Source organism: Streptococcus halitosis, assembly GCF_003143695.2.
GTDB classification, from domain to species: Bacteria; Bacillota; Bacilli; order Lactobacillales; family Streptococcaceae; genus Streptococcus; species Streptococcus halitosis.
This window is the reverse complement of sequence record NZ_QEMY02000001.1, coordinates 342,925-458,267: the sequence shown is the minus strand read 5'-3', so window position 1 is coordinate 458,267 and position 115,343 is coordinate 342,925. Positions and strand designations below refer to the sequence as shown.

Sequence of the window (115,343 nt, the reverse complement as noted above, 5' to 3'; positions counted from 1 at the left end):
CATCTTTGGTCCTACAAAAGACTGGGAATGTGCTTGTGGTAAGTACAAACGCATTCGTTACAGAGGGATTGTTTGTGACCGTTGTGGGGTTGAAGTAACGCGTACAAAAGTTCGTCGTGAGCGTATGGGGCACATCGAGTTGAAAGCTCCTGTATCTCACATCTGGTATTTTAAGGGGATTCCAAGCCGTATGGGCTTGACCCTTGATATGAGCCCTCGTGCCCTCGAGGAAGTTATCTACTTTGCGGCTTATGTGGTCATTGATCCTAAGGATACACCACTTGAGCACAAGTCTATCATGACAGAGCGCGAATACCGTGAGCGCTTGCGTGAGTATGGTTATGGATCATTCGTTGCCAAGATGGGTGCCGAAGCCATCCAAGACCTGTTGAAACAAGTAGATCTTGAAAAAGAAATTGCTGAACTCAAAGAAGAGTTGAAAACAGCTACTGGACAAAAACGTGTCAAAGCCATCCGTCGTTTGGATGTTTTGGATGCCTTTTACAAGTCTGGGAACAAACCTGAATGGATGGTTCTTAACATCCTCCCAGTTATTCCACCAGATCTCCGCCCAATGTTGCAGTTGGATGGTGGCCGTTTTGCCTCATCTGACTTGAACGACCTTTACCGCCGTGTTATCAACCGTAACAACCGTTTGGCTCGTTTGCTTGAGTTGAATGCACCTGGTATTATCGTTCAAAATGAGAAGCGTATGCTTCAAGAAGCGGTTGATGCTTTGATTGACAATGGTCGTCGTGGTCGTCCGATTACAGGACCAGGTAGCCGTCCACTGAAATCATTGAGCCACATGCTCAAAGGGAAACAAGGACGCTTCCGTCAGAACTTGCTCGGTAAACGTGTTGACTTCTCAGGACGTTCCGTTATCGCCGTTGGTCCAACTCTTAAGATGTACCAATGTGGTGTGCCACGCGAAATGGCGATCGAGCTCTTTAAACCATTTGTTATGCGTGAAATCGTTGCCCGCGACATCGTGCAAAACGTCAAAGCAGCTAAACGCTTGGTGGAACGCGGTGATGAGCGTATCTGGGACATCCTTGAAGAAGTAATCAAAGAACACCCAGTGCTTTTGAACCGCGCACCGACCCTTCACCGTTTGGGTATCCAAGCTTTCGAGCCCGTCTTGATCGATGGTAAGGCCCTTCGTTTGCACCCGCTTGTCTGTGAAGCCTACAATGCCGACTTTGACGGGGACCAAATGGCCATCCACGTACCGCTTTCAGAAGAGGCCCAAGCAGAAGCTCGTATCTTGATGCTCGCTGCAGAGCACATCTTGAATCCGAAAGATGGTAAACCAGTTGTTACTCCATCTCAGGACATGGTTTTGGGTAACTACTACTTAACTATGGAAGAAGCTGGTCGTGAAGGTGAAGGAATGGTCTTCAAAGACCGTGATGAAGCTGTCATGGCTTACCGCAATGGTTATGTACACCTCCACTCACGTGTTGGTATCGCGACAGACAGCCTCAACAAACCATGGACAGAAGAGCAAAAACACAAGGTCTTGCTGACAACAGTTGGTAAAATCCTCTTCAACGACATCATGCCAGAGGGTCTACCTTACTTGCAAGAACCAAATAATGCGAACTTGACAGAAGGGCTTCCAGCTAAATACTTCTTGCCACTAGGTGGTGATATCAAGGAAGCCATTCGCAACCTTGAACTCAATCCTCCATTCAAGAAGAAAAACCTTGGAAATATCATCGCTGAGATTTTCAAACGTTTCCGTACAACAGAAACCTCTGCATTCTTGGACCGATTGAAAGACTTAGGTTACCATCATTCAACACTTGCTGGATTGACAGTGGGGATTGCTGATATCCCAGTGGTTGAAGACAAGGCTGAAATTATTGAAGAATCTCATAAGCGTGTAGAACAAATCACAAAACAGTTCCGTCGTGGTTTGATCACTGATGATGAACGTTACAATGCTGTTACAGCTGAATGGCGTGCAGCTCGTGAGAAATTGGAAAAACGCTTGGTCGATAACCAAGATCCGAAGAACCCAATCGTTATGATGATGGACTCAGGAGCCCGTGGTAACATCTCGAACTTCTCACAACTTGCCGGTATGCGTGGTCTGATGGCTGCTCCGAACGGACGTATCATGGAATTGCCAATTCTTTCAAACTTCCGCGAAGGTTTGTCAGTACTTGAAATGTTCTTCTCAACTCACGGTGCCCGTAAAGGTATGACCGATACGGCCCTTAAGACAGCCGACTCAGGTTACTTGACTCGTCGTTTGGTTGACGTTGCCCAAGACGTTATCATCCGTGAGGACGACTGTGGAACAGACCGTGGTCTCTTGATCCGCTCTATCGCGGAAGGAAAAGAGATGATCGAGTCTCTCGAAGAACGTCTCAATGGTCGTTACACTAAGAAATCTGTTAAACACCCAGAAACTGGTGCAGTGATCATTGGTCCAAATGAATTAATCACAGAAGACAAGGCGCGCGAGATTGTCAATGCTGGTGTGGAAGAAGTGACTATCCGTTCCGTATTTACATGTAACACTCGTCATGGTGTTTGCCGTCACTGTTACGGTATCAACTTGGCGACTGGTGATGCGGTTGAAGTTGGTGAAGCAGTTGGTACAATCGCTGCCCAATCTATCGGGGAACCTGGTACACAGCTTACAATGCGTACCTTCCACACGGGTGGGGTTGCCTCAAATACCGATATCACTCAGGGTCTTCCTCGTGTCCAAGAAATCTTTGAAGCCCGCAATCCTAAAGGGGAAGCGGTTATTACAGAGGTCAAAGGACAAGTTACAGCAATCGAAGAAGACGCTTCAACTCGTACCAAGAAAGTCTTTGTTAAGGGTGAAACTGGCGAAGGTGAATACGTCGTTCCATTTACAGCACGTATGCGTGTTGAAGTTGGAGACCAAGTTTCTCGTGGTGCAGCATTGACAGAGGGTTCTATCCAACCAAAACATCTCCTTGCTGTTCGTGATGTCTTGTCAGTTGAAACTTACCTTCTCGGTGAAGTCCAAAAAGTTTACCGTAGCCAAGGGGTAGAAATCGGTGACAAACACATTGAGGTTATGGTTCGTCAAATGATCCGTAAAGTCCGTGTCATGGATCCAGGTGATACAGATCTTCTCATGGGTACCCTTTTAGACATCAACGATTTTACAGATGCTAATAAAGATGTCCTTATCGCAGGTGGAGTTCCAGCGACTGGTCGCCCAGTTCTTATGGGAATTACCAAAGCCTCACTTGAAACAAACAGTTTCTTGTCAGCGGCTTCCTTCCAGGAAACAACTCGTGTCCTTACAGATGCGGCCATCCGTGGTAAGAAAGACCATCTCCTTGGACTCAAGGAAAATGTTATTATTGGTAAGATCATCCCAGCAGGTACTGGTATGGCTCGCTACCGTAATCTTGAACCACAGGCAATCAATGATGCAGAATATCTGGCTCCTGAACAAGAAGAGGCAGAACTTGCTCCAGTGGATGAAACTGTGGAAATCCAATCTGAAGAAACTGTAGAATAAAAAGTAAACAAGAGAACCTTCGGGTTCTCTTTGCTTTGTTTCAGAAAATTTTCCCACTTTTTCATAAAGTGTGGTAGAATAGAAGAACTAAAATGACAAGGGGATTTATATGGAACAAACATTCTTTATCATTAAGCCAGATGGTGTGAAGAGAGGTCTAGTTGGCGAGGTTTTGAAAAGAATTGAGCGACGTGGTTTCAAACTCGAAAAATTAGAGTTACGTTCAACAGTTTCAGAAGATTTGATTGACCAACACTATCGCGACTTAGTTGGAAAAAGTTTTTATCCTCCTATCCGCCAATTTATGACCTCAGGTCCAATAATTGTGGGAATCATTTCAGGTCCCAAGGTAATTGAAAGCTGGCGTGACATGATGGGGGCCACTCGTCCAGAAGAGGCTCTTCCGGGGACCATCCGGGGAGATTTTGCTAAGGCGGCAGGAGAAAATCAAGCCATTCAAAACGTCGTACATGGATCAGATTCAGAAGAGTCAGCTAAACGAGAAATCGCCCTCTGGTTTAAGGATTAGATTAGAAGAGAACAGTTCTGTGAATGACGGAACTGTTTTTTGTACCGTTCAGCGTCCTAATGTGACATTTCGGAAGTCATTTATCATTTTCTAATCCTGTCAGAGTATAATTTCTTATACGGAGGAAGAAAAGGAAATGATGAAATCAATTCGTGTTTTATTATTATTAGCTGTCGCTCAAATTTTATTTGGAAGTTGTTTATTGTGGAAGGAATCATTTTTATCCTTAAGAGAAGGAAATGTCTATTTTTTAATTCTCATAGTGGGAGTTTCTGGCTTTTGTGCTGGGATTAATTACTTCCATACCTTGGGTCAGAAAAGTCATAGTATTTTGCATTCTGCAGAGAAAGTAAAGCTTATCCATAATCTTCTTTTAATCATCAATCTTTTAGCCAGCTGTTTCATTTTATCAGAAAGTATCCAAGTTGGTACTGAGCTTCAGCAGGATCTAGTTGACCTCTTTTTGCCTTCATTCTTTTTCTTGCTGGGAGTAGATCTATGGATTTTCTTACCTTTTGATAAATATATTCGCGATATGGACAACCATCTCAACAAGAAGAGAACGGTTGTGATTTCCGTTTTAGGCACGATTATTTTCTTGAGAAATCCCGTAACTATCTCCTCCATTCTCCTTTATATCGGTCTCGGTTTTTTATGTGCGCGTTTCCTCTTTCCAAAATCCGTGCAAAGGGAAATTTCATTTTACGGACATGTGATTCGCGATGTTTTATTTGTTATTTGTATTTTTACCTTTTTCTGAGAAAGGCAAGGAGAACTATAAATTTAGCATAGTAAGTCTATAAAGAAAATTCACACAAAAGAAAACTTTTTGGTATAATAGTAACATGTACACAAAAAATGAAGAAGAGCTTCGAGCTCTCGGAGAAAGATTAGGTCATTTGCTTCAAAAAGACGATGTTCTGATCTTGACGGGAGAGTTGGGTGCGGGTAAAACAACCTTTACAAAAGGCCTTGCCAAGGGCTTGGATATCCGTCAGATGATTAAAAGTCCAACTTATACTATCGTGAGAGAGTATGAAGGGCGTCTGCCACTTTACCACTTGGATGTCTACCGTATCGAAGGAGACGCTGATTCTATTGACTTGGATGAGTTTCTTTTTGGTGGCGGTGTGACTGTTATTGAGTGGGGGCATCTTTTGGGTGAGGATTTACCAGATTCCTATTTGGAATTGGAAATTTTGAAAGAAGCTGAGGGTCGTTGTCTTCATTTTACGGCTCATGGCCCTCGGGCTGAACAACTCATCAAGGAGCTTCATGATGGAGTATGAGTTGTGCATTCGTGAGGCAGAGACTTCAGATGCCACAGCTTTGATTGCATTTTTAGATTGTGTCGGTCAAGAGACAGACCTCACTAGCCTAGATGAAAATGGTATCATGATGACAGCGTCTGAAATGGCTCTTTTTATCGAAAAACAAGCTGCATCGGAGAATCAAATTACTCTTCTCGCCTTACTGAATGATGAGATTGCAGGTATCTTAAATATCACAGCGGATCAACATTTAAGAGTTCGGCATATTGGAGATGTTTTTCTAGCAGTTCGCAAGAAATTTTGGAACCAAGGCTTGGCGACTATACTTCTAGAAGAAGGCATCGAGTGGGCTAAAGCCAGTGGTGTCTTGCGCCGTTTGCAACTTAGTGTACAAAAACGAAATGAGGCTGCTATCCACCTCTATTCAAAAATGGGATTTATCATAGAAGGCTTGCAAGAAAGAGGAGCCTATTTAGCAGAAGGGATATTTTTAGATGTTTGTCTGATGGGCAAATTGATAGATGAATAACAAGATGATTAAAAAATTAATTGGAATGGTTCTAGGTTTCCTAGCAGTAACAGTTTTAGGTGTAGCGGTTTATGGCTATACCATCTACCAACAGGGAACAGAAACCCTTAGTAAAAAGACTTACAAAAAAATCGGGGAAGAAACCAACGTTATCGAAGCGACGGAGCCACTGACTATCCTCTTGATGGGGGTAGATACGGGAAATTCGGAACGTACAGATCCGTGGGCAGGGAATAGTGATTCTATGATACTCCTGACGGTTAATCCCAAAACAAAGAAAACCACTATGATGAGTTTGGAACGGGATATTTTGACTAAGATCGAGAATGAAAATGGCCAAGTTCAGGAAGCCAAACTCAATGCGGCCTATGCTAATGGTGGTGCGGAACTTGCAATTTCTACTATTCAAAAGATGATGAATATCCACATTGACCGCTATGTAATGGTCAACATGCAAGGCCTTCAACAATTGGTGGATGCAGTTGGTGGGATCACCGTCAACAATACACTTGGTTTTCCAATTTCTATCACTGACCAAGAAGAGTTTAATAAGATTTCCATTGGTGTTGGGGAACAAAACTTGAATGGTGAGGAAGCCTTGGTGTATTCACGGATGCGTTACCAAGACCCTGAAGGAGACTACGGCCGTCAAAAGCGTCAACGTGAAGTCATTCAAAAAATCGTTGAGAAGGTTTTGAGCCTAAACAGTGTGAGCCATTATCAAGGTATCCTCAAAGCTTTGAGTGATAACATGCAGACCAATGTGGACTTATCAGCTAAGAGCATTCCACAATTGCTCGGCTATCAAGATTCTTTCAAAAATATTGAGACGCATCAATTGCGCGGAGAAGATGCTGAGCTACAAGGGATTTCTTATCAGATTGTCACTTCAGAACATATGCTCGAAATGCAAAATCTCTTGCGCAGTTCACTAGGTAAAGAGCCAGTGACAGAATTGGAAACCAATGCGGTACTGTACGAAACAGCCTTTGGTCGGACGGCACCTTCATCCAGTACCAGTGTTTCAAACGAAGAGGTAGAATAAAACAAAGAATTAAATCGTGGGAAATTTCCTGCGATTTTTTCAAAAAAATTCGAATAGATAAGTAGGAGGAAACATGAAAGCAGAAATCATTGCTGTTGGAACAGAAATTTTAACAGGGCAGATCGTCAATACCAATGCTCAGTTTTTATCAGAGAAACTAGCCGAAATCGGGGTAGATGTTTATTTTCAAACAGCTGTCGGAGACAATGAAGCTCGTCTTTTGTCCTTGCTTGAGATTGCGAGTCAACGTAGTAATCTTGTGATTTTGACAGGGGGCTTAGGACCAACCGAGGATGATTTAACCAAACAAACTCTGGCTAAATTTTTGGGAAAAAATCTAGTGTTTGATCCTCAAGCCCAGGAAAAACTAGATATCTTTTTTGCCCAAAGGCCAGACTATGCTCGGACACCGAATAATGAGCGCCAAGCCCAAATTGTAGAAGGGGCGACTCCACTGCCAAATGAGACAGGCTTAGCGGTAGGAGGGGTATCGGAAGTAGATGGCGTGACCTACGTGGTCCTCCCAGGACCGCCAAGTGAGTTGAAACCCATGGTCTTAAATCAACTCTTACCCAAGTTAATGACAGGTACCAAGTTATACTCACGAGTGCTCCGTTTCTTTGGGATTGGTGAAAGTCAGTTGGTGACCATTTTGGCGGATTTGATTAACAATCAAACAGATCCGACCTTAGCTCCTTATGCCAAAACGGGAGAGGTGACCTTGCGCTTGTCTACAAAAGCAGTTAGTCAAGAAAAGGCTGATCAAGCATTGGACACCTTGGAAAATCAAATCTTAGATCGCCAGACTTTTGAGGGAATTTCTCTACGAGACATCTGTTATGGATATGGGGAAGAAACCAGCCTCGCGAGTGTCGTTGTAGAAGAGCTAAAGAAGAGACAGAAAAGCATTACTGCGGCAGAAAGCTTGACGGCAGGTCTCTTTCAAGCGACATTAGCAGACTTTTCAGGTGTTTCAGCTATCTTTAATGGCGGTTTTGTCACTTACAGCCTAGAAGAAAAGTCTAAGATGTTGGATATTTCCGAGCAAGAGCTAAAAGAACACGGGGTCGTTTCTGAGTTTACGGCTCGAAAAATGGCAGAACAGGCACGGCTCAAGACTCAGTCTGATTATGGAGTCAGTCTGACAGGTGTAGCTGGGCCAGATAGCCTAGAGGGGCATCCAGCCGGCACAGTTTTTATTGGACTGGCACATGCAAAAGGGACAGAGGTGATCAAGGCTAATATCGCAGGACGGAGTCGAGCAGATGTACGTCATATCGCGGTTATGCATGCCTTTAACCTAGTTCGCAAGGCTTTATTAAGTGACTAAATTTTGATATAATAGTAGATAGGTCTAAGGACCAGTAGAATATAGGAGAACAGAATGGCGAAAAAACCAAAAAAATTAGATGAAATTTCAAAAAAGTTTGGAGCGGATCGTGAAAAAGCCTTGAACGATGCTCTTAAATTGATTGAAAAAGACTTCGGTAAGGGATCAATCATGCGCTTGGGTGAACGCGCAGAACAAAAAGTGCAAGTCATGAGTTCAGGGTCCTTGGCTCTTGACATTGCTCTTGGTTCAGGTGGTTATCCTAAGGGACGCATCATCGAAATCTACGGACCAGAATCTTCTGGTAAGACAACGGTTGCCCTTCACGCTGTTGCGCAAGCACAGAAAGAAGGTGGTATTGCAGCCTTTATCGATGCGGAACATGCTCTTGACCCAGCCTATGCTGCAGCCCTTGGTGTAAACATTGACGAATTGCTCTTGTCACAACCAGACTCAGGAGAGCAAGGTCTTGAAATTGCTGGAAAATTGATTGACTCAGGTGCAGTTGACCTTGTTGTTATTGACTCAGTTGCGGCCCTTGTACCTCGTGCAGAAATTGATGGGGATATTGGAGACAGCCACGTTGGTTTGCAGGCTCGTATGATGAGTCAGGCCATGCGTAAACTTGGTGCTTCTATCAATAAAACCAAAACAATTGCCATCTTTATCAACCAGTTGCGTGAAAAAGTTGGGGTTATGTTTGGAAATCCAGAAACAACACCTGGTGGACGTGCTCTGAAATTCTACGCTTCAGTCCGTTTGGATGTTCGTGGAAGCACACAAATCAAAGGAACTGGTGACCAAAAAGATACCAATGTCGGTAAGGAAACCAAGATCAAGGTCGTGAAAAATAAGGTAGCTCCACCGTTTAAGGAAGCCTTCGTTGAAATCATGTACGGAGAAGGGATTTCTAAGACTGGTGAGCTCTTGAAGATCGCAAGTGATCTCGATATCATCCAAAAAGCAGGAGCGTGGTACTCTTACAAGGGTGAAAAAATCGGGCAAGGATCTGAAAATGCTAAGAAATACTTGGCGGATCACCCAGAGATTTTTGATGAGATCGACCATCAGGTTCGTGTTCAATACGGTTTGATTGAAGATGAAGAAGGAACCACTTCTACTTCTGCCGCTGAAGATTTGGCACCTAACCAAGAAGTGACGCTTGACCTAGGCGATGGACTTGAAATCGAAATTGAAGATTAAAGATAAAACTAGGGAAAGCTTTCAAAATCATAAAAACGCATAATATCAGGTATTTAGAACCTTGATATTATGCGTTTTATTGTGAGAAAGTTCGTTAGACTTCTCTTCCTTGAAACAACTAATGATCACTAAAGCGCCTGTATTTGATGTGAAAGTCAAAATAATGTTCATCTTGTAATTTTTGGAAGATGTCGCGATAGGCTTCCTCGTCGAAATGGTCACCGCGGTAGAGAATTTCAAAACTCAATCCATCATACTCTAGAAAAGCGTTAGCTGTTTTGAAGCCATTTTGTTGATAGAAGCTCATACGAGCTTTTCTTTGTTCCAAGTTATCGCATTCTTCATCCAATCGCTCTACTTCAAGCAACATGGTTCGCTGATAAAAATCAGTTAGTTTGTCGATAATTTCCTTCCCATATCCGTGACTTCTTAAGTGAGGCATGATGGCAAAAAAGCTAATATAGAAAGCCTTTTGGTTGGAGATGGCAAAAGCAAAGCCAACAAATTCTTCTTCGTTATAAAAAGCAAAAAAGTGGGCGTCATCTCGGTCCTGATAGCGCAAAAACTCAGAAAGAGGGACCCGTTCTTCCTCGGGGAAAGCTTCGTTATTTAGCTTTTCAACTTTATCAAGATCTGGAAACACATCGGTTATTAATTGACTGGTCAAACTCATAAATGACCTCCTTTTCTTGATTATAGCAAATTGTCTCTCTGGAAGCAATTGATTTCAGGATTCGTTAAAGAATCTTGTCGGTCCTCTGGAAAGCTGATATAATATCTTTATGAATAAAAAACGAACAGTGGACCTGATTCATGGCTCCATTCTCCCCTTACTTTTGAGTTTTGCCCTTCCAATTCTGTTGTCCAATATCTTCCAACAGCTGTATAATACAGCTGACGTCTTGATTGTAGGGCGGTTCCTTGGACAAGAATCCCTAGCAGCAGTAGGAGCAACGACGGCTATTTTTGATCTGATTATCGGCTTTGCCCTCGGAGTTGGAAATGGGATGGGAGTTGTCATCGCTCGTCTCTACGGTGCTCGTAATTTTGCTAAGATTAAAGAAGCTGTTGCAGCAACTTGGATTCTGGGTGCCATCCTGAGTGCTCTTGTCATGCTGATGGGTTTCTTCGGTCTTTATCCACTCTTGCAGTACCTAGAAACACCTGTAGAAATCCTTCCTCAATCCTACGAGTACATCTCCATGATTGTTACCTGTGTAGGGGTTAGTTTTGCTTACAATCTTTTTGCAGGCTTACTGCGCTCGATTGGTGATAGCCTTGCGGCTCTTGCTTTTCTTATCTTCTCAGCTATCGTTAATGTGATCTTGGATTTGTATTTTATTACGCAACTGCATCTGGGAGTTCAGTCTGCGGGTCTTGCGACTATTATCTCGCAAGGTCTGTCAGCTATTCTCTGTTATTTTTATATTCGTAAGAGTGTTCCAGAGCTTCTTCCGGGTCTCAAACATTTCAAATGGAATAAGTCTCTCTATGTTGATCTCTTGGAGCAGGGGCTAGCCATGGGTCTGATGGGGTCAATCGTCTCTATCGGAAGTGTCATTTTGCAATCCTCTGTCAATAGTTTTGGTGCAGTCATTATCAGTGCTCAAACGGCAGCGCGCAGAATCATGGCCTTTGCCTTGCTGCCAATGACGGCTATTTCAGCATCGATGACGACTTTTATCTCTCAAAACTTTGGGGCGAAACGTCCCGAACGTATTGTCCAAGGCCTTCGTTTAGGGAGCTATTTGAGTATGTCTTGGGCAGCCTTTGCCTGTATTTTCCTATTTTTTGCCAGTCCTAGCCTAGTCTCTTTCTTGGCGAGTTCGACAGACAGCTATTTGGTAGAAAACGGGACCTTGTACTTACGTATCAGTTCGGTATTCTATCCATTTTTAAGCCTTTTATTGATTTATAGAAATAGTTTGCAGGGACTAGGCCAAAAACTTTTGCCACTTATATCTAGCTTTATAGAATTGTTTGGGAAAATTATTTTCGTAGCTTGGATTATTCCTTGGACAGGCTATACAGGTGTTATTCTCTGTGAACCGCTACTCTGGGTTGTGATGACTGTCCAACTTTACTTCTCCCTTTCCCGACACCCTTGGATAAAAGAAGGCAAGAAAATCGTGGCAGTCGGAGGCAAAGCCTAGCTTGCTTTGCAAAAGAAAATCCATTTCCTCTAGTGAAAATCAGCTAGACTTGTGTTATAATAAGAAAGATTAAAATGTGAAAAAAGGAGATTCCTAATGGGACGTAAATGGGCCAATATCGTAGCCAAGAAAACGGCTAAAGATGGAGCTAACTCTAAAGTATATGCAAAATTTGGTGTAGAAATCTATGTAGCAGCTAAAAAAGGGGAACCAGATCCAGAATCAAATACTGCTTTGAAATTCGTTATCGATCGTGCTAAACAAGCGCAAGTGCCAAAACACGTTATTGATAAGGCTATCGATAAGGCAAAAGGAAACACAGACGAAACCTTTACAGAAGGACGTTACGAAGGATTTGGACCAAATGGTTCTATGCTGATTGTGGATACCTTGACTTCAAACGTCAACCGTACAGCTGCGAACGTTCGTGCTGCTTTTGGTAAAAATGGCGGTAACATGGGAGCTTCAGGTTCTGTTTCTTACCTCTTTGACAACAAGGGTGTGATCGTATTTGCTGGTGATGATGCGGATGCTATCTTTGAGCTTTTGCTTGAAGCAGACATTGATGTGGATGATGTAGAAGCAGAAGAAGGAACAATCACTGTTTACACAGCTCCAACTGACCTTCACAAGGCCATCGTTGCTTTGCGTGAGTCTGGTATCGAAGAATTCCAAGTAACTGAACTGGAAATGATTCCTCAATCAGAAGTTGAGTTGTCAGGTGAAGACCTTGAAACCTTTGAAAAACTTTACAGCGTTCTTGAAGATGATGAGGACGTCCAAAAGATCTACACAAACGTAGATGGATTCTAATAAAAAAGCGAACAGACTTGCTAGCTGTTCGCTTTTTATATTTGAGATTAGATTCTGGAACCAGAATCTCTTTGCTGTTGGCTTTCTCCTAGGCCCAAAGCCATTTTATGAATTAGTAAGAGCTGTCCATTGTCCTGTTTTGCAAAAGTTAAGGTAACAGTCTTGATATTGTCACCAATAGAGATATAGGTGATTTTTCTCGTATCATATCCCCCAATAGTGGAGTCAAACTCGGAGTCTGGTAGTCCGTGTTTTTTGATAATATCCTTGTAATTGGTACCACCTTTTCCTTTGTTATCAAGGTCACCTTCGATTAAAGCGTCGAACTGTTCTTGGGTCCAAGTGAAGGTATCGTCTTCTTCCTCCTCTTCAGGGAGTGAATCAATGGTATCATCTGTCAAGTCGCGTTCCATTGAGGAGCTAGCTTCTCTATAGGAACGGTTAAACTCTCTGACAAATTCTTTGTAGACATTAGCATACAACATCTGGGTCGTAAGGAAGAGTATAATAGAAGCAATTGACAAGGATGTTCCGATAATGGCCATTGTTTTCCGTTTTTTGAGATTGGCAATAAGTCCGATAATACCTAAGATCAACGCGACAATAGCGATGAAAAACGATAGATAGTTAATAAACGGGATCCAAGATCCTAAAAGTGCGATGGCTCCAAAAATGGTTGCTAAAATCCCTAAAACTTTTTGTTCTTCTGGTTTCATTTGAACGTTTTCTCCCTTCATCAAGTGAATGGATTCCTATCCACGGTAGCTAGTGCTTATTATAGAGAAAATATTCTCCAATGTCAATTCAGACTAAAATAGTTCTCTAGGAAACTTTTTTCTTGACATCTCTTCTGAAAGTGATAAAATAGTTCTCATGGAAACGTAATTAGTTCTCCAGAGAACTATATTTAATCGTGAGAAAGGAGCAATCATGGACAAGCCGATGTTGATGTTTAAACGTTTTGGATACCAGGCTCATCTGATGATACAGAAAGAAGCCAAGCGATGTGGCCTTGAATTTATGGGTGGACCGCAGGGGCAGGTTCTGCGTTTTTTAGATTGCCAAGAACAGTCTGAAAATCTGGTCTTAATTAAGGATATCGAGCAGGAACTCAATATTACTAAATCTGTTGCGAGTAATCTAGTCAAGCGCATGGTACAAAATGGTTTGGTTGAACTAGAGGCCAGCCCGAGTGATAAGCGGGCAAAGTTTGTTCGCTTGACGGATAAATCGCGTTCGCAGATGCAAGAAGTTAAGGCCTTTTTTGATCGGATCAATCAGAGTCTGCTAGAGGGTGTTTCAAAGTCAGACTTGGCAATCTTTGAAAAGGTCCTCTGTCAGTTGCAAGAAAATGTTGAGAAGATAGGAGGAGAGAATGAAGAAACTCGCTAAACGTATTACAGGAAAAGAGTGGGGGATGATTGTCCTTGCGATTCTTTTCACTTGTTTCTCGGTCTATCTAGAGTTAGAGGTGCCGACTTATATTTCGCAAATTACAGAATTACTGGGAACTTCTGGAACGCAGTTGGGTGAACTCTGGTCACCAGCTGCGAAGATGATTGGTTTGTCTTTATTGGCTTTCTTTTCATCTGTTATGGTGGGTTTCTTTGCTGCTCGTGTTGCAGCATCCTATACAACCCATCTACGTAGAGACGTATTTCATCGCGTTTTAGATTTTTCGCAGACAGAAATCAAGCGCTTTTCAATCCCAAGTCTTTTGACTCGGACGACCAATGATATTACCCAGGTACAGATGCTCTTTACCATGGGCTTGCAGGTGGTTACTCGTGGGCCAATTATGGCTATCTGGGCCATTGGAAAAATCCTTGGGAAATCGGAATACTGGCTCTGGGCGGTCGTTGTGGCTGTTATTGTGAATGTCTTGATGACCACCGTTCTTATGACTCTGGCCTTTCCAAAACAATCGGTCATCCAAAAATTGACAGATAAACTCAATAGTATCACTCGTGAAAGTTTGACTGGGATTCGAGTTGTTCGCGCATACAATGCCGAGGATTACCAAGATAAGAAATTTGAGGAAGCTAATACTGAAGTCACCCGTCTCAATCTCTTTGTCACCCGTTTGATGGCGATTATAAATCCTATTATGATGGCGATTTCGAGTGGCTTGAGTCTAGCTATCTACTGGATTGGAGCCTATATCATCAATGACGCAAATTTGACAGACCGTCTACCACTCTTTAGTGATATGGTGGTCTTCATGTCTTATGCCATGCAGGTCGTGATGGGCTTCCTTCTCATGGGAGCACTCTTCATCGTTCTTCCTCGTACCTTGGTTTCGGCAGGACGTATCAATCAAGTATTGGATTTGCATTCTTCTATTGAAAATCCTAGTCAAGCACAGACAGCGGACCCTTCAGTTCAAGGGCAAGTGGAATTTCGTGATGTGACTTTCCGCTACTCTAAAAACTCTGAAGCAGTCGTGGAACATGTCACTTTCAAAGCAGAAGCGGGTCAAACCGTGGCCTTCATCGGATCGACTGGATCAGGTAAGTCCACCCTAGTCAACCTCTTGCCACGTTTTTACGACGTTTCAGATGGAGAAATCCTAGTGGACGGAGTTAATGTGCAAGATTATGACTTGGAAGATTTGCGCAATAAGGTCGGCTATATTCCACAAAAAGCTGTGCTCTTCTCTGGAGATGTCAAGGGGAACTTAGACTTTGGTAAGAGCAAAGAAACTCCTCTAAGCGAAGCTGCTATGTGGCAAGCTCTAGAATTGGCCCAGTCTAAAACCTTTATCGAGGATAAGGAAGCAGGTCTTGCATCAGAAGTAGCCCAAGGCGGAACCAACTTCTCAGGAGGTCAAAGACAGCGTTTGGCCATTGCGCGCGCCTTGGCTCGTAAACCAGAGATTCTCATCTTTGATGACTCTTTCTCAGCCTTGGACTACAAGACAGATCGTGTCCTGCGCCAAGAGCTAGCTGAGAAAACAAAATCCATGACCAAACTTATCGTAGCGCAGCGGATTTCTACCATTATGGATGCTGACCTGATCTTAGTCTTGGATCAAGGAAAAGTCGTGGGGCAAGGCACCCACAAGGAACTTCTAGCTACCAACGAAGTCTACCAAGAAATTGCCTACTCACAACTATCGAAGGAGGAATTGGAACATGGAAAATAAGAAAATGTCTTTTTGGAAATATTATAAACCTTTTCTAGCAGGTCTCCAACTTCCCCTACTAGTAGCGATTGTAGCAGCTGTATGTTCAAGCATCATCACTGTTTATGGACCAACCAAGATTAAAGAAATTACCAACTTGATTTCAGATGGTTTGATGACGGGAATTGACCTAGAGGCTGTTTCAAGTATTGCTAGCTTTTTAGTGATTCTCTATGTGTTTGGAGCTATCCTTAATTATACACAGGCCTATATCTTTTCAACAAGTATCCAACATTTTTCAAAACGCTTGCGGACAGCAATCGCTGAAAAGATCAATCGTTTACCTCTTGCTTATTTTGATCGCCATTCTCAAGGGGACACTCTATCTCGTGTAACCAATGATGTGGATACGGCGGCGCAATCTCTCAACCAAAGTCTAGGGACAGTTCTTTCATCTATTTTTCTACTAATTGCTGTCTTGGTGACCATGTTTGGGATGAACTGGATTTTGGCACTGGTAACCGTTGTATCAACCCTTGTTGGTTTTGCGGCAGTTTCCGTAATTATGGCCAAGTCACAGGGTTATTTTAAAGCCCAACAAAATAATCTAGCGGCCGTCAATGGTTACGTAGAAGAAATGTACTCTGGCCATAATGTAGTGACTAGCTACAACGCAGTAGATACTTCCAAAGCGAGATTTGCAGGTTTAAACCAAGACTTGCACGACAGTATCTGGAAATCTCAATTTATCTCAGGTATCATGATGCCAGCCATGATCTTTGTTGGGAACTTTAGTTATGTGTTGGTCATCATCGTTGGGGCCGCGCTGGCGTTAGAAGGACATATCACTATAGGGATCATTGTAGCCTTTATGGTCTATGTTCGGACCTTCTCCCAACCTCTGTCACAGATTGCTCAAGGGATTACAAACTTACAACAAGCGAGTGCAGCCATGGGACGTGTCTTTGAATTTCTAGGTGAAGCTGAGATGCAGGATGAATCCCATAAGGAAAGACAATTGACTGACATGAAAGGGGAAGTGGTCTTTGATCATGTGTCCTTTGGTTATACACCAGAGCGCACCATCATCCATGACTTTTCTGCAACAGCTCATGCAGGTCAAAAGGTCGCAATCGTTGGACCGACTGGAGCTGGTAAGACAACCATTGTCAATCTTTTGATGAAGTTCTATGAGATTGATAAGGGAAGTATCCGTATCGATGGTGTCGATACCAAGGATATGAAGCGCTCAGAAGTACACGATGCCTTTTCAATGGTCTTGCAAGATACTTGGCTCTTTGAAGGAACCATTCGAGATAATCTCATCTACAATCAAACAGGCATCAGCGATGAGCGGATGATGGAAGCCAGCAAGGCTGTGGGAATCCACCACTTTATCATGACTTTGCCAGACGGTTATGACACTATCTTGGACGATACAGTGACCTTGTCTGTCGGACAAAAACAACTCTTAACCATTGCTCGTGCTTTGCTGAAGGACGCACCGCTCTTGATTTTGGATGAAGCGACATCCTCAGTTGACACACGTACAGAGGAATTGATTCAGAAAGCCATGGACCGTTTGATGGAGGGTAGAACTTCCTTTGTCATCGCCCACCGCTTGTCAACTATCCGTAATGCAGATTTGATTCTTGTCATGAAAGATGGCAATATCATCGAACAAGGCAATCACGAGGAGCTGATGGCACAAGGTGGCTTCTACGCTGACTTGTACAATAGTCAATTTACAGAAGACGAAGCAGAAGAATAAATCAAAAGAAGGCTTGACGGCCTTCTTTTTCTGCACTATACTAGAAGACAAGCGCCTCACCTAGAGGCAAAAAAGTAATGAATGAGAAGCATAAATGAAAAATTATCAAGAATGGTATCGAAATATCAGCTCCAAACTCACCAGCCATCCCACCCTTTTATTTCTATTACGCAGTTTCAATCGTTTGATGACGGTCGCCATGCCTCTGATCTATCTGACCTTGCTAGTCACTACTTATCTGCAGCTTGGACTTGGGAAGCAAGTTGGGGTTTATGTGCTTATCCCTGCATCAGGTTTTGTGATTTTGTCTCTTTTTCGTAAGAAAATAAACCACCCGCGACCTTATGAAACTTGGGATATCTGTCCCCTGCTTGAAAAAGATAGCTCGGGACAGTCGATGCCCAGTCGCCATGTTTTTTCGGCAACTATCATCTCCATGGCCTGTCTGCATGCCAGTCTACCTGTTGGTTTAGCATACTTGATCTTTTCAGCTTTGCTGGGCTTGGTGAGGGTTTTAGGGGGTGTTCATTATCCCAAGGATGTCTTGGTTGGCTATGCTTGTGGTCTGGTGTGGGGATTCTTTTTCTTCCTATTCTGATATGTAAGTTAAGCTAGTCCTACAACCACTTACTGCTTCAAAATGACCACTTGCTTTTTTGCCCTTGTATTCCTAACTTAGCTTTGATATAGTAGAGTCAGAAAGGAGATGTGATGAAGTTACGAATTGAGATTGACGGCAATTTAGAGGAAACTGAAATTGTCATCAAGACACCCACTTTGACAGATGAAATTGCAGATTTGCAACGACTCTTGCAAGAGTCAAAGGCTCCGAGGTTGACTTTTTACAAGGGGACAGGTGAATATTATCTAGACCTGTCAGAAATTCTCTTCTTTGAAACAGAAGGGAGCAAGATCTACGCTCATAACCAGAAGGAAGCCTATGAAGTTCGTCTCAAACTTTATGAGTTGGAGTCCATCTTGCCTCGCTATTTTAGTCGAGTGTCCAAGTCAACGATCGCAAATATCCGTCAGATTTACTCAGTGGACAAGTCCTTTTCAGGAACGGGCACCATTTCCTTCTATCAGACGCACAAGGAGGTTCATGTCTCACGGCATTACCAATCCCTCCTAAAAGAAAATCTAAGAAACATGAGGTAAAAAAGATGAAAAAGAAAGCATTTGGTATTGTTTTATTGGTTTTAGCAGCTTGGATCTTGCTGCAAGGAAATTTTGGCATTCCTTCTTTGGATGGTAAGATATGGCCTTTGCTAGGAATTGTTTTTTTTGCTTATAAGTCCATTGAGTCCATCCTTAGACGCCATCTAACTGCGGCAGTTTTTACAGGTTTACTGGCACTCGTCATTGCAAATTACGCTTATGACTTGTTGCCAGTTACAAATCATTCTCTCATCTGGGCTAGCATCTTGGTAGTACTCGGTGTTGGTTATCTGACACATTCAAGTAAGTTCTGGCATGAAAAAAAGTGGTGGTACAATGGAGAAAAAACAGTCATTACGGATAAGGAAGTCGTATTTGGAAGCGGGACTTTCTATAAGCAAGATCAAGATATTGTAGACGACCAAGTGGAAGTCGCTTTTGGGGACGCTAAAATCTACTATGACAATGCAGAGATGTTAGGTGATTTTGCGACTTTAAATATTGAAGTGGCCTTCGGAAATGCAACAGTCTATGTTCCACAACACTGGCGTGTCGATTTGAAAGTAGAAACATCCTTTGGTGCAGCTAAGGCAGATGCTCCTGTAACACCAACAAACAAAACCCTGATTATTCGTGGGGAAGTTGCTTTTGGTAAACTTGGAGTTGTTTACGTTAAATAAAAAAAGTCTCCTAATTTCCTTGCCAAAATAGAGAAAGTGTGATAACATAGTACGGTATGTGGTGCTAGCACATCCGCTATATTAGATCTAATAGGAGGAAAACACAATGGCTAAAGTATGTTACTTTACAGGTCGTAAGACTGTATCAGGAAACAACCGTTCACACGCGATGAACCAAACAAAACGTGCCGTAAAACCAAACCTTCAAAAAGTTACTGTTCTTATCGATGGTAAACCTAAAAAAGTTTGGGCTTCAGCTCGTGCTTTGAAATCAGGTAAAGTTGAACGCGTTTAATAAAAATGAAAAGACCGCTTAGGTCTTTTTCTTTTGCTCTAGAGATAAAACCATTTGAAAAATAGAGTAAATATCCGCCGATACAGCATTCTGCTTTTACACTTGGGATGAAATATGATAAAATAGAGTATCAACTAGTTGAGGTAAAAAAAATGACTGTAAAAATTAATACAAAAGATGGTCAAATCGAACTGACAGATGAAGTGATTGCAACCGTAGTAGGTGGTGCCGCAACTGAGATTTTTGGTGTGGTCGGTATGGCTAGTAAAAATGCCCTCAAAGACAATTTCCAAGCCCTCCTTGGTAAGGAAAATTATTCTAAGGGTGTTGTCGTGAAGGCAGCCGAAGATGGTAGCATCGCAGTTGATGTTTATACCGTGTTGAGCTACGGAATAAAGATAAGCGAAGTGTCAAAAAACATTCAAGAGCGTGTTCGTTTTAGTCTAGAAAATCAACTAGGAATTACTGCTCAGACTGTGAATGTCTACATTCAAAATATCAAAGTTGTAGGAGAATAATCGTGTCAAAAATTACTACCAGTTTATTCCAAGAGATGGTGCAAGCTGCATCAACTCGTTTGAATAAGCAAGCAGAATATGTCAATTCATTGAACGTCTTTCCAGTTCCAGATGGAGATACTGGGACAAACATGGGAATGACCATTGAAAATGGTGCGAAAGAAGTAGCAGACAAGCCTGCTTCTACAGTTGGAGAAGTAGCGAGCATTCTTGCCAAAGGGCTCTTGATGGGTGCCCGTGGGAACTCAGGGGTTATCACATCTCAGCTCTTCCGTGGCTTCTCTCAGGCTATCAAGGAAAAGGATGAATTAACAGGTCAAGACTTGGCTCTTGCCTTCCAATCCGGTGTCGAAGTAGCTTATAAAGCGGTTATGAAACCAGTTGAAGGAACCATTTTGACTGTTTCTCGTGGAGCGGCTATTGGAGCTAAGAAAAAAGCCGAGGAGACAGATGATGCTGTTGAGGTCATGCGTGCAGCCTTGGAAGGTGCAAAAGCAGCTTTGGCTAAGACACCAGAAATGCTTCCAGTCCTTAAGGAAGTTGGTGTGGTAGACTCAGGTGGTCAAGGTTTGGTCTTCATCTACGAAGGATTCCTTTCAGCTCTTACTGGTGAATACAGTGCTTCTGAAGACTTTGTAGCGACTCCTGCCAACATGAGTGAAATGATCAATGCAGAGCACCACAAGTCTGTAGCAGGTCATGTGGCAACTGAGGATATTACCTTCGGTTACTGTACAGAGATTATGGTAGCTCTCAAACAAGGTCCAACTTATTCTAAGGACTTTGACTATGATGAATTCCGTAACTACTTGAATGACTTAGGCGACTCACTGCTTGTTGTCAACGATGATGAGATTGTCAAAGTTCACGTCCATACAGAAGATCCAGGTCTTGTCATGCAAGAAGGTCTCAAATATGGTAGCTTGATCAAGGTAAAAGTGGACAACATGCGTAACCAACACGAAGCGCAAGTTGAAAAAGAAGCAACTCAAGGCAACAAGCCTGCTGAAACAAAAGAGTATGCCCTTATCGCAGTAGTAGCTGGTCCAGGTTTAGCAGATATCTTCCGTGCCCAAGGTGTGGATTATGTCATCGAAGGTGGTCAGACAATGAACCCTTCAACAGAAGACTTTATCAAGGCTGTTGAACAGGTCAATGCTCGCAACATTATCTTCTTGCCAAACAACAAAAATATCTTTATGGCAGCTCAATCTGCGGCTGAAGTGCTTGAACAACCTGCTGTTGTGGTAGAAGCACGCACAATTCCTCAAGGGTTGACCAGTCTTCTTGCCTTTGATCCAAGCAAATCAATCGAAGAAAACAAAGAACGTATGACTGCAGCCCTTGGTGATGTTATCAGCGGTAGTGTAACAACAGCCGTTCGTGATACAACTATCGATGGATTAGCAATTCGTGAAAATGACAATCTTGGTATGGTAGATGGGAAAATCCTCGTGTCAAATCCTGACATGCATCAAACCTTGACAGAAACATTGAAACACATGTTGGACGAAGATAGTGAAATCGTGACTTTCTATGTCGGAGAAGACGGAAGCGAAGAACTTGCCAATGAAATTGCCCAAGAAATCGCAGAAGAATTCGAAGATGTTGAAGTAGAGATTCACCAAGGTCAACAACCCGTATATCCATATCTTTTCAGTGTGGAATAAAAATTTAATTGATTAAAAAGAAAGTTGATTTTGCAACTTTCTTTTTTTATGACATTTGTCATATTTCCTAGTGACAGAAGCATCTAGCTCCGCCAACTTCAAAAGACTATAATTGAAGTATGAAATGGAGGAAGAAGAAATGAAAAATAAAATGATTGTCGCAGTGAGTTTAGTAGCAGCAGGAGTTATGACCTATCTCATGTTTTCAGGATTGGACGAGGGTTTCTATCATTTTCCTTGGGAGCTATTTGCTGGCTTTGGAATGATGTCTTGGCTTGTTAGAGAAGGTTTAAAATTAGTCAGAGATGTGAAAAAGGAGTTTGAGGAATGAAAAAGGCAATCATCTATCTCTTTATCGGCCTGTCACTCTTAGTATGGTTAGTGGAAATGTTTACTGGTTGGTTTGACCAAACCTTGCTTCGCCAATTCATTCGTGGTGCTTGGGGTTTTGGATTTATGATTTTCATTGTTTTCCCTATGGGAATGAAGTGGTTGAAAGGAGAATCTCATGACTGTGATTAAAGTTGAGAAATTGAGTAAGAAAATAAAAGACAAGGAGATCTTGCGTGATATCTCTTTTGAAATCAATGACGGAGAATGTGTCGCCTTGATCGGTCCTAACGGAGCAGGAAAAACAACCTTGATTGATTGCCTCTTGGGCGACAAGTTCATGAGCTCAGGTCAGATAGCCATTCAAGGGTTTGCGCCAACAGATCCTCGATTAAAGCAGCTTATTTCTGTCTTGCCCCAAGAAAATGCAGTTGTTCAAAGCTTGAAAGTGAAAGAACTTCTATCATTTTTCAAGTCACTTTATCCCGACAGCCTTTCAGACAAAGAAATTGATGACTTGCTAAGATTCTCAGACAAGCAGAAAAATCAGCTAGCGGGCAAGCTGTCTGGTGGGCAAAAACGTTTGTTCTCTTTCGTGTTGGCTTTAATAGGTCGTCCGAAAATTCTATTTTTAGACGAGCCAACTGTTGCCATGGATACCTCGACACGTCAGCATTTTTGGGAAATTGTTAATCAGTTAAAGAAAAATGGTGTGACCATTGTTTATTCTTCTCACTACATCGAAGAGGTAGAGCATACGGCTGACCGCATTTTGGTTCTCCACAAGGGAGAATTGATTCGCGATACGACGCCTTATGCCATGCGTGGTGAAGAACAAGAAAAACATTTTACGGTACCTCTAACTTATCAGGAATTTATCAGCACTTTGGACCAGGTTCAAGAGATTGAAATTAAGCAAAATGCCCTTTCCTTCACCACCAAAGAAGCTAGCCAGGTATGGAAAGTCTTGCAAGAACAGGGCTGCACGATTGAAGAAATTGAAGTTCGCAATCGAACTCTCTTAGACAGTATCTTCGAAACGACTCAAGACTAAAGGAGATTGATGATGAAAAATATGACAAGTCTCATGAAAGTGGAAATCATTCAGATGAAACGGCAAGCAGTCTACTACTTGCTATCCATCGGACTTCCAAGTGTGTTTTACCTTATATTTTCTGGTATGATGTCAGGATCAGATGTTCCAGAAATTGTTCTTAAAGCCTATCTTTTTGCCATGACGCTCTTTAGTATCATGTCAAGCGCCTTTTTCAGTATCCCTAGCACACTCGAGTCTGACAAGACGAATAACTGGCAAAAATTGCTTCAACATTCTCCTGTATCTATGGTAGAATATTATGTATCAAAACTGTTCAGTACTCTGCTGACTTTCTTGTTATCAATTATAGTTGTCTTTTCGGTTGGTCATTTTGTCCGTGGAGTGACTCTGCCTTGGCTTGATTGGTTGGTGATTGGAGTTGTTTTGCTGGTCGGAAGCGTGGTCTTTATCAGCATGGGGGTATTGGTGAGCTTGCTTCCCAGCGCCCAACTGATGACGGTTATTGGAAATATTGCCTACATTGCTTTGGCTGTCCTCGGTGGACTCTGGTTCCCTTTGAGTTCCTTCCCAGAATGGCTCCAATCCATTGGAAAACTGACCCCAACCTATCAACTGATGCAGGTTGTCTCTACTTATTTGGAGCACCACGAGTTTAACATTCTTGCTGCCTTGGTTGTACTAGGTTATACAGTTTTCTTTGGTGTCTTGGTCATCCAACTGAAAAAACGGATCGAGGTAAAATAAATCTATGTTGGAAAAATTAAAAAACACTCATTATATGTTTCATATTTCAACAGTGTTTATCATCTTTCCTATAGCGGGTGTCATTGTTGGAGAGTACCCGCTTTTAACCTTGTTATGGACTCTACTATTTGTCCTAGCTTTCTATTCGGTTTTAGTCAGTCAGAATCGCACCGTGCAGTGGCTGGCTTGGTGGATCATGCTTGCCTACATTTTTTACAGTTCCGTCTGGCTGAATGGGAGCTTCGCTTGGTTTATCTTTTATTTATCAAACCTCCTCATTTACCAACTGGATGAGATATCTTTTCACTCTTGGCGTTTTGTCAGTTTTATTGTCTTGCAACCCTTGATTTTGACAGGGATTTATATGGTCGATCAAGTTAGTCCCTGGCAACTCCTCTTTTTCTTGGTGACTTTTGTCTTTTCTGATGCCTTGACTTTTGGTCTCTATCGAATTCGTATAGCAGAAGAGTTAAAAGAAGAAAAGATGAAACAAAATGCCAAGCTTAATCTTTTCTTGGCTGAAAATGAACGCAGTCGTATCGGTCAGGACCTCCATGACAGCCTAGGCCATACTTTTGCCATGTTGAGTGTGAAGACGGACCTTGCCCTCCAGCTTCTCCAAATGCAGGCCTATCCTCAAGTGGAAAAAGAATTAAAAGAAATTCATCAGATCAGTAAAGAATCCATGAATGAAGTTCGTACAATTATCGAAAATCTTAAAACAAGAACCCTTGCTTCCGAATTTGCGACTGTTAAAAAAATGCTGGAAATTGCAGGAATTGAAACGGAAATCAATCACCAACTAGATACAGCTAGCCTAACTCAGGAGTTAGAATCAACGGCCTCCATGATTTTACTTGAGTTAGTGACCAACATTATCAAACATGCCAAAGCATCGAAAGCCTACTTAAAATTAGAACGAACAGAGAAAGAACTCATTCTAACAGTGAGAGATAATGGCTGTGGATTTGCTTCTCTAAAAGGGGATGAGCTCCATACCGTTCGAGACCGTGTCCTTCCATTTTCAGGAGAAGTAAAGGTGATCAGTCAAAAGCAGCCTACTGAAGTGCAGGTTCGGCTACCTTATAAGGAGAGAAACTAAGATGAAACTACTTGTTGCAGAAGATCAAAGTATGTTGCGAGATGCTATGTGCCAGTTGCTTACCTTTCAACCAGATGTAGAGTCTGTCCTACAAGCCAAGGATGGCCAAGAAGCAATCCAACTTTTAGAAAAAGAGTCTGTGGATATCGCCATTCTTGACGTAGAAATGCCTGTTAAGACAGGCCTCGAAGTCTTGGAGTGGATACGAGCAGAAAAGCTAGAAACAAAGGTAGTTGTGGTGACGACCTTCAAACGTCCCGGATATTTTGAACGTGCGGTCAAGGCTGGAGTGGATGCTTATGTCTTGAAAGAAAGAAGCATTGCAGACCTCATGCAAACCTTGCACACTGTTCTCGAAGGACGCAAGGAATATTCGCCTGAATTGATGGAAGTGGTGATGACGCACCCTAACCCGTTAACAGAACAAGAAATCGCTGTTTTAAAGGGGATTGCTCAGGGCTTGTCTAATCAAGAAATCGCGGATCAGCTTTATCTATCAAATGGAACCGTCCGAAACTATGTCACCAATATTCTTTCGAAACTAGATGCTGGTAATCGAACAGAGGCAGCCAACATTGCAAAAGAATCTGGTTGGCTTTGATAACAACTCAAATGATTGCTAAATTGAAGGAAATCCATACTAGACAGGAGGAGGCAAATTGCCTCTTTTTCTGGTTTAGAAAAGCGGGGAAAGCTAGTGTCAAAGAGTTAAAAGATCAGAATAAAAATGAAAAATATCTTGACAATGAAGGGAAAATTGTGTTACAATAATAGACGGTACTTTTTACTTTTGGTCTCTCAAAAGTGTACAGGGACGTGCTGACAAATGTTGCAAAAGTACACACAGATGGTAGCTGTCACCAAGTGTATCATCACCAAAAATAAAAAACACAGGAGAATGTAGATGCCTACAATTAACCAATTGGTTCGCAAACCGCGTAAATCAAAAGTAGAAAAATCTAAATCACCAGCTTTGAACGTTGGTTACAACAGTCATAAAAAAGTTCAAACAAACGTTTCTTCACCACAAAAACGTGGTGTTGCAACTCGTGTTGGAACAATGACACCTAAAAAACCTAACTCTGCCCTTCGTAAATTCGCTCGTGTACGTTTGAGTAACCTTATCGAAGTTACTGCCTATATCCCAGGTATCGGACACAACTTGCAAGAACACAGCGTGGTGCTTCTTCGTGGTGGACGTGTAAAAGACCTTCCAGGGGTACGTTACCATATCGTCCGTGGTGCACTTGATACTGCAGGTGTTAACGATCGTAAACAAGGCCGTTCTAAATACGGTACTAAACGTCCAAAAGCATAAGGAAAGGGGATAAAGAGAAATGAGTCGTAAAAATAGAGCTCCAAAACGTGACGTATTGCCAGATCCGCTTTACAATTCACAACTAGTTACTCGTCTTATCAACCGCGTTATGCTTGATGGTAAACGTGGTACAGCTGCTTCAATCGTTTACGGTGCTTTTGAGCAAATCAAAGAAGCTACTGGCAACGATGCACTTGAAGTATTTGAAACAGCTATGGAAAACATCATGCCTGTACTTGAAGTACGTGCACGTCGTGTTGGTGGATCTAACTACCAAGTCCCAGTTGAAGTTCGTCCAGAACGCCGTACAACACTTGGACTTCGTTGGTTGGTAACTATTGCTCGCCTTCGCGGTGAACACACAATGCAAGACCGTCTTGCAAAAGAAATCTTGGATGCTGCTAACAATACTGGTGCAGCAGTTAAGAAACGTGAAGACACTCACCGTATGGCTGAAGCTAACCGTGCCTTTGCACACTTCCGTTGGTAATAAAATGATACTAAGAGCGGTAAAGGCCCAAGGCAAAAATAGGAAACTGATGCAGTGTTCCGTGAACACAAAGCAGTTTATCTTTTTTGCACCGGGCCTCGCTCGGGTTCAAATCAGCTAACTTGAGCTTTTAGCCCGAGTTCAATTCAACTTGTCTACAAGTTGAAACCAACAAAAACAAGATAAACATTAAGAACGGGTAGGTCCTGCCTATCCGTTTTTATTAAAATCGTGTTATAATAGAATAGAAATCAAAAATAAATAGGAGAAACAAACCTCATGGCACGCGAATTTTCACTTGAAAAAACTCGTAATATCGGTATCATGGCTCACGTCGATGCCGGTAAAACAACAACTACTGAGCGTATTCTTTACTACACTGGTAAAATCCACAAAATCGGTGAAACTCACGAAGGTGCGTCACAAATGGACTGGATGGAGCAAGAGCAAGAACGTGGTATCACTATCACATCTGCTGCGACAACAGCTCAATGGAACAACCACCGTGTAAACATCATCGACACACCGGGGCACGTGGACTTCACAATTGAAGTACAACGTTCTCTTCGTGTATTGGACGGTGCAGTTACTGTTCTTGACTCACAATCAGGTGTTGAGCCTCAAACTGAAACAGTTTGGCGTCAAGCAACTGAGTATGGAGTTCCACGTATCGTATTTGCTAACAAAATGGACAAAATCGGTGCTGACTTCCTTTACTCAGTAAGCACACTTCACGACCGTCTTCAAGCGAATGCACACCCAATCCAATTGCCAATCGGTGCTGAAGATGATTTCCGTGGTATCATCGACTTGATCAAGATGAAAGCTGAAATCTATACAAACGACCTTGGTACAGATATCCTTGAAGAGGATATTCCAGCTGAATACCTTGAACAAGCTCAAGAATACCGTGAAAAATTGATCGAAGCAGTTGCTGAAACTGATGAAGATTTGATGATGAAATACCTCGAAGGTGAAGAAATCACTAACGAAGAATTGAAAGCGGGTATCCGTAAAGCTACTATCAATGTTGAATTCTTCCCAGTATTGTGTGGTTCTGCCTTCAAAAACAAAGGTGTTCAATTGATGCTTGATGCGGTTATCGACTACCTTCCAAGCCCGCTTGACATCCCAGCAATCAAAGGTGTTAACCCAGATACAGATGAAGAAGAAACTCGTCCAGCATCTGATGAAGAGCCATTTGCAGCTCTTGCCTTCAAGATCATGACAGACCCATTCGTAGGTCGTTTGACATTCTTCCGTGTTTACTCAGGTGTTCTTCAATCAGGTTCATACGTATTGAATACTTCTAAAGGTAAACGTGAACGTATCGGACGTATCCTTCAAATGCACGCTAACAGCCGTAAAGAAATCGACACTGTTTACTCAGGTGATATCGCTGCTGCCGTTGGTTTGAAAGATACGACAACTGGTGACTCATTGACTGATGAAAAAGCTAAAATCATCCTTGAATCAATCGACGTTCCAGAACCAGTTATCCAATTGATGGTTGAGCCAAAATCTAAAGCAGACCAAGACAAGATGGGTATCGCTCTTCAAAAATTGGCTGAAGAAGATCCAACATTCCGCGTTGAAACAAACGTTGAAACTGGCGAAACAGTTATCTCTGGTATGGGTGAGCTTCACCTTGACGTCCTTGTTGACCGTATGCGTCGTGAGTTTAAAGTTGAAGCGAACGTAGGTGCTCCTCAAGTATCTTACCGTGAAACATTCCGCGCTTCTACTCAAGCACGTGGATTCTTCAAACGTCAGTCTGGTGGTAAAGGTCAATTCGGTGATGTATGGATTGAATTTACTCCAAACGAAGAAGGTAAAGGATTCGAATTTGAAAACGCAATCGTCGGTGGTGTGGTTCCTCGTGAATTTATCCCAGCGGTTGAAAAAGGTCTTGTAGAAGCAATGGCTAACGGTGTTCTTGCAGGTTACCCAATTGTTGACGTTAAAGCTAAACTTTACGATGGTTCATACCACGATGTCGACTCATCTGAAACTGCCTTCAAGATTGCTGCATCTCTTGCACTTAAAGAAGCTGCTAAGACTGCACAACCAGCTATCCTTGAACCAATGATGCTTGTAACAATCACTGTTCCAGAAGAAAACCTTGGTGATGTTATGGGTCACGTAACTGCTCGTCGTGGACGTGTAGATGGTATGGAAGCACACGGTAACAGCCAAATCGTTCGTGCTTACGTTCCACTTGCTGAAATGTTCGGTTACGCAACAGTTCTTCGTTCTGCATCTCAAGGACGTGGTACATTCATGATGGTATTTGACCACTATGAAGATGTACCTAAGTCAGTACAAGAAGAAATCATTAAGAAAAACAAAGGTGAAGAATAATCTGTCTTCGCAATAGAAGGAAGTCACTTAGTAGCTTCCTTTTTTATTACCTTTATTTCACACAGATTTGCTGGATATATTATGGAAATTTAGGAATTAAATGAAAATCTTGCCAACTTCCATCCCATATACGAAGAAATTAGACTGATTTAATAAATGAAAGCAAGGAAAAGTTCCTTATTTTGATGATATGTTAATAAAAATGATAAAAAAGTTCATAAATACACTTTTAGATAGAAAATTCAGAAAATTGCTTCTTTTGTCTTGAAAATTTTTGAAAAAATGGTATGATAGTAACAAGCTATTTTTAAGAGAAGAGAAAGGGGAACAATGGAGAAAATCAGTTTAGAATCTCCTAAGACGGGGTCGGATCTAGTTTTGGAAACACTTCGTGATTTAGGAATTGATACCATATTTGGCTATCCTGGTGGTGCAGTCTTACCTTTGTATGATGCGATATACAATTTTAAAGGCATTCGTCACATTTTAGGACGCCATGAGCAAGGTTGTTTGCACGAAGCTGAAGGATATGCCAAATCAACTGGAAAGTTGGGTGTTGCTGTCGTCACGAGTGGACCAGGAGCTACAAATGCCATTACAGGGATTGCAGATGCCATGAGCGATAGCGTTCCCCTTTTGGTCTTTACGGGTCAGGTGGCGCGAGCAGGGATTGGGAAGGATGCCTTTCAGGAGGCGGATATTGTCGGTATTACCATGCCCATTACCAAGTACAATTACCAAGTTCGTGAGACAGCTGATATTCCTCGTATCATTACGGAAGCTGTCCATATCGCGACCACAGGTCGTCCAGGTCCAGTCGTGATTGACTTGCCTAAGGATGTATCTGCTCTTGAAACAGACTTCATCTATTCACCCGAAGTGAATTTGCCAAGTTATCAACCGACTCTAGAGCCAAATGACATGCAAATCAAGAAAATTTTGAAGCAATTGTCAAAAGCCAAGAAGCCTGTTTTATTGGCAGGTGGTGGAGTTAGTTATGCAGAAGCAGCTACAGAACTCAATGAATTTGCTGAACGTTACCAAATCCCAGTAGTGACCAGTCTTTTGGGGCAAGGTACGATTGCAACGAGTCATCCCCTCTTCCTAGGGATGGGAGGCATGCACGGTTCTTTCGCGGCCAACATTGCAATGACTGAAGCGGACTTTATGATTAGTATTGGTTGCCGTTTCGATGACCGCTTGACGGGAAATCCTAAGACCTTTGCGAAGAATGCTAAGGTTGCCCACATTGATATTGACCCAGCTGAGATTGGCAAGATTATCAGAGCAGATATTCCTGTGGTGGGGGATGCTAAGAAAGCCTTGCAGATGCTACTAGCAGAACCAACTGTTCATAACAATACTGAAAAGTGGATTGAAAAAGTCACCAAGGACAAGAATCGAGTTCGTTCTTATGATAAGAAAGAACGTGTGGTTCAACCTCAAGCCGTTATTGAACGCATTGGTGAGTTGACGAATGGGGATGCCATTGTTGTAACTGACGTTGGTCAACATCAAATGTGGACAGCTCAGTATTATCCTTACCAAAATGAGCGTCAGTTAGTCACTTCAGGTGGTTTGGGTACCATGGGCTTCGGAGTTCCTGCAGCTATCGGAGCTAAGATTGCCAATCCAGAAAAAGAAGTTATCCTTTTTGTTGGTGATGGTGGTTTCCAAATGACCAACCAAGAGCTAGCAATCCTAAACATCTACAAGGTGCCGATTAAGGTTGTCATGTTGAATAACCACTCACTAGGAATGGTTCGTCAGTGGCAGGAATCCTTCTATGAGGGTAGAACTTCCGAGTCAGTCTTTGATACACTTCCTGACTTCCAGCTGATGGCACAGGCTTACGGCATCAAAAACTATAAATTTGATAATCCGGAGACGCTAGAGAAGGATCTAGAAGTCATTCTGGAGGATGTGCCCATGCTTATCGAGGTGGATATTTCTCGTAAGGAACAGGTTTTACCGATGGTACCAGCTGGTAAGAGCAATCATGAGATGTTGGGGGTGAAGTTCCATGCGTAGAATGTTAACAGCAAAACTACAAAATCGTTCGGGAGTCCTCAATCGCTTTACAGGTGTCCTTTCTCGTCGTCAGGTCAACATTGAAAGTATTTCAGTTGGTGCGACAGAGAATCCTGATGTATCACGGATTACCATCATTATCGATGTAGCTTCACACGATGAAGTAGAGCAAATCATTAAACAACTGAATCGTCAGATTGATGTGATTCGCATTCGAGATATCACAGATAAACCACACTTGGAAAGAGAAGTTATCTTGGTAAAAGTATCTGCTCCTGCTGAAAAGCGTGCAGAAATCTTGGCCATTATCCAACCTTTCCGTGCAACGGTAGTAGATGTGGCTCCAAGCTCCATCACTATTCAGATGACTGGAAATGCTGAAAAGAGTGAAGCTTTATTGCGAGTGATTCGACCATATGGTATCAAAAATATCGCTCGTACGGGTGCAACTGGATTTACCCGCGACTAATACTCTTTGATTTTCAATGAGTATAAAATCCAGCATAAATTTGTTTAACCAGCCTATAAGGCAATAAAAATAGAAAAGAGAGAAAAACTATGGCAGTTCAAATGGAATACGAAAAAGATGTTAAAGTAGCAGCGCTTGACGGTAAAAAAATCGCCGTAATCGGTTATGGTTCACAAGGACATGCGCATGCGCAAAACTTGCGTGACTCAGGTCGTGATGTCATCATTGGTGTGCGTCCAGGTAAATCTTTTGACAAAGCAAAAGAAGATGGATTTGACACTTACACAGTAGCAGAAGCAACTAAATTGGCTGACGTTATCATGATCTTGGCACCAGATGAAATCCAACAAGAATTGTACGAAGCAGAAATCGCTCCAAACTTGGAAGCAGGAAATGCAGTTGGATTTGCCCATGGTTTCAACATCCACTTTGAATTTATCAAAGTTCCTGCAGATGTAGATGTCTTCATGTGTGCTCCTAAAGGACCAGGACACTTGGTACGTCGTACTTACGAAGAAGGTTTTGGTGTTCCAGCTCTTTATGCAGTATACCAAGACGCTACAGGAAATGCGAAAAATATTGCTATGGACTGGTGTAAAGGTGTTGGAGCAGCTCGTGTCGGTTTGCTTGAAACAACTTACAAAGAAGAAACTGAAGAAGATTTGTTTGGTGAACAAGCTGTACTTTGTGGTGGTTTGACTGCCCTTATCGAAGCAGGTTTTGAAGTCTTGACAGAAGCAGGATACGCCCCAGAATTGGCTTACTTTGAAGTTCTTCATGAAATGAAATTGATCGTTGACTTGATCTATGAAGGTGGATTCAAGAAAATGCGTCAATCAATTTCTAACACTGCTGAATACGGTGACTATGTATCAGGTCCACGTGTGATTACTGAGCAAGTTAAAGAAAACATGAAAGCTGTCTTGGCAGATATCCAAAATGGTAAATTTGCAAATGACTTTGTAAATGACTACAAGGCTGGACGTCCAAAATTGACTGCTTACCGTGAACAAGCAGCTAACCTTGAAATTGAAAAAGTTGGTGCTGAATTGCGTAAAGCAATGCCATTCGTTGGTAAAAACGACGACGACGCATTCAAAATCTACAACTAATTCTTGTGAAGAAAAACAGAAGGCGAGTTGGGGGTACCTAACTCGCTTTTTATCTTAAACAGTATTTGAGGAGGAGACAATGCTAAGTGCAAAAGACGTGGTGAAAGCCCACAAAGTATTGAGTGGTGTAGTAGTCAATACTCCACTTGATTATGATCATTATTTATCGGAGAAGTATGGTGCTAAGATTTATTTGAAGAAGGAGAATGCCCAGCGTGTTCGTTCCTTTAAGATTCGCGGAGCCTATTATGCCATTTCTCAACTATCAAAAGAAGAACGTGAGCGTGGTGTAGTCTGTGCCTCTGCAGGAAATCACGCCCAAGGTGTCGCCTATACTTGTAATGAGATGAAGATTCCTGCAACCATCTTTATGCCCATCACAACACCGCAACAAAAGATTGGACAGGTTCGCTTTTTTGGTGGTGATTTTGTGACAATCAAGTTAGTTGGAGATACCTTTGATGCCTCAGCTAAAGCAGCTCAAGAATTTACAGTTTCTGAAAACCGCACCTTTATTGATCCCTTTGATGATGCTCATGTCCAAGCAGGTCAAGGGACTGTCGCCTATGAAATTCTTGAAGAAGCTCGTAAAGAGTCTATCGATTTTGATACAGTACTTGTACCAGTAGGCGGTGGCGGACTGATTGCAGGGGTTTCGACCTATATCAAAGAAACCAACCCGACTATTGAAGTGATTGGGGTAGAAGCTAATGGTGCTCGCTCGATGAAGGCGGCCTTTGAGGCTGGGGGACCAGTCAAACTCAAAGAAATTGATAAGTTTGCTGATGGGATAGCTGTACAGAAGGTTGGACAGTTGACCTATGAAGCGACCCGTCAGAATGTTGAAACGCTGATTGGGGTAGATGAGGGATTGATTTCTGAAACCTTGATTGATCTTTATTCCAAACAAGGAATTGTAGCGGAACCAGCAGGGGCTGCTAGTGTTGCAGCCTTGGAAGTTTTATCAGACTATATCAAAGGAAAGACGATTTGTTGTATCATTTCTGGGGGGAATAACGATATCAACCGTATGCCAGAGATGGAAGAACGTGCTTTGATATACGATGGAATCAAGCATTACTTTGTGGTGAACTTTCCACAGCGTCCTGGAGCCCTCCGAGAGTTTGTAAATGATATCTTGGGGCCAAATGATGACATCACTCGTTTTGAATATATCAAACGAGCAAGTAAGGGGACGGGTCCTGTATTGATTGGGATTGCTCTTGCCAATAAGCATGATTATGCTGGATTGATTCATCGAATGGAAAAGTTTGACCCGTCTTATATTAATTTGAATGGAAATGAAACATTGTATAATATGTTAGTTTAAACTAAAATAAAATTATTATCATATTATTTGCGTAATGATAACGATGGTGTTATAATGAGGGTGATGAAAGGGGGAGATTCCCATGGTTTTACAAATTTTACTTGTTGTATTGATTTTAGTGGTGATTGCATCAGTGATTACGATTAGTTCTGTATATGTGGTACGACAACAATCTGTCGCTATTATAGAACGCTTTGGTAAATACCAAAAGTTGAGCAATAGTGGTATTCATTTGCGGGCTCCCTTTGGGATTGATAGAATTGCAGCAAGAGTACAACTACGCTTGTTGCAGAGTGAAATCGTTGTAGAGACAAAGACGCAAGATAATGTATTTGTAACGATGAATGTGGCAACTCAGTATCGAGTGAATGAAAACAATGTCACAGATGCCTATTATAAATTGATGCGTCCAGAAGCCCAAATCAAATCCTATATTGAAGATGCTTTGCGTTCATCTGTACCAAAGTTAACCCTAGATGAGTTGTTTGAGAAGAAGGATGAAATCGCCTTAGAAGTTCAAAAACAAGTGGCAGAAGAAATGTCTACGTATGGGTATATCATTGTCAAAACTCTGATTACTAAGGTTGAACCTGATGCTGAAGTAAAACAATCAATGAATGAAATCAATGCAGCTCAACGTAAGAGAGTTGCAGCGCAAGAACTTGCTGAAGCAGATAAGATTAAGATCGTGACCGCGGCAGAAGCAGAAGCAGAAAAAGATCGCCTACATGGTGTGGGGATTGCAGAACAGCGTAAAGCGATTGTTGACGGACTGGCTGATTCTATCAAAGAGTTAAAGGGAGCTAATGTTGAGCTAACTGAAGAACAAATCATGTCTATCCTATTAACGAACCAGTATTTAGATACATTGAATAATTTTGCAGAAAAAGAAGGAAATAATACAATCTTCCTACCAGCAAATCCTAATGGAGTTGAAGATATAAGAACTCATATATTATCGGCTTTAAAAGCTAAATAAAAATATGCAGAATAATATAGTTGTGACGAATATATGTTTTTTTATTGACAGATGAAATAAAAACGTATACAATTAGGAATTGTAAAGAATAATTCAGGAGAAGAACATGGTTAAGTCAAACTTTGAAAAGGTAGAAGCAGTTGTTGGCTGGGTTCGTGATAAGAAGATCACAGGTTACCGTATCTCTAAAGAAACGAATGCGCGTGAAATGTCTATCATTGCCCTAGCGCAAGGACGCGCAAAAGTTAAAAATATTTCATTTGAAACAGCTCTTAGTTTAATCGATTTCTATGAAAAAAATCATGAAAAATTTGAAGATTGAACTGTGGTTACAGGCAGATTCCTGAATCGAGTCTGCCTTTTATTTACAATTACAAACTAAAAAGACTGCATTCTGTATGCAGTCTTTATTTATTAACTGAGATAACGCTGAAGGAATTCTTTTGTCCGTTCTTCTTTAGGGTTCGTGAAGAGTTCTTCAGGTTTACCTTCTTCTGCAATGATTCCCTTGTCCATGAAGATGACACGATGGGAGACGTCGCGAGCAAATTCCATTTCGTGGGTTACAACAATCATGGTCAAGCCTTCTTGAGCTAGGTCCTGCATAATTTTGAGGACTTCTCCGACCATTTCGGGGTCAAGGGCAGATGTTGGTTCGTCGAAGAGAATGGCGTCAGGATTCATGGAGAGTGCACGAGCGATAGCTACACGTTGCTTTTGTCCACCAGAAAGTTGCTTCGGCTTGGCTTGCCAGTAACGTTCTCCCATACCAACTTTTTCAAGATTCTCTTTGGCAATTTTTTCAGCTTCAGAGCGTTCTCGTTTAAGGACAGTCGTTTGGGCGACGATGGTATTTTCGAGGACATTCAGATTTTCAAAGAGATTGAAAGATTGGAAAACCATACCGAGCTTTTCACGATAATGGGTGAGGTTATAGCCTTTTTCCAGGACATTTTCTCCGCGATAGAGAATCTCTCCTCCTGTAGGTGTTTCTAGTAAATTAATCGAACGAAGGAAGGTTGATTTTCCGCTTCCCGAGCTTCCGATGATGGAAATAACCTCTCCTTTATGGACGGTGAGAGAAATGTCTTTTAGCACTTCATTTTGTCCATAGGATTTTTTTAGGTGTTTGATTTCAAGGATTGGTTGTGTCATTTTTTCAAATCCCCCGTTTGCATTTGGTTAGCACCTGTAGTGTAAGTGTCCATGTCCATATAGCGTTCGATAAAACGTAGGACACGGGTCACAGTGAAGGTGAGGACAAAGTAAATCACTGCAATGATGGTAAAGGTCTGGAAGTATTGATAAGTTTGAGTCGCTACAGTATTTCCTGAGAAATAAAGCTCGACAACTGAAATAACGTTCAATACAGAGGTATCTTTGATATTGATGACAAACTCATTACCAGTAGCAGGTAGAATATTACGGACAACCTGAGGAAGGACAATCTTACGCATGGTTTGATTGTGGGTCATACCAAGAGCAGTTGCAGCTTCGAACTGTCCCTTGTCAACTGCTAGAATACCACCACGAACGATTTCTGTCATGTAGGCACCCGTGTTGATTGAGACGATAAAGATAGCAGCCAGTGTCCGGTCGAGATTGATACCGAAAGCTTGAGCAGTCCCATAGTAGATAACCATGGATTGAACAATCATCGGTGTACCACGGAAGATTTCAATATAGACATTGAGAATCCAACCGACTAGTTTTTGTAGGCTGTAAATGGCTTTGTTTTCAGAGAGAGGAGCCGTACGGAAGACACCAATGGCAAGACCGATAATGAGACCTACGATAGTTCCGATGATTGAGATTAAAAGAGTGACACCTGCGCCGCGCACGAGCTGTTGCCAGTTTTCAGAAAGAATTTTAGCAACTTGGCTGAAGAAATTACTGCTACTTTCTTCAGTTGTTGTGGCTTCGGCAGGTTGCTCCTGAATCATACGATCCATCAGAGCAACTTGTTCATCTTTGGAGATGGTTTCAATACTCGCATTGATTTGGCTGATGCGGCTGTCATCTTTACGAAGTCCAATGGCAATAGCTGTATCTTCTTCGCCAGTTTTGAAACCTGGTTGGGGTTGGATCATTTTGAACTTAGCGTTAGCAGACTCAGCGGTCATTGCTTCAGGGCGTTCCGAAACATAGGCATCAATAACACCGGCTTCCAGAGCTTGACGCATCTGAGCAAAGTCACCCATAGCTGTTTCTTTCTTGGTACCAGGAATTTGGGAAATCAAGTCATAAAGGTAAACACCTTGTTGGGAAGTGATTTTTGCTCCACTAAAGTCCTCTAAAGATTTGGCATTTGCATAGGCAGAGTCCTTTTTTACCAATAGAACGGGTTCGCTAGTATAGTAACTATTTGAAAAGGCAATTTCTTGTTTACGTTCAGCGGTTGGGCTCATACCAGCAATGATCATATCGATTTTGCCAGAAGTAAGGGCTGGAACAAGCCCTTCCCACTTGGTTTTCACGACCAAAGGTTCCTTACCTAGATCTTTGGCAATCTTTTTAGCGATTTGAACATCATAGCCGTTGGCATATTGGTTGGTACCGTCGATTTTGACAGCACCATTACTATCGTCGTCTTGGGTCCAGTTGAAGGGAGCGTAAGCTGCCTCCATCCCGATGCGTAAATATTCGTCGGCTTGGACTTGGCTAACCAGTCCTAATGTAAGGGCTAGGCTAGCAAGAATAGATAAGCATAATTTTTTCATGTTTTCTCCTATTTCTAGTCTAAAAATGACTTCTCTCTATTGTATCTAAAAATGGTGAGATTTTCAATACAAGTAAGCCTTTACTTATAAAAAATGATATAATGGTGAAAAGATTGAAAGGGAATCAATTATGAAAAAAAGATGGTTGGTGACTTTGGTATTTGCTTGTTTATTATTTATACCGAGCCTAGTTTTTGCAGTAGACTTTGATATCTTATCCTATCAGGGTGATTTGAATATTCATGCAGATAATACGGCAGAATTTAGGGAGAAAGTAGTCTATTATTTTAATGAAGACTTTAATGGACAACTAGTAGGACTTGGCCGTTCTGGTAAGATGCCAAAGGGCTTTGAAATAGATCCCAGTCCGAAGGTTCAGGTATGGAAAAATGCTAGCGCCATTGAGAATGTCAATAGTGAAGTGATAGAAGAATCGGAAGGTTATACTGTAAAAGTGTATAATCCAGGCCAAGAAGGGGATACCGTTGAAGTGGTAATCACATGGCAACTAAAAAACCTCCTATTTCTATATGATGATATCGCGGAACTTAATTGGCAACCCTTGACGGATAGTTCAGAACCTATCGAAAATTTTGAGTTTCGGGTAACGGGCTTTAATGGAGCTGAAAAACTTTTCTTTCATACAGGGAAACTCTTTACAGAGGGCAAGGTAGAGAAGACAGGTGGTGGTTATCGTGTTCATTTGCAGAACCTACCTCGTCAGCGTGGAGTTGAATTGCATGCCTATTGGCCTAGAAAAGATTTTGAAACTGCTTTGGATCAGGGATTGAAGGGCAATCGTTTAGCAGAATTTGAAAAAATAGAGGAATCCATTACTGCTGAAAAAGCTCAGAGTAAAGCTCTGGTTACGTGGGTCATCCCTTTGCTACTCTCGCTTTCTTTAGTCTTTAGTGTTATTTTCTACTGCATTTATAGAAGAAAAACCTCCCCATCGAAGAAATATGCCAAAAATCACCGTCTCTATGAACCGCCAATGGACTTAGAACCGATGGTTTTATCGGAAGCTGTTTACTCCACTTCTTTAGAGGAAGTCAGTCCCTTGACCAAAGGAGGAGGGAAGTTCACCTTTGACCAACTCGTTCAGGCAACTTTATTGGATGTGATCGACCGTGGAAATGTTTCAATCATCTCAAATGGAGATGAAGTTCGTTTAAAAGCCGTAAAAGAAAAGGGATTGGCAAGTTTTGAAAAGGATTGCCTTAATTTGGCCTTTTCAGGAAGAGAAGAAGTGCTTGTTTCAGATTTGTTTGCAGATTACCAAGTGTCAACTAGTCTTTACCAAGGTGCAAAAGCAGCTGATGAAAAACGAATTCAGAAAACAGGACGTAAACTTAAGTCGTCTTTTGAGCAAGCTCTGAAGCAGATGCAGGATGGAGTGAGAAAGCGGGTTTCCTCTTTGCAACTTCCAGATTATTATCGTTCACTGAGTAATGGAGAAAAAATCCTGCGATTGACGATAGGTGTCTTTACGATTTTACCTGCTTTCGTTGGTTTTGGCTGGTTCTTGTATAGTTTGGATGCTCACGGGTATCTTTCTCTGCCACTTCCTATCCTTGGGTTTGTGGGCTTGATGTTAGCTGCCGTCTATTATTGGACGACCCGATTTGATACTCGTGATGGTGTTTTAAATGAAGATGGACTAGAAGCATACTATCTCTGGACTAGTTTTGAAAACATGCTTCGCGATATCGCCCATCTAGACAAGGCAGTATTAGAAAGTATTGTTGTTTGGAATCGTCTCCTTGTTTATGCTACTTTATTTGGTTATGCGGACAAGGTGAGCCATTTGATGAGATCTTATCAGATTCAGGTCGAGAACCCAGATATCAATCTTTATGTAGCTTATGGCTGGCACAATATGTTTTACCATTCAACTGCTCAAATGAGCCACTATGCTAGTATTGCAAATACAGCAAGCAATTACTCCGTATCTTCTGGAAGTGGTTCTTCGGGTGGAGGATTCTCAGGAGGCGGAGGCGGTGGTAGCATCGGCGCCTTCTAGAAAAAATCTATCGCAGAATCCGAAATTATGCTATAATAGAGGACAGAAAAAGGAGTAATACATGTATCTTATTGAAATTTTGAAGTCGATCTTTTTTGGGATTGTTGAAGGAATTACAGAATGGTTGCCCATTTCAAGTACGGGTCACTTGATCTTGGTTGAAGAATTTGTACAATACAAGGACCAAAATGAAGCCTTCATGTCCATGTTTAATGTTGTTATTCAGCTCGGTGCTATCTTAGCGGTTATGGTGATTTACTTTAACAAGCTCAATCCCTTCAAACCTGGTAAAAATAAGGCAGAAGTCCGTCGAACTTGGCAATTGTGGTCAAAAGTCCTCGTTGCGACCTTGCCTTTATTGCTAGTTTTTAAGCTGGATGATTGGTTTGATACTCATTTTCACAATATGGTATCAGTTGCGATCATGTTGATTATTTATGGGGTTGCCTTTATCTATCTTGAAAAACGGAACAAGGCACAAGCTATTGAACCAACAGTTACAGAACTTGAAAAGCTTCCCTACAAGACAGCTCTCTATATCGGACTTTTCCAAGTCCTCGCCCTCTTCCCAGGAACGAGCCGTTCAGGTGCGACGATTGTCGGTGGTTTGTTAAATGGAACGAGTCGCTCAGTCGTAACAGAGTTTACCTTCTACCTCGGAATTCCTGTTATGTTTGGGGCTAGTGCTTTAAAAATTTTCAAATTTATAAAAGCAGGTCAACTCTTGAGTTTTGGACAACTGTTCTTGCTTTTGGTTGCTATGGGAGTAGCCTTCGCGGTCAGCATGGTTGCTATTCGCTTCTTGACCAGCTATGTGAAGAAGCACGACTTTACACTCTTTGGTAAATACCGTATCGTACTCGGTAGTGTCTTGTTGCTCTATAGTTTTGTGCGTTTATTTGTATAAGAAAAAGCTTGAGGGAATCTTCCTTCAAGCTTTTTAAAATCCTGTTACTGTAATTCCTAGTAGACGAACGCCTTTTTCTTTTTCAGCTAGTTCTTCGTAGAGTTGAAGGGCAGTTTGAGAAATCTGACTAGCGTCCTGTGTTGCTTGTGGGAGGCTTTTTCGTCTAGTTAGAGTAGAGAAGTCAGCATATCGTATTTTAAGGATAATGATTTTTCCAGCTTTTTCCTGCGTGCTGAGATTGTGAGCTACCTTTTCTGAGAGAAGAGTCAGCTCTTTTTTGATGTCTTCTTCTACTTGCAGGATTTTTCCGTAGGTTTTTTCCTTGCCAATGGACTTACGAATGCGATCGGACTTGACCGGTGAGTTATGAATGCCTCTTGCCTTTCGATAAAGGTCAAAACCGAGTCTGCCGAACCGATCGATTAAAGTGACTTCAGAAACGTCCAATAAGTCTGCACCAGTATAAATGCCCATTCCATGAAGGCGTTCAACTGTTTTTTTGCCCACACCGTGAAATTTAGCAATGTCCATTTGTTTGAGAAAGTCTTGGGCTTGATCTGGGAGAATCACTGTCAAACCATGTGGTTTTTGATAGTCACTAGCCATCTTAGCTAGGAATTTGTTATAAGAAACACCTGCAGAAGCAGTCAGGTGTAGTTCCTGCCAGATATCCTCTTGGATAAGGCGGGCTATTTTGACGGCCGACTTGATACCAAGTTTATTTTCCGTCACATCTAAGTAAGCCTCGTCAATACTCATAGGTTCAATCAAATCTGTATAGCGTTTAAAAATAGCTCGAATCTCAAGCCCCACTGCCTTATACTTTTCATAATTTCCAGAGATAAAGACAGCTTGGGGACAGCGTTCATAAGCTTCTTTAGAACTCATGGCTGAATGAACACCAAAAGCTCGTGCTTCATAGCTACAGGTAGAAACGACACCACGCCCACCTGTTTGTCTGGGGTCACTTCCGATAATGACAGGTTTGCCCTTTAATTTGGGATTATCTCTGATTTCCACCGCAGCAAAAAAGGCATCCATGTCGATATGGATGATTTTTCTGGACAGATCATTTATCAATGGAAATATGAGCATTCCAATCCCTTTCTAGTGTCATTTTCTATTTATTATACCCTTTTTTCTGAAAAAATGGGAAAGTTCAACCCGACTTTCAAAAATATAATACAGATAAGAACAAAAAAGAGACTGTATTATAAAAGAAAGCGTCTAAAATGCCGATTTTCTCTTGTTGAAATCGGTTACTGTATGGTATACTTGTCTCAAGAATGTAACAGATGACTGTTACTAGAAAAAAGAGGACATTAACATGGTTGTTAAGACAGTTGTTGAAGCACAAGATATTTTTGATAAAGCTTGGGAAGGCTTCAAAGGCGTAGATTGGAAAGAAAAAGCAAGTATTTCTCGCTTCGTTCAAGCTAACTACACACCTTACGATGGAGATGAAAGTTTCCTTGCTGGACCAACAGAACGTTCACTTCACATCAAAAAAATCGTAGAAGAAACAAAAGCACATTACGAAGAAACTCGTTTCCCAATGGACACTCGTCCAACATCTATTGCTGATATTCCTGCTGGATTTATCGACAAAGAAAACGAATTGATTTTTGGTATCCAAAACGATGAACTCTTCAAATTGAACTTCATGCCAAAAGGTGGTATCCGTATGGCTGAAACTACTTTAAAAGAAAATGGATACGAACCAGATCCAGCTGTTCACGAAATCTTCACAAAATACGTAACAACAGTTAACGACGGTATTTTCCGCGCTTACACTTCAAACATCCGTCGTGCTCGTCACGCTCACACTGTAACTGGTCTTCCAGATGCCTACTCTCGTGGACGTATCATTGGTGTTTACGCACGTCTTGCTCTTTACGGTGCAGATTATTTGATGCAAGAAAAAGTAAACGATTGGAATGCAATTAAAGAAATTGATGAAGAAACAATCCGTCTTCGCGAAGAAGTAAACCTTCAATACCAAGCATTGCAACAAGTTGTTCGCTTGGGTGACCTTTACGGTGTTGACGTTCGCAAACCAGCGATGAACGTCAAAGAAGCGATCCAATGGGTGAACATCGCCTTCATGGCTGTCTGCCGTGTTATCAATGGTGCTGCAACATCTCTAGGACGTGTGCCAATCGTACTCGATATCTTTGCAGAACGTGACCTTGCTCGTGGTACATTTACTGAATCAGAAATCCAAGAATTCGTTGATGATTTCGTTATGAAACTTCGTACAGTTAAATTTGCTCGTACAAAAGCTTATGACCAATTGTACTCAGGTGACCCAACCTTCATCACAACTTCTATGGCTGGTATGGGTAACGACGGTCGTCACCGTGTTACTAAGATGGACTACCGTTTCTTGAATACTCTTGACAATATCGGTAACTCTCCAGAACCAAACTTGACAGTTCTTTGGACTGACAAATTACCTTATAGCTTCCGTCGTTACTGTATGCACATGAGCCACAAACACTCTTCAATCCAATATGAAGGTGTTACAACAATGGCTAAAGACGGATACGGTGAAATGAGCTGTATCTCATGTTGTGTATCTCCACTTGACCCAGAAAATGAAGAACAACGTCACAACATCCAGTACTTCGGTGCTCGTGTTAACGTATTGAAAGCCCTTCTTACTGGTTTGAACGGTGGTTACGACGATGTTCACAAAGACTACAAGGTATTTGACATCGAACCAATCCGTGACGAAGTTCTTGAATTCGAATCAGTTAAAGCTAACTTTGAAAAATCTCTTGACTGGTTGACTGACACTTACGTAGATGCTTTGAACATCATCCACTACATGACTGATAAGTACAACTACGAAGCTGTTCAAATGGCCTTCTTGCCAACTAAACAACGTGCAAACATGGGATTCGGTATCTGTGGATTTGCCAACACTGTTGATACATTGTCAGCAATCAAATACGCTACCGTTAAACCAATCCGTGATGAGGATGGCTACATCTACGATTACGAAACAATCGGTGAATACCCACGTTGGGGTGAAGATGACCCACGCTCAAACGAATTGGCAGAATGGTTGATCGAAGCTTACACAACTCGTCTACGTAGCCACAAACTCTACAAGAACGCAGAAGCCACAGTATCACTTTTGACCATCACATCTAACGTTGCTTACTCTAAACAAACTGGTAACTCACCAGTCCACAAAGGCGTATACCTCAACGAAGATGGTTCTGTGAACTTGTCTAAACTTGAATTCTTCTCACCAGGTGCTAACCCATCTAACAAAGCTAAAGGTGGATGGTTGCAAAACTTGAACTCACTTGCTAGCCTAGACTTTGGTTACGCAGCTGACGGTATCTCATTGACAACTCAAGTTTCTCCACGTGCTCTTGGTAAAACTCGTGACGAACAAGTGGACAACTTGGTAACAATCCTTGATGGTTACTTCGAAAACGGTGGACAACACTGTAACTTGAACGTAATGGACTTGAAAGATGTTTATGACAAGATTATGAATGGCGAAGATGTCATCGTTCGTATCTCAGGATACTGTGTAAACACTAAATACCTCACTCCAGAACAAAAAACTGAATTGACACAACGTGTCTTCCACGAAGTTCTTTCAATGGATGACGCATTGAGCTAAGATTCAATTAGAATGGAAAAAAAGCTAGTCTATAGGACTGGCTTTTTTCTATATCTAAAAGATAAATTTTCGACATATCATATGAAAAATACTAAGAGATTTTGTTAATTCTGGTGACAATGTGTTGAAATTCGAGAGAATAATATAATAAAATCTTATAAAAATATATTTTCTAGTTATTAAACTTGAATAGATTGTATTGAGATGTTATAATATAATGGATAAACTCTAGTTAGTGATAGGGGTTGTCAAAATGGTATGATGTAATCTCTTAGGGAGATTAGAAATAAAAATTTCATATAGAAAAGAGGAGAAGAGATGTCGAAAAGCAAAGCGTTAAACATGCTTTCTAAATTTTCTGCGTTAGCTTTTGCTATTTTAGGTCTAGCATCTGTTTTGATAGGCATTGTTAAAGCAGATAATCCTGTTTCAAAAGAATTGACACAAGTAATTACAGGTATTGATCTGTTAGATGCTTCAGATACTAAGCAAAATGTGAGTTCAGAAGGAGATTTCTCGCTTCGTACGAATTTAGCATATAAGCTTCGCGTGACGTTCGATCTCAAGCAGTACAATGAGAACTTGAATAACGGGGATTATTTTACTTTTGATATTCCGGCTCCCATGACGGTTTATAATGGTAATCAGGAGTTGATTGATCCGGTTACTCAAGTAGCTATAGGAGAGGCAGTAGTCACATCAAATGGTAATGACCAAGGTGGCAAGGCAAAGATAACCTTGAAGAACCTGGATAAATACTTGGCTAAAACTGGAGGAGACAAAGTAAAGGATGTATTTGGTAACTTTTCTGCATCATTTAGATTCTTAAAGGATCAAAATAAAACTCCAATTAATTTTAATTCTTCTTCAATGAAGCAAGAAATTAAACATGTTTATAGTTCGAAAACGATTTCAGGTCCTAAAGTTGGGACTGAGAACTATGCAAAGGCAGGGGGTCAGGCATCACGTGACAATTGGACTTCTGAAAAATTAGCAGCTATTGGATCAGTTAGCAAAGGAGATGCTGTTTCAAACTGGAGGGTACGTGTAAATACGGAAAAACAAGATTTTGGACAGAACATTGTTCTACACGATACGATTCCAAACGACGATACATCCTATACTCCTGCTCAATACATACCAGAAACTTTGAGAGTTTACAGGGCGGATATTACTGGTGGAACGTCCGCTGTTCCTGATGATGCTGTATTATTATCTGAGGGAAAAGAATATACGGTTGATTGGAATGAAAACTATACTTCATTTGATATAACCTTTAAAGATGGAACGACATCTTACTTTGTTACTTACAGTACTACCACTCCGAATGATGGTACTAAAGTAGCAAATATCGCAGCCTTGTCTCTGGCAGACGGAACAAAATTGGCTCAAAATACAAGTCGTCCAGGAGCTCTTAGCATGAAAGCAGAAGCGACTTCCTTGATTTCAGGGACTATCGTAGCTTCTACAGCTTACCAAATTAAGATTAATAAGACAGATGCCTTCACTCTTGCACCTGTTCCAGGAGCAGTTTATACTGTAACTGCAACAGATGATGCAAGTGAAACAACAGAAGTGACTACAAATGAAAAAGGAGTAGCACTGACTAAAACTTATGATCAGAAATGGGAAGGTAAAACTTTCAAGATTAAAGAGAAGACAGCTCCAGCTGGTTATAAGCTAGATGAGAAAGAGTATACAGTTAAACTCGGAGCAGCAGGTTCTACTATTAATCTTAAAGATGAACCAGTTCCAGCTGTATTCAATGTGACTGCTAAGAAAGTGGTAGAAGGTCGTACAGATAAACTTCCTAAAGCAGATGAGTTTACTTTCAACCTATACACAGCAGAGAACTTGAAGACTCCAGTAGCTACAGCGAAATCAAAAGCTGACGGAACGATTACCTTTGAGAATATTGAGTTGAAAGGTGCGGGAACTTATCGCTACATCATCAAAGAAGATACTTCAAAAGCAATCGATGGTATCACATTTGATGAGGAAGGCAAGGAAGTTACTGTAACAGCAGCATTCCAAGGTGGCGTATTGAAAGCTTCTGTTACTTCAGCAGAACCAACTTTCACTAACACATATAAAGCTGCTCCAACAAATGCGACAATCAAAGCAACTAAGAAGATTATAGGTAAAGAGCTTGTAGCTGATGCTTATACTTTCGAATTGAAAGAAAAAGATGCAGTTGTAGCTACAGCTAATAACACTGCTTCAGGCGAAGTTGTCTTCAAGGTTACCTACACAGAGGCAGGAGAGCACACTTACACTATTACTGAAAAAGCAGGAACAGAAGCAGGTGTGACTTACTCAACTGAATCCCACACAGTTAAAGTGAACGTAGTGGATAACGGCCAAGGTCAATTGGTTGCGACTGTAGAAGATGCGGATGCAGAACGTGTCTTCACTAATATCTATACAGCACCAGTACCAACAGCTACATCAGCAACACTTGAGTTTACGAAAGAATTGACTGGTCGTGCCTTGGTTGATGGTGAATTCCAATTTGAATTGTATGAAGGTACAAAACTAGTTGATACAAAAACAAACCAAGCTGGAAAAGTAACATTTAAAGCAATCAACTATGATGCAGAAGGTGTTCATACTTATACTGTAAAAGAAGTGAATGCCGGAGCAACTGGTATTACTTACGACACAGAAAAGACTGCAGTGGTAACAGTAACCAAAGATGCAGCAACAAATGCCTTGAAGGCAACTGTTGAATACCCAGCAGGTAGTGTCTTCACGAATAGCTTTAAAGCACCAGCAGTAGAAGCTACGATTGAAGCAACTAAGAAACTTGAAGGTAAAGAACTTGCGGCTGATGCTTATACTTTCGAATTGAAAGAAAATGGTGCAGTTGTAGCGGAAACTAAGAACACTGCCGAAGGTAAAGTAGCCTTTGTTCGTTCATTCGAAGAAGCAGGTACTCACACTTATACCTTGATTGAAAAAGTTGGTACTGAAGAGGGTATTGAATACGATAAGACTGAGCATACTGTAACAGTCACTGTAGTTGCGGATGGTCAAGGTCTCTTGACTGCGACTGTCTCATATGCAGATGGTAAAGCAGTTGTATTTACAAATAAATACACTGTTCCAAATCCAACACCGGATCCAAACCCAACACCAAATCCAACACCAAATCCAAACCCAACACCGGATCCAAACTCAACACCGGATCCAGATCCAAATAAACCAGGAGAAAAAGAGGAACCAAACCCAACACCTCCAGCTACGGAGACTAAAGGTAAAGCTGAACTTCCAAAAACAGGTGAAGCAACATCTATCTTCTCAGCAATTGGATTTGTAGTCTTGGCATTGAGTGGACTGGTATTCTTCGTAAAACGTAAAGCTTAAGCTTTCGTAGAAGAAACATGAAACTTGGTAAGTGAGAATTCTACTTCTCTCTTAAACCTGATAGAGAAAGTCTCTAGAAAATTCGTTTTCTAGGGGCTTTTTTGTACTTCAAAATAATTTTTTAAAAATAGTCAAATTTGGTCAAAAAAGTTATTGACTTTTACTGACCAAAGTGGTATAGTAGAAACATAAGGAAAATGACTTCCTTAGAAAAACTCATTTTCAATGACTCTATTTCTTGAAAATGTATAATAGATACCCTAGAAAGGGGTGAGGCCTATGTTAAATCTAACAGACTTTGAAAAGAAAATGATAAAAGGCTTATTTAAAAAAGAAAAACCAGAAGTTATTCTTAGGGTAGCAAGTTAGCTAGTCTAAAATTTTTAAAACAAAGGTCAAAGATAGTCAATATCAGAGATCGCATCTAATTAAGAATAAACGAGGTAAAGAATATGAACAACAACTTTAATAACTTTAACAACATGGATGATTTATTTAACCAATTGATGGGTGGTATGCGAGGATACAGTTCTGAAAACCGTCGCTACTTGATTAATGGACGTGAAGTGACGCCTGAGGAATTTGCTCACTATCGTGCAACTGGTCAATTACCAGGAAATGCAGAATCTGATGCGCAAATACAACAACACGCTTCAGGTATGAAACAAGACGGTGTCCTTGCTAAACTAGGTCGTAACTTGACAGCGGAAGCTCGTGAGGGCAAGTTGGATCCTGTTATCGGACGAAACAAGGAAATTCAAGAAACATCTGAAATCCTCTCACGTCGTACGAAAAATAATCCTGTTCTGGTCGGAGATGCAGGTGTTGGTAAGACAGCCGTTGTCGAAGGTCTAGCACAAGCCATTGTGAACGGAGATGTTCCAGCTGCTATTAAGAACAAGGAAATCATTTCCATTGACATCTCAGGTCTTGAGGCTGGTACTCAATACCGTGGTAGCTTTGAAGAAAACGTTCAAAATCTAATCAATGAAGTAAAAGAAGCAGGGAATATTATCCTCTTCTTTGATGAAATTCACCAAATCCTTGGCGCTGGCTCAATCGGAGGAGACAGTGGTTCTAAAGGGCTTGCGGACATTCTCAAGCCAGCTCTCTCTCGAGGTGAGTTGACCGTTATTGGGGCAACGACTCAAGACGAATACCGTAACACCATCTTGAAAAATGCAGCTCTTGCTCGTCGTTTCAACGAAGTGAAGGTCAATGCTCCTTCAGCAGAGGATACCTTTAAAATCCTTCAAGGGATTCGTGATCTCTATCAACAACACCACAATGTCATTTTGCCAGACGAAGTCTTGAAAGCAGCAGTTGATTATTCTGTCCAATACATTCCTCAACGTAGCTTGCCAGATAAGGCTATCGACCTTGTCGATGTAACGGCTGCTCACTTGGCAGCTCAACATCCTGTAACAGATGTGCATGCTGTTGAACGTGAAATTGAGGCAGAAAAAGACAAGCAAGAAAAAGCAGTTGAGGCAGAAGACTTTGAAGCAGCTCTTAATGCCAAAACACGCATTGCAGAATTGGAGAAAAAAATCGAAAACCACACAGAAGACATGAAAGTGACTGCAAGTGTCAACGATGTGGCTGAATCTGTGGAACGAATGACAGGTATTCCAGTGTCACAAATGGGAGCATCAGACATCGAACGTTTGAAGGATATGGCTCATCGCTTGGAACACAAGGTTATCGGCCAAGATAAGGCAGTAGAAGCTGTAGCTCGTGCTATCCGTCGTAACCGAGCAGGATTTGATGAAGGCAATCGTCCAATCGGTAGCTTCCTCTTTGTAGGGCCTACTGGGGTTGGTAAGACAGAGCTTGCTAAGCAGTTGGCATTGGATATGTTTGGGACTAAGGATGCGATCATCCGTTTGGATATGTCTGAATACAGTGACCGCACAGCCGTTTCTAAGCTAATCGGTACAACAGCAGGTTATGTGGGGTATGATGATAATAGCAATACCTTGACAGAACGTGTTCGTCGCAATCCTTACTCTATCATTCTCTTGGACGAAATTGAAAAGGCTGATCCTCAAGTAATCACCCTTCTCCTCCAAGTATTGGATGACGGTCGTTTAACTGATGGTCAAGGAAATACAGTGAACTTCAAGAACACTGTCATTATCGCAACATCAAATGCTGGATTTGGCTATGAAGCCAACTTGACAGAAGATGCGGACAAACCAGAATTGATGGATCGTTTGAAACCATACTTCCGTCCAGAATTCCTCAATCGCTTTAACGCAGTTATCGAGTTCTCACACTTGAATAAGGAAGACCTTTCTAAGATTGTGGACTTGATGTTGGCGGAAGTCAACCAAACTTTGGCTAAGAAAGACATTGATTTGGAAGTTAGTCAAGCAGCTAAGGACTTTATCACAGAAGAAGGCTATGATGAAGTTATGGGTGTTCGTCCGCTCCGCCGCGTGGTTGAACAACAAATTCGTGATAAAGTAACAGACTTCCACTTGGATCATCTAGATGCCAAACATTTGGAAGCAGACATGGAAGATGGCGTTTTGGTCATTCGTGAAAAAGCCTAACTCAAGATTTTGAGAATAAAAAAGAAGGAACTAGCTAAAAGCTGGTTCCTTTTTGTGTTTAGATAACATGACGCTCAAAGGCATCATCTGAGATTCCTTGTTCCAGGATGAGTTTCGCCCATTCTTTAGCTGAAAAGAGGCTGTGGTCCTTGTAGTTTCCGCAAGATTCGATGGTTGTTCCAGGGACATCTTCCCAAGTAGTGGTTTCAGCAATTTCCTTGAGCGAATCCTTGATAACGGCCGCAATTTCAGCGCTAGTATGGCGTCCCCACATAATCATGTGGAAGCCTGTGCGGCAACCAAATGGTGAGCAGTCAATCATGCCGTCAATGCGGGTACGGATGAGTTTTGCCAAGAGGTGTTCGATAGTGTGAAGGCCAGCGGTAGGGATAGAGTCCTCATTTGGCTGTACCAAGCGAATATCAAAGTTGGAGATGACATCTCCCTTTGGCCCTGTTTCTTCCCCAATCAAGCGAACATAGGGTGCTTTAACAATAGTGTGGTCAAGTTCAAAACTTTCAACAATAACTTCTTTTGACATGGTAGTTCCTTTCAGTTTTCTTTTTTCATTATATCATAAAGGGTGCTGTTGATGGAGTTTGATAAATAACTTTTTGAGACTAGAATGATAATAAAGTCTCTATACATAAACCTCAGAATTATAAAAAAGAATGGAGTAAAGGAAAAGAAAAACTGAGTTCTTTCTAATGAAGCTAGAGCGACTTTTGAAAAGTGGATCAACTTTTTCTGAAATTTCTGTTTAATCTCTGAACTAATTCTGAACTAGATTGGGTATACTGGAGAAAATAAAGATAAAGGAGTTCAGTATGGAACATATGGTGAAAATAGAAGGCGTCTGCAAAAAGCATGGCAGCAAGCAGATTTTAGAAGATATTTCTTTTACAGCTAGAAGCGGTCGGATTACAGCTTTTCTAGGCCCAAATGGTGCAGGGAAAAGTTCGACCTTGAGGATTCTCTTGGGGTTAGATTGGGCGACAGCAGGAACTGCGACTTTTGATGGACAAACCTATCAGTCAATGATTTATCCTCTCAAAACAGTAGGTGCAGCTTTTGACGGTATTGGAGGTCTGCCAAATAGAAAGGTTTACGACCATCTGCATATTATTGCTGCAAGTAATGCTATTCCGAAGTTTCGGATTGATGAGGTATTGGATATGACTGGGATCGCTCATAAGAAAAAGGATTTCTTATCAAGCCTGTCTCTGGGGGAAGGTCAACGCTTGGGTTTGGCAGCAGCTTTGCTGGGTGATCCTCAGTTTCTTATATTAGATGAGCCGACTAATGGGCTGGATCCAAGTGGGATTAAGTGGTTTAGAAAGTTCATCCGTCAGCAGGTTGATTTAGGGAAAACGGTACTTCTATCTTCCCATATCCTATCAGAGGTGCAAATGGTGACAGATGATGTGGTCTTGATTCATCATGGGCGAATTATTGAGCAAGGACGATTGGAAGAGGTGCTGCAAGATTCAGACAGTCTAGAAGATCTCTTCTTTGATTTGACAGAGGAGGTTTAAGATGAAAGAAACGATGTCCTTATTGCATTCAGAATGGTTGAAAATCCGATCAATCAAGGCTTTCAAAGTGAGTGTGGCCCTCATGCTGCTATTGGTGCCTGTCGTATCCTGGTTGGAGGGCCGACAGTATCTGTCTATCGGCTTGGATGCTACGCCTGAGACGGTTCCTAATCTGATAAACGCCATTGATCCGCTGGAATATCTAGGTCTCAACGGGGCTTCTATGGCGGTCATGGTTTTGGTCATTTTAGCTGGAATTTTGGGAGCTATGGAATTTCAGTCTCATAGCTTGAGAACCAGTCTTTTAACCTGTAATAACCGCCTGAAGCTGCTTGTGGGGAAACTCATGACCTTTACTTGCTTTTCTCTTGCCACTAGCTTTTTATCAATCTACTTTAGTTATATGGTCATGCATCTCGCTTTAGGAAAGGAAGGACTTGATCCGATTCTGCTCAATCAGGCAGCTTGGAGTTTGATTTTGTGGAAAACCTTATCTCTGACCTTATTGGGAATCCTTTCGTTTTTGTTAGGTTTATTGGCTCGGACCATGCCAGTTCCTCTGCTTTTTCTCGTACCACAGATCTATAATCTTGGAAACTACCTGGCAGCTCACACGAGTTGGGGGACTTATTTGCCACAGCCAGCAGGAGAGTTGTTTGCTGCAACGCCAACTTCCCAATATGCTAACAATCCCTTGCAAGGGCTGTTGATACTTGGTGCATGGTTGCTAGTCATCGGCGGCATGGCTTCTCTGCGCTTTTTGAAGACGGATTTAGGAGGGCGATACTGATGATAAAAGCTCTGCTTAGAAGTGAATGGATTAAGTTCCGTTCTTATTATCTCGCTCTTGGTGCAGCCTTAGTGGCTATGGTAGCTGTTCCATTTTTTCTGATGAATCTTGACTACAGTCAGACAGCAGTTGGTCAGACGAAGGCTCTGAGCGAGGTTTTGCATGCCCTCTATCTGGCGCAGCCTGTCATCGTCATCTTTACTTCTCTCTATTTTGCCCAGGAGTTTGTCAAGTCTGGGATGCGAACGAATTTTCTAACCGTATCAAATAGAAAGGCTTGGTTGGCTGGGAAATTCCTTTTTCTGGACTTGCTGCTCTTGGTTCTCTACAGTGTCATGATAGGCAGCTGTTTCCTTGTTATGCTGGCTCGTTTTGACCTAGACTTTAGCTGGTCCTTGCTAGAGAAATTCCTCTATTACAGCTCTTTTGGTCTTCTCAGCAATCTTTTTCTGGCTTTTTTAACTGCTGGCCTCGCTTTGCTATTTCAATCTTGGGTTGTGCCGGTGTCGGTGCTCTTTCCTCTCTTGGTTGGCCTCAGCCGTTTATTGGCGACTTTCATCAAAGAAGCAAAATACCTGCCCGATCTGGCTACGCTAAATCTTTTTGAGTATGAAGGACTTCAGCATTCAATAGATCTCTCAGGGCTGGGAATACAGCTGTTATGGTTAGCTTTGGTTTGGAGCTCTGCTATATTCTTAACCTTGAAACGAGATGTTCGCTAGAGGTATGCTATAATGGAAATCATGAGACAGTATCGTATTTTGGTGGTTGATGACGACCAGAGCATTTTGAAGCTGGTGAAAAACGTCCTAGAGCTCGATGCTTATGATGTGGCGACGCTTGATCGTATAGAAGACCTAGATCTGATGCATTTTGTCGGATATGACTTGATTCTGCTGGATGTGATGATGGAGCCTGTTAATGGTTTTGAGCTGTGTTCCTACATTCGTCCTCATCTTTCGTGTCCAATCATCTTTCTGACGGCTAAGGAATTGGAGGCGGACAAGGTGGAAGGGCTCTTTCGCGGAGCAGATGACTATATTGTTAAGCCTTTTGGGACCAAAGAATTGCTGGCGCGTGTCAGAGCTCATCTTCGGCGGGAGGAAAGACGTGAGGAGCGATACTCTGAAATTGCTTCTTGTCAATTTTATCCAGAGCGCTATGAAGTTGCCTGTTTTGGTAAAGTCTTGAAATTTTCAGAGCGTGAGTTTAAGTTACTGCATTTACTTGCTAGCAATCCCAAGCAGACCTTCTCAGCTGAACGCCTGCATACCTTGCTTTACCCAGAAAGCTCAGAAACACAGCTTCGCTCCATCTCAGAATACGTATATCAGATTCGCCAAAAATGCAAACAAGAAGGGCTGCAAGCAATCGCAACAGTGAGAGGAGTAGGCTATAGATGGCAATTAGAACCCGAAATTTCAAAAGCCTAGTCTGGACAACCAGTTTAAAGATCGTCTTTTTTCATGTTTTGATTTTTGTGCTTATAGGTTATGAATTTACGCAAGGAAGTGATCACGTTCTTTTCACCTTGTTCTTTTGGGCAGGGAGCTTGCTGCTGATTACTTTTTATCATATTTTGAAATTGCTCCGAAAAATCGACAGGGAAATAAAAATGCTAAAGAGCGAGAAGCTTTTAGAAGAAAATCAAAGCCAGTTTTTTCGGATTGAGGAAATGCTAGAAGTCTATAGCGATTTACGGAGCAGCCACCAAGAAAATGCTCGTCTTCTAGAAAAAGAGCAGCAGCATAATCAGGAGTTGATATTACAGCTATCAGCGACATCGCACGATTTGAAGACGCCCCTAACTGTGATTAAGGGGAATGCTGAGCTTTTGGAGTTGGCGCAGTTGGGCCAGCCTCAGGCAGACTATGCTGCTGAGATTTTGCAGGCTAGTCACAAGATGGAAGAGTATTGTGGCTCTTTGATTGATTACGCTAAGACTTTTCAGATTGATGCTAATCAGTTCAGTCAGCTTTCCTTAGAGGACTTTTTGGCTTATCTCCAGGACGATTGGGCACTGTTCAGCAAACAGGAAAGCTATCGTTTTTCTCTCCAAGAAGATTGTGAGCTTAGTCTGATTTTATCAATTCATTTGGGTTATCTCAAGCGAGCTTTGCTCAATATTTTACTGAATGCGCTTGAACATGCTAATCAGGACCAAAAGGAAGTGAAGCTGATGGTATCAGTGCAGCAGGACCAGTTGGTTTTTGCTATCTGGAACAACGGTCCAGCATTTTCAGAGGAGATGCTGCTGGGAGCGGAACAGCTCTTTTATCAGAGTGACCAAAGCCGCAATTCAGCTAATCCCCATCATGGAATCGGCTTAGCCTTTTCTAAACAGGTAGCTCTCTTGCACGGTGGTCGTCTGACCCTGCTCAATCCAGACCAAGGAGGAGCCTGTGTCGAGTTGACAATTTCATTGAAATAAATGAGGATGGAAGATTATAAAAACGCATAATACCAAGTGCCCAAAAGACTTGATATTATGCGTTTGATTTTTTTATTATGTAAAGATTTACTGGATTTTTCTCTCAAATTGAGTTTTTGTCCAGCCTTGTTTATTTACTTACGATACAGGCGATCGTATTGGTAGAATGGGTCAAAGGTTACGTTGATACCTAGTTTGCGAAGGACATTCTTGTCTTCATCGGTCAAGATGATGGTTGAGTGGGCTTCGCTTCCTTTGAGGTTACCAAGTTCTTCCATGGCACGCGCAGCATCTGGATTTTCCATAGCTGTGATGGCTAGCGCAATCAAAATTTCATTTGAGTGGAGGCGAGGATTGCGGCTACCTAGGTGATCGATTTTAAGACCTTGAATTGGTTTGACGACTTCAGGTTCGATTAGTTTCACTTCCTTAGCGATATCAGCTGATTTTTTGATGGCATTGATTAAGGCGGCAGCTGTAGGACCAAAGAGTTCAGAGTTTTTACCAGTCACGACTTCCCCGCTTGGCAATTCAAGGGCTAGGGCAGGACCACCAGTTTCTTCTGCTTTTTGGCGTGCAGCAACAGCAACCTTACGGTCTGCAGGAGTGATACCGAGGTCGTTCATGAGCAGTTCAATTTTCTTGACAGCAGTTTCTCCGACTTTTTCAGCTTTAAAATCAAGTACAGTCTGATAGTAGCGACGGATGATTTCTTGTTTAGAGGCTTCGATAGCAGCCTCATTATCTGTAATAGCGAAGCCAACCATGTTGACACCCATGTCTGTTGGAGAAGCGTATGGAGATTTGCCGAGGATGCGCTCTAACATGCGCTTGAGCACTGGGAAAATTTCGATATCACGGTTGTAGTTGACAGTGGTTTCTCCATAGGTTTGGAGATGGAAAGGGTCAATCATATTGACATCGTCAAGGTCTGCGGTGGCAGCCTCATAGGCCAAGTTGACTGGATGATGAAGGGGCAGGTTCCAGACTGGGAAGGTTTCAAACTTAGCGTAACCAGACTTGATTCCATTGAGTTGGTCGTGGTACATGTTGGACATACAAGTGGCCAATTTTCCAGAACCAGGTCCAGGAGCGGTTACGACAATCAAGTTGCGACTGGTTCTGATGTAGTCGTTTTTCCCCATACCTTCTGGAGAAATGATGTGGTCCATATCAGTCGGATATCCTTTGATTGGGTAATGAAGATAAGAATCAATTCCGTTTTTATCTAACTGGTTGCGGAAGGCATCTGCAGCTGGTTGGCCAGCGTATTGTGTGATGACAACCGAACCAACAAAAATTCCCAGCTCATTGAATTTGTCAATCAAACGGAGAACTTCTTGGTCATAAGAAATGCCCAGGTCGCCACGCGCTTTAGAATGCTCGATGTTGCTTGCGTTAATGGCGATCACAACCTCAACCTGCTCTTTCAATTCTTGCAAGAGCTTGATTTTGTTGTCAGGCTCATAACCAGGAAGAACGCGAGCAGCGTGGAAATCTTCTAACATTTTGCCACCAAACTCCAAATAGAGTTTGCCGTCAAATTGGTTAATGCGCTCCAAAATGTGGTCGCGCTGTAGATTCAGATATTGTTCAGAACTAAAAGCTTGTTTTTTCATTTTTTTACCTCTGACCTCTATTATAATAAAAAAATGGGAGTTAGGAAACTACGGAGCTAAAAAAGAAATCAAAAAGATTAGGCAAACGCTTGCACTAAGTTTAAAAAAGCGCTATCATAGACTATAGATTATTAAAATAATGAGGTAAACAGATGCAAGAAAAATGGTGGCACAATGCCGTAGTCTATCAAGTCTATCCAAAGAGTTTCATGGACAGTAACGGAGATGGGATTGGTGATTTGCCAGGAATTACTAGTAAGTTAGACTACCTAGCTAAGTTAGGAATTACAGCGATTTGGCTTTCTCCCGTTTATGACAGTCCTATGGATGATAATGGCTATGATATTGCTGATTATCAAGCGATTGCAGCTATTTTTGGGACTATGGAGGATATGGACCAACTCATCGCAGAAGCTAAGAAGCGCGATATTCGAATTATCATGGACTTGGTGGTCAATCATACCTCGGATGAGCATGCTTGGTTTGTCGAGGCCTGTGAAAATCCTGATAGCCCCGAGCGTGACTACTATATCTGGCGGGATGAGCCCAACGATTTGGATTCCATCTTTAGTGGATCTGCTTGGGAATACGATGAAAAGTCAGGTCAATACTATCTCCATTTTTTCAGTAAGAAACAGCCTGATCTCAACTGGGAGAACGAAAAACTTCGCCAGAAAATTTACGAGATGATGAACTTCTGGATTGATAAAGGTATTGGTGGTTTCCGTATGGATGTCATTGATATGATTGGCAAGATTCCTGATGAGAAAGTAGTTAATAATGGTCCTATGCTCCACCCCTATCTCAAGGAGATGAACCAAGCCACCTTTGGAGACAAGAATCTCCTGACAGTAGGAGAGACCTGGGGAGCAACGCCAGAGATTGCTAAGCTTTACTCGGATCCAAAGGGACAAGAATTGTCAATGGTCTTCCAGTTTGAACACATCTGTCTTCAATATCAGGAAGGGCAACCTAAGTGGCACTACCAAAAAGAGTTAAATGTAGGGAAATTAAAAGAGATTTTTAACAAATGGCAGACAGAGTTGGGAGTTGAAGACGGCTGGAATTCCCTCTTTTGGAACAACCATGACCTTCCTCGCATCGTCTCTATCTGGGGAAATGACCAAGAATACCGTGAAAAATCCGCCCAAGCCTTTGCAATCTTGCTTCATCTCATGAGAGGGACTCCTTATATCTACCAGGGTGAGGAGATTGGGATGACCAACTATCCGTTTGAAACCCTGGATCAAGTAGAAGATATTGAATCCCTCAACTATGCGCGTGAAGCTCTTGAAAAAGGCGTTCCGATAGAAGAAATCATGGATAGTATCCGTGTCATCGGTCGTGACAATGCCCGTACTCCAATGCAATGGGATGAGAGTAAAAACGCTGGCTTCTCAACAGGTCAACCGTGGTTGGCAGTTAATCCAAACTACGAAGAAATCAACGTTCAAGAAGCACTGGCAAATCCAGATTCTATTTTCTATATTTATCAAAAACTCGTTCAAATCCGCAAGGAAAACAGTTGGCTGATTCGCGCTGACTTTGAATTGCTTGATACAGCTGACAAGATCTTTGCTTATATCCGTAAGGACGGTGACCGTCGTTTCTTAGTTGTGACTAACTTGTCCAATGAAAAACAAAACTTTTCAGTAGAAGGAAAAGTTAAATCTGTCTTGATTGAAAACACTACTGCTAAAGAAGCAGTTGAAAAACAAATCTTGGCACCATGGGATGCTTTCTGTGTGGAACTAACGGATTAAAATAAGGGAACCTCAAGCTTTTGTAGCTTGGGGCCTTTTTAGTAAAAATTATGTAGAAAAGTCTTTAAAAATATTTGTTAGAATTTTCTAAAAAATCTGTCGAAAGCCCTTGCTTTTATGAAAAAATAGGGTATAATGGTGAAAATACTATCTTAAAGGAGATTACTTATGAGATCGAAAAAGTGGCTCTTAGGAGCAGGTGCCGTCCTAAGCACAGCCCTTCTTTTAACTGCTTGTGGGAAAAGTGAAAAGAAGGCTGATGCGCCCAAGACATTCTCTTATGTCTATGCTATGGATCCATCATCTTTGGACTACAGTGTGACGAGCAAGAGTTCAACTTCTGATGTTATAGCGAACGTTGTCGATGGCCTTTTGGAAAATGATAAGTATGGAAACTTAATTCCATCACTTGCAGAAGACTGGTCTGTTTCTAAAGATGGCTTGACCTATACCTACAAACTTCGTAAGGGTGTAAAATGGTATACTTCTGAGGGAGAAGAGTATGCTGAAGTCAAGGCTCAGGATTTTGTTACTGGTCTAAAACACGCAGCTGATGGAAAATCAGATGGTCTTACTTTGATTCAAGATTCTATCAAAGGATTGGCTGCCTACATCAGTGGAGAAAGCAATGACTTTTCTACTGTAGGAGTCAAGGCTGTTGACGATTATACGGTAGAATACACGCTCAACAAACCAGAAAGTTTCTGGAACTCTAAGGTCACAACTGCAACCATGCTTCCAGTTAATGAAGAATTTTTGAATTCTAAAGGGAGCGACTACGGTGCACCAACCCCATCAGGTATCCTATATAATGGTCCTTATTTCTTGAAATCATTGACTTCAAAATCAGCCATTGAATATGAAAAGAATCCAAATTACTGGGATAAGGACAACGTTAAGATTGACAATGTCAAACTAACTTTCTACGATGGGTCTGACCAAGAATCTTTGATTCGTAGCTTTACACAAGGTGCCTATACAACAGCTCGTCTCTTCCCAACAAGCTCAAACTTTGAGTCAACTAAAAAAGAGTATGGCGATAAGATTGTCTACAGTCCACAAGAAGCGACAAGCTACTACCTCACTGTTAACGTAAATCGCCAGTCTTATAATAAAACGGCTAAAACAGACGAAGCTCAAAAAACTTCAACGAAAGAAGCTCTTCTCAACAAGAACTTCCGTCAGGCACTGAACTTTGCTCTTGATCGTCACTCTTATACTGCTCAGTTGAATGGTGAAGAAGGTGCGGACAAGATTATCCGTAATAGCCTAGTGCCTCATGACTACGTTCAAGTAGGTGAAAAAACTTTTGGAGAGTTGGCTCAGGCAGAGCTCGTTTCATATGGAGACCAGTGGAAAGATGTAGCTCTTACAGATGGCAAGGATACGATTTACAGCCCTGAAAAGGCTAAGGCAGCCTTTGCTAAAGCCAAGGAAGAATTGCAGGGCAAAGGGGTTACCTTCCCAATTCATTTGGATATCCCGGTTGAACAAACAGATGTAATCGCCGTTCAGCAAACCAACTCACTCAAGCAGTCTATCGAATCATCACTTGGTACTGAAAATGTCATTGTCGATGTCCTTCAAATGACCGATAATGAGAAAATGAGCATTACATCTCAAGCCAAGGTTCCATCCCAAAAAGACTATGACTTGAACGGAACTGGTTGGGGACCAGACTATCAAGACCCAGCTACCTACCTCAACATTCTCGATGCCAAGAAGGGTTCAGCCCTTAAACACTTGGGGATCACTCGCGGAAAAGATCCAGAAGTGATGGCTCAAGTTGGACTGGACGAATACAAGAAACTCTTGGATGATGCTGCAGCTGAAACCAGCGACCTTAATAAGCGTTATGAAAAATACGCTAAAGCTCAAGCTTGGGTGTCTGATAGCTCACTCTTGATTCCGGTTGCCTCTTCAGGTGGTTCTCCAACGGTTAGCCGTACCGTACCATTCACAAAAGCATACTCTCAAGTCGGAATCAAGGGAGACCCATTTGTGTTCAAAGGTTTGGAGTTGCAAAATGACGTTGTGACTGCAAAAGAATACGAAGAAGCCTTCAAGAAATGGCAACAAGAAAAAATCGAAACAAATGCAAAATACCAAAAAGAACTTGAAAAACACGTCAAGTAATCTATAAACAGAAAAGGAAGTTGCAGGAAACTGTGCTTCCTTTTTTGTTTTGAGACACCAGTTGTCATAAAAGCAGCAACTTTACATTTTTGAATAAATTTGATAAAATATGGTTATGTTATAAAAAGTGACATAAAGGAGTGGATGATGATTAAACTGAAAAAAAGACTAATCGGGACAGGTCTTGTCTTAGCGACAGGGATTTTGCTCTCGGCATGTGGGCAGTCCAACACAGATACTAGCACTTATTCATCAACATTTAGTGCGAATCCAACAACTTTTAACTATCTTCTAGATTATTATGCAGATAACACTGCCGTTATTACCAATCTCGTAGATGGTTTGTTAGAAAATGACAGCTATGGGAACCTCGTACCTGCTCTTGCGGAGGATTGGTCTGTTTCATCAGATGGTTTGACCTATACCTACAAGCTCAGAAAAGATGCCAAATGGTATACAGCTGATGGTGAGGAATATGCATCAGTCAAGGCTCAGGATTTTGTCACTGGGATCAAATATGCCGCGGACAACAAGGGGCAAGCCATGGATCTGATCCAAAATTCAATCAAGGGATTGAATGACTATGTGACGGGTGTGACCAATGACTTTTCAACTGTTGGTGTCAAAGCATTGGATGATTACACAGTCGAGTACACCTTGACTCGACCAGAGCCGTACTGGAATTCAAAGACAACCAATAGTATTCTTTTTCCAGTTAACGAAGAGTTCTTGAAATCAAAGGATAAGGATTTTGGTACCTTGACACCAGACAGTATCCTTTATAATGGTCCGTATTTGTTAAAAGATTTCACATCAAAATCTTCGATCGAATATGTGAAGAATCCACACTATTATGACCATGATAAAGTGACCATTGAAAAAGTTAAGTTAGCCTACTTTGATGGGTCAGATCAGGAGATGACCATTCGAAACTTTGAAAATGGCGCCTACTCAATTGCGGGAGTCTATCCAAATAGTTCGAACTATGCTAAGACAAAAGAAAAATACCAAGACAATATCGTTTATAGCTTACAAGACAAGACATCTTGGTACTTTAACTTTAACGTCAACCGCAAAACCTATAATCATACCGCTAAAACAACGGATGAACAAAAGAAATCAGCTCAAACAGCTATCTTAAATAAAAACTTCCGTCAGGCTATCAACTTCGGTATTGATCGAACAGCCTACTCTGCTCAATCTAACGGTGAAGAAGCAGCAAGCAAGACCCTTCGTAATACTCTAGTTCCACCAACATTTGTCCAGGTGGGAGATAAGACCTTTGGAGAAGTGACAGCTTCTAAACTTGTAAACTATGGAACTGAGTGGGCAGGTATCAATTTGGCGGATGCTCAAGATGCTTACTTCAACAAGGAAAAGGCCCAAGCAAAATTTGCAGAAGCTAAAAAGGAATTGGAAGCCCAAGGCGTGACTTTCCCAATCCATTTGGATGTTCCTGTTGATCAGACGAATAAAAATGCGGTTTCTGGTATGAACTCGGTTAAGCAAACCCTTGAAACAGTACTAGGTTCTGACAATATCGTCATTGATGTTCAACAGCTTTCTACAGATGACTTTGGAAATGTTGCCTTCCTAGCACCAAATCCAGCAGCTCGTGACTACGACCTAAACTTTGATGGTTGGGTTGGTGATTACCAGGATCCATCAACTTATCTAGACCCCTTCAATGCTGAAACCGGCTTCTATCTCAAGATTTTTGGCCTTGATGCCAAGGAAGACCAAGAACTCATTAAGAGTCTAGGGTTAGATACCTATACACAACTCCTGAAAGAAGCAGATGCCGAGAATAAAGATGTCGCTAAGCGTTATGAAAAATACGCTGAAGCTCAAGCTTGGATGATTGACAATTCTCTAGTCATGTCTGCTATGTCAAATGGTGGTACAGCCTCTGTAACCAAAGTAACTCCGTTTACACGTGCCTACTCCCTAGTAGGTATCAAGGGTGACGGAAATAATTACAAGTACATGAGATTGCAAAAAGACCCTGTTACCAAGAAACAATTTGATGAAGCCAAGGCTAAGTGGGAAGAAGAAAGTAAAAAAGCTATCGAAAAGAGCCAAAAAGAGTTTGAAAATCATATCAAATAAAAACAGAAATGGGGTCCCATAATAAGGGGCCTTGTTTTTGTTTTATCAAGGATTCCGTTAATGGAAGTCATAAATTCAAAATATAGCTAAGAAAAAATGAATGAAAACGCTGATATTAGCAGGAATGGATGGAATTTCTTTCATGATTGTGATATAATAATTATAATTATTAACGTGTATAGGGGATTACCATGAGTAGACGTTCAAAGAGAAATCGTTCAGGAAATGTGAAGCGAAGTATTAATATAGCCTTATTAGCCATTTATTTATTATTGAGTGGCTCTTTGTTGTTCTTAATTTTTAGACATAACATCCTAGCCTTTAGGCATCTCAATATCTTAGCTACAGTTCTAGTTTTACTATCTGCTATCGCAGCTCTACTTTTGATAGTATATAAGAAAGCCGAAAAGTTCACGATTTTCTTTTTGATACTTGCGGTGTTGACTAGTTCGGTTTCGCTATTTGCTCTGCACCAATTTGTGGGCTTGACTAATCACATCAATGCGACATCAAACTACTCAGAGTATTCGATGAGTGTTGTGGTTTTAAAAGATAGTGAAATCAACAACGTTACCCAGTTAGATAGTGTGACAGGTCCGACTGAAACGGATAATGACAATATCCAAAAATTGATAGCGGATATTAAGACGACTCAGAGCAAAGACTTGGCGGTTGAACAAAGTGCATCTTACCTAGCAGCCTATAAGAGCTTGATTTCAGGTGATGCGAAAGCGATTGTCTTGAACAGTGTCTTTGAAAATATCATTGAAGCAGAGTATCCTGACTATGCTTCTAAAATCAAGAAAATATACACTAAAAAATTGACTAAAGAAGTTGCTGCGCCTAAGGTATCGAAGAATAAAGCTTTCAATATTTATGTGAGTGGTATTGATACCTATGGTCCGATTAGCTCAGTCTCACGTTCAGATGTAAATATTTTGATGACGGTGAACCGTGATACCAAAAAGATCCTTCTTACTACAACGCCTCGTGATTCCTATGTTCCGATTGCGGATGGAGGAAACAATCAAAAGGACAAATTGACTCACGCGGGGATTTATGGAGTAGACTCGTCGATTCATACCCTGGAAAACCTATACGGGGTTGATATCAATTACTATGTTCGTTTGAACTTCACTTCGTTCTTGAAGTTGATTGACCTTTTAGGTGGCGTAGATGTTTATAATGATCAGGATTTCACCTCTCTACACGGGAAGTTCCATTTCCCAGTTGGAAATGTCCACTTAGATTCTGAGCAGGCTCTGGGATTTGTTCGTGAGCGCTACTCTCTAGCAGATGGAGATCGTGATCGTGGACGCAACCAGCAAAAAGTCATTGTTGCTATCATTCAGAAGCTAACATCAACAGATGCTTTAAAGAACTATGACAATATTATTCAAGGATTGCAAGATTCTCTTCAAACCAATATGCCTTTGGAAACCATGATGGACTTGGTTAATACACAGTTGGATAGTGGTGGTCAGTATAAGGTCAATTCCCAAGACTTAAAAGGAACTGGAAGAACGGATCTTCCATCCTACGCTATGCCAGATAGCAATCTCTACATGATGGAAATTGATGAAAGTAGCTTGGCTGCTGCAAAAGCTGTTATCAATGATGTGATGGAGGGGAAGTAGCATGATAGACATCCATTCGCACATCGTTTTTGATGTGGATGATGGCCCGAAGTCGATAGAGGAAAGTAAAAACCTTTTAAGAGAAGCCTATAGTCAAGGGGTCAGGACCATTGTTTCCACCTCTCATCGTCGGAAAGGGATGTTTGAGACACCAGAAGAGAAAATAGCAACTAACTTTTTGAAAGTTCGCGAAATGGCCAAGGAGGTGGCAGATGATCTTGTCATCGCCTATGGTGCAGAAATATACTATACGCCAGATGTTGTCGAAAAATTGGAAAAGAAATTGATTCCAACCCTCAATGATAGTCACTATGCTTTGATTGAGTTTAGCATGAATACACCCTATCGAGATATACATAAAGGACTGAGCGATATTCTCATGTTAGGGATTACACCAGTTGTTGCCCATATTGAGCGTTATGATGCTCTAGAAAATAATGAAAAGCGAGTTCAGGAACTGATTGATATGGGGTGCTATACCCAGGTCAATAGTTCTCATGTTTTGAAACCAAAACTCTTTGGAGAAACCTACAAATTCATGAAAAAGAGAGCTCAGTATTTCTTGGAACGTGATCTAGTTCACGTCATCGCTAGTGATATGCATAACTTGGATCGCAGACCACCTCATATGGAAGAAGCCTATGATATCATTGCTAAAAAGTATGGCGAAGATAAGGCGAAGGAACTCTTCAAAGATAACCCACGAAAAATAATAATGGATCAATTGATTTAGGAGAAACAATGAAAGAACAAAATATGATGGAAATTGATGTATTTCAATTACTTAAAATCCTTTGGAAACGGAAAGTTCTAATTGCACTGGTAGCAATCGTAACTGGGGTAGTAGCCTTTGCCTACAGTAGCTTTATCGTAAAACCTGAATATACCAGTACGACACGTATCTATGTAGTTAATCGTAATCAGGGAGATAAGCCTGGATTGACAAACCAAGATTTGCAAGCAGGATCTTACTTGGTTAAAGACTATCGCGAAATTATTCTATCACAAGACGTTTTGGAGAAGGTCGCAACGGATTTGAAACTGGATCTTCCTTCAAAAGGTTTGGCTAGTAAAATCAAGGTGACCGTACCGGCTGATACACGTATCGTATCGATCTCTGTTACAGATCGTGCGCCTGAAGAAGCAAGTCGCATCGCCAACTCATTGAGAGAGGTTGCAGCTCAAAAGATTATAAGTGTTACACGGGTTTCAGATGTGACGACACTCGAAGAGGCTCGCCCAGCAACCTCACCATCTTCACCAAACATTCGTCGTAATACCATGATTGGATTTCTCGCTGGAGCGGTTGTGATGATTGTCGCGGTTCTCCTTATTGAACTCCTAGATACACGTGTTAAACGACCAGAAGACGTTGAAGATGTTATGCAAATTGCACTATTGGGAGTAGTTCCAAATTTGGATAAATTGAAATAGGAGAGAAAAATGCCAACGTTAGAAATTGCACAAAAAAAATTAGATTTGGCAAGAAAAGCAGAGGAATATTACAATGCGCTTCGTACCAATATACAATTGAGTGGAAATAACTTAAAAGTTATTTCAATTACATCAGTAAAACCAGGGGAAGGGAAGTCAACTACTTCTACCAATATTGCTTGGGCCTTTGCGCGTGCTGGATATAAGACGCTTTTAATTGATGCCGATATTCGTAATTCTGTCATGTCAGGTGTTTTTAAATCACGTGAAAAGATTACGGGATTAACAGAGTTCTTATCTGGGACAACAGATTTATCACAAGGGTTATGTGATACGAATGTTGAAAATTTATTTGTCATTCAAGCTGGTTCCGTTTCTCCAAATCCAACAGCTTTGTTACAAAGTGAGAATTTTAAGACTATGCTTGATACTTTGCGAAAGTACTTTGATTACATCATTGTGGACACCGCTCCTATCGGGGTTGTGATTGATGCGGCTATCATCACTCAGAAATGTGATGCTTCGATTTTGGTGACTGCAGCTGGTGAAACAAATCGACGTGATATCCAAAAAGCCAAAGAACAATTGGAACAAACAAGTAAACCATTCTTAGGGATTGTATTAAATAAATTGAATACCTCGGTTGAAAAATATGGATCATATGGAGCTTATGGCTCTTACGGGAAAAAATAAGAGATAGCTTAGGGAAGATATTATGGAAGAAAAAGGATTGAAGATTACTTTGGCGGCAATCCAGAGTTTTCTTGTCATTATATTAGCTTATTTACTTAGTTTTGTTAGAGAAACAGAGATTGTGAACACCTCTGTTATCATCTTGTTCATTCTGCATTTTGTTGTCTTTAGCATTAGTGATTATGAGCGTGATTTTTTTAAAAGGGGCTATTTGGCTGAGTTTATCAGCACTACAAAATATATCGTTTTCTTTGCTTTAGCCATCAGTATTTCAAACTTCTTTTTAGAAGATCGTTTTAGTATCTCTAGACGAGGCATGATTTATTTTTTGACAATACATTCTATTTTGTTGTATTTGTTGAATCTGTGCATTAAACGCTATAGGAGACGTATCTTTCCAAATTTCAAGGGGAGTAAAAAGATATTCTTGATAACAGCTACTTCCAGAGTTGAGAAAGTTGTGGATAGACTGATAGAGTCGGGAGATATTTTTTGGGAATTGGTGGCGGTCAGTGTTTTGGATCAGCCTAATTTTCAGCATGCATCCGTAACCGTTGTACCTGCAGAGAACATCTTAGACTTTGCTACCCATGAAGTTGTTGATGAAGTTTTTATCAATTTACCAAGTGAAAAGTACGACATCGGGGAGTTCATCTCTCTTTTTGAAACAATGGGAATTGACGTGACAGTCAACCTGAATGCTTTCAATAACTATCTAGGTAGCGATAAAAAGATTCGCGGAATGGCAGGCTTGAATGTCATTACGTTTTCTACAAAATTTTATAAGACAAGCCATGTCATTGCTAAACGCTTCATTGATATCATAGGTTCAATTATCGGCCTACTTATTTGTGGATTGGTGAGTATTGTTTTGGTTCCGGTGATTCGAAAAGATGGCGGACCCGCTATTTTTTCTCAAACTCGTATCGGAAAAAATGGTCGACATTTCACTTTTTATAAATTTAGATCTATGTGCGTGGATGCTGAGAAAAAGAAACAAGAGCTCCTTGCACAAAATACCATGCAAGGTGGTATGTTTAAAGTCGATGATGATCCTCGTATAACAAAGATAGGGAGATTTATCCGTAAGACCAGTCTAGATGAACTCCCTCAGTTTTGGAATGTTTTAATGGGAGATATGAGTTTGGTTGGGACACGTCCCCCAACAGTTGATGAGTATGAAAAATATACTCCTGAACAGAAACGTCGTCTTAGTTTTAAGCCAGGAATTACTGGTCTATGGCAGGTGAGTGGACGTAGTAAAATCACGGACTTTGATGATGTTGTCAAGCTGGACGTGGCCTACATTGATGATTGGACCATCTGGAAAGATATCGAAATATTGTTAAAGACCGTCAAAGTGGTATTTATGAGAGAAGGGGCGAAGTAAGAAATGAAAAAAGTCATAACATATGGAACATTTGATTTGTTGCACTATGGTCATATTAATCTTCTTAAAAGGGCTAAATCGTTAGGCGATTATTTAATTGTTGTTATTTCAACTGATGAATTCAACTGGAATGAAAAACAAAAAAAATGTTATTTTACATATGAACAAAGAAAAACACTCGTAGAGGCTGTTAGGTATGTTGATTTAGTAATACCCGAAGAATCCTGGGAACAAAAAGTGACAGATGTCCATGAATATCACATAGATACCTTTGTTATGGGAGATGATTGGAAAGGGAAATTTGATTTTTTAGAGAAGGAAGGAGTTGAAGTGGTCTATTTACCACGGACTCCTGAAATCAGTACAACTGAAATCAAGAATTCATTGGCAACTAGAGAATATTAAAAACGGAGTTTGAGATAACTATATGACAGATGAATTAGAACAGTTACATAACTTAGAACTTTTGTTAGCTTCAGAAGTGTTAAAAATATGTGAAAAATATAATTTAAAAATCGTGATGCTAGCAGGAACTTTTCTAGGAGCTATACGCCATAATGGATTCATCCCGTGGGACGATGATATGGATTTTGGTATGCCAAGAGAGGATTTTGAAAGATTTAAAGAATTATGTGTTTCGGATTTGGATAGGGAAAAATATTTTCTACAGACAGATCAAACAGATTTGAATTATCCATTTAATTTTGTGAAACTACGTCTCAATAATACACATGTTTCTGAGGAATTTTCTTTAGATGCAAATGTTCATGATGGAATTTATATTGATATTTTTCCGATTGATGATATCTGTCCTAAGCCTTTTAGACGATTCATTCAACTTAAAGGATTTTGGTTATTCCGAAATCTATTATGGATAAAATGTGGATATGGGGACAACGATAGAAAAAAACGATTAGCGTATAAGCTAGCTAAGCTTGCCACACATGTGTTCTCAATATCTTTTTTGAAAAAGATGAAGGAGAAGTGTATATTACTAGGGCAGAGTACCAATGCTGATAATGTAGTGGTTAGTGATGGTAGTTATGGAATAAAGAAAGAAACTTTTCCCAAAGTGTGGTTAGACGAAGTTGAAAGTTATTCCTTTGAGGATATAAAATTATGGGGAATGAAGAATTATAAAGCATACTTAAAACATATGTATGGTGACTATATGCAGCTTCCACCTGAGAATCAACGAAATCATCACAAACGAATTAAAATTGATTTTGGGCCATACGTAGAAAAATAGGAGAATTCATAACTTTGTCTAAAAAAGAGATAAAACTTTGTCTAGTAGGATCTAGCGGTGGACATTTAAATCATCTCTATCTATTGAAACCATTTTGGCAGGATAAAGATAGACTATGGGTTACTTTTGATAAAGAAGATGCTCGAAGTATTTTATCAAATGAAAAATGTCATTATTGCTATTATCCGACTAATCGTAATATAAAAAATCTAATAAAAAATACATTTCTTGCTTTAAGAATATTATATAAAGAAAGGCCAGATGTTATCATTTCATCCGGGGCAGCGGTTGCAATACCGTTCTTTTATTTAGGTAAAATCTTTGGTGCTAAAACTGTTTACATAGAAGTATTTGATCGTGTAGACGCTCCGACAATGACTGGCAAAATAGTATACCCTGTTACAGATAGATTCATTGTCCAATGGGAAGAAATGAAAAAAATCTATCCCAAGGCAATCAATTTGGGAGGAATTTTCTAATGATTTTTGTAACTGTCGGTACGCATGAGCAACAATTTAATAGACTAATAAAAGAGATTGATGAATTGAAAGAAGAGGGCGTCATTACGTCGGATGTATTTATCCAAGTTGGTTTTTCAGACTATCAACCTCGATTTTGCAGATGGGAACGTTTTCTTTCATATGATGAGATGAATAACCTAATGGAAAAAGCGGATATAGTTATTACTCATGGTGGTCCTGCTACATTTATGAATGTTATTGCTAAGGGGAAAAGACCAGTAGTTGTTCCGAGAAGAAAAAAATTTGGAGAACATGTGAATGACCATCAGTTAGATTTTTGTAATAGGATTGTTCAGGAGGGATATGATCTAGTAGTCATAGAGGATATTAAAAAAATCCGAGAATATCTGAATCCATCTAGTAGTATTGCCGTTAAATCTAATAATGAATGTTTTGTACAACATTTTTCAAATTTGATTGCAGAATTAGTTGAGTAAAAATGACGAAGAGCATAGAAGGAGACACTTGATGAAAATTTTGCATATTCCAACAGGAGGTTTGTTTTCTGATGGGATTGGAACATTTATATATTCATACCTCGAATACATGGACTTGAGTGAAATTGAAGTGACGATTCTAGCTACTAATAAACCGTTGTTAGAAGATAAATTAAAATTTCAAGTATTAGGTGTTCAGATTGTAGAAATTGAAAGAAAGAAATCCTCAATACTGGCATATATGAGAGAATTCCTTGAACTCTTAAAAGTAGGAAAATACGATGTTGTACACGTTCACGGGAGTAGTGCTCTTATGTCAATTGAATTGTTTATAGCAAAAATTATGGGAGTTCCTGTAAGAATAGCGCATAGTCATAATACAACGTGTAATCATATTCTACTAGACAGAATGCTACGTCCTTTTTTTTACACTTTATATACTCAATCTTGGGCGTGTGGTGAAAAGGCAGGAGAATGGCTTTTTAAGGATAAACGATTTAAAGTTATACATAATGCCAGGGATGTAGAAAAATATAGTTTTAATCCTCATCTTCGCCGAGTATTTCGGACAACGCATTCATTAAAAGAAAATACACTTGCATTAGGACATGTAGGTAGATTCAATATTCAAAAAAATCATACATTTCTTTTGGATTTAATGGATGAAATGAAATGTAAGCAGAAGGATGTAAAATTGTTTTTGGTCGGTGAAGGAGAAAAAGTAGAGGATGTTAAGAGATATGTAAAAGAACGAAAATTGGAAAATTCAATTGTTTTTTTGAATCGGTATTCGGATATGCAATCGTTTATCTCTGCTATGGATATAATGCTATTACCGAGTTTATACGAGGGGTTGCCTTTAGTTGCTATTGAGTGGCAAATTAATGGAATTCAATCTATTCTTTCAACGACAATTTCTGATGAGTGCATCTTCACAAATAGTATCCAACAATTACCAATTGATAACGTAAGTACTTGGATAAAAGCTATTGAAGATTTTTCATATATAAACAGATTGGAAAAATCTAGAGAAAATATTGACCTAGCTCAAAAATCAAACTATGATATCAGAATTGAGGCTAAAAAATTAGAGAATGAGTATAAAAAGTTGATTGGGGAGTAAGAATACAATGAATATATCAATTGTATTATCAACATTTAATGGTGATGAATATATTGTTGAACAGTTAGATACTCTAAGAAATCAAACCCGCCTTGCTGAGGAAGTATTGATTAGTGATGATGCATCTACAGATGATACTGTTCAAATAATTGAAGATTATATTGCTAAATATAAGTTGGATAATTGGTCTATAAAAAAAAATAAAGAGAATCAAGGATGGAAGAATAATTTTGCCATGTTATTAGAGGAGGCGAAAGGAGATATCGTTTTTCTTTGTGATCAAGATGATATTTGGCATTTAGATAAAATTCAAAAAATGTCTAAGATTATGGAAAATAATGATAAGATTTTGTTGTTAGCCTCTAATTACACACCTTTTTATGTTGGTGATGGTGTCAAGATTAAATTGGATAAAAGTGATTTGGATAATAGTGAGGCAGTGTATCAACCAAATTTTTTAGATAACTTCTTTCATATTAGAAGGCCAGGGTGTGTTTATGCGGTGAACAAAAAGATTATTCCATATTTTTTAGAAATCCGAAGTAACGAAGATGCACATGATGCCTTGTTATGGAGGCTAGCTTCGCTTCTTAATGGGTTATACATTTACTCCTACTCTACTATCGATTTTAGAAGACACGATAGCAACGCGACTGGTAGCAGAGAAAGAAGTTTCCTAAGGAGAAAAGAGCAGGTTATTTATTATGATGATTTGCTTCAGAGATTAGATAAATTTAGTAAACAACATAATTTATCACTTTCAAATGAACAAATTAGTGTTTTGAACGACTACATTCTATGGGGAAAAAATCGAAGAGAACTATTTATGAAAAAGAATGTATTTATATTTTTTAAATTATTTAAATATCATAAGTTGTATTGGTCGTTCAGGTCATATATTACTGATTTTATAGTGTTATATATGAAGGAGTAATTCTAGTAATGTTAAAGAGTATTAGTGAAAGTAAAGGGGGGATTCAAAGTGAGTCCATCAAGAGTTAAAACTGATGTAAAATTGAATGAGTTTCTTTTTGGATTAGCTTTTTATCCTTGGCTAATAGCATGGCTGTTTACTTCGACCTTTTATAAAGATTTTATACATCCTTATGGAATAATAAAAATTTGGGAGTATGTGGGGTTGTTTTTTCTGTTACTTAAATTTATGTTAGGTAAATCTAAGATAAAATCGATAATCATTACTCCAATTATACTTCTTATAGGTTTTATTGTAAGTTATGATAATGGTAACGCCTCCTTTGTAGCATATACTTTGACTCTTATATATTCTTCAAGGGATATTAATTTTCGTAATTTGGTAAGGAATACAATGTTCTGCCAGATTGGAGTTGTAGGAACTGTTGTAGTAAGCTCTTTACTTGGTATTATTCCAAACGAGCTAACCTTAACATATTCAGGAGGTGTGATCCGCTCACGGTATGGGCTAGGTTTTAATTACACATCATTTACTCCGAATTATTTCCTGAGTATATTGCTGGAATATGTGTATTTAAAAGGTGAAAAATATTGGACAATAAAAGAGCTTTTTATTTGTGTACTATTAAATATAGTTATTTATAAATACACAGATACCCGTCTTACTTTTATTATGGTATTTATCCTTCTTTTGATATCGTTTTCGAGAAGATTTATATCAATCAATATGAATTTTAAATTTCTGAAATATTTACTTACTCTTATTTATCCAATTATGGCGTATATGACTTATTGGCTGACAGCAAAATTTGATAGTAGAAATAGTTTATTATCTTTAATAAATAACTTATTGAGTCAAAGGTTGAGATTTGGTCAAGAAGGTTTAAGGAGATACCCTCTAAGATTATTTGGAACTCATGTTCAATGGGATACTTCGGCAAATTCTTATTTTTATGTAGATTCGTCGTACATCAATATACTTATAAGCTATGGAACAATAATTTTTTTCCTTATGTTAATAAGCTATTCAATTATAATGAGAAAAGTTATAATTAATCAAAATAAAACTTTATTGATTGTGTTAATTTTTTGGTCAGTAAGAGCTTGTATTGACCCACAATTATTTTTATTGTGGTTTAATCCATTTTTGTTTTTAATTGCGAGAACGTTTTTAGATGAAAGAGAGGGAATTGGAGATGATATCACTTATATGCGTATCGAATAATTACGATAAGTTAAATACAATTCTTAAATCATCTTTATCTAGACAAAAAGATGTTAAATATGAACTTATTATAGTGGATTCCAATAAATATGGATTTAATTCTGCTGCTGAGGCTTTGAATTTTGGAGGCAAACAAGCAAAAGGTGATTATCTATTTTTTGTTCATCAAGATATTAGTTTTCAAGATGACTTTGAGTTAGCAAAACTAGAATCTTATTGTAGAAATTTCATATTTGGAGTAGCAGGAGTAGCAGGAGTAAAGAATATTGAGGGAAAGGTCGTCAGTTTTTCAAATATCTTCCATGGGGACCCGAAAACAAAGGCGGCTAGTAAATCTATAAGTACCCCTGTTGAAGTTGATGCAATTGATGAGTGTTTGATTATTATTCCGAAAAAAGTTTTTAGTACGAATCAATTTAGTATAATCGGTCCTACCTGGCATTTATATGGAACAGACTATGCATTACAGATGAAGTTAATTAATTTGCCAGTATTAGTTTTTCCAAGTGAGTTATGGCATGTGTCAGATGGGAAATCTTTAAACCTTAATTATTTTGATGCGATACAATGGTTATTGAAAAAATACTCTAAAAATTATTCAGTAATATACACTTTTTTTGGAGTTTGGCCAAGTAATCCTATTCTATTAAAATTTAAATGTCTTTATAGAAAATTAAGGTTTTATATTAAGGGAGTGTAATGGAAGTGAAGCTATACGTCGCAACACATAAATCTTATAATCAAGTTCAAGACCAGGACCTATATATCCCTATATTGGTGGGCGCGAATAAGAATATTGGAGAAAAGAATTATTTAAGAGATAATCAGGGAGATAATAATATTTCTGATAGAAACTTTACATTTTGTGAATTAACAGGATTGTATTGGATTTGGAAAAATTCTAAAGATGATATTGTTGGTTTATGCCATTATAGACGTTATTTTGGGAAAAACAAGCGTTTTTTTAAACAGAATTCTATTTTAACAAAGAATGATATTCTAAAACAATTAAATGATTATGATGTAATATTACCATCAAAGGGTATGAACGAGTATAATGGGTATACCGCTGAAGAGTTTTTTAACAAGAATCACGATCATGAAGTTTGGGAAATGTGTAGACAGATTATTTCAGAAAACAATAAAGATTACCTTGATGCTTTTAATTGGTTTTCTAAAGAAAAAACAGGATACTGTTATAATATGTTTATAATGTCTAGAGAAATGATGGATGAATATTGCAGTTGGTTATTTCCGATTCTTTTTGAACTAGATAAGAAGATTGATTATTCAAGATATGATAGTTACAATACTCGTATGATTGGTTTTGTTGCTGAACGTTTAATTAACGTATGGGTACGTAAGAAACAACTAACTGTAAAAGAGTTTCCAGTTTTTTCAACAGAAGAACCAGGATTCTTACAAAGAATTCAGAAGAAACTATTTAATAAGTAGTAGTTTATTTATAAAAGTAGATTGTTAATAAATCTTTCAAGGCGCTATTCCCTCTTTTCTAATTAAGTTTTATTGCACTGTCCTTATAAATACTCCTAGAAAGACTAAGTTAATTAAAGATGAAGATTTTAAAGAATTATGTTTATAATTTGTCATATCAGATACTAGTAGTTGTTCTCCCAATAATAACTACACCCTATATTACTAGAATCTTTAGTTCTCAAGAGTTAGGTGATTATGGATATTATAGTTCTATAGTAACTTACTTTATATTGCTCGCTACTTTAGGTGTCGCCAACTATGGGACCAAGGTGATTTCTGGACATCGTAATGAGATTAATAAAAACTTTTGGGGTATCTACTTTTTACAATTAGGTGCTACAATCCTTTCAATCTCCTTATATTGTATTTTTTGCGTTAACCTTCCTTCAATGCAAAACCCAGTAGCCTATATTTTGGGATTGAGTTTAGTTTCTAAAGGTTTAGATATTTCCTGGCTTTTTCAAGGGTTAGAGGATTTTCGTAAAATTACTGTTCGAAATATTACGGTAAAACTCGTTGGGGTAATCTCGATTTTCCTGTTTGTCAAATCTACTAACGACCTTTACCTTTATGTGTTCTTATTAACAATATTTGAGCTATTGGGACAATTAAGTATGTGGTTGCCGGCCCGAGAGTTTATTGGGAAGCCCCATGTTGATTTAGAATACGCTAGGTACCATTTGAAACCAATTATTTTATTATTTCTTCCTCAGATAGCAATCTCTTTATACGTTACTTTAGATCGTACGATGCTTGGAGTTTTAGCCTCTACAAAAGATGTAGGAATCTATGATCAGGCACTTAAATTGGTGAATATTTTATTAACCTTGGTAACGTCATTGGGGAGCGTCATGTTGCCTCGAGTTGCTAATTTATTAGCAACAAACAATCATGAAGAAGTCAATAAGATGCATGAGATTTCATTCCTAGTTTATAATTTGATTATTTTTCCGATTATGACAGGTATGTTGATTGTTAATGACGATTTTGTTCAATTTTTCCTTGGTCAAGATTTTCAAGATGCACGTTTCGCGATAGCAATCATGATCTTTAGGATGTTCTTTATCGGCTGGACCAATATTATGGGAATTCAGATTTTAATTCCACATAATAAAAATAAAGAATTTATGATTTCAACAACGGTTCCCGCAATTACCAGTGTGGGATTAAATTTGTTGTTTCTTCCCAAACTTGGTTATATGGGGGCTGCAATTGTCTCGGTCTTGACTGAAGCCTTTGTTTGGGCAATTCAACTGTTCTTTACTCGCAAATATATAAAAGATGTTCCGATTATCGGATCGATGATGAAGATCATTCTAGCATCAGCTATTATGTATGGCCTCCTACTAGTTTCAAAAACAGTTATACATTTTTCGCCAATCGTAAATGTTTTAGCATTTGCTGTGATTGGTGGAATCATTTACCTTTTTGCGATTCTATCTCTAAAAGTGGTAGATGTGAAAGAATTAAAACAAATAATTAGGAAGAATTAGAATGCGCAAATATCGAAATATTAACTTAGATCTACTAAAAGTACTTGCATGTGTTGGTGTTGTTCTACTCCATACAGCGATGGGTGGATTTAAAGAGACAGGTTCATGGAATTTTTCGACATATTTATACTATTTAGGAACCTATTCTATTCCTTTATTTTTTATGGTTAATGGTTATTTATTGTTAGGAAAGAGAGAGATTACCTATTCCTATATACTGCAGAAAGTAAAGTGGATTCTAATAACAGTATCGTCATGGTCAGTAATCATTTGGCTTTTTAAACATGACTTTACAGTTAATCCAATTAAAAAAATTATAGGTTCTTTGATACAAAAGGGGTATTTCTTCCAGTTTTGGTTTTTTGGTGCACTCATAATTATTTATATATGTTTGCCTGTTTTGAAAAAATTCCTTAATTCAAAAAGAAGTTATTTATACATCCTATCTGTATTACTAGTTGTTGGTTTGATTTTTGAGTTAACAAATATTGTACTTCAAATGCCAATACAAACATATGTTATACAAACCTTTAGGTTATGGACTTGGTTTTTCTATTATCTTTTAGGTGGCTTTATAGCTCAATTTGACAAAGATACTATCAAAAATAGGTTTAAGAGATGGATGAAAATAATCGTAGTACTTTTGTTCCTGGTTTCGCCTTTAATATTATTTTTCTTAGGAAGAACCACTTACCATAATTTTTTTGCTGAATATTTTTATGATCTTCTATTTGTAAAAGTTGTAAGTTTAGGAATTTTTCTAACTATATTCTCACTTGCATTGAATCAAGATAACAACAAATGGATTGTTTTTCTTTCTAATCAAACCATGGGAGTTTTTATAATACACACTTACATTATGAAGTTGTGGGAAAAACTATTTGGTTTTAGTTTTGTAGGAGCATATTTACTTTTTGCTATATTTACTTTAAGTGTTAGTTTCATTATTGTTGGAATGTTAATGAAAATCCCTTATTTCAATCGAATTGTTAAATTATAAAAAGGAGAACAAAATGTACGACTATCTAATCGTTGGTGCTGGTTTGTCGGGAGCAATTTTTGCTTATGAAGCGACCAAGCGTGGGAAAAAAGTAAAAGTGATTGATAAGCGTAATCATATTGGTGGTAATATCTACTGTGAGGACGTTGAAGGTATTAACGTTCACAAGTACGGTGCCCACATTTTCCATACTTCAAACAAAAAAGTCTGGGATTATGTAAATCAATTTGCTGAATTTAACAACTATATCAACTCGCCTATAGCCAATTACAAGGGCAGTCTTTACAATCTTCCTTTTAACATGAATACTTTCTATGCTATGTGGGGAACCAAGACTCCTCAAGAAGTGAAAGATAAGATAGCTGAACAAACGGCTCATATGAAAGATGTTGAGCCTAAAAACTTGGAAGAACAAGCTATTAAGTTGATTGGTCCGGATATCTATGAAAAGTTGATTAAGGGATATACTGAAAAACAATGGGGACGTTCTGCAACAGACCTCCCACCATTTATCATTAAACGCTTGCCAGTTCGTTTAACCTTTGATAATAATTATTTTAATGACCGTTATCAAGGGATTCCAATTGGGGGTTACAACGTTATCATCGAAAATATGCTGAAGGATTTAGAAGTAGAACTTGGCGTTGACTTTTTTGCCAATCGTCAAGAATTAGAGACTTCTGCTGAAAAAGTTGTCTTTACAGGGATGATTGACCAATACTTTGATTATAAGCATGGTGAGTTAGAATACCGTAGTCTTCGTTTTGAGCATGAAGTTCTATATGAAGAAAACTATCAAGGAAATGCAGTTGTTAACTATACAGAGCGTGAAATTCCTTATACTCGCATCATTGAACACAAGCACTTCGAATACGGAGCGCAACCAAAGACAGTTATTACGCGTGAATATCCTGCTGACTGGAAGCGAGGTGATGAGCCTTATTATCCAATCAATGATGAGAGAAACAATGCTATATTTGCTAAATATCAAGAAGAAGCGGCACAGAATGATAAGGTGATTTTCTGTGGACGTTTAGCAGATTATAAATACTATGATATGCATGTGGTAATCGAACGTGCTCTGAATGTGGTAGAGGAAGAGTTTAGTAATTGAAAAATAACGAAGAGAGGTTATTCTATTATGAAAGGTATTATTCTTGCGGGTGGCTCAGGTACCCGACTGTACCCCCTTACACGAGCTGCATCAAAACAGCTGATGCCGGTTTATGATAAACCCATGATTTACTATCCTTTGTCAACCTTGATGTTGGCTGGGATTAAGGACATTTTAATCATCTCAACACCACAGGATTTACCCCGCTTTAAGGATCTGCTCTTGGATGGTTCCGAATTTGGGATTAAACTTTCTTATGCGGAACAGCCAAGTCCAGATGGACTTGCTCAGGCTTTTCTTATTGGTGAAGAATTTATCGGTGACGATAGTGTTGCCTTGATTTTAGGCGATAATATCTATCATGGACCTGGTTTGAGCAGAATGCTTCAAAAGGCAGCCAAGAAAGAGAAGGGTGCGACTGTTTTTGGTTATCAAGTGAAGGACCCAGAGCGTTTTGGTGTGGTCGAGTTTGATGAAGACATGAATGCCATTTCCATAGAAGAAAAACCGGAGAATCCTCGCTCTAACTATGCAGTGACAGGTCTTTATTTCTATGATAATGATGTTGTAGAGATTGCCAAACATATCCAACCAAGCGCTCGTGGCGAGTTGGAAATCACAGATGTTAACAATGCTTATTTGAAACGTGGGGATTTGTCTGTTGAGCTTATGGGACGTGGTTTTGCCTGGCTGGATACAGGGACGCATGAGAGTCTGTTAGAAGCATCCCAATATATCGAAACGGTTCAAAGGATGCAAAATGTTCAGGTTGCCAACCTAGAAGAAATTGCCTACCGAATGGGTTATATCAGCCGCGAAGATGTGCTGAAGTTGGCGCAACCTCTCAAGAAGAATGAATACGGACAATACTTGCTTCGTTTGATTGGAGAAATCTAGATGACAGATAATTTTTTCGGCAAAACACTTGCAGTGCGCAAGATTGATGCCATTCCAGGTTTGTTAGAGTTTGACATTCCAGTTCATGGTGACAATCGTGGCTGGTTTAAAGAAAATTTCCAGAAGGAAAAGATGCTACCGCTTGGTTTTCCTGAGAGCTTCTTTGCTGAAGGGAAACTGCAAAACAACGTCAGCTTTTCTCGCAAAAATGTTCTCCGAGGCCTCCATGCTGAACCTTGGGACAAGTACATCTCAGTAGCAGATGGTGGCAAGGTTCTGGGTTCTTGGGTTGACCTACGTGAAGGTGAGACTTTTGGAAATGTTTATCAGACCGAGATTGATGCAAGTAAGGGAATCTTTGTCCCTCGTGGCGTAGCCAATGGTTTCCAAGTACTCTCGGATACAGTTTCTTATAGCTATCTGGTCAATGACTACTGGGCACTTGAACTCAAGCCTAAATATGCTTTTGTCAACTATGCAGACCCAGCTTTGGGCATCCAGTGGGAAAACCTAGCAGAAGCAGAAGTTTCGGAAGCAGATAAACATCATCCACTGCTTAAGGATGTCAAACCACTAAGAAAAGAAGATTTGTAAAAAAATTAGGGAATAAAAATGACTGAATACAAAAATATCATCGTGACAGGTGGGGCTGGTTTTATCGGTTCTAACTTTGTTCATTATGTCTATAACAACTTCCCAGATGTCCATGTGACAGTGCTGGACAAGCTGACTTATGCGGGTAATCGTGCCAATATTGAAGCAATTTTAGGTGATCGTGTTGAGTTGGTTGTTGGAGATATTGCAGATGCAACCTTGGTCGATAAGCTAGCTGCTCAAGCAGATGCCATTGTTCACTATGCGGCAGAAAGCCATAATGACAACTCGCTCAATGATCCGAGTCCCTTTATCCACACCAACTTCATTGGGACTTACACTCTTTTGGAAGCAGCTCGTAAATACGACCTTCGTTTCCACCATGTGTCAACTGACGAAGTCTATGGTGACCTACCTCTGCGAGAAGATTTGCCAGGTCATGGAGAAGGTCCAGGTGAGAAATTTACGGCTGAAACCAAGTACAATCCCAGCTCGCCTTACTCATCAACAAAGGCAGCTTCAGACTTGATTGTCAAAGCTTGGGTACGCTCGTTTGGTGTCAAAGCGACTATTTCCAACTGTTCAAACAACTATGGTCCTTACCAGCATATCGAGAAGTTCATTCCGCGCCAAATCACCAATATTTTGAGTGGAATCAAGCCAAAACTCTACGGTGAAGGTAAAAACGTTCGTGACTGGATCCATACCAATGACCATTCTTCAGGTGTTTGGACGATTCTGACTAAAGGTCAAATCGGTGAAACCTACTTGATTGGTGCGGATGGTGAGAAGAACAATAAAGAAGTGCTGGAACTCATCCTCAAGGAAATGGGACAGCCAGCTGATGCTTATGACCATGTGACGGACCGAGCTGGTCACGACCTTCGCTATGCTATCGATGCTAGCAAGCTCCGTGATGAATTAGGGTGGAAGCCAGAGTTTACCAACTTTGAAGCAGGTCTCAAAGAGACCATTAAGTGGTATACAGACAACCAAGAATGGTGGAAATCTGAAAAAGAAGCAGTCGAAGCCAACTATGCTAAGACACAACAAGTAATTAAGTAATCAGATACTAAAAAGCAAGAGAATTTAAAGCCTCTTGCTTTTTATGTATGTCGTAATCTTTTATTTTCTTACTTCTTGTTTATAAAATTCTTTAAGGGCATCTTGCCAGGTTGGAATGACGAAACCTGTGGCCTTCGCTTTGGCTAAACTCATGGTTGAGTTGAGGGGGCGTTTAGCCTTGGCAGGAAACTTGCTGGAGTCTACTGGAACTACTTCAACATCACTGTCTTTAAGAATCTCGACAGCGAAGTCATACCAAGTGGTATCTTCAGTGGAGTCATTTGATAAGTGGTAGTAGCCATACTCTTTTTGATTATCAGTCAGGTAGGTCATAAACTCAGCCAAGGTACGTGTCCAAGTTGGGCGGCCGTGTTGGTCGTTAACTACAGTGAGAGTTTTATGGGTTTTGGCAAGATTTTGCATGGTAAAGACAAAGTTTTTGCCATAATTTCCAAAGACCCAAGCAGTACGGATGATATAATGTTGTGACGTAAGGCTTTCAACAAGTTCCTCACCCATTCTCTTGGTACGTCCGTACTCTGTTTGCGGATCAGGTAGGTCATCGACTTCCCACTCTTGTCCGACGGGTTTCTTCCCATCAAAGACGTAGTCTGTTGAGATATAGACCAGAGTAGCTTCGTATTTTTCAGAGGCCTTGGCTACATTTTCAGTTCCAGTTACGTTGATGGCAAAATCCAGTTCTTTTCCCTCATCTTCTGCCGCATCAACAGCAGTATAAGCTGCACAATGATAGACCAGAGTTGGATTAACCTCGGCAAAGACTTTCTCAACCATCTCAGCATTAGTGATATCCATTTCGGCCACATCCACTGCAACATAGTCCACACTTCGTTCATCTAGTAAATAACGTAGTTCGGTACCGAGTTGACCATTTGCACCTGTAATTAATATCATTGTCTTCTCCTTAACTTTTCTTCTATCTAATCATAGCAAAAAAATGATAAAAAATCTGATTTTCGACCCTTGTTTTGCTGGTTTAAGATATAAAAATATAGTATTAGAGAATAATAATTTTATAATAGAAAACTTATTTTTCAGAATTTACCAAAGTAATTCAAAAATTCTGAAAATTATATTGACATGTTTCTGAAAAGGGACTATAATGGGGTGAAAGTTTTAAAGGAGAAAACAATGAAAAGTTCAAAACTACTTGCCCTTGCGGGTGTGACGTTATTGGCAGCTGCGACTCTGGCTGCGTGCTCTGGATCAAGTTCAAATGCTAAAGGTGAGAAAACATTCTCATACATTTACGAAACGGATCCTGATAACCTAAACTATTTGACAACTGGTAAGGCAGCTACAGCAAATATTACTAGCAACGTTATCGATGGTTTGCTTGAAAATGACCGCTACGGTAACTTTGTACCATCTATGGCTGAGAATTGGTCTGTATCTAAGGATGGATTGACTTACACGTATACACTCCGAAAGGATGCAAAATGGTATACATCTGAAGGTGAGGAGTATGCAGAAGTTAAAGCTCAAGACTTTGTAACTGGTCTTAAGTATGCTGCTGATAAGAAATCAGATGGTCTTTACCTGGTTCAGGAATCTATCAAGGGATTGGATGCTTACGTCAAAGGAGAAATTACAGATTTTTCTCAAGTAGGAATCAAAGCTCTTGATGATTATACCGTTCAATACACATTGAACAAGCCAGAAAGTTTCTGGAATTCTAAGACAACAATGGGTGTTCTGGCTCCTGTTAATGAAGAATTTTTGAACTCTAAAGGGGATGACTTTGCTAAAGGTACGGACCCAAGCAGCATTCTCTATAATGGACCATTCTTACTCAAATCAATCGTAGCCAAATCATCAGTCGAGTTCGAAAAGAATCCAAACTATTGGGACAAAGACAATGTCCATCTTGATAAAGTGAAATTATCCTTCTGGGATGGTCAAGATACTAATAAGCCAACTGAAGCTTTCAAAGACGGTAGCTTTACAATGGCTCGCCTCTTCCCAACAAGTGCTAGTTACTCAGAGACTGAAAAAACATTCAAAGACAATATCGTTTATACCCAACAAGATTCTACTACTTATTTAGTAGGCACAAATATCGATCGCCAGTCTTATAAGTACACTTCTAAGACAACAGATGAGGAAAAAGTATCAACCAAGAAGGCACTTTTGAATAAGGACTTCCGTCAAGCTATTGCATTTGGTTTTGACAGAACAGCCTACGCTTCTCAAGTAAATGGTGCAAGCGGGGCTACTAAACTGCTTCGTAACTTATTTGTTCCTCCTACATTTGTACAGGCAGATGGGAAAAACTTTGGGGAATTAGTTAAGGAAAAATTGGTGACCTATGGAGATGAGTGGAGCAACGTAAACTTGGATGATGCCCAAGATGGACTCTACAATCCTGACAAAGCCAAAGCAGAGTTCGCTAAAGCTAAGGCGGCCCTTCAAGCGGAAGGTGTGAAATTCCCAATCCACTTGGATATGCCTGTAGATCAAACCAATACAACAAAAGTTCAACGTGTTCAATCTTTTAAACAGTCAGTTGAAGAAAATCTAGGATCAGATAATGTGGTTATCGACATCCAACAGCTCCAAAAAGATGATGTTCAAAACATTACCTACTTCGCTGAAACTGCGGCTGGAGAAGACTGGGATATCTCAGATAACGTGGGTTGGTCTCCAGACTATATCGATCCATCTACTTATCTTGATATTATCAAGCCTTCTGTAGGAGAAAATACGAAAACATATCTAGGATTTGATTCTGGGACAAACAACGCTGCGGCTAAGCAAGTTGGTTTAGAAGATTACGAAAAAATGGTTGTGGAAGCTGGTGAAGAAACCACTGATGTTTCAAAACGTTATGAGAAATATGCTGCTGCCCAAGCTTGGTTGACAGACAGTGCCTTGCTCATTCCAACAACTTCTCAAACTGGTCGTCCAATGTTGTCTAAGATGGTACCATTTACACTTCCATTTGCATACTCTGGTAACAAGGGTATGAGTGAAGCCCTTTTGTACAAATATCTAGAAGTACAAGATAAAGCCGTGACAACAGACGAATACCAAAAGGCTCAAGAAAAATGGTTGAAAGAAAAAGAAGAGTCAAATAAAAAGGCCCAAGAAGAACTCGCAAACCATGCGAAATAACTTTAAAAAAGTGAAGGATTTAGCCATCGACATGATGGTTAAGTCCTTTTTTATCTTGGTATAAGTCCCTGAATGATGAGAGATAGGATTTTTCAGAAAAGAGAAAATTTTAGTGAATTTTACCTATTTCCTATTGCTTTCTGGTCTTTTATTTGTTATATTAAAAGTACAATTATTTTTTATTTATAACAGTTAAGCAGAGCACTTTCAGAGAAAGGAGTATTTTTTAAAAAAGAAATGTAAACGCTTACTGGAAAATGAAAGGATTTAGGAGTTCATGGATAAACGATTTTTTGAAAAACGCTGTAAGTTCAGCATTCGTAAGTTTACGCTTGGAGTAGCTTCGGTGATGATTGGAGCGACTTTCTTTGCTGCTGCCCCAGTATTGGCTGATCAAGCAAGAGTTGGTTCAACAGATAATTTGCCGAGTGAACTAGCTGATTTGGATAAGAAGGCTAGTGATGAGGGGCACGATTTTGACAAGGAAGCTGCCGCTCAGAATCCTGGTTCAGCTGAAACTACTGAAGGCCCACAAACAGAAGAAGAGTTGTTGGCTCAAGAAAAAGAAAAGTCTGAAAAGCCGAGCAATCTGCCAAAAGAATTAGAAGATAAATTGGAGAAAGCTGAAGACAATGGGCGCGAAGTTGACAAGGATCAATTGGCCCAAGATACTGGAAAGCTCGTCCCAGAAGATGTGGCTAAGACTACCAATGGGGAATTAAACTACGGTGCGACTGTTAAGATTAAGACGCCATCAGGAGAAGGTAGCGGTATTGTCATTGCTAAAGATCTTGTCTTGACGGTTTCTCATAACTTTATCAAGGATAGCCAAAACGGCAATATCCGTAAGGTTGTGGACAATGATCAGGGGGATGGAGATATCTATAGTATCTCTTATCCAGGATTGCCAGATGTCAAGTTTAGCAAGAAAGATATTATTCATTGGGATCGTGAAGGCTATCTGAAAGGCTTCAAAAATGATTTGGCCCTAGTGAGATTGCGTACAGTTCTAGAAAATACGCCTGTTGAAGTAACCAAAAAGCCAGTAGTTAAGAAAATCGGAGATAAACTCCATGTCTTTGGTTATCCAGAAGGGAAATTGAATCCGATTGTCAATACTACAGTTGATTTTGTGGAACCATACGGAGAAGGTGTCCAAGGGATTGGTTACCAAGGAGGCAAACCGGGCGCTAGTGGTGGCGGTATCTTTGATACAGAAGGCAAACTAGTCGGTGTGCATCAAAATGGTGTAGTTGGAAAACGTAGTGGAGGCATTCTCTTCTCACCAGCTCAACTAAAATGGATCCAGGACCACATGCAGGGAATTTCAAGTGTGAAACCAGCAGACTTGGAAGAGAAAGAAAAACCGGCTGAAGAAAAACCAAAAGAGGATAAACCTGCAGCTGCTAAACCTGAAACCCCTAAGACAGTAACCCCTGAATGGCAAACGGTAGCAAAAAAAGAACAGCAGGGAACAGTTACTGTTCGTGAAGAAAAGGGTGCCCGCTACAATCAATTGTCTTCAACTGCACAGAACGACAATGGCGATAAACCAGCCTTGTTTGAAAAACAAGGATTGACAGTTGATGCTAATGGAAATGCGACGGTTGATTTAACCTTCAAAGATGATTCTGAAAAGAGCAAATCACGCTTTGGTGTCTTCTTGAAATTTAAAGATACCAAGAACAATGTTTTTGTTGGTTATGACAAAGATGGCTGGTTCTGGGAGTATAAATCTCCAACCGATAGCACCTGGTATAAGGGGGGACGTGTAGCAGCGCCTGAGACAGGAACAATTAACCGCCTATCAATTACCCTCAAGTCAGATGGACAACTCAATGCAACGAATAATGATGAGAAACTCTTTGATACGGTCACTTTGCCAGCAGCTGTTAATGAAACTCTCAAAAATGAGAAGAAAATCGTCCTAAAAGCTGGTTCCTATGGCAATGAGCGAACAGTTGTCAGTGTTAAAACGGACAATCAAGAAGGTGTAAAAGCAGATGATACTCCTGCCCAGAAAGAAACAGGTCCAGTTGTTGACGATAGCAAGGTGACTTATGATACGATCCAGTCCAAGGTCCTCAAGGCAGTGATCGACCAAGCCTTCCCTCGTGTCAAGGAATACACCTTGAATGGTCATACTTTGTCAGGACAGGTGCAACAGTTCAATAAAGTATTTATCAACAAACACGAAGTCACCCCTGAAGTTACCTACAAAAAAATCAATGAGACAACAGCAGAGTACGTGATGAAGCTTCGCGATGATGCTAATCTTATCAATGCGGAAATGACAGTACGCTTGCAAGTTGTGGATAATCAATTGCACTTTGATGTGACCAAGATTGTCAACCATAATCAAGTTACTCCAGGTCAAAAGATTGATGACGAAAGAAAATTGCTTTCTACGATTAGTTTCCTTGGCAATGCTTTAGTCTCTGTTTCGAGTGATCAAGCTGGTGCTAAGTTTGATGGGGCAACCATGTCAAACAATACCCATGTTAGCGGAGATGATCATATCGATGTAACCAATCCAATGAAAGACTTGGCTAAGGGTTACATGTATGGATTTGTTTCTACAGATAAGCTTGCTGCAGGTGTTTGGAGCAACTCTCAAAACAGCTACGGTGGTGGTTCGTATGATTGGACTCGTTTGACAGCCTACAAGGAAACAGTCGGAAATGCCAACTATGTAGGAATTCATAGTTCTGAATGGCAATGGGAAAAAGCTTATAAGGGCATTGTCTTCCCAGAATACACCAAGGAACTTCCAAGTGCCAAGGTTGTTATCACTGAAGATGCCAATGCGGATAAGAAAGTCGATTGGCAAGATGGAGCCATTGCTTATCGTAGCATTATGAACAACCCTCAAGGTTGGGAAAAAGTTAAGGATATTACAGCTTATCGTATCGCGATGAACTTTGGTTCACAAGCACAAAACCCATTCCTCATGACTCTAGATGGTATCAAGAAAATCAATCTCCATACAGATGGTCTTGGCCAAGGTGTCCTCCTTAAAGGATATGGTAGTGAAGGTCATGACTCTGGACACTTGAACTATGCTGATATTGGTAAACGTATTGGTGGTGTTGAAGATTTCAAGACCTTGATTGCGAAAGCGAAGAAATATGGTGCTCATCTAGGTATCCATGTTAACGCTTCTGAGACTTATCCTGAGTCTAAATACTTCAATGAAAAAATCCTCCGTAAGAATCCAGATGGTAGCTATAGCTATGGCTGGAACTGGCTAGACCAAGGTATCAACATTGATGCTGCTTATGACCTAGCACATGGCCGTTTGGCACGTTGGGAAGATTTGAAGAAAAAACTTGGTGACGGTCTCGACTTTATCTATGTGGACGTTTGGGGTAATGGTCAATCAGGTGATAACGGTGCCTGGGCTACTCACGTTCTCGCTAAAGAGATCAACAAACAAGGCTGGCGCTTTGCGATTGAGTGGGGTCATGGTGGTGAGTACGACTCTACCTTCCATCACTGGGCTGCTGACTTGACCTACGGTGGCTACACCAATAAAGGTATCAACAGTGCTATCACCCGCTTTATCCGTAACCATCAAAAAGATGCTTGGGTAGGGGACTACAGAAGTTACGGTGGTGCAGCCAATTACCCACTTCTAGGTGGCTACAGCATGAAAGACTTTGAAGGTTGGCAAGGAAGAAGTGACTACAATGGCTACGTGACTAACCTCTTTGCCCATGACGTCATGACTAAGTACTTCCAACACTTCACTGTAAGTAAATGGGAAAATGGTACACCAGTTACCATGTCTGATAACGGTAGCACCTATAAATGGACTCCAGAAATGAAGGTTGAACTAGTCGATGCAGCAGGTAACAAGGTTGTTGTGACTCGTAAGTCAAACGATGTCAATAGTCCGCAATACCGCGAACGTACAGTAACGCTCAACGGACGTATCATCCAAGATGGTTCATCTTACTTGACTCCTTGGAACTGGGATGCAAATGGTAAGAAACTTCCTACTGATAAGGAAAAAATGTACTACTTCAATACGCAAGCTGGTGCAACAACTTGGACACTTCCAAGCGATTGGGCAAATAGCAAGGTTTACCTTTACAAGCTAACTGACCAAGGTAAGACAGAAGAGCAAGAACTAACTGTAACAGATGGTAAGATTACCCTAGACCTTCTCGCAAATCAACCATACGTTCTCTACCGTTCAAAACAAACCAATCCTGAAATGTCATGGAGCGAAGGCATGCACATCTATGACCAAGGATTTAACAGTGGAACCTTGAAACACTGGACCATTTCTGGTGATGCTTCCAAGGCAGAAATTGTCAAATCACAAGGCGCAAATGAAATGCTTCGTATCCAAGGCAATAAGAGCAAGGTCAGCCTTACTCAGAAACTGACTGGCTTGAAACCAAATACCAAGTATGCGGTTTATGTTGGTGTTGATAACCGTAGTAATGCTAAGGCAAGTATCACAGTGAATACTGGCGAAAAAGAAGTGACTACTTATACCAATAAGTCACTCGCTCTCAACTATATCAAAGCATATGCTCATAACAATCGTCGTGAAAATGCTACAGTTGATGATACAAGTTACTTCCAAAATATGTATGCCTTCTTTACAACAGGTTCAGATGTATCAAATGTCACTCTGACATTGAGTCGTGAAGCTGGTGATGAAGCAACTTACTTTGATGAAATTCGTACCTTTGAAAACAATTCAAGCATGTACGGAGACAAGCATGATACAGGTCAAGGAACCTTCAAACAAGACTTTGAAAATGTAGCTCAAGGAATATTCCCATTTGTAGTGGGTGGTGTCGAAGGTGTCGAAGATAACCGCACTCACTTGTCTGAAAAACACGATCCATATACACAGCGTGGTTGGAACGGTAAGAAAGTCGATGATGTTATCGATGGAAATTGGTCATTGAAGACAAATGGACTAGTGAGCCGTCGTAACTTGGTTTACCAAACCATTCCGCAAAACTTCCGCTTTGAAGCAGGTAAGACTTACCGTGTAACCTTTGAATACGAAGCTGGATCAGACAATACCTATGCTTTTGTAGTTGGTAAGGGAGAATTCCAGTCAGGTCGTCGTGGTACTCAAGCAAGCAACTTGGAAATGCATGAATTGCCAAATACTTGGACGGATTCTAAGAAAGCCAAGAAGGCAACCTTCCTCGTGACAGGTGCAGAAACAGGCGATACTTGGGTAGGTATCTACTCAACTGGAAACGCAAGCAATACTCATGGAGATGCTGGCGGAAATGCCAACTTCCGTGGTTACAACGACTTCATGATGGACAATCTTCACATTGAGGAAATTACCCTAACAGGTAAGATGTTGACAGAAAATGCTCTGAAGAACTACTTGCCAACGGTTGCCATGACCAACTACACGAAAGAGTCTATGGATGCTTTGAAAGAGGCAGTCTTTAACCTCAGTCAGGCAGATGATGACATTAGCGTGGAAGAAGCGCGTGCAGAGATTGCCAAGATTGAAGCCTTGAAGAATGCTTTGGTTCAGAAGAAGACAGCCTTGGTAGCAGAAGACTTTGAAAGTTTGGATGCACCAGCTCAACCAGGTGAAGGTCTAGAGAATGCCTTTGATGGTAATGTGTCTAGTCTATGGCATACATCTTGGAATGGTGGAGATGTAGGCAAGCCTGCAACCATGGTATTGAAAGAACCTACTGAAATCACAGGACTTCGCTATGTACCACGTGGTTCAGGTTCAAACGGTAACCTGAGAGATGTGAAACTGGTTGTCACAGATGAGTCTGGTAAAGAACATACCTTCACAGTGACAGATTGGCCAGATAACAACAAACCAAAAGACATTGACTTTGGCAAGACAATCAAGGCTAAGAAAATTGTCCTTACAGGTACCAAGACTTACGGAGATGGTGGCGATAAATACCAATCTGCAGCGGAACTCATCTTTAACCGTCCACAGGTAGCAGAAACACCGCTTGACATGTCTGGCTATGAAGCAGCTTTAGCTAAGGCGCAGAAATTAACAGATAAAGACAATCAAGAGGAAGTAGCTAGCGTTCAGGCAAGCATGAAATATGCGACGGATAACCATCTCTTGACGGAAAGAATGGTTGCCTACTTCGCAGACTATCTCAACCAATTAAAAGATTCTGCTACGAAACCAGATGCTCCAACAAGTAGCAAGGGTGAAGAACAACCACCAGTTCTTGATGTACCTGAGTTCAAAGGCGGCGTCAATGCAACAGAAGCAGCTGTACATGAGGTTCCTGAGTTCAAGGGCGGAGTTAATGCAGCAGAGGCAGCTGTCAATGAAGTCCCAGAGTTCAAGGGTGGGATTAATGCAGTTGAAGCAGCTGTCAATGAAGTCCCAGAGTTTAAGGGCGGCGTCAATGCGGTTCAAGCCTTGGTAAACGAGAAACCAGCCTACACAGGTGTATTGGCTACAGCTGGAGATCAAGCAGCTCCAACTGTTGAAAAACCTGAGTACCCGCTCACTCCAAGTCCAGTAGCTGATACCAAAACTCCGGGAGCTAAAGATGAAGAGAAACTTCCTGCTACAGGAGAACATGGTTCAGAAGCAGCCCTCTTCTTAGCAGGTGTGAGTATCGCTTTATCTGCTGTGGTCCTTGCGACAAAACGTAAAGAAGATTAATGAGATTTGATTTCAGCTGTTCAAAGCAACTCGAATCAAAAAGGAACAAACAGCCGGAGAGGACCTCTTGGTTCTCTCCTTTTTCAAAGGAGAAATGATACCGCTTACTCATGTATGCGGATGAAAGGAATAGGAGAAAGATGGATAGACATTTTTTTGAGAAACGCTGTCACTATAGTATAAGAAAATTTGCAATCGGTGCAGCCTCCGTTATGATTGGTGCTAGTATCTTTGGCGCCAATATGGTTCAGGCGGCAGAAACAGCAACACCTTCAGAGACAGAGGGAAGTATTACTCATGTTCAAGCTTTGGATAAGTTACCAGATGATTTAGCCGCTGCGCTTGAAAAGGCGGATGCAGAAGCTGCAACAGAAGCAAGCCATGAAGAAACTCCAGCGACTGATGAGGGAACCAATCCTGCAGCAAGTGAAGAGGCAAAACCAGAGAAAAGTCCTAAGCCAGCAGAAACGCCGAAACCGGTTGAAACACCAAAGGCAGACAATCAACCTGCGGAAACCACTACACCAGCAGAAAAACCAGCTGAAAAGACAATCGAAGATAGAGAAGATGTCAACCATCTCGAGGGTGCTACTGCCCAGGCGAGCAACCATGAGACTGGGACAAACTTTACTGCAGATAAGGCCATTGATGGAGATGACAATACTCGTTGGGCAACAGATAGAGATGTACCAAAACCAACCTTCGAATTAACTCTTCCAAAAACTACTCTCATCAAGCATGTAGAAATTGACTGGGATCGTCGTCTTCGTAATGGGCAAAATGATCCAAATATCAAATCTTGGAGTCTCTACTACGCAGGTCAAGAAGACGTGGGCGCTAACGGAGAAAAACAATGGAAACTCGCTCATACCAAGACTGGAGAACCTGTTTTAGACGAGAAAGTTGACTTAGCCAATAGTATTCAAGCTAAATATCTCAAGTTAGAGATCAATGACTATCAAGCGGGCACAATGGGTTGGAGAAACGTTGGTATCCAAGAAATTCGAGCTTATTCAAACGTTCCGGACCATAGTAAGGTAACGGATATCCGCCAAGTAACCGAACTAACAGTAGCAGAAGATGGACAGTCCCTTGTCTTACCAACTTTACCAGGAAAAGTCAGTCTTATCGGTAGCAATAAACAAGGTGTAATTGACCTTCAAAATCGTATCTATAAACCTTTGACAGATCAACGTGTCAAGGTCATGGTACAACAAATCAAAGACAGTCATACCTTTACCAAAGAGTTTGAAGTAGTTATCAAGGGGCTACATCAGGACGAAGGTGTGGGTGTGAAACCAAAAGTAGCACCAGCTGTTCAACAATGGTATGGGAAAGAAGGCCAATCTTCTATCACTTCAGATACAGTTCTTGCGACAGGTGATTCAGGTTTTGATCAGGCTGCAACCTTCTACCAGTCAGACCTTGCAAGCCGTGGATTGGAACTTGCGACAGGTGACAAGCAAGCACAAAAACGAATTGAATTTAAAAAGGTTGAAAACAAAGGTTATGGCAAGGAAGGCTACGGCATCACTATCCAAGATGATGTGATTACCATCGAAGCTGCAACAAACACAGGTGCCTTCTACGCCACTCGTACGCTCCTTCAGATGGGAGAAAAGGATCTGCAAAACGGTGAAATTCGTGATTTCCCAAGTTTCAGCCACCGTGGCTTTATGCTGGATACAGGTCGTAAATTTATCCCTTATGACACCCTTGTAGACATCATGCTAAACATGGCCTACTACAAGATGAACGACTTGCAGTTGCACCTGAATGATAACTATATCTTCCTTAAGGAACACTTGGCAGGTAAGAATTTAACTCCAGAAGAACAACTCAAGTATGTACTTGAACATGCCAAGACTGGTTTCCGTGTGGAGACAGATATTGTCGGTAAGAATGGTCAAAAATTGACATCAGATGAGCATTATACTAAGGAAGAAATGCAAAATCTGATTAAACTTGCCAAGGCCTTACATATCAACCTAGTACCAGAAATTGACACACCAGGTCACGCCTTATCCTTTGTCAAAGTTCGCCCAGACCTCATGTATCAAGGAAGTCTTAGTGATTACGCAGGCAAGCACAATGTCGAACGAGTTGCTATGCTAGACTTGGATAACAAGTACGATGAAACGCTGGCTTTTGTCAAATCCGTCTATGACAAACTCCTCGATGGTCCAGATGCACCGCTTCATGGCGTGTCCACTGTTCATATCGGAACGGATGAATACTATGGCAGCAGAGAAAGCTATCGTCGCTATGTCAATGACCTTATCAAATACATTAAAGGAAAAGGCTATACCCCTCGTATCTGGGGTTCGCTCAGTGCGAAACGTGGGAACACTCCTGTTGATTGGAACGGAGTAGAGGTTGATATCTGGAGTATCGGATGGCAACGACCAAATGAAGCCATTGCTCAAGGAGCTAAAATTATCAACATCACAGATGTGCCGACCTATAGTGTGCCAAGTGGAAGCAATAGTCAAGCAGCCTACGGGGACTATGCTAACTACGAACGTCAGTACAATAGCTGGACACCGAATGATTTTAGAACAGGTGGAGGTCCACTTCTACCAGCTTCTCATCCAAGTATCCTTGGTGGTGGGCACGCAGTTTGGAATGACAATATCGACCTTCATGAGACAGGCTTGACCTCTTATGATATCTTTAAACGCTTCTTTAAGAGCATGCAAACCACTGCAGAGCGCACTTGGGGATCTGACCGTGCAGCTGCGACCTTTGCAGAACGCACCCTACCAACGAGTCCTTATGCGCCACAGTCAAATCCTGATAAAGAGATTGATCAAAGCGACTTGTTTACCATCAATTCTGAAACAGTCAAGAACTATGCAAGTAGGAAGGTGAAGACAAGCGAGCAAGGATTGGCTTTTGAGAGAGACAGCAGCATCGAAGGCTTAGCAGGTGATGTTGGTCCAAGTCACGTCTTGAAGTTTGATGTGACTGTCACTGGTGACGGTGAACAAACCTTCTCAACAAGTGGGGACAACCGTATCTATCTAGCTGATAAAGACGGCTACCTTGCTTATCAATTTGAACAGTTCCATATCCAATTCAATAAAAAACTTGAAAAGAACAAACGTTATCAAATCTCCATCGTAACCAAACCACAGTCAACAGAAGTCTATGTGGATGGTGAAAAGATTGAGCGTATCGCAAATCCAGCCCACCCTCGCTTTGCCCACAATAGCTTGGTACTACCGCTTGAAAGCATCGGTGGATTCAAAGGAATCTTGCATAGTGCAGAGTTGTCAGACAAAGCATTTGTAAACCCTCGTTTGATTTCAAATGATAAGATTACAGCAACCGCAAGCAGTCAGCAACTTCCAGGAAACGCGACTGAAGGTGCTGTTGAAAAGGCCTTTGACAATGATCCAAATACCTTCTGGCATACTAAATGGACTGGTGACACTGCGCCATACACCCTTACTATGACCTTGAAAGAAGCAGAAAAAGTCAATGGTTTGACTTATCTCCCACGTCCAGGTGGTGGAAATGGTGTTGTGACGCGCTACGAAATCTACGCACAAAAAGATGGCCAAATGGTCAAGGTTTCAGAAGGAAACTGGGACAACAACGCCCAAGAAAAAACAGTCAACTTTGCGGCGGTAGATACCAACAAGATTGAGTTGAAAGTATTGGAAGGCGTTGGTGGCTTTGCAAGTGCTGCTGAAATTCATCTATTGAAACCTGTCAAAGAAGAGCAAGAAACGCCTGCACCAAGTCAACCAGAAAAACCAACTACTCCTGAAAAACCAAAAGTAGACCAAACCGGTGATGGAACAGTTGAATTGGCAGATCAATTTACTGCAAGTAAACCAGCTAGCGAAGACAGCATTGCAGCTGCCAGCAAGAGCGCAGACTATCTCAAGAAAGAGTACAAGGTCTTCCCAACTCCACAAAAAGTGACTTATGGAGAAGGTGTCACAGCTCTTCGCAAGCAAGTCAATCTGGTCATGGGTGATCAACTCGATATCTATACTCGCAATCGCTTGAAGAGTGTTTTGCAGGACAATCAAGTATCTTATACAACTGGTAAGTCAGCAATCGCTGGCGCAACCAACATCTATCTTGGAGTGCATGGACAAGGTTCACAAGCAGAGCAAAACTTGTCCAATGTTTCAGCAGGCCTCTTTGACAAGATTGACGCCTATGTCTTGAGTATCAAGGATAATTCGATTTCCATCGTCGGAAAAGACACTGATGCAGTCTTCTATGGTTTGACAACCTTGAAACACATGCTCAAGGAAAGCCAAGTACCAGTCCTTCGCAATGTAACAGTAGAAGATTACGCAGAGCTCAAGAACCGTGGTTTCATCGAAGGTTACTATGGAAACCCATGGTCGAATGCCGATCGTGCAGAACTCATGCGTTTTGGTGGCGATTTGAAATTGAACCAATACTTCTTTGCACCAAAAGACGATCCATACCACAACAAGAAATGGCGTGAACTCTATCCAGAAGAAAAACTAGCTGAAATCCGTGAACTCGCTCGTGTCGGAAATCAAAGTAAAACCCGCTATGTCTGGACTATCCATCCATTCATGAACAACCGCATCCGCTTTGGCAATGAAGCACATTACCAAGAAGATTTGGCAACTATCAAGGCCAAATTTACCCAGTTGATGAAAGTGGGTGTCCGCGAATTTGGTATCCTTGCAGATGATGCACCAAGCCCAGTTGGAGGCTACAATAGCTACAACCGCTTGATGCAAGATATGACCAAGTGGTTGACTGAAATGCAGGGAACTTACAGCGGTCTTCGTAAAGAAATGATCTTTGTTCCTGGACAGTATTGGGGTAATGGACGTGAAGATGAGTTGAAATCCCTCAATGAAAATCTCCCAAGATCAACAACCATGACCTTGACGGGGGGTAAGATTTGGGGTGAAGCCTCTGAAAGCTTCCTTTCAACTCTCAAAAACAATCTATCCGCAGGTGGCAAGACCTATCGCCCAGTTTCACTTTGGATTAACTGGCCTGTAACAGATAACTCTAAACAGCACTTGATTCTAGGTGGTGGTGAGAAATTCCTTCATCCGAATGTGGATCCTAGCTTGCTATCTGGTATCATGTTGAACCCAATGCAACAGTCTGAACCATCTAAGATTGCCCTCTTTTCAGGAGCTCAATACTCATGGAAACAGTGGAAATCAGAAGAAGAAGCTAAGAAAATCAATGATATTGCCTTCAACTTTGTAGAAAATGGTCATTTTGAAGATAGCAAGGTATCAGCAGCCTTCCGCGAACTTGGTAAGCACATGATCAACCAAAACATGGATACTCGTGTTGTCAAACTAGAAGAATCGGTAGACTTAGCTCCAAAATTAACAGACTTCATGACTAAGCTCAAAGCTGGTCAGGATGTGACTGCAGAACGTGCAGCCTTGCGAGCTGAATTTGCCAAGATTAAAGAAGCAGCCGAACTCTATAAAGCATCAGGCGATAAAAAAATGGTTGCCCAAATCCACTATTGGTTGGATAATGCAATCGACCAAATGAATGCCCTAGATGCCTTCCTTACAGGAACTGAAGCCATGGCTACAAACGATGCAGCCAAACTTTGGAATAGCTACTATAAAGGTTTGAAATTGTACGAACAGTCTCAAACTCACACCTTCCATTATGTAGACCATATGGAAAAAGCTGAATTGGGTGTTCAACATATTCGTCCATTTATCCTATCCTTGAAAGAAGTTTTAGCGTCTGAGGTTCAAAAAGTCTTGCACCCAGACCAAATCATCAGCACCTTTATCACCAATCGAACAGGTGTAGAAGGTGGTTTGGCAGAAGTGACGGACGGCGATTTGGCAACTCATGCGATTATTAAATCACCAAATAGTATCAAGACAGGTGATTATATTGGTATGAAGTTCAACAAACCGATAGCGATTCAAACCTTGACCTTTGCAATGGGAACGCAGGCAAATCCACGTGATACCTTTAGTAAGGCAGAAGTGCAGTATCTAGATGAAAATGACAACTGGGTAACCTTGAAAGAGCCAAGCTATGTCGGAAATGAATCCCTACTTAAGTTTGAAAATCTCAACATCAAGGCCAAGGCAGTTCGCATGATTGCGACAGCAGACCGCGAGAACACTTGGTTTGCAGTTCAGGAAATTGCAGTTAACCGTTCAGTTGAAAAAGCTCGTAGCCAACAAGCAACGATAGTTAGTCTAAGCTCAAACTTGGTTTACAAACTAAATACCTCAGCCCGTCAAATCACTGATGGCAAGGACAATACAGAAGCCATGATGGCAAATGCTGACGGTAGCAATACGACACCAGTAGATGCATGGGCACAACTGGACCTCGGTGAAGTCAAGTCAGTCACTAAAGTACGACTTCGCCAAGGAACGGGTGATAAGCTTGCTGCAGGTGTACTTGAGTACTCTACAGATGGAACTGCATGGCAAGAGTTGGATCGCCTATCAGGAGAACAAACCAAGGAAGTGACCAGAGCGATCAACGCTCGTTACATCCGAGTCCGCAATACCAAGGCTCTCGACCTCTGGTGGCGTATTCAGGACTTCTCTGTTGAGACACGCTCTGGAAACAGTGAGTTAACAGACACCAACGTCAACGCCTTGAAGGAAACACCAGTAGTGGATAGCTTGGGCAGTTACGAGCTTCAAATTCCATCTGGAACCAAACTTCCTGCTCATAGCTATCTAGGAATGAAGCTTGACCGTATCCATCAGATCAAGAGCATCCAGCTCAAAGGTCAGGCCAACCCTGCTCTTACTCTAGAGTACTCTGCAAATGCGCAAGAATGGACGCCAGCTAGCCAGTTGACAGACAGATCTGTAGTGAGTCACTTGGTACGTTATGTTCGTCTGGTCAATAAAACAGATCAGGAACAAACTGTGACAGCCACTTCTCTCCTTGTGACAACCAAAGAAGTGCAACCAACCAAACTAGAATCTACAACTATGGGCATTCATCCAACATACGGAAGCAATGATGTTCGTAAACTAAACAACCTAGATCAACTATTTGACGGTGTTTACAATAACTTCGTTGAGTTTTCAGACTATGCCCATAAAGATGGCCACGTAACCTTGAAGCTTGGTAGCGAACGTACCATCAAGAAGATCAGAGCCTACATCCAAGACGGAACTCAAAACTACCTTCGTGATGGTAAGATCCAAGTCAGCCAAGATGGTAAAACTTGGACAGATGTCGTGACAGTAGGAGATGGTGTAGCCAATAGCCAACACGATGATTCACTGACAGATGGTTGGACACATGATTCTAAGATGCCAGGAAATCGCTATATCGAGGGTGAATTGACGACACCAGTTAAAGCTAACTATCTCCGTGTCCTCTATACAGCAGACTATGATGCCCGTTTTGTAGGCTTTACAGAATTGGTCATCAATGATGGCGAATTTGTCAAACCAATCAATGATCCAACAGTAGAAGGAAGTAGTGGAGAAAGCCAAGGTAATCTTTACAATAATCTTGTAGACGGCAAAGTCTTGACCAGCTACAAGTCTGAAAAAGACAAGGGCGAGTTGGTGTATCACTTGTCTGAACCAACTAAAGCTAACCACCTTCGTCTCGTTTCCAGTCTTCCTGAAGGAGCGCAAGCACGTGTTCTTGCTAGAACACTTAAGGATGGGCAAGACAGTTGGCTAGACCTCGGTGCCATTACATCCAGTCTCCAAACCTTCGCTATCCGAAATGGTGGTACTCTTCTAGATGTCAAATTAGCCTGGGAAGGTGGCAAGGCTGAGTTTTATGAATTGGCGAGCTTCTATCAAGAATTAACAGAAGAAGCTGTTCAATCAAGCAAGGGTGAAGAACCAGCACCCGTTCTTGAGATTCCTGAATTCACAGGTGGTGTCAATGCAGCTGAGGCCTTGGTACATGAAGTACCAGAGTACACAGGCCCAGTAGCAACAGTGGGAGACCAAGCTGCTCCAACAGTAGAAAAACCTGAGTTTCAGGGTGGTGTCAATGCGGCTGAGGCCTTGGTACATGAGCTACCAGCCTACACAGGCCCATTATCGACAGTAGGCGACCAACCAGCTCCGACAGTTGAGAAGCCTGAGTTTCAGGGCGGTGTCAATGCAGTTGAAGCCCTAGTACATGAACTTCCAGAGTACACAGGCCCATTAGCAACAGTGGGAGACCAAGCCGCTCCAACAGTAGAGAAACCTGAGTTTAAACTTAGCTCTTTAGCTTCCGATCAAGGTAAGATGCCAGATTATAAGCAAGAAAGTGCTAGAACAGAAACAGCTGAACAAAGCTTGCCAGCAACTGGTGAGAGTCAATCTGACACAGCCCTCTTCCTAGCAGGTGTTAGCCTAGCCCTATCTGCTCTCTTTGTAGCAAAAACAAAGAAGGACTAGTATTTAGTAAAACCTCTTAACAAGATTACGAACTCAGTTTCTTATCTTTCCAAATGAGGTTTATAGTACGTAGAAAGCCTGAGAAGAAATTTTCTCAGGCTTTTGCTAAGCATATAAATACGATACTGCTATGAAAAAATCACCCAGAATATTCTGGGTGATAAATGTTATGGTTGTGCTGGTTGCGGATTCTGGTTTTGTTGGCCAGGGGTTGTATTTGATTGTTGCGTATTATTGCTAGGATTGGTAGTCGTACTATTATTGGTGCTTGGAGTAGTTGAGCTAGACTGTGAAGTTGAGCTTTCTGATGATGAGCTTGAACTTTCATATGTCGAACTTTGTTGTGTAGATGATGAAGGGGTCCACGTATTGCGTGCTCCATTCTTAAAGACAAATTCTCCGCTTCTGTAAAGGCCTTCTGGCATCGTCCAGTCACCAGGATGATCATCTTCAGAGAGATAAGTCATCATTGAACGGTAGACCTTAGCAGCGACATAGAAGCCATCACCAACGATAGGAGTAAGACGATTTGAGTAACCTGTCCAAACTGCCATTGAATATTTACGAGTATAGCCAACGAACATTTCGTCCGGAGCTACATAACCCGTATTTTTAATGTAGTTTTCAATCTCATCATCTGTATAGTTTGACGTACCAGTTTTACCAGCTTGTGGTAGCCAAGGGAGGTAGGCTCCTCGACCAGTTCCGTATGCCAAGACGGTTTTCATCATATCTGTCATCATATAGGCTGTCGTTTCTTTCATAGCACGTGTACCAGAATCAGAGAATTCTTTTGAACTGCCATCACTAAAGACAATCTTGTTGATATACATAGGTTTACGGTAGATACCGCCATTGGCAAAAGCAGCGTAAGCCGCAGCCATCTTCTCGCTGCTTGCTCCATACTTTTTGTCAGATTCAGTTGTATTACTTGAAATAGCATTAGCATAGTGTATGCTTGGGTAGTCAATACCGAGTCCATTTAGAAACGTCTTGGCACGATCGAGTCCTACTTTCTCTAGCGTTTCTACAGCCGGCACATTCCGTGATTGTTGGAGAGCATACTGGAGTGTTATGTTTCCAAAGTAACTCTTATCCCAGTTATAGACAGGGGTAGAGGTTCCAGGGTAATTATAAGGACTATCGTGAACAATCGAAGCAGTTGAATCATAAACGCCATATTCCAAAGCAGGAGCATAGTCTGTAATAGGCTTCATGGTAGAACCCCAGTCACGGTTAGTTTCTACAGCTTGGTTTATTCCAAAGGAAACATTGCTTGATTGGTGGCGAGCACCTAATTGGGCAATGACTTTCCCGTTTGTGACATCAACGATAGTAGAGGCTACCTGTAACTCATCATCTGGATAGTTGACATACTCGTCCGTATTGTAAATATCCCAGAGACGTTGTTGGACCTTAGAATCAACGTTTGTGTAGACTTCCATACCCGTAGTTAAAAGGTTGTAACCTGTTTCCTGTTCAACTTGGTCAATCACCTCTTTGAGGTAATTATCCATGTAAGGAGGATAACTGTTAGCTGATTTTAGGCTTTGAAGTCCATCTGTAATCGGAGTATTAATCGCTTTTTCGTATTGTTCAGCTGTAATGTAGCCTTGCCCTTTCATCTCAGAGAGGACGAGATTACGACGTTCTTGGGCGGCTTCCGGATGCGAGTATGGATCATATTGGTTTGGAGCCTGAGGCATTCCGGCAAGGAGGGCCAATTGAGGGACGCTCAAATCTTTAAGGTCTTTGCCATAGTAACTTTGAGCAGCCGTCTGCATTCCGTAGTTTCCGTTTGACATGTAAACCTTGTTGATGTAGTAGGTCAAGATCTCTTGTTTAGTCGCCTTTTGTTCTAGTTGAACGGCAAGCCATGCTTCCTGAGCCTTACGAGAAAGGGTTTGGTCAGAAGTTGATGTAGAGAAATAGGTTAACTTGATCAACTGCTGCGTCAAAGTTGAAGCTCCTTGAAGGCCTCCGCCACCACGAAGATTTCGTAGGGTGGCACCTAGGATACGGATAGTATCAATTCCTCGGTGATTAAAGAAGCGATGGTCTTCAATCGAAACAATAGCGTTGACCAAATCGGTCGGGATTTCGTTTGCTTGAGCATTGACCCGACGTTCTGATCCAAGATCAGCGATGAGTTCATCGTTATTGTCATAAATTTTACTAGACGTTGTAGCGACTAGTTTACTTTCAGATAGGGCTGGAGTCTTGCTAACATAGTAGAGAAAGAGACCTCCGCCCAGCATAATAGCTGCGATAAATACAGTTAAGAAGCAGATACTGATATATTTAGATATTCGCAGGATAGTTTGTTTGTTCATCTTGTTTTACCACCTAGTAAATGTTCTTTGATAATATCGAGATAGGGAATCTGGGGAAAGGCACCCAGCTCAATCCTATATCCATTTTCTCGAATATATCCAAGTGGCATTGACTTTTGTCCCTTATCTTGATGATAGAAACGAATCAGGTCAACAGCCGGCAATAAATAAGTTTCTTGCTGAGAAGCAAAGTGAAGAAGGACAAAGCAGATTCCTCGCTGGGCAAGGACCTGTTCCATATGCTGAATCTGATGGTGATGGAAATTCTTCATCGGAATCGCATGTTTTTGCCTAGTTTCCTTTGCTTCAAAGTCGATGTAATATCCATCATAAACCCCTGAATAGTCTGTGGTTGAGGCTTGTCTAAAGTAGGCTTCAACGATCTTGGCTCGACTTCGTTGGGGATAGTCAACACGTACGATTTGGATGGGAGTTGGTTTCTTGTGAATCACTGCCATCCCATGCGACAAGTAATAATCGTTCGTAGCGTTGATCATCTTTTCAAAAGACATTCCCCGATTTGCGAAATTTTTAGTTTGTGACGGGGGAACTTGTCTCTTCTGTGATGAAATTTTATGTGGATAGTTGACCATAATTCTCCTTATTGGTACAATAACATCACTCTATTATATCATAAATTTACAAAGAAAGGGTTAAAAATGACAACAGCCTTGATTTCAGGTTATTCTGCCTTCGACCTTGGTCTCTTTAATGACAAGGATATTCGCGTTGATATTATCAAAACAGCTATTCGGAGAGACTTAGAACGTCTAGCGGAGGAAGGGGTGACCTGGCTTGTCTTTACTGGGGCTTTGGGCTTTGAGTACTGGGCGCTTCAGGTGGCGAAAGACATGAAAATAGACTATGGATTTCAGCTGGCGACCATTTTTGATTTTGAAACCCATGGCAGTAATTGGAATGAAGCAAATCAAGTGAAGTTGAGCGAATTCAAGCAAGTTGATTTTGTCAAATATGCCTATCCACAATATGAACACAAGGGACAACTACGTGATTATCAGAAATTTTTACTGGAGAACACAGATATTTGCTATCTTTTTTATGATGAGGAAAACAAAACTAAATTACAATATTTTTACCAAATGATGAAAAATCAAGCGGACTATGTTACAAGGCAATTAACATTTGAGGACTTGAATGAACTAGCAGAAAATTTTTCTGAAAAGTAACCCTTTGACCTTGATTTTTACTTGTCTTTTTTTATATAATAATACTAGTAACCCAGAATGGAGAGAGACATGGCAAGTATTATATTTTCAGCAAAAGATATTTTTGAACAAGAGTTTGGACGCGAAGTGCGTGGATATAGCAGAGCAGAGGTGGATGAATTCCTCGATGATGTGATTAAGGATTATGAAACCTACGCGGCTTTGGTCAAATCCCTTCGCCAAGAAATTGCCGATTTGAAGGAGGAGTTGTCTCGTAAACCACAGGCGGCTCCAACTCAACCAGACTCTATTGAAGTAACAGCTTCTACTTCAATGACAAATTTTGATATTTTGAAACGCTTAAATCGTCTCGAAAAAGAAGTATTTGGTAAGCAAATCTTAGACAATCAAGATTGATAATTGACTAAGGAATGAATGCAATTTTTGGATAATCGCGTGAAGAGGTTCTCTTTTCATGAGGAAAGTCCATGCTAGCACAGGCTGTGATGCCTGTAGTGTTTGTGCTAGGCGAATCCATAAGCCTAGGGACGAGTGATCGTTACGGCAGTCGAAATGGCTAAGTCTTCGGATAGGTCAGAATAGGCTTGAAAGTGCCACAGTGACGGAGTCTTTCTGGAAACGGAGAGAGTGGAACGCGGTAAACCCCTCAAGCTAGCAACCCAAATTTTGGTCGGGGCATGGAGTGCACGGAAACGAACGTAGTACTCTGACTGCTAGCAGATTTATGCTGTTAGCGGTAGACAGATGATTATCGAAGGAAGTGGTCCTAGTCACTTCTGGAACAAAACATGGCTTATAGAAAATTGCATATAGGTTGGGGCTGAGAAATCTTTCTCAACCTCATTTTTTAAAGTGAACAAGAGAAAGGTCTTGCAAGACTAGAAATGAAAGAACAATTTAATTTAATCGCAACTGCTGCGGCGGGCCTCGAGGCAGTCGTTGGGCGTGAGGTGCGAGAACTTGGTTATGATTGCCAGGTTGAAAATGGGCGTGTCCGCTTCCAAGGAGATGTGAAGGCAATCATTGAGGCCAATCTTTGGCTTCGTGCAGCGGATCGCATCAAGATTGTAGTCGGAAGTTTTCCAGCTAAGACTTTTGAAGAGCTTTTTCAAGGTGTTTTTGCTCTAGATTGGGAAAACTATCTCCCGCTTGGGGCGCGTTTCCCGATTTCAAAGGCCAAATGTGTTAAGTCAAAACTTCATAACGAGCCCAGTGTTCAGGCCATTTCTAAGAAAGCTGTTGTGAAGAAATTACAAAAACACTATGCCCGCCCAGAAGGAATTCCCTTGATGGAAACTGGTCCTGAGTTTAAGATTGAGGTATCTATTCTGAAAGATGTGGCAACTGTCATGATTGACACGACAGGTTCTAGCCTTTTTAAACGAGGTTATCGTACGGAAAAGGGTGGAGCGCCAATCAAGGAAAATATGGCAGCGGCCATTTTACAACTATCTAACTGGTATCCAGACAAGCCCTTGATTGATCCGACCTGTGGTTCAGGAACTTTCTGTATCGAGGCGGCTATGATTGCCAGAAAGATGGCACCAGGCCTTCGCTGTTCCTTTGCTTTTGAGGAATGGAACTGGGTCAGCAATCGGTTAATCCAAGAGGTCCGTACTGATGCTGCTAAGAAAATTAATCGTGAGATAGAACTGGATATCATGGGCTGTGATATTGATGCTCGTATGGTAGAAATTGCCAAGGCAAATGCCCAAGCAGCAGGTGTCGCAGGTGATATCACCTTTAAGCAAATGCGGGTACAGGACTTGCGCACTGACAAGATTAATGGCGTTATCATTTCCAATCCACCATATGGGGAGCGTTTGTCCGATGATGCAGGAGTTACGAAACTTTATGCTGAGATGGGACAGGTCTTTGCACCACTGAAAACCTGGAGTAAGTTTATCCTGACGAGTGATGAAGCTTTTGAAAGTAAGTACGGAAGTCCAGCGGATAAAAAACGAAAACTCTATAACGGGACCTTAAAAGTGGATTTGTATCAATACTTTGGTCAGCGTGTGAAACGCCAAGAGGTAAAATAGAAAGGTAAACTCATGAGCAAGAAAAGACATGATCGTCATAAAAAAGAACAGCAAGAGCCACAATTCGACTTTGACGAAGCAAAAGATTTGACTGTTGGTCAAGCAATTCGTAAGAATGAGGAGGTTGAGGCTGGAGTATTGCCTGAAGACAACATCTTGGACAAATACATCAAACAGCACCGCGAAGAGATCGAGGCAGATAAGTTTGAAACTCGTCAGTTTGAAAAAGAAGAGTTGGCTTCTACTCAAAACTTAGAGGAATTGATCCAAGAAGTTCGTGAAACAAGTGAACTTTCTGGAGAGGTAGACGATTCAGACCTGGTTTCCGAGGAATCTAGTGAAGAGATAGACAATGAAGAAACTACTCAGTTTGTTCCACCACTTCAAGATGAGGAAAGTACTGAAATAGAGCCTCTCGTTTTAACAGAAACAGCATCCAAGGAAATGAATGAGGAAAATGAGGAACAAGAAGAAACCTATACTTCCCTATCACGATCAGTACAGACGGAACCTGAAACAGGCTCTAAAAAGAAACGTGTGATTACCATCGTTTCTGTGGTAGCTGCGATTCTTGTTCTTGCTGGGACGTATTATGTCTACCGTCAGGTATCTCGTTCGAACCAAGAAATTCAGTCTTCTCAATCATCTTCAGGAAATCAAGAATCGCAAACCGACTTGCAAGAGTTCAATACGCTTTATGATTCCTTCTATACAGATGCCAATAAGACTGCTTTAAAAAATAGCCAGTTCGATAAGTTGAGCCAGCTAAAAACCTTACTGGATAAGTTAGAAGGTAGCCGTGATTATACACTAGCTAAGTCAAAATACGATAGCCTAGCAACTCAAATCGAGGCCATTCAAGATGTCAACGCCCTCTTTGAAAGTCCAGCTATTACTGATGGTGTCTTGAATACCAATGCTAAAGCCAAGGCGGATGCTAAGTTCACGGAAGTTAAAACGGGAAATACAGAGCTTGATAAACTGTTAGATCAGGCGATTAGTCTTGGTAAGAGTCAACAAACCAGTGCTTCCAGCTCAAGTTCTAGCACGAGTCAAGCAAGCTCAAGTTCAGCTACAGAAAGCAGTGCAAGCAGTACGACGCCTTCAACAAGTACCACAGCACCGGCTAGAGATACAAATGGTGGTTTATCTGGCGATGGGGTTAATCTTCAAAGAAGTGCTAGTCGTGTACCCTACAACCAATCAGCTGTAGACGATAGCAATAACCCTGCTTGGACGTTTGCAGATGGTGTATTGGAACAAATCCTAGCAACCTCACGTGCTCGTGGCTATATCACTGGCAACCAATACATTCTCGAACGTGTCAATATTGTAAACGGAAACGGCTATTACAACCTCTACAAACCAGATGGAACCTACCTCTTCACCCTCAACTGTAAGACTGGTTACTTTGTAGGGAATGGTTCTGGCCATGCAGATGACTTGGACTATTAGGAGTCCGTTACAAAATTCTTTTCTTTCATAGGTAAAAATGATAAAATAAAACAAATTAAATAAGAGGAGTGTCACATGACAAAAGCTAACTTTGGTGTCGTAGGTATGGCCGTAATGGGTCGTAACCTTGCCCTAAATATCGAATCTCGTGGTTATACAGTTGCCATTTACAACCGTAGTAAAGAAAAAACAGAAGACGTAATTGCCTGCCATCCTGAAAAGAACTTTGTGCCAAGCTATGACGTTGAAAGCTTTGTAAACTCAATCGAAAAACCTCGTCGTATCATGCTGATGGTTCAAGCTGGACCTGGTACAGATGCAACTATCCAAGCTCTTCTTCCACACCTTGATAAGGGTGATATCTTGATTGATGGAGGAAACACTTTCTACAAAGATACCATCCGTCGTAATGAAGAACTAGCAAACTCAGGGATCAACTTTATCGGTACTGGAGTTTCTGGTGGTGAAAAAGGTGCCCTTGAAGGTCCTTCTATCATGCCTGGTGGACAAAAAGAAGCCTACGAATTGGTTGCGGATGTTCTTGAAGAAATCTCAGCTAAAGCACCAGAAGATGGCAAACCATGTGTGACTTACATCGGTCCTGATGGAGCTGGTCACTATGTGAAAATGGTCCACAACGGTATCGAGTATGGTGACATGCAATTGATTGCAGAAAGCTATGACTTGATGCAACACTTGCTTGGCCTTTCTGCAGAAGACATGGCTGAAATCTTTACTGAGTGGAACAAGGGTGAATTGGACAGCTACTTGATCGAAATCACAGCTGATATCTTGAGCCGTAAAGATGATGAAGGTCAAGATGGACCAATCGTAGACTACATCCTGGATGCTGCAGGAAACAAAGGAACGGGTAAATGGACCAGCCAATCAGCTCTTGACCTTGGTGTTCCATTGTCACTCATCACTGAGTCAGTATTTGCTCGCTACATCTCTACATACAAAGAAGAGCGTGTGCATGCTAGCAAGGTCCTTCCAAAACCAGCTGCCTTCAAATTTGAAGGTGACAAGGCTGAGTTGATCGAAAAGATCCGTCAAGCCCTTTACTTCTCAAAAATCATCTCATACGCACAAGGTTTTGCCCAATTACGTGTGGCTTCTAAAGAAAATAACTGGAACTTGCCATTTGCGGACATTGCATCTATCTGGCGTGATGGCTGTATCATCCGTTCTCGTTTCTTGCAAAAGATTACGGATGCCTATAACCGTGATGCAGACCTTGCAAACCTTCTTTTGGATGAGTACTTCTTGGATGTTACTGCTAAGTACCAACAAGCAGTTCGTGATATCGTAGCTCTTGCTGTTCAAGCTGGTGTACCAGTGCCAACCTTCTCAGCAGCTATTACTTACTTTGATAGCTACCGTTCAGCTGACCTTCCTGCTAACTTGATCCAAGCACAACGTGACTACTTTGGTGCCCACACTTACCAACGTAAAGACAAAGAAGGAATCTTCCACTACTCTTGGTATGACGAGAAATAAGTAGGTCTGCCATGGGGAAACGGATTTTATTACTTGAGAAAGAACGAAATCTCGCTCATTTTCTCAGTCTGGAACTCCAAAAAGAGCAATACCGTGTTGATCTGGTCGAGGAGGGGCAAAAAGCCCTCTCCATGGCTCTCCAGACAGATTATGACTTGATTTTACTGAATGCTCGTCTGGGGGATATGACGGCCCAGGATTTTGCAGAGAGGCTGAGTCGAACAAAACCAGCCTCAGTGATCATGGTCTTGGACCATCGCGAAGAATTGCAAGACCAGATTGAGACAATCCAGCGCTTCGCCGTTTCTTACATCTATAAGCCAGTGATTATTGATCAGCTGGTGGCTCGTATTTCAGCGATTTTCCGAGGTCGGGACTTTATCGACCAACACTGTAGCCAGATGAAGGTCCCAACGTCTTACCGCAATTTGCGTATGGATGTAGAACATCATACCGTTTATCGTGGCGAGGAGATGATTGCTCTGACGCGCCGTGAGTATGACCTTTTGGCCACTCTCATGGGAAGCAAGAAGGTCTTGACTCGTGAGCAGTTATTGGAAAGTGTTTGGAAGTACGAAAGTGCGACAGAAACCAATATCGTGGATGTTTATATCCGTTATCTACGTAGCAAGCTTGATGTAAAAGGTCAAAAAAGCTACATTAAAACCGTGCGTGGTGTTGGGTACACCATGCAAGAATAGAAAAGCAGTTGCAGTTGTGTAACTGCTTTTTTTTGAGGGATTTCTATATATTGACATACAGTAAAGTCTTTGCTACAATCAGTTATGGAGGAAAGATCTAATGAAAATAGTAAAAAGAATGATGCAAGTTGGACTCGCAGTATTTTTCTTTGGTTTGCTAGCGACAAGCACCGTCTTTGCGGATGATGCTGATTCAGAAGGCTGGCAATTTGTCCAAGAAAATGGTAGAACCTACTACAAGAAGGGGGAACTCAAAGAAACCTACTGGCGAGTGATTGATGGTAAGTACTATTATTTTGATCCTTTATCTGGAGAGATGGTTGTCGGCTGGCAATATATACCTGCTCCACACAAAGGGGTTACGATTGGTTCTTCTCTAAGGCAAGATGTTGCTTTTAGACCAGATTGGTTTTACTTTGGTCAAGATGGGGTACTACAAGAATTTGTTGGCAAGCAAGTTTTAGAAGCAAAAACTGCTACAAATACCAACAAACATCATGGGGAACAATATGATAGTCCAGCAGAGAAACGAGTCTATTATTTTGGAGATCAGCGTAGCTATCACACTTTAAAAACTGGTTGGATTTCTGACGAAGGGCATTGGTATTATTTACAGGAGGATGGTAGCTTCGATGCTCGTATCGACAGTTTAACGGTTGGGGAGCTAGTGCGTGGCTGGACCAATGATAACTCAACTTGGTACTATCTAGATCCAGAAACTGGTATCATGCAAACTGGTTGGAAACAACTTGGCAATAAGTGGTACTATCTCCGTTCATCAGGAGCAATGGCGACTGGCTGGTATCAAGAAGGCTCAACTTGGTATTATTTAGATGAACCAAATGGCGATATGAAAACGAGCTCGCAATACCTTGGGAACAAGTGGTACTATCTCCGTTCATCAGGATCTATGGCAACTGGCTGGTATCAGGAAGGCTCGACTTGGTACTACTTACATGCAAGTAATGGAGATATGAAGACAGGCTGGTTCCAGGTCAATGGCAAATGGTACTACGCTTACAGCTCAGGTGCTTTAGCAGTGAATACGACCGTAGAAGGCTATTCGGTCAACTATAATGGCGAGTGGGTTCAATAATGAAAGAGGCGATTGTGAAGGAAACAATCGCTTTTTTTGTGAAAATATAATAAAATAGATAGGAGAAAATACTACTGTATGAAATGAGACGGTCTTTTCGTCTGGTTAAAGGAAAACATGACAAAAAAAGTTGGTGTCGGTCAGGCACATAGTAAGATTATTTTAATAGGGGAGCATGCGGTCGTCTACGGCTATCCTGCTATTTCCCTGCCTCTCTTAGAGGTGGAGGTGACATGTAAGGTGGTCCCTGCTGAAAGTCCGTGGCGTCTCTATGAGGAGGATACCTTGTCCATGGCGGTTTATGCTTCGCTGGAGTATTTGGATATCAAAGAAGCCTGCATTCGATGTGTGATTGACTCGGCTATCCCTGAAAAACGGGGAATGGGTTCGTCAGCGGCTATCAGCATAGCAGCCATTCGAGCTGTTTTTGACTACTATCAAGCCGACCTGCCTCATGATGTACTAGAAATCTTGGTCAATCGGGCTGAGATGATTGCCCATATGAATCCAAGCGGTTTGGATGCTAAGACCTGTCTCAGTGACCAGCCCATTCGCTTTATCAAGAATGTTGGTTTTACAGAACTTGAGATGAACCTATCTGCCTATTTGGTGATTGCAGATACAGGTGTGTATGGTCACACTCGTGAAGCCATCCAAGTGGTTCAAAGCAAGGGGAAGGATGCTCTGCCGTTTTTGCATGCCCTGGGAGAATTGACCCAGCAGGCAGAAGAGGCAATTAGACGAAAAGATGCTGAGGGACTGGGACAAATCTTCAGTCAGGCGCATTTACATTTAAAAGAAATTGGTGTTAGTAGCCCTGAGGCAGACTCCCTCGTTGAAACGGCTCTGAGCCAGGGTGCTCTAGGTGCCAAGATGAGTGGTGGTGGGCTAGGAGGCTGTATCATAGCCTTGGCAACCAATTTGACTCAAGCTCAAGAACTAGCAGAAAGATTAGAAGAGAAAGGAGCTGTTCAGACATGGATCGAAAGCCTGTAACAGTACGTTCCTACGCAAATATTGCCATTGTCAAATATTGGGGAAAGAAAAAAGAAAAAGAGATGGTTCCTGCTACTAGCAGTATCTCTTTGACTTTGGAAAATATGTACACAGAGACGACTTTGTCGCCTTTACCGACGGATGCGACTGCTGATGCCTTTTATATCAATGGTCAACTTCAGAGTGAGGATGAGCATGCCAAAATGAGCAAAATCATTGACCGTTACCGCCCAGAAGGTGAGGGCTTTGTCCGTATTGATACCCAAAACAACATGCCTACCGCAGCGGGCTTGTCCTCAAGTTCCAGTGGTTTGTCCGCCTTGGTCAAGGCCTGTAATGCTTATTTCCAGCTTGGTTTGAATCAGAGTCAGTTGGCGCAGGAAGCTAAGTTTGCCTCAGGTTCTTCCTCTCGGAGCTTTTATGGACCACTAGGTGCCTGGGATAAGGATAGTGGGGAAATTTACTCTGTTGATACAGACCTGAAACTAGCTATGATTATGTTGGTGTTAGAGGATAAGAAAAAACCAATTTCTAGCCGTGATGGAATGAAACTTTGTGTGGAAACCTCGACGACCTTTGATGATTGGGTTCGTCAGTCTGAGAAGGATTATCAGGATATGCTGGTCTATCTCAAAGAGAATGATTTTGCCAAGGTTGGGGAATTAACGGAGAGGAATGCCCTTGCTATGCACGCTACGACGAAAACAGCATCGCCAACCTTTTCATATCTGACGGATGCGTCCTATGAAGCCATGGACTTTGTCCGCCAACTTCGTGAGCAAGGGGAAGCCTGCTACTTTACCATGGACGCCGGTCCCAATGTCAAGGTCCTCTGTCAGGAGAAAGACTTGGAGCATTTGTCAGAAATTTTCGGTCAACGTTACCGCTTGATTGTGTCAAAAACAAAGGATTTGAGCCAAGATGATTGCTGTTAAAACTTGCGGAAAACTATACTGGGCAGGTGAATATGCTATTTTAGAGCCAGGACAGTTGGCCTTGATAAAGGCGATACCTATCTATATGAGGGGAGAGATTGCCTTTTCTGATAGCTACCGTATCTATTCAGATCTGTTTGATTTTGCAGTGGACTTGACGCCAAATCCTGACTACAGCTTGATTCAAGAAACGATTGCTCTAGTGGAAGATTTCCTCGTTTATCGTGGGCAAGCCTTGCGACCTTTTTTCTTGGAAATCCGTGGAAAAATGGAACGCGAAGGCAAAAAGTTTGGTCTGGGTTCTAGTGGTAGCGTCGTTGTCTTGGTGATCAAGGCCCTGCTGGCTCTATATGATATTACGGTTGATCCGGAACTCTTGTTCAAGCTGGCAAGCGCGGTCTTGCTCAAGCGAGGCGACAATGGTTCTATGGGAGACCTTGCCTGTATTGTGGCAGAAGATTTGATTCTCTACCAGTCGTTTGATCGCCAAAAGGTGGCTGCTTGGTTGCAAGAAGAAAGCTTGGCTACAGTTTTGGAGCGTGATTGGGGCTTTTCGATCTCACAAGTGCAACCAGCTCTAGAATGTGATTTCCTAGTGGGCTGGACCAAGGAAGTGGCCGTATCAAGTGACATGGTCCAGCAAATCAAGCAAAACATAGGCCAGAATTTTTTAAGTTCCTCAAAAGCAACGGTATCTGCTTTGGTAGAAGCCCTGGAGCATGGGAATGCAGAAAAAATTATCGAGCAGCTGGAAACAGCCAGTCAGCTTTTAGAAGGTTTGAGCCCAGATATTTACACACCTTCGCTGAGACAGCTGAAAGAAGCCAGTCAAGATTTGCAGGCTGTTGCCAAAAGCAGTGGCGCTGGTGGTGGTGACTGTGGCATTGCCTTGAGTTTTGATGAGCACTCAACCGAAACCTTAAAAAATCGTTGGGCCGATCTGGGGATTGAGCTCTTATACCAAGAAAGGATAGGACATGACGACAAATCGTAAGGATGAGCATATCCGCTATGCCCTTGAGCAGAAAAGTTCCTATAATAGCTTTGATGAGGTGGAGTTAATTCATTCTTCCCTGCCTCTTTATGACCTGGATGAGATTGATTTGTCTACAGAGTTTGCAGGTCGAAAGTGGGACTTTCCTTTTTATATCAATGCCATGACAGGTGGGAGCAACAAAGGTAAAGAAATCAATCAAAAACTAGCTCAGGTGGCAGAAGCCTGTGGGATTTTGTTTGTAACGGGCTCTTATAGTTCAGCCCTAAAAGATCCAACAGATGATTCTTTTTCTGTCAAATCTAGCCATCCAAAGATCCTCCTTGGAACCAATATTGGCTTGGACAAGCCTGTTGAGTTAGGACTTCAGACTGTAGAAGAGATGAATCCTCTTCTCCTTCAAGTGCATGTTAATGTCATGCAGGAATTACTCATGCCCGAGGGAGAAAGAAAGTTTCGAAGCTGGCAATCGCATCTAGCAGATTATAGCAAGCAAAACCCAGTTCCTATTGTCCTAAAGGAAGTGGGCTTTGGGATGGATGTGAAGACCATCGAGAGAGCTTATGAACTGGGTGTTCGAACGGTTGACCTGTCAGGTCGTGGTGGTACCAGCTTTGCTTACATTGAAAACCGTCGTAGTGGCCAGCGTGATTACCTTAATCAATGGGGCCAGTCTACTATGCAAGCCCTCCTCAATGCTCAAGAATGGAAAGACAAGGTCGAACTTTTGGTTAGCGGAGGGGTTCGAAATCCTCTTGATATGATTAAGTGCTTGGTATTTGGTGCCAAGGCTGTAGGACTGTCACGTACCGTTCTAGAGTTGATTGAAACCTACACAGTCGAAGAAGTGATTGGCATTGTCCAAGGCTGGAAAGCAGATTTACGCTTGATTATGTGTGCCCTTAACTGTGCCACTATAGCGGATCTGCAAAAAGTAGACTACATTCTTTATGGCAAACTTAAAGAAGCAAATGATCAGATCTAAAGAGGTCGGGACAAGAATCCCGCCCTTTTTTGTATCTCTTTGTCAACCGCTTTTTCCATCCTCAGACCGAGGTGACTTTTTTGAATTGTGATAAAATAGTAGGGAGAGGATGCATCTATGAAAAAATTTCAAATCTTTTTATTTATCGAATCCTGTCTATTGACGGGAGCTCTGATTTTGATGGTATCAGAGCATTTTTCGCGTTTTCTGCTGATTCTATTCCTCTTCTTGCTCTTGCTCCGCTATTATACAGGGAAAGAAGGCAATAATGTTTTCCTCCTTGTGGCGACTATTCTTTTCTTTTTCATCGTCATGCTCAACCCCTTCGTGATATTAGCTATCTTTGTAGCGGTCATATACAGTCTCTTTCTTCTCTATCCGATGATGAATCAAGAAAGAGAGGAGACCGACTTGGTCTTTGAAGAGGTGGTAACGGTTAAAAATGAACGCAATCCTTGGTTTGGCAATCTCCATCATTTCTCTAGCCACCAGACCTGCCAATTTGGCGATATCAATCTCTTTCGCCTCATGGGCAAGGATACCATTCATTTAGAAAGAGTTATCCTAACCAATCATGACAATGTCATTATCCTTAGAAAGATGGTCGGAACGACTAGGATTATCGTACCTGTAGATGTGGAAATCAGCCTCAGTGTCAACTGCCTCTATGGAGATCTAACTTTCCTCAATCAACCCAAGCGAGCCCTTCGCAATGAACACTATCATCAGGAAACCAGAGACTATCTCAAGAGTAACAAGAGCGTCAAGATTTTCCTAACTACTATGGTTGGCGATGTGGAGGTGGTCAGAGGATGAAAAAGCAATCGTATCTGTTAATCGGTCTGACTTCTTTCCTCTTTATCCTCTTTTTGACTAATAGTCTACTTGATATTTTTGAACTGGATTGGTCCTATTTGCTACAGGATATCGAGAAAACAGAGAAACTCATCTTCTTGATCTTGGTCTTTAGCCTTTCCATGACCTTCTTTTTTGTCCTTTTTTGGCGCGTGATGGAAGAAATTTCTCGCAGAAAAATGCAGGTTAATCTCAAGCGACTGCTAGCAGGAAAAGAGGTGGTTGCCTTTGCAGATCCAGACTTGGATGCCAGTTTTAAGTCCTTGTCTGGCAAGCTCAACCTCTTGACAGAAGCTGTTCAAAAGGCTGAAAATCAAAGCCTGGTCAAGGAAGAAGCAATCATCGAGAAAGAACGGAAGCGGATAGCACGTGACCTGCACGATACAGTTAGTCAGGAGTTGTTTGCGGCCCATATGATTTTATCAGGTGTCAGTCAACAGGCTTTGAAGCTGGATAGAGAAAAGATGCAGACCCAGTTGCAAAGTGTCGCAGCTATCCTTGAAACAGCCCAGAAAGATTTGCGGGTCTTGCTCCTACATTTGCGACCTGTTGAGTTGGAAGAAAAGAGTTTGGTTGAGGGGATTCAAATCCTCTTAAAAGAGCTTGAGGACAAGAGTGATCTCAAGGTAAGCCTCAAGCAAAATGTGTCTAAATTGCCTAAGAAGATTGAAGAACATATCTTCCGTATTTTACAGGAATTGATCAGCAATACCCTCCGCCATGCCCAGGCATCTTGTTTGGATGTCTATCTCTATCAGACAGATGTTGAATTGCAGCTGAAAGTGGTGGACAATGGGATTGGCTTCCAGTTAGGAAGTTTAGATGACTTGAGTTATGGACTGCGAAACATCAAGGAGCGGGTTGAAGATATGGCAGGAACGGTTCAACTTTTGACAGCACCTAAGCAAGGACTGGCGGTTGATATCCGTATTCCCCTGCTAGACAAGGAATGATAAAGGAGTAGAGATGAAAATTTTACTGGTAGATGACCATGAAATGGTCCGATTGGGCTTGAAGAGCTATTTTGATCTCCAAGACGATGTGGAAGTTGTGGGCGAGGCTGCCAATGGGTCTCAAGGTATTGACTTGGCCTTGGAACTGCGCCCAGATGTCATTGTCATGGATATTGTCATGCCTGAGATGAACGGGATTGATGCTACCTTGGCCATCCTCAAAGAATGGCCTGAAGCCAAGATATTGATTGTGACCTCTTACTTGGACAATGAAAAAATCATGCCGGTCTTGAATGCTGGTGCCAAAGGCTATATGCT

Annotated in this window: 94 protein-coding genes and 1 other RNA gene (2 of these 95 only partly in view); 85 read left to right on the top strand and 10 right to left on the bottom strand. The window is 41.1% G+C overall.

What is annotated here, in order from left to right; genetic code table 11:
• From rpoC to recA, 8 genes are all read left to right on the top strand, one after another.
• Nucleotides 1-3,517: the 3' portion of a DNA-directed RNA polymerase subunit beta' gene (gene rpoC / locus DB729_RS02265; protein ID WP_000228779.1), read on the top strand. It extends 149 nt beyond the left edge of the window; the window shows 3,517 of its 3,666 coding nt (coding positions 150-3,666); its start codon lies off the left edge, out of view; it ends in the stop codon at nt 3,515-3,517.
• 109 nt (nt 3,518-3,626) lie between these two features.
• Nucleotides 3,627-4,046, top strand: coding sequence for a nucleoside-diphosphate kinase (ndk, locus tag DB729_RS02260; protein WP_000438306.1), 420 nt, complete (start codon nt 3,627-3,629; stop codon nt 4,044-4,046).
• A gap of 136 nt (nt 4,047-4,182) precedes the next feature.
• Complete coding sequence (locus DB729_RS02255) at nt 4,183-4,806, top strand: hypothetical protein (protein WP_000978030.1); 624 nt, start codon at nt 4,183-4,185, stop codon at nt 4,804-4,806.
• A gap of 85 nt (nt 4,807-4,891) precedes the next feature.
• Nucleotides 4,892-5,335, top strand: coding sequence for a tRNA (adenosine(37)-N6)-threonylcarbamoyltransferase complex ATPase subunit type 1 TsaE (gene tsaE / locus DB729_RS02250; RefSeq protein ID WP_000288252.1), 444 nt, complete (start codon nt 4,892-4,894; stop codon nt 5,333-5,335).
• The gene (locus DB729_RS02245) at nt 5,325-5,846 is read left to right on the top strand and encodes a GNAT family N-acetyltransferase (RefSeq protein ID WP_000455522.1); all 522 of its coding nucleotides are present in this window, start codon (nt 5,325-5,327) and stop codon (nt 5,844-5,846) included. Before tsaE ends, DB729_RS02245 begins: the two co-directional genes overlap by 11 nt.
• 4 nt (nt 5,847-5,850) lie before the next feature.
• Nucleotides 5,851-6,891, top strand: a complete 1,041-nt coding sequence (gene lytR, locus DB729_RS02240) for a glycopolymer--peptidoglycan transferase LytR (protein WP_109289623.1) — start codon at nt 5,851-5,853, stop codon at nt 6,889-6,891.
• Between the two features lie 73 nt (nt 6,892-6,964).
• A complete protein-coding gene (locus tag DB729_RS02235; protein WP_109289624.1) occupies nt 6,965-8,221 on the top strand; it encodes a competence/damage-inducible protein A in 1,257 nt (418 codons plus the stop codon).
• Between the two features lie 54 nt (nt 8,222-8,275).
• Nucleotides 8,276-9,424: a recombinase RecA gene (recA, locus tag DB729_RS02230; RefSeq protein ID WP_001085446.1), complete on the top strand. Its 1,149-nt coding sequence runs from the start codon at nt 8,276-8,278 to the stop codon at nt 9,422-9,424.
• Nucleotides 9,425-9,542: 118 nt separating this feature from the next.
• Here recA and DB729_RS02225 read toward each other — a convergent pair whose 3' ends face one another.
• Complete coding sequence (locus DB729_RS02225) at nt 9,543-10,097, bottom strand: GNAT family N-acetyltransferase (RefSeq protein WP_000060287.1); 555 nt, start codon at nt 10,095-10,097, stop codon at nt 9,543-9,545.
• A gap of 109 nt (nt 10,098-10,206) precedes the next feature.
• On the opposite strand from DB729_RS02225, the gene DB729_RS02220 reads away from it, so the two are divergent.
• Both DB729_RS02220 and DB729_RS02215 read left to right on the top strand, forming a co-directional pair.
• Entirely contained in the window at nt 10,207-11,577 is a 1,371-nt protein-coding gene (locus tag DB729_RS02220) for an MATE family efflux transporter (RefSeq protein WP_109289625.1), read from the top strand.
• 96 nt (nt 11,578-11,673) lie between these two features.
• Nucleotides 11,674-12,390, top strand: a complete 717-nt coding sequence (locus DB729_RS02215) for a YebC/PmpR family DNA-binding transcriptional regulator (protein WP_000532898.1) — start codon at nt 11,674-11,676, stop codon at nt 12,388-12,390.
• A 47-nt stretch (nt 12,391-12,437) separates the two neighbouring features.
• Here the strand turns inward: DB729_RS02215 and DB729_RS02210 are convergent, their stop codons facing one another.
• Nucleotides 12,438-13,127, bottom strand: a complete 690-nt coding sequence (locus DB729_RS02210; RefSeq protein ID WP_084849961.1) for a CD20-like domain-containing protein — start codon at nt 13,125-13,127, stop codon at nt 12,438-12,440.
• 193 nt (nt 13,128-13,320) lie between these two features.
• On the opposite strand from DB729_RS02210, the gene DB729_RS02205 reads away from it, so the two are divergent.
• The 24 genes from DB729_RS02205 to DB729_RS02085 all read left to right on the top strand — a co-directional run bounded on the left by DB729_RS02205 (nt 13,321) and on the right by DB729_RS02085 (nt 35,251).
• Nucleotides 13,321-13,782, top strand: a complete 462-nt coding sequence (locus tag DB729_RS02205; RefSeq protein ID WP_033585770.1) for a MarR family winged helix-turn-helix transcriptional regulator — start codon at nt 13,321-13,323, stop codon at nt 13,780-13,782.
• Nucleotides 13,766-15,535: an ABC transporter ATP-binding protein gene (locus DB729_RS02200; protein ID WP_084849960.1), complete on the top strand. Its 1,770-nt coding sequence runs from the start codon at nt 13,766-13,768 to the stop codon at nt 15,533-15,535. Before DB729_RS02205 ends, DB729_RS02200 begins: the two co-directional genes overlap by 17 nt.
• Nucleotides 15,525-17,285 carry an ABC transporter ATP-binding protein gene (locus DB729_RS02195; RefSeq protein ID WP_109289626.1) on the top strand — a complete coding sequence of 587 codons (1,761 nt, stop codon included), beginning with the start codon at nt 15,525-15,527 and terminating at the stop codon, nt 17,283-17,285. The genes DB729_RS02200 and DB729_RS02195 overlap by 11 nt, the downstream gene beginning before the upstream one ends.
• A gap of 94 nt (nt 17,286-17,379) precedes the next feature.
• A complete protein-coding gene (locus DB729_RS02190; protein WP_109289627.1) occupies nt 17,380-17,883 on the top strand; it encodes a phosphatase PAP2 family protein in 504 nt (167 codons plus the stop codon).
• 113 nt (nt 17,884-17,996) lie between these two features.
• On the top strand, nt 17,997-18,443 hold the full coding sequence (locus tag DB729_RS02185; RefSeq protein WP_000776591.1) for a LytTR family DNA-binding domain-containing protein: 447 nt from the start codon (nt 17,997-17,999) through the stop codon (nt 18,441-18,443).
• A 5-nt stretch (nt 18,444-18,448) separates the two neighbouring features.
• The gene (locus DB729_RS02180) at nt 18,449-19,123 is read left to right on the top strand and encodes a hypothetical protein (RefSeq protein ID WP_109289628.1); all 675 of its coding nucleotides are present in this window, start codon (nt 18,449-18,451) and stop codon (nt 19,121-19,123) included.
• A gap of 106 nt (nt 19,124-19,229) precedes the next feature.
• Nucleotides 19,230-19,418: a 50S ribosomal protein L28 gene (gene rpmB, locus DB729_RS02175; RefSeq protein ID WP_001140948.1), complete on the top strand. Its 189-nt coding sequence runs from the start codon at nt 19,230-19,232 to the stop codon at nt 19,416-19,418.
• Nucleotides 19,419-19,570: 152 nt separating this feature from the next.
• Entirely contained in the window at nt 19,571-19,936 is a 366-nt protein-coding gene (locus DB729_RS02170; protein ID WP_000216435.1) for an Asp23/Gls24 family envelope stress response protein, read from the top strand.
• A 2-nt stretch (nt 19,937-19,938) separates the two neighbouring features.
• Nucleotides 19,939-21,606: a DAK2 domain-containing protein gene (locus DB729_RS02165; RefSeq protein ID WP_109289629.1), complete on the top strand. Its 1,668-nt coding sequence runs from the start codon at nt 19,939-19,941 to the stop codon at nt 21,604-21,606.
• Between the two features lie 124 nt (nt 21,607-21,730).
• Nucleotides 21,731-21,937 carry a hypothetical protein gene (locus DB729_RS02160; protein ID WP_000390701.1) on the top strand — a complete coding sequence of 69 codons (207 nt, stop codon included), beginning with the start codon at nt 21,731-21,733 and terminating at the stop codon, nt 21,935-21,937.
• Complete coding sequence (locus DB729_RS02155; protein ID WP_033605886.1) at nt 21,934-22,128, top strand: hypothetical protein; 195 nt, start codon at nt 21,934-21,936, stop codon at nt 22,126-22,128. The genes DB729_RS02160 and DB729_RS02155 overlap by 4 nt, the downstream gene beginning before the upstream one ends.
• Nucleotides 22,115-22,990, top strand: coding sequence for an ABC transporter ATP-binding protein (locus DB729_RS02150; protein ID WP_109289630.1), 876 nt, complete (start codon nt 22,115-22,117; stop codon nt 22,988-22,990). Before DB729_RS02155 ends, DB729_RS02150 begins: the two co-directional genes overlap by 14 nt.
• Before the next feature lie 12 nt (nt 22,991-23,002).
• On the top strand, nt 23,003-23,737 hold the full coding sequence (locus DB729_RS02145; protein ID WP_033605883.1) for an ABC transporter permease: 735 nt from the start codon (nt 23,003-23,005) through the stop codon (nt 23,735-23,737).
• A 4-nt stretch (nt 23,738-23,741) separates the two neighbouring features.
• Nucleotides 23,742-24,839, top strand: coding sequence for a sensor histidine kinase (locus tag DB729_RS02140; protein ID WP_109289631.1), 1,098 nt, complete (start codon nt 23,742-23,744; stop codon nt 24,837-24,839).
• 1 nt (nt 24,840) lies between these two features.
• On the top strand, nt 24,841-25,440 hold the full coding sequence (locus DB729_RS02135; RefSeq protein WP_000772065.1) for a response regulator transcription factor: 600 nt from the start codon (nt 24,841-24,843) through the stop codon (nt 25,438-25,440).
• A 303-nt stretch (nt 25,441-25,743) separates the two neighbouring features.
• The gene (gene rpsL / locus DB729_RS02125; RefSeq protein WP_001142332.1) at nt 25,744-26,157 is read left to right on the top strand and encodes a 30S ribosomal protein S12; all 414 of its coding nucleotides are present in this window, start codon (nt 25,744-25,746) and stop codon (nt 26,155-26,157) included.
• Nucleotides 26,158-26,176: 19 nt separating this feature from the next.
• Nucleotides 26,177-26,647 (top strand): 30S ribosomal protein S7, encoded by a 471-nt coding sequence (gene rpsG / locus DB729_RS02120; RefSeq protein ID WP_000087873.1) that lies wholly within the window; start codon nt 26,177-26,179, stop codon nt 26,645-26,647.
• A 279-nt stretch (nt 26,648-26,926) separates the two neighbouring features.
• On the top strand, nt 26,927-29,008 hold the full coding sequence (gene fusA / locus DB729_RS02115) for an elongation factor G (protein ID WP_000090342.1): 2,082 nt from the start codon (nt 26,927-26,929) through the stop codon (nt 29,006-29,008).
• A 330-nt stretch (nt 29,009-29,338) separates the two neighbouring features.
• Entirely contained in the window at nt 29,339-31,039 is a 1,701-nt protein-coding gene (locus DB729_RS02110) for an acetolactate synthase large subunit (RefSeq protein WP_109289632.1), read from the top strand.
• The gene (gene ilvN / locus DB729_RS02105; RefSeq protein WP_001253806.1) at nt 31,032-31,508 is read left to right on the top strand and encodes an acetolactate synthase small subunit; all 477 of its coding nucleotides are present in this window, start codon (nt 31,032-31,034) and stop codon (nt 31,506-31,508) included. The genes DB729_RS02110 and ilvN overlap by 8 nt, the downstream gene beginning before the upstream one ends.
• A gap of 89 nt (nt 31,509-31,597) precedes the next feature.
• Nucleotides 31,598-32,620 carry a ketol-acid reductoisomerase gene (gene ilvC / locus DB729_RS02100; RefSeq protein ID WP_000290683.1) on the top strand — a complete coding sequence of 341 codons (1,023 nt, stop codon included), beginning with the start codon at nt 31,598-31,600 and terminating at the stop codon, nt 32,618-32,620.
• A gap of 79 nt (nt 32,621-32,699) precedes the next feature.
• A complete protein-coding gene (gene ilvA / locus DB729_RS02095; protein ID WP_084852718.1) occupies nt 32,700-33,950 on the top strand; it encodes a threonine ammonia-lyase IlvA in 1,251 nt (416 codons plus the stop codon).
• 82 nt (nt 33,951-34,032) lie between these two features.
• On the top strand, nt 34,033-34,929 hold the full coding sequence (locus DB729_RS02090; RefSeq protein ID WP_000244068.1) for an SPFH domain-containing protein: 897 nt from the start codon (nt 34,033-34,035) through the stop codon (nt 34,927-34,929).
• Nucleotides 34,930-35,035: 106 nt separating this feature from the next.
• The gene (locus DB729_RS02085; RefSeq protein WP_000241003.1) at nt 35,036-35,251 is read left to right on the top strand and encodes a capsule biosynthesis transcriptional regulator; all 216 of its coding nucleotides are present in this window, start codon (nt 35,036-35,038) and stop codon (nt 35,249-35,251) included.
• A gap of 92 nt (nt 35,252-35,343) precedes the next feature.
• Here the strand turns inward: DB729_RS02085 and DB729_RS02080 are convergent, their stop codons facing one another.
• Both DB729_RS02080 and DB729_RS02075 read right to left on the bottom strand, forming a co-directional pair.
• Entirely contained in the window at nt 35,344-36,084 is a 741-nt protein-coding gene (locus tag DB729_RS02080; RefSeq protein WP_109289633.1) for an amino acid ABC transporter ATP-binding protein, read from the bottom strand.
• Nucleotides 36,081-37,649 (bottom strand): ABC transporter substrate-binding protein/permease, encoded by a 1,569-nt coding sequence (locus tag DB729_RS02075; protein ID WP_109289634.1) that lies wholly within the window; start codon nt 37,647-37,649, stop codon nt 36,081-36,083. The genes DB729_RS02080 and DB729_RS02075 overlap by 4 nt, the downstream gene beginning before the upstream one ends.
• Before the next feature lie 130 nt (nt 37,650-37,779).
• Here DB729_RS02075 and DB729_RS02070 point away from each other — a divergent pair, with 130 nt between their 5' ends.
• Both DB729_RS02070 and DB729_RS02065 read left to right on the top strand, forming a co-directional pair.
• Nucleotides 37,780-39,672, top strand: coding sequence for a DUF2207 domain-containing protein (locus DB729_RS02070; protein WP_109289635.1), 1,893 nt, complete (start codon nt 37,780-37,782; stop codon nt 39,670-39,672).
• Between the two features lie 61 nt (nt 39,673-39,733).
• A complete protein-coding gene (locus DB729_RS02065; RefSeq protein WP_033583860.1) occupies nt 39,734-40,579 on the top strand; it encodes an undecaprenyl-diphosphate phosphatase in 846 nt (281 codons plus the stop codon).
• Between the two features lie 33 nt (nt 40,580-40,612).
• Here the strand turns inward: DB729_RS02065 and dinB are convergent, their stop codons facing one another.
• Nucleotides 40,613-41,674, bottom strand: coding sequence for a DNA polymerase IV (gene dinB / locus DB729_RS02060; protein ID WP_109289636.1), 1,062 nt, complete (start codon nt 41,672-41,674; stop codon nt 40,613-40,615).
• A 232-nt stretch (nt 41,675-41,906) separates the two neighbouring features.
• Here dinB and pflB point away from each other — a divergent pair, with 232 nt between their 5' ends.
• The 3 genes from pflB (at nt 41,907) to DB729_RS02045 (ending at nt 50,146) form a co-directional block, all read left to right on the top strand.
• On the top strand, nt 41,907-44,222 hold the full coding sequence (gene pflB, locus DB729_RS02055; RefSeq protein ID WP_033583856.1) for a formate C-acetyltransferase: 2,316 nt from the start codon (nt 41,907-41,909) through the stop codon (nt 44,220-44,222).
• 318 nt (nt 44,223-44,540) lie between these two features.
• Complete coding sequence (locus DB729_RS02050; RefSeq protein ID WP_109289637.1) at nt 44,541-47,588, top strand: Spy0128 family protein; 3,048 nt, start codon at nt 44,541-44,543, stop codon at nt 47,586-47,588.
• Between the two features lie 452 nt (nt 47,589-48,040).
• Nucleotides 48,041-50,146, top strand: coding sequence for an ATP-dependent Clp protease ATP-binding subunit (locus DB729_RS02045; RefSeq protein ID WP_109289638.1), 2,106 nt, complete (start codon nt 48,041-48,043; stop codon nt 50,144-50,146).
• A 58-nt stretch (nt 50,147-50,204) separates the two neighbouring features.
• On the opposite strand, the gene DB729_RS02040 is transcribed toward DB729_RS02045, so the two are convergent.
• Complete coding sequence (locus tag DB729_RS02040) at nt 50,205-50,687, bottom strand: S-ribosylhomocysteine lyase (protein ID WP_000032557.1); 483 nt, start codon at nt 50,685-50,687, stop codon at nt 50,205-50,207.
• Between the two features lie 286 nt (nt 50,688-50,973).
• Between DB729_RS02040 and DB729_RS02035 the strand changes: the two genes are divergently transcribed.
• From DB729_RS02035 to DB729_RS02015, 5 genes are read left to right on the top strand one after another with little or no spacing between them, the layout of a single operon-like run.
• Nucleotides 50,974-51,681, top strand: coding sequence for an ABC transporter ATP-binding protein (locus DB729_RS02035; protein WP_033583850.1), 708 nt, complete (start codon nt 50,974-50,976; stop codon nt 51,679-51,681).
• A 1-nt stretch (nt 51,682) separates the two neighbouring features.
• Complete coding sequence (locus DB729_RS02030) at nt 51,683-52,471, top strand: lantibiotic ABC transporter permease (RefSeq protein ID WP_109289639.1); 789 nt, start codon at nt 51,683-51,685, stop codon at nt 52,469-52,471.
• Nucleotides 52,471-53,193, top strand: coding sequence for a lantibiotic ABC transporter permease (locus tag DB729_RS02025; protein WP_109289640.1), 723 nt, complete (start codon nt 52,471-52,473; stop codon nt 53,191-53,193). Before DB729_RS02030 ends, DB729_RS02025 begins: the two co-directional genes overlap by 1 nt.
• Before the next feature lie 12 nt (nt 53,194-53,205).
• On the top strand, nt 53,206-53,904 hold the full coding sequence (locus tag DB729_RS02020; protein WP_109289641.1) for a response regulator transcription factor: 699 nt from the start codon (nt 53,206-53,208) through the stop codon (nt 53,902-53,904).
• The gene (locus DB729_RS02015) at nt 53,871-54,902 is read left to right on the top strand and encodes a sensor histidine kinase (RefSeq protein WP_109289642.1); all 1,032 of its coding nucleotides are present in this window, start codon (nt 53,871-53,873) and stop codon (nt 54,900-54,902) included. Before DB729_RS02020 ends, DB729_RS02015 begins: the two co-directional genes overlap by 34 nt.
• A 134-nt stretch (nt 54,903-55,036) precedes the next feature.
• Here DB729_RS02015 and DB729_RS02010 read toward each other — a convergent pair whose 3' ends face one another.
• Nucleotides 55,037-56,521: a DUF1846 domain-containing protein gene (locus DB729_RS02010; protein WP_109289643.1), complete on the bottom strand. Its 1,485-nt coding sequence runs from the start codon at nt 56,519-56,521 to the stop codon at nt 55,037-55,039.
• A 152-nt stretch (nt 56,522-56,673) separates the two neighbouring features.
• Here DB729_RS02010 and DB729_RS02005 point away from each other — a divergent pair, with 152 nt between their 5' ends.
• From DB729_RS02005 to rfbB, 23 genes are all read left to right on the top strand, one after another.
• Entirely contained in the window at nt 56,674-58,284 is a 1,611-nt protein-coding gene (locus tag DB729_RS02005; RefSeq protein ID WP_109289644.1) for a glycoside hydrolase family 13 protein, read from the top strand.
• 168 nt (nt 58,285-58,452) lie between these two features.
• Complete coding sequence (locus tag DB729_RS02000; RefSeq protein ID WP_109289645.1) at nt 58,453-60,420, top strand: peptide ABC transporter substrate-binding protein; 1,968 nt, start codon at nt 58,453-58,455, stop codon at nt 60,418-60,420.
• 147 nt (nt 60,421-60,567) lie between these two features.
• Nucleotides 60,568-62,529: a peptide ABC transporter substrate-binding protein gene (locus DB729_RS01995; RefSeq protein ID WP_109289646.1), complete on the top strand. Its 1,962-nt coding sequence runs from the start codon at nt 60,568-60,570 to the stop codon at nt 62,527-62,529.
• Between the two features lie 191 nt (nt 62,530-62,720).
• Nucleotides 62,721-64,166: an LCP family glycopolymer transferase CpsA gene (gene cpsA / locus DB729_RS01990; protein ID WP_109289647.1), complete on the top strand. Its 1,446-nt coding sequence runs from the start codon at nt 62,721-62,723 to the stop codon at nt 64,164-64,166.
• Nucleotide 64,167: 1 nt separating this feature from the next.
• Nucleotides 64,168-64,899: a capsular polysaccharide biosynthesis protein Cps4B gene (cps4B, locus tag DB729_RS01985; RefSeq protein ID WP_000565337.1), complete on the top strand. Its 732-nt coding sequence runs from the start codon at nt 64,168-64,170 to the stop codon at nt 64,897-64,899.
• An 8-nt stretch (nt 64,900-64,907) separates the two neighbouring features.
• Entirely contained in the window at nt 64,908-65,600 is a 693-nt protein-coding gene (cpsC, locus tag DB729_RS01980) for a capsular polysaccharide biosynthesis protein CpsC (RefSeq protein ID WP_000664132.1), read from the top strand.
• Between the two features lie 9 nt (nt 65,601-65,609).
• Entirely contained in the window at nt 65,610-66,293 is a 684-nt protein-coding gene (locus DB729_RS01975; RefSeq protein WP_001142501.1) for a tyrosine-protein kinase, read from the top strand.
• 22 nt (nt 66,294-66,315) lie between these two features.
• Nucleotides 66,316-67,683 (top strand): sugar transferase, encoded by a 1,368-nt coding sequence (locus tag DB729_RS01970; protein ID WP_061598028.1) that lies wholly within the window; start codon nt 66,316-66,318, stop codon nt 67,681-67,683.
• 3 nt (nt 67,684-67,686) lie between these two features.
• Entirely contained in the window at nt 67,687-68,088 is a 402-nt protein-coding gene (gene tagD, locus DB729_RS01965; RefSeq protein ID WP_000756020.1) for a glycerol-3-phosphate cytidylyltransferase, read from the top strand.
• 22 nt (nt 68,089-68,110) lie between these two features.
• The gene (locus DB729_RS01960) at nt 68,111-68,932 is read left to right on the top strand and encodes a LicD family protein (protein ID WP_084852704.1); all 822 of its coding nucleotides are present in this window, start codon (nt 68,111-68,113) and stop codon (nt 68,930-68,932) included.
• Between the two features lie 29 nt (nt 68,933-68,961).
• The gene (gene pssD / locus DB729_RS01955; RefSeq protein WP_025172328.1) at nt 68,962-69,411 is read left to right on the top strand and encodes a PssD/Cps14F family polysaccharide biosynthesis glycosyltransferase; all 450 of its coding nucleotides are present in this window, start codon (nt 68,962-68,964) and stop codon (nt 69,409-69,411) included.
• The gene (locus tag DB729_RS01950; RefSeq protein WP_061598026.1) at nt 69,411-69,890 is read left to right on the top strand and encodes a glycosyltransferase; all 480 of its coding nucleotides are present in this window, start codon (nt 69,411-69,413) and stop codon (nt 69,888-69,890) included. Before pssD ends, DB729_RS01950 begins: the two co-directional genes overlap by 1 nt.
• A 31-nt stretch (nt 69,891-69,921) precedes the next feature.
• Entirely contained in the window at nt 69,922-71,013 is a 1,092-nt protein-coding gene (locus DB729_RS01945) for a glycosyltransferase family 1 protein (RefSeq protein ID WP_049479870.1), read from the top strand.
• A 7-nt stretch (nt 71,014-71,020) separates the two neighbouring features.
• Nucleotides 71,021-71,947: a glycosyltransferase gene (locus tag DB729_RS01940; RefSeq protein WP_084853497.1), complete on the top strand. Its 927-nt coding sequence runs from the start codon at nt 71,021-71,023 to the stop codon at nt 71,945-71,947.
• Between the two features lie 48 nt (nt 71,948-71,995).
• Nucleotides 71,996-73,171 carry a hypothetical protein gene (locus DB729_RS01935; protein ID WP_125080837.1) on the top strand — a complete coding sequence of 392 codons (1,176 nt, stop codon included), beginning with the start codon at nt 71,996-71,998 and terminating at the stop codon, nt 73,169-73,171.
• Nucleotides 73,143-73,871, top strand: a complete 729-nt coding sequence (locus DB729_RS01930) for a glycosyltransferase family 2 protein (RefSeq protein ID WP_061598025.1) — start codon at nt 73,143-73,145, stop codon at nt 73,869-73,871. Before DB729_RS01935 ends, DB729_RS01930 begins: the two co-directional genes overlap by 29 nt.
• Complete coding sequence (locus DB729_RS01925) at nt 73,871-74,626, top strand: DUF4422 domain-containing protein (RefSeq protein WP_109289648.1); 756 nt, start codon at nt 73,871-73,873, stop codon at nt 74,624-74,626. Before DB729_RS01930 ends, DB729_RS01925 begins: the two co-directional genes overlap by 1 nt.
• Nucleotides 74,627-74,745: 119 nt before the next feature.
• A complete protein-coding gene (locus DB729_RS01920) occupies nt 74,746-76,161 on the top strand; it encodes a flippase (protein ID WP_061598024.1) in 1,416 nt (471 codons plus the stop codon).
• 1 nt (nt 76,162) lies between these two features.
• Nucleotides 76,163-77,161, top strand: a complete 999-nt coding sequence (locus DB729_RS01915) for an acyltransferase (RefSeq protein ID WP_109289649.1) — start codon at nt 76,163-76,165, stop codon at nt 77,159-77,161.
• 13 nt (nt 77,162-77,174) lie between these two features.
• A complete protein-coding gene (gene glf, locus DB729_RS01910; protein ID WP_084852698.1) occupies nt 77,175-78,275 on the top strand; it encodes a UDP-galactopyranose mutase in 1,101 nt (366 codons plus the stop codon).
• 27 nt (nt 78,276-78,302) lie between these two features.
• On the top strand, nt 78,303-79,172 hold the full coding sequence (rfbA, locus tag DB729_RS01905; protein WP_084852697.1) for a glucose-1-phosphate thymidylyltransferase RfbA: 870 nt from the start codon (nt 78,303-78,305) through the stop codon (nt 79,170-79,172).
• The gene (locus tag DB729_RS01900) at nt 79,173-79,766 is read left to right on the top strand and encodes a dTDP-4-dehydrorhamnose 3,5-epimerase family protein (RefSeq protein ID WP_084852696.1); all 594 of its coding nucleotides are present in this window, start codon (nt 79,173-79,175) and stop codon (nt 79,764-79,766) included.
• 18 nt (nt 79,767-79,784) lie between these two features.
• Entirely contained in the window at nt 79,785-80,831 is a 1,047-nt protein-coding gene (gene rfbB / locus DB729_RS01895; protein ID WP_109289650.1) for a dTDP-glucose 4,6-dehydratase, read from the top strand.
• A gap of 60 nt (nt 80,832-80,891) precedes the next feature.
• Here the strand turns inward: rfbB and rfbD are convergent, their stop codons facing one another.
• Nucleotides 80,892-81,746, bottom strand: a complete 855-nt coding sequence (rfbD, locus tag DB729_RS01890; protein ID WP_000600925.1) for a dTDP-4-dehydrorhamnose reductase — start codon at nt 81,744-81,746, stop codon at nt 80,892-80,894.
• Between the two features lie 237 nt (nt 81,747-81,983).
• Here rfbD and DB729_RS01885 point away from each other — a divergent pair, with 237 nt between their 5' ends.
• The 3 genes from DB729_RS01885 (at nt 81,984) to DB729_RS01875 (ending at nt 98,993) form a co-directional block, all read left to right on the top strand.
• Nucleotides 81,984-83,966 (top strand): peptide ABC transporter substrate-binding protein, encoded by a 1,983-nt coding sequence (locus tag DB729_RS01885; RefSeq protein ID WP_109289651.1) that lies wholly within the window; start codon nt 81,984-81,986, stop codon nt 83,964-83,966.
• A gap of 277 nt (nt 83,967-84,243) precedes the next feature.
• Nucleotides 84,244-90,612, top strand: coding sequence for a SpGH101 family endo-alpha-N-acetylgalactosaminidase (locus DB729_RS01880; protein ID WP_109289652.1), 6,369 nt, complete (start codon nt 84,244-84,246; stop codon nt 90,610-90,612).
• Nucleotides 90,613-90,752: 140 nt separating this feature from the next.
• Nucleotides 90,753-98,993: an SIALI-17 repeat-containing surface protein gene (locus tag DB729_RS01875; RefSeq protein WP_109289653.1), complete on the top strand. Its 8,241-nt coding sequence runs from the start codon at nt 90,753-90,755 to the stop codon at nt 98,991-98,993.
• 167 nt (nt 98,994-99,160) lie between these two features.
• On the opposite strand, the gene pbp1a is transcribed toward DB729_RS01875, so the two are convergent.
• Entirely contained in the window at nt 99,161-101,326 is a 2,166-nt protein-coding gene (pbp1a, locus tag DB729_RS01870) for a penicillin-binding protein PBP1A (RefSeq protein WP_109289654.1), read from the bottom strand.
• Nucleotides 101,323-101,919: a Holliday junction resolvase RecU gene (recU, locus tag DB729_RS01865; protein WP_109289655.1), complete on the bottom strand. Its 597-nt coding sequence runs from the start codon at nt 101,917-101,919 to the stop codon at nt 101,323-101,325. The genes pbp1a and recU overlap by 4 nt, the downstream gene beginning before the upstream one ends.
• A gap of 66 nt (nt 101,920-101,985) precedes the next feature.
• Between recU and DB729_RS01860 the strand changes: the two genes are divergently transcribed.
• The 15 genes from DB729_RS01860 to DB729_RS01790 all read left to right on the top strand — a co-directional run.
• Nucleotides 101,986-102,513 (top strand): SLOG family protein, encoded by a 528-nt coding sequence (locus tag DB729_RS01860; RefSeq protein WP_109289656.1) that lies wholly within the window; start codon nt 101,986-101,988, stop codon nt 102,511-102,513.
• A 69-nt stretch (nt 102,514-102,582) separates the two neighbouring features.
• Nucleotides 102,583-102,909, top strand: a complete 327-nt coding sequence (gene gpsB / locus DB729_RS01855; protein ID WP_061418633.1) for a cell division regulator GpsB — start codon at nt 102,583-102,585, stop codon at nt 102,907-102,909.
• Nucleotides 102,910-102,932: 23 nt separating this feature from the next.
• Nucleotides 102,933-103,314: RNase P RNA component class B (gene rnpB / locus DB729_RS01850), an RNA gene on the top strand.
• Between the two features lie 83 nt (nt 103,315-103,397).
• Nucleotides 103,398-104,555, top strand: a complete 1,158-nt coding sequence (locus tag DB729_RS01845; RefSeq protein ID WP_109289657.1) for a THUMP domain-containing class I SAM-dependent RNA methyltransferase — start codon at nt 103,398-103,400, stop codon at nt 104,553-104,555.
• A 12-nt stretch (nt 104,556-104,567) separates the two neighbouring features.
• Nucleotides 104,568-106,010 carry a cell division site-positioning protein MapZ gene (gene mapZ, locus DB729_RS01840; protein ID WP_109289658.1) on the top strand — a complete coding sequence of 481 codons (1,443 nt, stop codon included), beginning with the start codon at nt 104,568-104,570 and terminating at the stop codon, nt 106,008-106,010.
• 75 nt (nt 106,011-106,085) lie between these two features.
• The gene (gene gndA, locus DB729_RS01835; RefSeq protein WP_007518502.1) at nt 106,086-107,510 is read left to right on the top strand and encodes an NADP-dependent phosphogluconate dehydrogenase; all 1,425 of its coding nucleotides are present in this window, start codon (nt 106,086-106,088) and stop codon (nt 107,508-107,510) included.
• 11 nt (nt 107,511-107,521) lie between these two features.
• Nucleotides 107,522-108,211 (top strand): response regulator transcription factor, encoded by a 690-nt coding sequence (locus DB729_RS01830; RefSeq protein ID WP_000518005.1) that lies wholly within the window; start codon nt 107,522-107,524, stop codon nt 108,209-108,211.
• Nucleotides 108,212-108,311: 100 nt separating this feature from the next.
• Nucleotides 108,312-109,307 carry a choline-binding protein CbpF gene (gene cbpF / locus DB729_RS01825; RefSeq protein WP_109289659.1) on the top strand — a complete coding sequence of 332 codons (996 nt, stop codon included), beginning with the start codon at nt 108,312-108,314 and terminating at the stop codon, nt 109,305-109,307.
• 117 nt (nt 109,308-109,424) lie between these two features.
• Complete coding sequence (mvk, locus tag DB729_RS01820; protein ID WP_000163309.1) at nt 109,425-110,303, top strand: mevalonate kinase; 879 nt, start codon at nt 109,425-109,427, stop codon at nt 110,301-110,303.
• Nucleotides 110,285-111,238, top strand: a complete 954-nt coding sequence (gene mvaD / locus DB729_RS01815) for a diphosphomevalonate decarboxylase (RefSeq protein ID WP_096421692.1) — start codon at nt 110,285-110,287, stop codon at nt 111,236-111,238. The genes mvk and mvaD overlap by 19 nt, the downstream gene beginning before the upstream one ends.
• Nucleotides 111,225-112,232, top strand: coding sequence for a phosphomevalonate kinase (locus DB729_RS01810; RefSeq protein ID WP_109289660.1), 1,008 nt, complete (start codon nt 111,225-111,227; stop codon nt 112,230-112,232). Before mvaD ends, DB729_RS01810 begins: the two co-directional genes overlap by 14 nt.
• Nucleotides 112,216-113,217, top strand: coding sequence for a type 2 isopentenyl-diphosphate Delta-isomerase (fni, locus tag DB729_RS01805; protein WP_109289661.1), 1,002 nt, complete (start codon nt 112,216-112,218; stop codon nt 113,215-113,217). The genes DB729_RS01810 and fni overlap by 17 nt, the downstream gene beginning before the upstream one ends.
• Before the next feature lie 117 nt (nt 113,218-113,334).
• Nucleotides 113,335-114,033 (top strand): cell wall-active antibiotics response protein LiaF, encoded by a 699-nt coding sequence (liaF, locus tag DB729_RS01800; RefSeq protein WP_109289662.1) that lies wholly within the window; start codon nt 113,335-113,337, stop codon nt 114,031-114,033.
• Nucleotides 114,030-115,025 (top strand): envelope stress sensor histidine kinase LiaS, encoded by a 996-nt coding sequence (locus tag DB729_RS01795; RefSeq protein WP_109289663.1) that lies wholly within the window; start codon nt 114,030-114,032, stop codon nt 115,023-115,025. Before liaF ends, DB729_RS01795 begins: the two co-directional genes overlap by 4 nt.
• Before the next feature lie 13 nt (nt 115,026-115,038).
• Nucleotides 115,039-115,343, top strand: partial view of a response regulator transcription factor gene (locus DB729_RS01790; protein ID WP_070800113.1) — the start only. Its footprint extends 328 nt past the window's final position; 305 of the gene's 633 nt are visible here — the first part of the coding sequence; the start codon lies at nt 115,039-115,041; its stop codon lies beyond the right edge, outside the window.

Coding starts and splice junctions, on each gene's coding strand:
- cpsA (WP_109289647.1), top strand. CDS start 62,721: ATGAGTAGACGTTCAAAGAGAAATCGTTCAGGAAATGTGAAGCGAAGT.
- DB729_RS01900 (WP_084852696.1), top strand. CDS start 79,173: ATGACAGATAATTTTTTCGGCAAAACACTTGCAGTGCGCAAGATTGAT.
- DB729_RS01795 (WP_109289663.1), top strand. CDS start 114,030: ATGAAAAAGCAATCGTATCTGTTAATCGGTCTGACTTCTTTCCTCTTT.
- DB729_RS01860 (WP_109289656.1), top strand. CDS start 101,986: ATGACAACAGCCTTGATTTCAGGTTATTCTGCCTTCGACCTTGGTCTC.
- DB729_RS01960 (WP_084852704.1), top strand. CDS start 68,111: ATGACAGATGAATTAGAACAGTTACATAACTTAGAACTTTTGTTAGCT.
- cpsC (WP_000664132.1), top strand. CDS start 64,908: ATGAAAGAACAAAATATGATGGAAATTGATGTATTTCAATTACTTAAA.
- mapZ (WP_109289658.1), top strand. CDS start 104,568: ATGAGCAAGAAAAGACATGATCGTCATAAAAAAGAACAGCAAGAGCCA.
- DB729_RS02245 (WP_000455522.1), top strand. CDS start 5,325: ATGGAGTATGAGTTGTGCATTCGTGAGGCAGAGACTTCAGATGCCACA.
- DB729_RS02110 (WP_109289632.1), top strand. CDS start 29,339: ATGGAGAAAATCAGTTTAGAATCTCCTAAGACGGGGTCGGATCTAGTT.
- mvk (WP_000163309.1), top strand. CDS start 109,425: ATGACAAAAAAAGTTGGTGTCGGTCAGGCACATAGTAAGATTATTTTA.
- DB729_RS02045 (WP_109289638.1), top strand. CDS start 48,041: ATGAACAACAACTTTAATAACTTTAACAACATGGATGATTTATTTAAC.
- DB729_RS02145 (WP_033605883.1), top strand. CDS start 23,003: ATGAAAAATATGACAAGTCTCATGAAAGTGGAAATCATTCAGATGAAA.
- DB729_RS02140 (WP_109289631.1), top strand. CDS start 23,742: ATGTTGGAAAAATTAAAAAACACTCATTATATGTTTCATATTTCAACA.
- glf (WP_084852698.1), top strand. CDS start 77,175: ATGTACGACTATCTAATCGTTGGTGCTGGTTTGTCGGGAGCAATTTTT.
- gpsB (WP_061418633.1), top strand. CDS start 102,583: ATGGCAAGTATTATATTTTCAGCAAAAGATATTTTTGAACAAGAGTTT.
- DB729_RS02000 (WP_109289645.1), top strand. CDS start 58,453: ATGAGATCGAAAAAGTGGCTCTTAGGAGCAGGTGCCGTCCTAAGCACA.
- dinB (WP_109289636.1), bottom strand. CDS start 41,674: ATGCTCATATTTCCATTGATAAATGATCTGTCCAGAAAAATCATCCAT.
- DB729_RS02020 (WP_109289641.1), top strand. CDS start 53,206: ATGGAAATCATGAGACAGTATCGTATTTTGGTGGTTGATGACGACCAG.
- DB729_RS02170 (WP_000216435.1), top strand. CDS start 19,571: ATGACTGTAAAAATTAATACAAAAGATGGTCAAATCGAACTGACAGAT.
- DB729_RS02205 (WP_033585770.1), top strand. CDS start 13,321: ATGGACAAGCCGATGTTGATGTTTAAACGTTTTGGATACCAGGCTCAT.
- gndA (WP_007518502.1), top strand. CDS start 106,086: ATGACAAAAGCTAACTTTGGTGTCGTAGGTATGGCCGTAATGGGTCGT.
- DB729_RS02255 (WP_000978030.1), top strand. CDS start 4,183: ATGATGAAATCAATTCGTGTTTTATTATTATTAGCTGTCGCTCAAATT.
- DB729_RS02065 (WP_033583860.1), top strand. CDS start 39,734: ATGTATCTTATTGAAATTTTGAAGTCGATCTTTTTTGGGATTGTTGAA.
- DB729_RS02180 (WP_109289628.1), top strand. CDS start 18,449: ATGAAAAAGAAAGCATTTGGTATTGTTTTATTGGTTTTAGCAGCTTGG.
- DB729_RS01970 (WP_061598028.1), top strand. CDS start 66,316: ATGGAAGAAAAAGGATTGAAGATTACTTTGGCGGCAATCCAGAGTTTT.
- DB729_RS02015 (WP_109289642.1), top strand. CDS start 53,871: ATGGCAATTAGAACCCGAAATTTCAAAAGCCTAGTCTGGACAACCAGT.
- rfbD (WP_000600925.1), bottom strand. CDS start 81,746: ATGATATTAATTACAGGTGCAAATGGTCAACTCGGTACCGAACTACGT.
- DB729_RS02040 (WP_000032557.1), bottom strand. CDS start 50,687: ATGTCAAAAGAAGTTATTGTTGAAAGTTTTGAACTTGACCACACTATT.
- DB729_RS01875 (WP_109289653.1), top strand. CDS start 90,753: ATGGATAGACATTTTTTTGAGAAACGCTGTCACTATAGTATAAGAAAA.
- DB729_RS02160 (WP_000390701.1), top strand. CDS start 21,731: ATGGAGGAAGAAGAAATGAAAAATAAAATGATTGTCGCAGTGAGTTTA.
- liaF (WP_109289662.1), top strand. CDS start 113,335: ATGAAAAAATTTCAAATCTTTTTATTTATCGAATCCTGTCTATTGACG.
- DB729_RS02005 (WP_109289644.1), top strand. CDS start 56,674: ATGCAAGAAAAATGGTGGCACAATGCCGTAGTCTATCAAGTCTATCCA.
- DB729_RS01810 (WP_109289660.1), top strand. CDS start 111,225: ATGATTGCTGTTAAAACTTGCGGAAAACTATACTGGGCAGGTGAATAT.
- DB729_RS02070 (WP_109289635.1), top strand. CDS start 37,780: ATGAAAAAAAGATGGTTGGTGACTTTGGTATTTGCTTGTTTATTATTT.
- cbpF (WP_109289659.1), top strand. CDS start 108,312: ATGAAAATAGTAAAAAGAATGATGCAAGTTGGACTCGCAGTATTTTTC.
- tsaE (WP_000288252.1), top strand. CDS start 4,892: ATGTACACAAAAAATGAAGAAGAGCTTCGAGCTCTCGGAGAAAGATTA.
- DB729_RS02085 (WP_000241003.1), top strand. CDS start 35,036: ATGGTTAAGTCAAACTTTGAAAAGGTAGAAGCAGTTGTTGGCTGGGTT.
- DB729_RS02080 (WP_109289633.1), bottom strand. CDS start 36,084: ATGACACAACCAATCCTTGAAATCAAACACCTAAAAAAATCCTATGGA.
- DB729_RS02150 (WP_109289630.1), top strand. CDS start 22,115: ATGACTGTGATTAAAGTTGAGAAATTGAGTAAGAAAATAAAAGACAAG.
- DB729_RS02155 (WP_033605886.1), top strand. CDS start 21,934: ATGAAAAAGGCAATCATCTATCTCTTTATCGGCCTGTCACTCTTAGTA.
- DB729_RS02200 (WP_084849960.1), top strand. CDS start 13,766: ATGAAGAAACTCGCTAAACGTATTACAGGAAAAGAGTGGGGGATGATT.
- recA (WP_001085446.1), top strand. CDS start 8,276: ATGGCGAAAAAACCAAAAAAATTAGATGAAATTTCAAAAAAGTTTGGA.
- DB729_RS02135 (WP_000772065.1), top strand. CDS start 24,841: ATGAAACTACTTGTTGCAGAAGATCAAAGTATGTTGCGAGATGCTATG.
- DB729_RS02195 (WP_109289626.1), top strand. CDS start 15,525: ATGGAAAATAAGAAAATGTCTTTTTGGAAATATTATAAACCTTTTCTA.
- DB729_RS01930 (WP_061598025.1), top strand. CDS start 73,143: ATGATATCACTTATATGCGTATCGAATAATTACGATAAGTTAAATACA.
- DB729_RS02215 (WP_000532898.1), top strand. CDS start 11,674: ATGGGACGTAAATGGGCCAATATCGTAGCCAAGAAAACGGCTAAAGAT.
- tagD (WP_000756020.1), top strand. CDS start 67,687: ATGAAAAAAGTCATAACATATGGAACATTTGATTTGTTGCACTATGGT.
- DB729_RS01845 (WP_109289657.1), top strand. CDS start 103,398: ATGAAAGAACAATTTAATTTAATCGCAACTGCTGCGGCGGGCCTCGAG.
- fni (WP_109289661.1), top strand. CDS start 112,216: ATGACGACAAATCGTAAGGATGAGCATATCCGCTATGCCCTTGAGCAG.
- rpmB (WP_001140948.1), top strand. CDS start 19,230: ATGGCTAAAGTATGTTACTTTACAGGTCGTAAGACTGTATCAGGAAAC.
- DB729_RS01975 (WP_001142501.1), top strand. CDS start 65,610: ATGCCAACGTTAGAAATTGCACAAAAAAAATTAGATTTGGCAAGAAAA.
- DB729_RS01925 (WP_109289648.1), top strand. CDS start 73,871: ATGGAAGTGAAGCTATACGTCGCAACACATAAATCTTATAATCAAGTT.
- ilvN (WP_001253806.1), top strand. CDS start 31,032: ATGCGTAGAATGTTAACAGCAAAACTACAAAATCGTTCGGGAGTCCTC.
- DB729_RS01885 (WP_109289651.1), top strand. CDS start 81,984: ATGAAAAGTTCAAAACTACTTGCCCTTGCGGGTGTGACGTTATTGGCA.
- rpsG (WP_000087873.1), top strand. CDS start 26,177: ATGAGTCGTAAAAATAGAGCTCCAAAACGTGACGTATTGCCAGATCCG.
- rfbB (WP_109289650.1), top strand. CDS start 79,785: ATGACTGAATACAAAAATATCATCGTGACAGGTGGGGCTGGTTTTATC.
- DB729_RS02025 (WP_109289640.1), top strand. CDS start 52,471: ATGATAAAAGCTCTGCTTAGAAGTGAATGGATTAAGTTCCGTTCTTAT.
- DB729_RS01880 (WP_109289652.1), top strand. CDS start 84,244: ATGGATAAACGATTTTTTGAAAAACGCTGTAAGTTCAGCATTCGTAAG.
- pflB (WP_033583856.1), top strand. CDS start 41,907: ATGGTTGTTAAGACAGTTGTTGAAGCACAAGATATTTTTGATAAAGCT.
- cps4B (WP_000565337.1), top strand. CDS start 64,168: ATGATAGACATCCATTCGCACATCGTTTTTGATGTGGATGATGGCCCG.
- ndk (WP_000438306.1), top strand. CDS start 3,627: ATGGAACAAACATTCTTTATCATTAAGCCAGATGGTGTGAAGAGAGGT.
- DB729_RS02225 (WP_000060287.1), bottom strand. CDS start 10,097: ATGAGTTTGACCAGTCAATTAATAACCGATGTGTTTCCAGATCTTGAT.
- pbp1a (WP_109289654.1), bottom strand. CDS start 101,326: ATGAACAAACAAACTATCCTGCGAATATCTAAATATATCAGTATCTGC.
- DB729_RS01945 (WP_049479870.1), top strand. CDS start 69,922: ATGAAAATTTTGCATATTCCAACAGGAGGTTTGTTTTCTGATGGGATT.
- DB729_RS02035 (WP_033583850.1), top strand. CDS start 50,974: ATGGAACATATGGTGAAAATAGAAGGCGTCTGCAAAAAGCATGGCAGC.
- lytR (WP_109289623.1), top strand. CDS start 5,851: ATGATTAAAAAATTAATTGGAATGGTTCTAGGTTTCCTAGCAGTAACA.
- DB729_RS02075 (WP_109289634.1), bottom strand. CDS start 37,649: ATGAAAAAATTATGCTTATCTATTCTTGCTAGCCTAGCCCTTACATTA.
- rpsL (WP_001142332.1), top strand. CDS start 25,744: ATGCCTACAATTAACCAATTGGTTCGCAAACCGCGTAAATCAAAAGTA.
- DB729_RS01940 (WP_084853497.1), top strand. CDS start 71,021: ATGAATATATCAATTGTATTATCAACATTTAATGGTGATGAATATATT.
- DB729_RS02030 (WP_109289639.1), top strand. CDS start 51,683: ATGAAAGAAACGATGTCCTTATTGCATTCAGAATGGTTGAAAATCCGA.
- ilvA (WP_084852718.1), top strand. CDS start 32,700: ATGCTAAGTGCAAAAGACGTGGTGAAAGCCCACAAAGTATTGAGTGGT.
- DB729_RS02050 (WP_109289637.1), top strand. CDS start 44,541: ATGTCGAAAAGCAAAGCGTTAAACATGCTTTCTAAATTTTCTGCGTTA.
- DB729_RS01920 (WP_061598024.1), top strand. CDS start 74,746: ATGAAGATTTTAAAGAATTATGTTTATAATTTGTCATATCAGATACTA.
- DB729_RS01830 (WP_000518005.1), top strand. CDS start 107,522: ATGGGGAAACGGATTTTATTACTTGAGAAAGAACGAAATCTCGCTCAT.
- DB729_RS02090 (WP_000244068.1), top strand. CDS start 34,033: ATGGTTTTACAAATTTTACTTGTTGTATTGATTTTAGTGGTGATTGCA.
- rfbA (WP_084852697.1), top strand. CDS start 78,303: ATGAAAGGTATTATTCTTGCGGGTGGCTCAGGTACCCGACTGTACCCC.
- DB729_RS02190 (WP_109289627.1), top strand. CDS start 17,380: ATGAAAAATTATCAAGAATGGTATCGAAATATCAGCTCCAAACTCACC.
- DB729_RS02210 (WP_084849961.1), bottom strand. CDS start 13,127: ATGAAGGGAGAAAACGTTCAAATGAAACCAGAAGAACAAAAAGTTTTA.
- DB729_RS02220 (WP_109289625.1), top strand. CDS start 10,207: ATGAATAAAAAACGAACAGTGGACCTGATTCATGGCTCCATTCTCCCC.
- DB729_RS01950 (WP_061598026.1), top strand. CDS start 69,411: ATGATTTTTGTAACTGTCGGTACGCATGAGCAACAATTTAATAGACTA.
- DB729_RS01995 (WP_109289646.1), top strand. CDS start 60,568: ATGATTAAACTGAAAAAAAGACTAATCGGGACAGGTCTTGTCTTAGCG.
- mvaD (WP_096421692.1), top strand. CDS start 110,285: ATGGATCGAAAGCCTGTAACAGTACGTTCCTACGCAAATATTGCCATT.
- fusA (WP_000090342.1), top strand. CDS start 26,927: ATGGCACGCGAATTTTCACTTGAAAAAACTCGTAATATCGGTATCATG.
- ilvC (WP_000290683.1), top strand. CDS start 31,598: ATGGCAGTTCAAATGGAATACGAAAAAGATGTTAAAGTAGCAGCGCTT.
- DB729_RS01915 (WP_109289649.1), top strand. CDS start 76,163: ATGCGCAAATATCGAAATATTAACTTAGATCTACTAAAAGTACTTGCA.
- DB729_RS02235 (WP_109289624.1), top strand. CDS start 6,965: ATGAAAGCAGAAATCATTGCTGTTGGAACAGAAATTTTAACAGGGCAG.
- DB729_RS02010 (WP_109289643.1), bottom strand. CDS start 56,521: ATGAAAAAACAAGCTTTTAGTTCTGAACAATATCTGAATCTACAGCGC.
- recU (WP_109289655.1), bottom strand. CDS start 101,919: ATGGTCAACTATCCACATAAAATTTCATCACAGAAGAGACAAGTTCCC.
- DB729_RS02185 (WP_000776591.1), top strand. CDS start 17,997: ATGAAGTTACGAATTGAGATTGACGGCAATTTAGAGGAAACTGAAATT.